The sequence below is a fragment of the Thalassospira sp. NFXS8 genome, from assembly GCF_040148805.1.
GTDB lineage: Bacteria > Pseudomonadota > Alphaproteobacteria > Rhodospirillales > Thalassospiraceae > Thalassospira.
This window is the reverse complement of sequence record NZ_JAGEMF010000002.1, coordinates 980,418-1,095,760: the sequence shown is the minus strand read 5'-3', so window position 1 is coordinate 1,095,760 and position 115,343 is coordinate 980,418. Positions and strand designations below refer to the sequence as shown.

The following is a 115,343-nucleotide window of genomic DNA, read 5'->3' as shown; positions in this document are numbered from 1 at the left end:
GCAAGGGCGATGGCCGGAACTATGTTGTCCGCCGCGTCGATGTCGGGGAATATTTGCAAAGCCTGCGCCTGCGTAAAATCATCGAACCCGAAGCCGCCGTTCTCGCCATGAGCGCCATCCCCCGCAAGCAATTAATGGCCGTGCGCCGCGAGATTGAAGACCTGATGGATGGTACGGCCTATCACACCGATGCCCACTGGTTTTCGGATGACAACCTGCACAATATGATCATTGATCATTGCGGCAACGAGGTCATGGCGCAAACCCTGCGTGATTTGCGGGCCACCACCAGACTGTTTGAAATTGCCCGCCTGAAAGAACGCCTGCAACCGGACTCCTCAGAACATCTTGCCATTATCGAGGCCCTGTCCGCCAATGATGAAGAAAAAGTCCGCGAAACTGTGGCAGTTCATATCCAAAGTCTGATCGCCTTCACCCGCCATCATCTCGGAATTTCCGTCGCCTGAAAACGAAAGCCAAAAACCATTTAAAACGCTATTTTCCCGGCGGACCAATACAGCCTGAACCTGAATTTTCTCGAATATACATTGTAAAATGTAGAATGGCGCATCGAAAACAAGATACGCCTTTAAGACCCAAATCAGCCTCGCACCCCTGCCGGGATAGCCTTGCCGGGCTTTGTTTTTTAGCGCATGATAAAATCCATAAATCAGTACGGAATAACCGATAAATCAGGAATACCATGCCGGTTCGCGATTTTAACGTCACCATCGACGGGGTTCGTTTGGCCTGCCAGTCTGTCACACCAGACACAATGGTCGACCACCGCCCCTTTCAAACCGCAGAACATATGCCCACCATTATCATGTTGCACGAAGCCCTTGGCACCATTCGCATGTGGCGCGATTTTCCGCAAAGGCTGGCAAATGAAACCGGGCTTACCTGCCTGGTTTATGAAAGGCGCGGTCATGGCGCATCGGACCCGCAAAATGTTGTCCCGCGCCCGGTCGATTTTCATAACGAGGAAACCGACCGCTTTTTACATGGTTTGATCGCACACCAGACCCTGAAAAAACCGATCCTGTTTGGTCATAGCGACGGTGCAACCATTGCCCTTAAATATGCCGCCCGCTTTCCCGCCGTGCCCCGCGCCGTCATCAGCCTGGCCGCCCATGTATTTGTGGAGGATGTAACGATTAACGGCATTGAAACGGCCGCACAAACCTATGCGAGTACCGACTGGAAGTCGCGCCTGGAACGCCACCATTTTGATCAGACCGACACCGTTTTCCGGGCCTGGGTCGATACATGGCGGCAACCGGATTTCAAAAACTGGCAAATGATTGATGAACTGCCTGCCATCACCTGCCCCGCCTTAATATTACAAGGCGATGAAGACCCGTTTGGCAGCGATCAACAGGTCACCACCATTCGCGACCATACAGGTGGCCCGGTAACAGCCCATATTATCAAGGGCTGCGGCCACATTCCCCACCTTGAAGCCCCAGATGATGTCCTCGAGTCGGTTCGTCACTTTCTGGACACTTTTTCAGGCAGGTATCAATGAGTTGGCATCGCACCAGTCACCCGATACCAAAGCCGTAAAAATACCTTCACGACAGACCAAACAAAATTTCCAACGCCCGCCAAGACGCCGGGCGAAATGCAAGAACAGCTCCGGAAACGCTTCTTTTCTAAGGTTTAGCGGATAAGAGTTCAGGAAAAAGTTTTCTCAAGATCTGCCTTGGTACATTTTTCGTTTTATCGTACAAACGGTCACTTTTTCCCACTCGACCAATACCGAACCCCTGCTTACGCCGATATAAAGCTGCATGAGGTATATAATCAGAGTAGGATTTTTTCAAAATACCCTTCAACTCTCCGTCACGATATCGAATTTCCTCTGGAATGGACCAGGCAACAGAGATCATCTTTTTACTGAGAAAAGGTACTCTGGTCTCCAGTGCAACAGCCATACTTGCTCTATCTACCTTCGTAAGCACAGAGTCATGCATGTATGTATGAAAATCGATATATTGTGCACGAGTTCTCGGAGTTAAATCGGGCCTGTCGTATTTACGATAATACCAGAAATCATCGTAATCTTTCGGTATCCCGTATTTCTTTGCCCAACGTCGCTTCATCGGATCTGAACGAATTAATCCTCCCTTTGCAGCAGTCCAACGCTCCATTGGGTCTGATAAAGTCTTCACTTCAAAACGCTTGGCTTTTTTAACGATTGACCGGTGTGGAGCATAATTTTTTAATTTGATGATCCATGGTCGCAACCATCTTTTCGAATTTAATTTAGAAGAAAATATTCTTTGTGCATCATCATAAGGAAGATAACCGCCAAATAATTCATCACCGCCATCGCCAGTGAGAACAACCGTAACATGTTCCCGTGCGAGCTGACATACTTCGCTCGTTGGCAATGCGGATACATCACCAAACGGCTCATCATATAACTGACGAAGTAACTCGAAAGTATCGTTGGCAATTTGTTGGCTGAAAACTTTTTCAAAATGTTTTGAAGAAATCGTTTCTGCCACCATTCTCGCAAATGGCCCTTCATCAGCATCTTTATCTACATGACCAATTGAGAAGGTCGACATGTTGTCAATCTGCTTTGATGCCTCAAAACAGACAACACTTGAATCCACGCCACCACTGAGAAAAAACCCGACAGGCACATCTGAAACAAGTTGCTCTCCAACCGATGTATGCAAGGCCTCGCGGATATGTTGTTCCCAATTGGTCACATCATAGCGATAAATGACTTCCAGTTCCCAATAACAACGTTTTGTAACTTCACCAGTGGCAATATTAAATTTTACGTAATGCCCTGGCTCTAACTTGAATACGTTATGATAAAGCGTTTTGGGGCATGGAATATAAAGATACGTCATGAAGTCGTAGACTGCAGTCGCATCCACTTTCAAGCGATCTTTACCAGTATAAGCTTCAATGGCCTTAAGCTCTGACGCCCACGCAAACTCACTATCTTGATGCCAATAATACAGCGGCTTAATGCCAACATGATCACGTGCCAAAATTATCGAATTTTTCGCCACATCATAAATTGCCAGGGCGAACATTCCGTCTACCAGTTCAAGTAACCGATCAATCCCCCAATGAATGTATCCATGAAGAAGAACCTCGCTATCACTTTCACTATTAAAGACGACTCCAAACTTATCAATCAGTTCGCGTCGCAATTCCCGATAGTTGTAAATTTCTCCGTTCACCGTCAAAAATACATTATTGGCAATCATGGGCTGACGCCCATGTTCGGTTAAATCAATGATGCTTAGGCGACGATGCCCGATATAGATGCCATTGCACATTTCGTATCCCCAACTATCGGGTCCACGATGAACCAAAGAGTGAAGAGCCGAATGAGAATTTTCGATATTGCTGATTTCTGCTTGATTATGACCGAAAATTCCACACATCTACTGAACGCCTACTTGTAAAAATTTTATAGTCTGAATTTAGATTTGGACGAGGCCAACCCTCATCAAAAAAGGTCTAAATGAATATTTCTTATGTGATTACAGTTTACAATAAAGCGCCATATATCGCTGACGTCATTCATTCCCTCGCCAGCGAATACCAGCAAACCCCGGAACATCTTGAATACATCTTCGTTGATGACGGATCATCAGACGACTCGGTGCATCAAATTCAAGCACTTCAGGAAGAATTGCCTGGCGAAGTTATTATCATAGAACAAGAAAATCAAGGAGCTGCTATCGCCACAAATGTTGGGGTGGCACACGCGAAATATGAATGGGTTCGTTTGCTTGACGGAGATGACATTCCCACAAAAAATTCTACCGAAGCGATGTATAATGCCGCAATCACAGAAAAAGTTGATTTTGTCATTGGCTCATCGGGATATTTCACACAATCGGATGATGTCGTATCCCAAATGACAAAAACCAATGCAAACGGCTATGTGGTAATGTCACAGGATGAAGCATTAGACCGCTTCATTAAGGGTTTCAGCCACAATTCCAGCTGTATGCTAGTGAATAAAAATTTCTTTGTACAATTCGGTGGGGCCGACATCCGGTTGAGATCACCAGATTACACGATGGCGCTACGTGCAACGGCGCATTCAGAAAAAATTGTTCGCATGACACAGAATGTCACTTTGACTATTGATGAAGCACCTGGTCGCCTGTCATCGCAGATTGCACGTAGCCGCTATGATTCAATCTGCGCTATTTATTATCTGGCTCATGAATTGTTGCCAGCGCGAACAGATGTGGCAAAAGCAGTCTATAAACGCGCCAGTTCTCGGTCATCTCGGTATGCCAGAGCGCTAAATAACCGGCCACTAAAGCATTTTTTCAGATACGTATGCTCAAAACTTTTCCTGCCCCGGAACTTGAAAGCGGCAACGTATCAATGCCTCTCGGCCTATACGCCTGATGGTCAACCAGAACGACCAAAAGAGTGGCAGCCAAAGGACAAGAAAAATCCCCCGATGCACAATGCTTAATCCGGCAAGAAACAGGATCAGGAGAGGAAACCGGTTCCGTTCCTCTCCTGATCCGACTTAACCTTCAAGCGCGTCTTCAGCATCGAGCACAGCGGCAACGGCATGGATAACCGACGCGATGCGCACAGCGTTCTGAACAACTTCCTTGTTCAGGCCAGCCTGTTTGAGAACCTTTTCGTGGCTATCAATGCACATGCCGCAGCCATTGATGGCCGATACGGCCAGCGAAAACAGCTCAAAATCGGCTTTGTCGATGCCCGGTTTACCAATGATGTTCATGCGCAGGCGGGCGGGCATGGTGGCATATTCTTTTTCCGACACCAGATGCGTGAACCGGTAATAGATATTGTTCATACCCATGATCGCAGCGGCACCCTTGGAGGCCTCCAGTGCTTCGGCAGACAATTTTCCTTCGGCTTCGGCGACCACAGCACGCAGCAATTTTGCATTGCGCGACGCATAGGCACACGCCAGTGCCGTTCCATAAACCTGCTGATCGGTCATGCCGGGGTTACTGAAAAGAGTACCGAGGTTCAGCTTCAAGTCCTTGGCATAGGCCGGTAAGCTATCTTTAATTTCAGCGATAGACATCGGAAACATCCTGAATTTTGTGAAAAAATTAACGCTAATTTCCGGCGCGCCTTTGGCGAACCGGCGCAACCCGATATCAGGCAGCGCAGGGACCCTGCCACAAATGCGGCTGGCACGTTAAATTCCGTGCGGGTCAGAGCGGACCGGGCAATTTGCCCGGTCCTGAATTCAAGCCAAGTCCAAGCCTGTGGCTTAGAGGGTGGCTTCACCCTTGTTCCAGTTGCACGGGCAAAGTTCGTCTGTCTGCAGTGCATCAAGAATACGCAGGGTTTCCTGCGGGTTACGACCAACAGAAAGATCGTTCACCTGAACGTGGCGAATGATGCCTTCCGGATCGACGATGAAAGTGGCGCGCAGGGCAACGCCTTCGCCTTTGGCAATAACGCCAAGTGCATTTGCCAGTTCTTTCTTTTCGTCAGCCAGCCACACGAACGGGCTATCGCCCAGATCTTCGTGGTGGGTGCGCCAGGCGGCGTGGACGAAATCGGTATCGGTCGAGCAGCCGAGCAGAACGGCATCACGGTCTTCAAAATCGCCGTTCAGTTCGCCATAACCCACGATTTCGGTCGGGCAGACAAAGGTGAAGTCTTTCGGCCAGAAGAACAGGATCTTCCACTTACCTTCGTGGGATTTATCGGTAACCGGCGCAAAGCTGGCATCGGTTTTGCCCGAAACACCGGTAAGATTGAATTCAGGAAGGGTATCACCAACTGTAAGCATGTCTGTACTCCTAACGCTTCTTTACTAAAATCCCTTAAGGCCCCCGATGGGCCCTCTTAAATTTAGTGTGCATGTGCAAAAAGCAACATCGCTGGTAGCGATTTGTAGATAATTGCATTACCTATGACCAATAAAATAAATCTGGTTTTTCGATAGGAAAAATTTATGGCCGCCCAACCCAGCATCAAACAGCTAAAATATCTGGTCGCGCTGGCGGAAACCGGCCATTTTGGCCGCGCAGCCGAAGCCTGCTTTATCACCCAGCCCAGCCTTTCCGCCGCCATTAGCGAGCTGGAAAACCTGTTGGGAGCGCAATTGGTGGAGCGAAACAAGCGCCAGGTACTGATTACGGCGCTGGGACAGGAAGTTGTTTCGCGGGCGCGGCATATTCTGCGCGAGGTCGATGAACTTGCCATTGTGGCCCATGCGGCCAACCAACCCCTGGTTGGGCCCATCAATATTGGTGTTATCCCGACCATCGGCCCCTATCTGCTGCCCGATGTCATGGCAAGGCTGCGTAGCGGCTTTCCTAAAATGCAGCCGTTTTTGCGCGAAGACCAAACAGCAAAGCTGGTTGACCTGCTATTGGCAGGCAAACTGGACCTGGCCCTGATCGCACTTCCGATCGAGGAAAACGGCCTGGAAGAAATGGACCTGTTTGAAGACCGGTTTGTTTTTGCCTGTAGCCCGGAAAACCCGCTAACGGCGAAAAAACACATCAATATCGACGATATCAAAGACGAAAAACTGTTGTTGCTGGAAGACGGACATTGCCTGCGCGATCAGGCGCTGGAAATCTGCCAGCGTGCCGGATGGAGCAAATCGGCCGATTTCCAAGCCAACAGCCTGTCCACCCTGGTGCAAATGGTCGCCGCCGGAATTGGTTCGACCTTGTTGCCGGAGATGGCGCTGGAAGTCGAAGCACGCCGCCGCGACTCGATTGCGATTTTGCCATTCGAAAACCCGGTACCGGTTCGGCGTATCGGGCTGGTCTGGCGGCGCAGTTCGGCACGCAAGGCCGAATATCGCAAACTGGGTGCCTATTTGCGCGGGGCATTAAACCCGTGCCGGGCCGCTGACGTGGCATGAAGTCGTTTGGCGCGATAACCCGCCATAACCGTGTTTAAAAGCGGTTTAAGCTGGTTGTACGTTCACACATCAGGTTGCTGTCATACGGGCTGCCATTCCGGTCATGTTTATGAACCGGCACACAAATCAGCTAACCTGCCGCGATAACAGGAACCATAACGGAAAAAACGCCGATGCTGCCGATCAAGGATAACAACCCCACCACCCTCACACCCTGGGTCACATGGGGATTGATTGCAGTGAATGTCGTGGTTTTTGTGATGACCTTGTCACTGGGCCATCGCGGCATTATTCGCGCCAATATCGAATTTGGTGCCATTCCCGCCGTGCTGTTTGGCAATATCGAATTGCCGCCCGAATTTTCGGTATTTCCACCCGGATTCGAATTTTTGACCATCTTTACCGCCATGTTCATGCATGGCGGCTGGATGCATATTGCCGGAAACATGCTGTATTTATGGGTATTTGGCAACAATGTCGAAGATGCGATGGGGCATTGGCGATTTCTAGCCTTTTACCTGCTGTGCGGGGTTGCAGCGGCCCTTGGCCATGCCGTGGCCGATACCACATCGCAAATCCCCATGATCGGGGCATCCGGCGCATTGGCTGGCGTTTTGGGGGCCTATTTCCTGCTGTTTCCCAAAGCGCGGGTATTGGTATGGTTTTTCTGGGTGCTGATTTTTTATGTCCCTGCCGTTGTCGTTTTAGGATTCTGGATTGGTATGCAGGTAATCAACCTGTCCACCGGGGTAAATGACGGCGTGGCATGGGCCGCCCATGTCGCGGGTTTTGCTGCCGGGTTACTGCTGATCCCGTTTTTCAAATACCGCCATGTCCCCTTGTGGCAGGGTGGCCCCAAACAACAGCCGGTTTTTGGTGTTTACCGGCCCGGCCGCCAGCGCCCGAATGCCGATGGATCGACACCGCAATTCAGTTTTAACGCTCCGCCCTGGGCTGCCGCCTATGAGCGTGAAAAAGCTGCAAAAAGAAATGCGCGACGCGGGTTTAATACCGGATCATCCAATAACAGCCAAAACACTCCCAAAAACGAACAGCCCGAAACCTGGACCTGGCAACCTGGAAGCACCATTTACGGCCATGACCTGAGCCAGACGGAAAACAAGAAATCGTCACGCCCGTCCCGTCCGTGGGGCGAACCGCCTGCCCAATCGCACGGACAATCGCCCGATAGCGGGCCTAAACGGCATGGTATTGGCGTTCCTGGCGTACCCCGTTCGCACCGCAATAACGACGAAAATGGCAACAACACCTAAATATCTGTAATCAGAACGGTGACCGAACAGCAATAGACGCGACAGACGCGCAGAAACTTTATGATCAATGTTTTGCCGATTGACCAAAGCGCATTACGATATTGAAATTACGTGACTTAACCGGAAACAGAATGTATCCGGTCGATGCCAGATTTTGTGGAGAAACCCGATGCTTGCTGCCTGTTTTGAAGAGTTCCAGGGCCCGATCGAGATTCAAAAACTGCAAGACCCTGAACCGGGCGATCATGGTGTTGTGATTGAGGTGGGTGCCACCGGCCTGTGTCGCAGTGACTGGCACGGCTGGATGGGCCACGATTCCGATGTTCATTTGCCCCACGTACCGGGCCATGAATTTGCCGGTAAAATCGTTGCAACGGGCAAACACATCCAGCGCTTTAAAATTGGTGACCGGGTAACAGTGCCATTTGTTTCAGGGTGCGGGCATTGTCCGCAATGCCATAGTGGCAACCAGCAAATTTGTGACCAGCAATTTCAGCCCGGTTTTACCGCCTGGGGCAGCTTTGCCCAATATGTTGCCATTGATTATGCCGACGGCAATCTGGTAACCCTGCCCGACAGCATGGATTACGTCACCGCTGCCAGCCTTGGCTGCCGGTTTGCCACCAGTTTTCGCGGGGTGATTGACCAGGGACAGGTTCGCGCCGGGCAATGGGTCGCGGTGCATGGCTGTGGCGGCGTCGGGCTTTCTGCCATCATGATTGCACAGGCGGCCGGGGCCAATGTTATTGCCATTGATATTGACGACGAAAAACTGGATTTTGCCAAAACCATTGGCGCCAATTACACACTTAATGCCAAAAGCATTGTCGATATCCCCGCTGCCATTCGTGATTTGTCACATGGCGGCGCACATGTTTCGGTCGACGGGCTGGGTAGTGCGGTTACGTGTTTTAATTCGGTTTCTTGCCTGCGCAAGCGTGGCAAACACATCCAGATCGGCCTTATGACCGGTGATCATGCCCATGCCAAAATACCAATGGACCGGGTTGTTGCCCATGAACTGGAAGTTTTAGGTAGCCACGGGATGCAGGCATTTCGCTATGATGCGATGCTCGATATGGTGGCAAGTGGCAAAATCGCACCGCAAAAGCTGATTGGTGATCGCGTTACATTGGCCGAAGGTGCAACTGCGCTTATGAATATGGACAGCTTTGTCGGTACGGGTGTTACCGTCATCGACCGGTTTTAAACAACACATTTCCCTGCCAAACACCACACATGCAAAATGCCGAATACCGCCAGATAACGGTATTCGGCATTCAACATTTACAATCGATATTTCCGATTAAAAAGTTCAGGTGGTGTCTAGCTTGGGCTGATTGAATTCAGCGCTGCGGTAAAGCCGGTCAGCGATGCCTTGATGACCTGGGTTTGCTCATTGCCCCAGGCACGGAAACCAACAAACAGAGTGGCCCCAGCCTTCATTGCCGCAACCAGGTCATCGGACATAACCAATGCCGCATCACAGCCCGCATTGGTGCATTTACCGTAAATAACCTTCATTTCGCTGCCATCATCCACCTTGATAACAATACCCGGGCGCAAATCAACGCCAAGTGGTAATTGCATGGTCAAAATCGAGACTTCGGCTTTGGTTTTTGGGTTAACCGCCTTTTGCACGGTTACGGCCAGAATACGGCCAACCGTTTCCTTTTTGCCCTCGACGTCCTTTTGCAGGAAAACCTGTTGGCCAATCTGGCAACGATCAGGGTTTTTGTCGTCGCATTCCTTTTTCCACAACGGGCCCTTGCTTGCCGCCGGGTCAGCATTTTGTGCCATTGCCGGGGCTGTACCCGCCGCAACCGCCATAAACGCGCCAACAGCCGCAAACACACAACGAACCATCGTCGCCTTGCCAAACAGCATTCCTAATTCTCCCGCTATCATGAAAATGGCGCATTCAGATGAGGGGTATAGATTGCCCACACCCTGCGCACTTGAGACTTATCCTATGGTCTATCCAACTAACGATCCTGTGTCGAGAGACTTGATATCCCGACACCAGGTGAAAGAACCTTACGCGCGAAACCAGCGAACCATTCGCCAAATGCAGCATCAAATGCCTGGCGCCCGGCACGTTGCAGGTCGGGGTTTTGCGCATTGGGGCGATTGGTTTTTTCTGCCGCACGTTCCAGCCAGCTTTCATGAATATCATCGTCAACTTCGGGGTGAAACTGAATCCCCCATATCCGGCGATCAACATGATAGGCCTGGTTGGGAAACACATCACCCGTCATTAACAATTCGCCCCCCGGGGGCACGTCAAATCCTTCACTGTGCCAGTGATAGACCATCATATTGGCAGGAAAAAGGTCACGTCCCGCATCGGTCGCATAAGCCGGATAATACCCGATTTCGGTTTTTTCCCCTTTATCGGGCTGAACAACCGCGCCCAGATTGCGCGCCATCATTTGCGCCCCCAGGCAGATCCCCAAATACCAGGCATCGGACTGCACCACATTTGGCAGCCATTCCATGATGCGCGCTACATTGGGTTCGTGGTCGTCATTGGCACTCATGGGGCCACCAAACACGATGATACCCTGCCACGGCGAAAGATCAGCGGGCAAAACATCACCTTCACCCGGACGACGAATATCAAACTCGTATCCAAGTTCTGTCAGAACCCGGCCAACCCGGCCAGGGCGACCATGGGCAGAATTAAAAACCAGAAGAACCTTTGCCAGCCCCGAAAAACAATTCACTGCGAAGTCCCTATCTTTATCCGTCCTGTCGGTTTCTGATGCAAACTGATCATCCCGCCCGGCGCACAAGGTTTAAACACCGGTACCGATCTGTTTGGTTGCCTACGCCATTGTCACCCATCGGGCAGTGTTAAGGCTTTGCATCATTCCAGATAAATCAGGGTGACGGGTGCGTTGCACAAACGCAAGTAGGGAATGGTAAAAAATGCCCCTTTCGGGCCATTTTGCGCCGTTTCTCGATCGCCAGATACAAAAAGGCCGCCACGCATAAACGTGACGGCCCCGAATTTTGATCACCCGAGAACGGGATCAGACATTGAATTTAAAGTGGAAAATATCGCCATCCTTAACGATATAGCCTTTGCCTTCCTGACGCAGCTTGCCCGCATCGCGCGCGCCCGATTCACCATTGCAGGCAATAAAATCGTCATAAGCCATGGTTTCGGCCTTAATGAACCCGCGTTCAAAATCGGTATGAATCACACCGGCCGCATTGGGTGCCGTTGCACCGTTAAACACGGTCCAGGCACGGGCTTCTTTCGGACCAACGGTAAAGAAGGTCAGAAGGTCGAGCAATTTATAACCTTCGCGAATAACGCGGGTCAGGCCGGTTTCCTCAAGACCAAGGCTTTCGAGGAATTCCTGCTTTTCTTCGGCACTTTCGAGCAAGGCAACCTCGGATTCAATCGCGGCTGACACCACAACCGAACGTGCGCCCTGTGAGGCGGCCATTTCGGCAACCTTGGCCGAAAATTCGTTGCCTTCGGCAGCACTGTCTTCATCAACATTGCAGGCGTAAAGCACAGGCTTGCTGGTCAGAAGCTGCAACATGCGAAATGCCTTGGCTTCATCGTCATTATTGATTTCAACAATACGGGCCGGTTTGCCTTCGCGCAAAACAGCAAGGGTACGCTCAACCATTTCAAGGGTCAGCTTGGCGTCCTTGTCATTGCCTTTGGCCCGCTTTTGCAAACCCGTAACGCGCTTTTCCAGGCTTTCCATATCAGCCAGCATCAGTTCGGTTTCGATGGTTTCCGCATCGCGAACCGGGTCAACCGAGCCTTCAACATGGGTGATGTCGCCATCTTCAAAGCAGCGCAAAACATGCACAATAGCGTCGGTTTCGCGAATATTGGCCAAAAACTGGTTCCCCAGCCCTTCACCCTTGGATGCACCACGCACCAGACCGGCAATATCAACAAATTCCAGCTGGGTTGGAATGATGGTTGCCGATTTGGAAATGGCAACGATTTTGTCAAGGCGATCATCCGGAACGCTGACACGGCCCGTATTGGGTTCAATCGTGCAGAACGGAAAATTGGCCGCTTCGGCGGCTGCCGTCTGTGTCAGGGCGTTAAACAGGGTCGATTTGCCAACATTGGGCAAACCAACGATACCACATTTGAATCCCATCTTTCCGGGCTCCGTCACATCTGAATTTTACATATCACCAAGGATGCCGCAGTGCGACCAACCCCTGGCACTTATAATCGTGTCGTCGAATTCTTATTTCTTCAGGCCAAAGGCCCTGGCAAGGGCCTGCGCCATTGTTGAGGGCGCACTATTTTGTTTGTCCCCCTGGGCGACCATTTCAGCACGGCGGACAGCCCCGTTACCAAGATCATCCATCGTCGGGCTGGCATCATCACCCGTCGCCCCGGGCTGAGCCGCATCGCCTTTATTTTTTCCGGCGCTGCCTGCTTTGCCTGCCTTAGGCTGTTTGGGGGCCTTTGGCTTGGTCGGGGTTACCAGATTGGCAACCTTGCTCATAAATGCGCTATCATCACCGGCAATAAGGCGCGGCAATTCCTGCGCGACCCCGTCGATCAAAGCTGATAACCAGCCGGTTTGTTCGGATTTCGAAAAATCCCCCAACACATGCCCATGCACACGCGCCTTGTCGCCCGGATGGCCAATGCCCAACCTTACCCGGCGATATTCCTTGCCACAATGGGCATCGATGGATCGCAGGCCATTGTGGCCGCCGTGCCCGCCTGCCCGTTTGACCCGCAATTTACCCGGTGGCAAATCAAGCTCGTCATGCAGGACAATCACGTCTTCAATCGGAATTTTGTAAAATCGCAGCACCTCACCGACCGATTGCCCGGACAGGTTCATAAAGGTTTCCGGCTTTAACACCAAAACTTTGGTGCCGCCAATGTCGCCTTCGGCCACTTGCCCCTGAAACTTGCGTCGCCAGGGGCCAAAAGAATGGCGGCGGACGATTTCGTCCGCCGCCATAAAGCCGATATTGTGACGATTGCCGGCATATCCCGAACCCGGGTTTCCCAGTCCAACCACCAAAAACATCGCAAGTCCCCGATTTTATTCTTCGGTTGCTTCTTCTTCATCGCCAGCGGCGTTATCTTCGGATTTCAAAGATGACGGTGCAGCAATGGTCGCAACAGTGAAGTCACGGTCGGTAATGGTCGGCTCAGAACCAGCCGGCAAGGTCGTTGCCGAAATGTGAACCGAGTCGCCAACTTCGAAACCGGTCAAATCGAAGACCAGCTCTTCCGGAATTGCCTTCGGATCGCAGTTGAGTTCAACATCGTGACGAACGATGTTCAGAACGCCACCGCGTTTCAGGCCCGGAGATTTTTCTTCGTTGATAAAGCGAACCGGAACTTCAACCGTCAGCTTGTGATCTTTTGCAAAACGCAGAAGGTCAACGTGCAACGGTTCGTCGGTCACTTTGTCAAACTGAACATCGCGCGGCAGAACGTCGTAAGACGTACCAGCAACATCAATGGTCAGAACGTGCGAGAAGAAACCCGGCTTGTGCAGCAGTTTCACGAGCGGACGCGGGTCAATCTGGAACATAACAGGATCCTGTTTTGCACCATAGATGACACCAGGGACCATACCGGCACGACGCACGGCACGGGCGGCCCCCTTTCCGGCCCGTTCACGGATTTCCGCAGTAAGAGTGGCATTTGCCATCGGAAAAGCTCCTTGAACTAAGACAGTATCGTTTCCGCAGGTCGGTGTGATTCACCGCTGAAAGCCCACGAAAACAAGCGCGCTGGCCTCCAGGGGTGCCAGCGCTGCGAGGGCGTTATACCCTCAATCGAAAAGAACGGAAACAGATTTTTCTTCAGAAATCCGCCGAATTGCTTCTGCCATCAGCGGAGCAACCGGTAACTGACGAATTTTGCTGCACCCACGCACCGCATCCGATGCCTTGATCGAGTCGGTTGTGACAACTTCGCTCATCGGGGAATTGGCAATACGTTCAACTGCCGGGCCAGACAAAACACCATGGCTGACATAGGCCGCAACCGATGACGCGCCACGTTCTTTTAAGGCCGTGGCAGCGTTGCACAGGGTACCTGCCGAATCAACAATATCGTCAACCAGAATGCAGGCCGCATCCTTGACATCGCCAATAACATGCATGACTTCGGAAATGCCTGCCTTGGGGCGACGTTTGTCGATAATCGCCAGTTCGGCATCCAGGCGTTTTGCCACCGAACGCGCACGGGCCACACCGCCCACATCGGGGCTGACGATAACCAGTTTCTGGCCATCAAACTTTGCACGAATGTCGCTGGTCAAAACGGGGGATGCAAACAGGTTATCAAGCGGAATATCGAAAAAACCCTGAATCTGACCGGCATGCAAATCCATGGTCAGAACACGGTCGGCACCGGCAACTGTAATCAGGTTGGCGACCAGCTTGGCCGAGATCGGCGTGCGGGGGCCAGATTTACGATCCTGACGGGCATATCCGAAATAGGGCATGACAGCCGTGATACGACGTGCCGAACCCCGGCGCAGCGCATCAAGCATCACCAACATTTCCATCAGGTTGTCGTTGGCGGGGAAAGATGTACTCTGAATCACAAAAACGTCCTCACCGCGGACGTTTTCCTGAATTTCACACCAGATTTCCTGATCGGAGAATCGTTTAACATCTGCACGGGTAAGCGGCAGATTCAAATGATCCGCAATCGATTCGGCAAGGGGAAGATTGCTGTTACAGGCGAGGATTTTCATTGTGGGGCCTCGGTTTATGGGTGCCGGGAAAGCGAAAAAATGCCTACGCAGCCCCCCATAGGGACCGCGGCGGCTTTATACCCAGACCTTAACAGTCTGTAAATGGTCGCTATGGCTAACAGCGCGGTCTTTTCACGCATGAAAGATATGCGTTGCAGCCCTTATCCATTGCCTGCACATCTTATGGGGGCCAGACAGGTCGCATACAACACCACAGGTGGTATTTCATATCTTTTAAAATACCACGAGATTTCAAACACCGATTACCCCGGCACAACGGCACGGCGGCACAGCAAGGCCCAAAGTATTAATGTCGATTGCGAAACCTGCGCGACAAAACGCCGCAATCATCAGCAGACACGACCACCAGGATGGCGTCTTATTTATCGGCCCGAAGCAAAAGCCCCCTGTCACGGGCGATTTGGCCCAGCGCCCCTTCAAGGGCATCAACCGCCGCCTGGGCGGCAAGAGATGCAATACTGCCCCAGCGATGGTCAAGTTTGCCATGTGGTACGGCATTATCCTGCGTCATCTGGCCCAGTTCATGGCCACTATCATCTAACAACACCCAGTCGATGGTCACGCGGTCCAGTTCGGGGGGGCTGTTTCCTTTTTTCACCGGCTGCACATTAATCGACGCCGACAGCACAATGCTTTCCGGGTCGATATCAGTGCTGATCGCAATTCCCTTGGCCTGCAAAAAGGCCCGGGCAGACCGTTGCAGGGCTTCATTGCCATCACCCGGCGCCCCGGCAAAATCAACAAGGGCCACCTTTAACGGCTTGGCCATCACCATCGATGTGCGGTCACCGCTGATTTTACCGACAACCCATTTGGCAGGGGCGGTTACCAGTTGGTCAAATTCCTGCTCCGCCGGGCTTTCCTTTATCCCTTCCGGTGTCAGGGCACTTAGTTTGCGGGCAATATCGGGCGGCACATTCATGGTACCGTCTTCGGGTGACTTTGGCGCATCGGCAAACCAGCTTTGCGCTGTGATCTGGCCGTTATTGGCGGTCGAATCAATTGCCAGCCCCTGATTGTTATACAAAACCCAGGTTACATCCACATGTGCAAACCGGGCATCATCAAGACGGGCAATAACATTGGGATGTAAAACATAAGTCCCTTCTGACGGGTCTTCCGAATAGGCGGCAATATCGCTGGCGCGCAAGGCACGAACCATTGCCCGGGCCAGATGCCGTGCCGCCCCGTCGGGCAAATCATTTGCAACATCAACCTTGATCGTTGCAGCATCGGGCACATCGATCAATTGCGGGTCGCCCTCGCGCCCGGCACCTTCAAACGGACGCGGTAATTTGCCACAGGCAGCAAGGGCAAAAACCAGCACCATCACAGTTACGAAACGCACGGTCATCAACTTACACATGGGTCACATTATCGCGACACAGCCAATCATCGAGGCAACGATGATAAAGGCAAACAACATGATCATATGGGGCACGCGCAGAAACCTCCTGCAATCGAGGGTGGGCAGTTCAGGATAAAGCCCGGGTTAACATGATCGCCGAAAGCTGGCGGCCGTAATCGGGCTCACCGCGCAATGTCGTGCGGCGGTAACTGTAAAACAGGTCTTCTTCGGCCAGTGTATCACGCGCCAGCAACTCAACCGTCGCAATCCCTGTATCCAGCGTTCGGCGATAAACATATTGCGGCAAATCGAACATATAGTGCCCGGCGCGAACAGATGGATCAAACAGATCGGCATCCCCGCGCGGCCCTGTTAGAATTTTATCGCGAAAGCCGCTATCGACCTCGTAGGAAGCGCGCCCGATACAGGGGCCAATGGCGGCGATAATATTGTCGCGTGTTGCCCCCAGTTTTTCCATTGCGCAAACGGTGCTTTCGGAAATACCGGCAAACGACCCACGCCAGCCCGAATGGGCAGCACCAATAACGCCTTTAACCGGGTCGCAAAACAAAACCGGCGTGCAATCGGCTGTCAAAATACCCAGCATCACATTTGCACGGTCTGTTACCATGGCATCGGCACGCGGGGTTTCCGCGCGCGACAGGGGCCGGTCAAGATGGGCCACATCAACACCATGCACCTGATAAACCGTTGTCAGCCTGTCCGCCGTGGTGCCAAATGCGGCCGCGGCACGGTTGCGGTTTTCAGCAACAATGTCATGGTCATCATCAGACCCGAAACCCACATTCAACCCGGCGTGAATACCATTGCTGGCACCGCCCTTACGGGTAAAGAAACCGTGCTTTAACCCGCTCACCGTCCCAAGGCTTTCAGTTTCCAGAAATGAAACACCGTTATCGGCCCCGGCACGTTTCGTATTCTCAGCCACCATCATCCTCCGCCCGGCTCTTTCCGGTTACAAACAGGCAATATCAACGATCAACCTTCAACACCACTCACACAAGGGGGTGGTGCCGTTTCCCGACCATAGGCGATCAACACTTTAAAAAGTGTTCCCATCTGGTCCGCATCAACCAGGCGCTTTAAGGCGGCATCAATGGCAATCGCCTGATCGGGTGTTGCAGACTGTTTTAAAAGTTCTGCCCGTGCGTCGATGCCCAGCATTTTTAAAAAGGTACCCTGCCCCAACACCGCCCCCGTGCGCGCATCAGCCTGCTCGAATGTGCGTGACAATGCACCAAAATCGACATGCGTGGTTAAATCAGCGTCGCCGGGATTGGACAGAACCGGGTGAAATTTGTGCTGGCGTAACGCCTGCAAGGTATCGCCAAAGCCGCTATGGGCGTGCCCGTAATCGATCATAAGGGCCGCCCCGCCATCGCGATTAATGCGCTTTGCAACCTGATCAGCAATCGAAATGGCCAGTGAGGATGTTTCAAAAACATCATTTATCTTGGCCGTGCCACGCAAGATAACCGGCACCAGCGCATCCGTCATCGGGGCCAGCCCGCCGCTAACAAAGCATAATTCATCGGTTTCGCTGGCAATGGCCACCAGCCGTTCACGCCAGCCATCCTTGCCAAACTGAAACTGACGCACCGGCAAGGCATCAAAAAATTCGTTGGCAATGACGATCATAGGGGCATTTTGCGTATCGGGAATATCGTCAAAATTATCGTGCCAGACAGCCGGAATACCATATTCCATAATCGCGGTTTGCTGACGGCTGCGCAAAACCGGGCTGGTTTCGACAAACCGCACAGTCACGGCATCGGCAAAGCCGGGCACATTGCGCACGGCACGCAAGGCATCCGCCATCAGGGTGCCGCGCCCCGGCCCCATTTCCACCAGATGCACCCGCGACGGACTGCCCATTTGTTGCCAGGTAACGGCGGCCCACAGGCCTATCAGTTCGCCAAACATCTGGCTAATCTCGGGGGCGGTCACGAAATCACCGGCCTGACCAAACGGGTCCTGCTTGCGATAATATCCCCATTGCGGATGGGCCAATGCCTCGGCCATGTAATCGGCCACGGTTATCGGCCCGGAAATGGCAATCCGGCGTTTCAAATGGTCCAGAAGCGGGCTGGAAGCTTTGTCTTTGTCGGTCATAATATCAGGATTTTGCCGTTTTGGTTTTGGTGTCGTCTTCGGGCTTTGTGCCAACCAGTGCCGGGCGGCTAAGGCCATAAATGGCAACCCCTGCCCCGACCAGAACCATCGGCACCGACAAAAGCTGCCCCATTGTCGCACCAAACATCAGATACCCAAGTTGCTGATCGGGCTGGCGGAAAAATTCGACGATGATGCGGCAAATGCCGTAACCAGCCAGGAACGTTCCCCCCACAACACCAGGGTGGGATCGCATTTTTTCGCTGCGGGCCAGGGCAAACAAAATACAAAAAAGCGCGATGCCTTCCAGCCCGGCTTCGTAAAGCTGGCTGGGATGGCGCGGTTCCGGCCCGCCCCGCGGAAACACCATGCCCCAGGGCACATCAGTGGTGCGACCGAACAGTTCACCATTAATGAAATTGGCGATACGACCAAAAAACAGGCCAATGGGTGCCGCGGCTGCCACGGCATCAACCACGCCCAAAAACGAAATGCCGCGCAATCTGGCAAAACAGAAAACTGCGATGATTACGCCCAGCATACCACCATGGAATGACATACCGCCTTCCCACACCTTAAGGATATGCGACGGATTGGCGAGATAAAAATCCAGGTTATAAAACAGGACATACCCTGTCCGCCCCCCCAGAATGACCCCCAGGGTTGCCCAGAACAACAGATCATCGACCTGGTTTCGCGTCATCACATAGGGCGGCTTGTTGATATAAGCCAGGGTATAACGCCAGCCGATAATCAGCCCGGCAATATAGGCCAGGGCATACCAGCGGATTGCCAGCGGGCCAATGGCAATGGCGATGGGATCGATTGCCGGAAAGGCAAGACTGAGCATCGAGGCGCACTCCGTTCGGATGGCAGGTTTGCGTTAACGCCCTGATCAATCAGCACAAGGCGGCAGGAACATGGCACTGTCACACCACCATGCCAGAAAATCCCCTGACCAGGCGTGACAGTATTTAAACTTATCGGGATTTAACGAAACGGGTCGTCCGTCGCAAGGAAGTCCTGCACATATTGACGCACCCCTTCTTCAAGCGGCGTCATCGGCGCATCATAACCACACGCCCGCAGCTTGGACATATCAGCCTGGGTAAAATACTGGTATTTATCGCGAATGGCTTCGGGGGTTGGCACAAATTTAATGTCGGGTTCCTTACCCATGGCAGCAAATACCGCCAGGGCCAAATCCTTGAAACTGCGTGCTTCACCCGTGCCAATGTTAAACAGATCGGAAACATCAGAATGGTCGTATAACCACATAATGATGTTCACCACATCCCCAACCCAGACAAAATCGCGCAGTTGCCCGCCATCTTCATAATCGGGATGATGCGATTGAAACAGGGTTGCCTGTTCACCGGCCGCCAGTTTGTCATGCATTTGCGACACAACAGATCGCATCCCGCCCTTGTGATATTCATTCGGGCCATAAACATTGAAAAACTTCAGCCCGGCCCATTGTTTGGGACGAAAGCCATTTTGATCGAGAATGCGACGAAACCGGCGGTCCGTTGCATGTTTGGACCAGCCATAGGCATTTAACGGCTGTAATTTTGCCAGTTCGCCCTGTTCAAACACATCGGCAAAGCCCTGTTTGCCATCGCCATAGGTGGCGGCAGAAGATGCATAAATCAAACGTGCGCTATGGCGCGAACACCATTCCCACAAAAACGTGGTCAGTTTAAAATTATTGGCAACGATCTTGTCGGCATCACGCTCTGTCGTGGCAGAAATAGCCCCCATATGAAATATCGTATCAATGTCATTGGGGTGCGCTTCGAGGAATGCAGGCAATTCATCGGGGTGGATAATATCGCGCAATTCGCGTTTGGCGATATTGCGCCATTTAATGCCGTCGCGCAGGCGATCGACCACCACAATATCGGTTTCACCGCGCTCTTGCAGGGCTGCAACAATATTGGACCCGATAAACCCGGCCCCGCCTGTAACGATAAGCATCGTGTTCTCCTGCTTTTGCTGCGCCCCGCTGGTGAACGCCTTGCGCATGCTATAAACTGTTTTTCCGGTTGCTTTTATAGGCATGCCCGCGCAACAGGGCAAGGTAACTGCACATCACAAAACAGCTATGTGATACAATATGTCTTCGTTGCTTGCCCCAACCGGGCATCGCACCATATTATGGTAAATCAGATTAAAACCGATTTACCAGCCGGAGCCCGAAATGCAGATCAACAATCGCCTTCTTGATGACCTTACCCGTGTAACCAACAGTGCCCTGGGCACCATGACCGGGGTTAAGGGCGAGGTTGATGCACTTGTGCGCCAGCAATTTGAAAAAATCCTGATCAATATGGACCTGGTCACGCGCGAGGAATTTGACGTGGTGCGCGATATTGCCACCAAAGCCACCCAGCGCGCCGACGCCCTTGAGGCACAGGTTACCACCCTTGAAGACCGGCTGGCCAAACTGGAAGCTGCCAGCAAACCGGCGGCAAAAACCACGACCAAGGCCGCAAGCAGCAAACCGGCAAGCAAATAAGATAAACCAAACGCGCAAACCTGCCCTACGCGCGGGGACGGGCCAGGAAAAGATACGCCACACACCCAAAAGACCCTGTCGCCTTGGGACGTTAACCGCACCGCCGGGCAATTCAACTAGCGGGTCTGTTCGTGCCGGGTGACAAATGCCGTTCAGCCCTGTATCCACAGTGGTTGCAAGCGAACGGCGAGCGCCCTATAGTGCGCGCCCTTTGGCGATACAAACTAGATTGAATTTATATGAACGACCTTATGCAGGATAACGGCGAAATCGACGACGACAACCCGCTGTTGCTTGTCGAGGATATTGCCCAGACCAACCAGTGGAACCTGGAACGGCGCAGCGCAGACGAAATCGTTGTCGAAATTCCCGGTCACTGGTGTACGTATCTTGTGTATTTCACGTGGCGCGACGATGCCGAAGCATTGCACATTGCCTGCTGTTTCGATCTGTTTGTGCCCGACCCGATTCGCCCGCGCATCTACGAGTTGCTGGCCAAATGTAATGAGCAATTGTGGATTGGTCATTTCGGATTATGGCTGGACGAAAACATGCCGCTGTTTCGCCACACCCTGTTATTTGGTGGCGATGTGCCCCCGGCAACCGAGCAGTTTGAAGAACTGATCGAAATCGCAATTTCCGAATGCGAACGCTTTTTTCCGGCCTTCAACTTTGTTCTTGGCGAAGGCAAAAGCCCCGATGAAGCCCTTGCCAGTTCAATGCTGGAACCTGTCGGCCAGGCATAAGGCTTTCTGTTTTCTTCAAAAAACGCCTTTTTAATCACCTCGCCCCCGGCGGGGTGTTTTGCTTTTGCTATATATTGGGGCCATGCCCTTTCATCCGCTTGTGGCAAAATCTTCATTTTTTCGAGATTAGACCCATCAGATAAAATGAACGCCAATCTCGATGCCTGCAGGATTTTCTCCATTGCCTCGCGCTAAATTCAACCAATTATCGCGCCAAATGTTTTTGGGCGACACCATGACGGGGCTTTGCATCATAACCTTGCAAACCCGGCGACTTGACCCACCTTCATAACAACGCTACGGCTTTTGGCTGGCCCGTTCACCGGGCATTCGTCCAATTTGCGCCAGACAGGCGACATCGTAACGGAGCAAGACAAGACATGAAAACACGGTTGTTGCTGGTAGGCTGCGGAAAAATGGGTGGCGCCATGCTCGAAGGCTGGCTGGCACGCGGCCTGAACGCCGACAATGTATATGTGATCGAACAGGCCGAGACCGCCGAAAACCTGGAAACCCGCCTGGGTGTTCACGGCATCACCGACCTTGCCGACATGCCCGACAGTTTTATCCCCCAGGTGGTTTTACTGGCCGTAAAGCCACAGGTCTTGCCCGACATTATTGACCTTTACAAACCACTGGTGCGCGCGGAAACGGTGTTTCTTTCGGTTGCAGCGGGCCGCACGACCGCGTTTTTCACCGAACACCTGGGCGAAACCGCCCGCATTGTGCGCGCCATGCCCAATACGCCCGCCTCTGTTTCACGCGGCATGACCGTGATGTTCCCCACCGACTACGTCAGTGCTGCCCAGCGCGACATGTGCGAAGTTTTATTGCAGGCTGTTGGTGAAGTATCCTGGATTAACGATGAAAACCTGATGGATGCGGTTACCGCCGTTTCCGGCAGCGGCCCGGCCTATGTTTTCCACATGGTTGAAGCCCTGGCACAGGCAGGCGTCACCGCCGGGCTTCCCGCTGAACAGGCCATGCTTCTGGCGCGGCAAACAGTTGTCGGCGCGGGATTTTTGCTTGATAGCAGCCCTGACACCGCCGAAACCCTGCGTAAAAACGTCACCAGCCCCGGTGGCACCACCGCAGCCGCCCTTGATGTATTGATGAACCCGGAAGACGGAATGCCCGCCCTGTTTGCCCGCGCCGTCGAGGCCGCCCGCAAACGGTCGGTCGAACTGGCGGGGTAACGCATTCATGTGCCGGGCACGCCGCATCACGCGACGGCCCGGCATATTTCAATGTATAAATTCGGGCTTGCAGCCCAACACGCCAGGGGCCCAACACACTGCCCCGAAGCTGCTTTCTTTTTCTGATACCGGTTTCCCTGCCCGGCCTATCGCAACAACAGGAGCCTTCGATGCCCGCAAAAAAAGATCCGAAAACGACCGTGATCACTGCAGCGCTTGCCCTTGCTGCCGAAAAAAGCTGGCATCAGGTAACTCTGATCGACATAGCCACCCGGGCGGACATGTCGTTGCATGACCTCTATCAGCATTTCAAAAATCGCAGCGATATCCTGCGCAGTTTTACCCGCCAGATTGATCAGCAGGTATTGGCCGACCTTGATACCGCCGATTTTGACCAACCCCGACACGACCGCCTGATAGACGTCATCATGGCCCGGTTTGATGCCCTGGCCCCGCACAAGCCGGCACTGAAATCCATTTTACGGTCCGGCGGTGATTTGGGCCCGGCCGATAGCGCACGTGCAGCAAAAAGCATTTTTTCCTCAATGCGCTGGATGCTGGACGCAGCCGGCTTTGAAACCGGGGGCGTGCATGGCAGCTTGCGCGTGGCGGGTATGACGGCAATCTACGCCCGCTGTTTTCGCCAGTGGCTAACCGACGATACCCCCGATTATGGGCCAACAATGGCAATTCTTGACCGTAGCCTTATTCAGGCAGGGGGGTGGGACCAGCACCTGGGCAAGGGGCTTAACCGCCTTGCACGACTGGGAAACCGGGCCTTTCAATGCTGCCCCAAAACGGCCACAGATAGTACCGATGATGAAACTGATGGTGGTTCTGCCACCGCCACCCCAACGTCCCGGCCCGTTTCTGGCACCGGGGCTTCATCATCACCGGCCTGAATTTAACCATCCTGGTATCTGCATACGCCTTCTTTGGCAAAATGCGTCTTGCATCCTGTGGTTACAGCCTGACATAAAAATATAACCCAAGATTTTTTGTGCAGTGCAAAATAACCCTTGACCCGGACGCAGCATTCAGGCACATTGCAGTTGAAATTGTGCGGCGCACAATAGCGCCTCATTAGATACCCGTCGCATTGAAAAATGGAGTGCCACTCAATGACCGCCGCAAAAAAAGCTACCAACCCGTTCTTCGACGTTGATTTCACCAAATTCGCCACCGACTTTAAAATGCCGGGCGTTGATATCAACGAAATGATGGCTTTTCAGCGCAAGAATATGGAAGCCCTGACCAAAGCAAACAAGATTGCTTTTGATGGCTTTCAGGCTGTTGCGCAGCGCCAGAGCGAAATCTTCAAGACCATGATGGAAAAAGCAACCACTCAGGGCAAAGATTTCTCGACCACTTCGGGCGAAACCCCGATGGCTGCTGCTGCCAAACAGACCGCTGCTGCGAAAACCGCTTATGAAGACGCGCTGGCAAATGCCAAGGAACTTTCAGGTATTGTAAGCAAATCCCAGGAAGAAGCTCTTGGTCTGCTGCAGACTCGCTTCACCGAGTCGCTTGACGAATTGAAAGTTGCGATCGAAAAAACCGAAACCGCAGCTAAATAAGTTTCTGATAACTTCCCGTTATCAAACTTCCGGCAGGGCCTTCTTGGCCCTGCCGTTTTTCTTTGCGCCCCCCTAAAAAACTGACCTTCACAAATTGCCGGGGCACGTCATTGCCTGCAGCATTCCTTGTGCATCAAACTTGCCGCACTTATCCGTTGTGCGGCCATCGTCAAAACCAGCCCCATTCCGGCGTACATTATTTTGCCCAAACTCCTGTTTTAAGCTCGGCAGCCGTCTCCGCTTTGCGCGGTGCTTGGGATCACGCTATTTTGCCAGCACAGTAAATGGAGGTCCGTATGAGCGAAATCAGTTTTGATGATTTTTTGAAAGTTGATATTCGGGTTGGTACTGTCATCGATGCCCAGCCTTTTCCCGAAGCCCGCCGCCCGGCCCTTAAATTGTGGGTCGATTTTGGCGACACAATCGGGATTAAGAAAACATCAGCCCAAATCACCAAATATTACACGCCGGAAAAACTGATCGGTATCCAGGTGGCCGGGGTCGTCAACTTCCCACCCCGTCAAATTGGTCCATTCATGTCGGAATTTTTATGCCTGGGTTTTGCCGATGGCACCGAAGATAACGGCATTGTTCTTATTCGTCCGGACCAGAACGTCCCCAATGGGGAACGTTTGCTATAAGGCAGGCCCGTTTTCTTCTGGCAAAAGAACCGAAAAACAAAACGGGCCGGTGACATTGCTGTCACCGGCCCGTTCTTTTTTTGTTGAAACCTAGCGCGCCAGAACCAGTGCGGCTTCCCGGGTGCGACCGACAGATCCGGAAACCAGGTTGGACCCGCCCTTGATCTGGTTGATGGTTGCGGCAAAGCTTTCAACCGATACCGCCATCGATTGCATATTGACGGAAACCTCGCCGGTCACGGCACTCTGTTCTTCCACCGCCGAGGAAATGCTGGTGACGTTGTTCACGACACCTTCCACTTCATTGCGGATCTCGCCCAGCACATTGGCAACTTCCTTGGCAATTTCCTGCACCCCGCCAATATCGGCCGAAATCTGCTCTGTCGCACGGGCGGCCTGTTTGGCAAGGTTTTTGACCTCGTTTGCCACCACCGCAAACCCTTTCCCAGCCTCACCGGCACGTGCCGATTCGATGGTTGCGTTCAGCGCCAGAAGGTTGATCTGGCTGGCAATATTCTGGATCACCTCGACGATATTGCCCATCGAGGAAACGACCTCATCCATGCGTTCGGTCGATGCACCTGCCCGGACCGTTTTATCAAACATCTGGTCGGTAGAGATGCGCGCCGACGACATGCTGCGCGAAATTTCGGTAATCGATGCCAGCAATTCTTCCGCACTGGCAGCAACCGCCTGCACATTGGCCGATGTTTCCTCGGATGTGCGATAAGCATGGTTTGCCTGATCATCGAGATCATGCAGATTGTGGTCAATCTCGGCAAAGTTGACATCAATCATCTCTTTGAGATCATCAAGCAACTCGAGTTGCTCGGTAATGTCGGTTGCGTATTTGACAACCTTGTAAGGATTGCCATCCGGATCAAAAATCGGATTGTACGATGCCTGGATCCAGACGACCCGCCCGCCTTTTGCGATACGCTTGAACTGTTGGGCAACAAAATTGCCCCGGCCCAGTTCACGCCAGAATTCCTGGTAATCAGCGGTTCGGGCATAATCGGCATCCACAAACATCCGGTGATTTTGCCCTTTGATTTCCGCAAGCGAATAGCCCATCACCGACAGGAAGTTTTCATTGGCATCAAGAATATTGCCCTTCAGGTCAAATTCGATCACGGCCTGGCTGCGCCAGATGGCGTTGACCCGACCATCCTGCTCGGCGGATCGTGCCCGACGCGCCGTAATGTCGCTGGCAAATTTGACGATTTTCACCACCTTGCCATTCCGGTCAAGAACCGGGTTATACGATGCCTCAATCCAAACACGACGCCCGTCTTTGGTCTGGCGGGGAAACGCCGCCTGCTGAAATTCACCGCGCGCCAGGTCAGCCCAGAATTTTTTGTAGTCCGGCGACTGGACAATTTTGTTTTCCACAAACATCGAATGATGTTTGCCGCGAATTTCTTCAAGGCGGTAGCCCATCAGGCTCAAAAAGTTATCATTCGCCCGAAGAACATGCCCTTCGGTGTCAAACTCGATCACCGCCAGCGATTTGTCCAGCGCCTGAAGTGTTGCCGCAGCCAGACCGTTGTTATCCGACGAGAAGAAATTAAAGTAAGACATGATGATCCAATCAATTATCTTGCCAGACTTTCGAACCTGTTTCGCATCTGGCGATTACGCCTGAAAACAGACTAATACGTTCGTATATTACACCATACCCCCATATAGGGATAAGAAATAAAAACAGGCATCAAAAATTGCGCGTGAAATAATATTTATATTTCAAATACTTATACAAAATCACTCATGTCCTGCTCGCCGAAACCCTTACAATAGAAAAAGGGCATCGCCCCAAAACGATGCCCTTTTATGCTTTTTCGACAGGAGTCAGATTTACTGCGTTATTTCTCGACAAAAGCCTTTTCAATAACAAAATGACCCGGCTCGTTCATATTGCCTTCCTTCCCGCCCCACTCAAGCAGCATCGCACGGGTATCGGCAATCATTTCGGGATTACCGCACAGCATGAAACGGTCATTTTCCAGGGTCGGTTTTTCCATCCCCAGGTCTTCATAAATCTTGCCCGATGCCATCAGTTCGGTAATCCGGCCCTGATGGGTAAATTCTTCGCGGGTTACCGTCGGGTAATACAACAGCTTTTGCTGCACTTCCTCGCCGAAAAACTCGTTATGGGGCAATTCATTATGAATGAATTCCTGATAGGCCAGTTCGCGCACTTCACGGCAGCCATGAACAAGAATAACTTTTTCATAACGTTCATAGGTTTCATAATCGCGAATGACGCTCATGAACGGGGCAAGTCCGGTCCCGGTTGAAAGCAGCCACAGGTTTTTGCCCGGCAACAAATTGTCATGGATCAGCGTCCCGGTTGGCTTGCGCCCGACCAGAATTTTGTCCCCAACCTTGATATGTTGCAAACGCGAGGTCAAAGGACCGTTCGGAACCTTGATCGAAAAGAATTCCAGCTCTTCATCATAATTGGCACTGACCATCGAATAGGCGCGCAACAGCGGCTTGCCTTCGACTTCGAGTCCAATCATGGCGAACTGACCATTCAGAAACCGGAAGCCCGGATCCCGCGTGGTTTTAAATGTGAACAGGGTGTCCGTCCAGTGATGGACGTAAGTGACGGTTTCTTCGTTAAAATTGCTAGCCATAGTGCTGGATCAATCCGTTTCGACAGAAGCTTTCAATCAGACCGTGGCGGGAAAGAAATTCACGGTTCCCGGCACAGTATGGATGCCAAGTTGCGGCGATTTAACATCAATCTGCCGTATATCGCAAGAAAACATTCAAGTTCTGTGTATTTTTATCAAATTCAACTTTGATCTATATCAAATTTGTGTAAAATATTGTCTGACAATATTGTTATCGATATTAACCAAAACTGCACTGCAATATGTAACCCACCCCGCCCAAAGGCAAGCCAAACACCGCTTTGGGGACCAGCAAAACCGGAAAAACACCCATGCCCGTGCAGAACAACGCCCCTGCGGTACAACAAGTATGCCATGCCATTACCCGGGCCGTTCGGGACGGGCGACTGGCCCCCGGACAACGCCTGACCGAGGCCGAATTTACCCAAAAGCTGTCTGTAAGTCGCCCCACCGTACGCGAGGCCTTTCGCCAGTTATGCAGTAACGGATTGCTTCTGTCCGAACCCCATCGTGGTGTGAGTGTACGGCAACTGACCCGGCGTGAACTTAATGATCTGTTCGTTATTCGCGCCACGCTGGAGGCACTAGCAGTGCGTCTGGCCGCCCCTGCCCTGCAATCGACCCCGGCAGAGCTGATCCGCATTCAGGACGCCCTGGACCAGGCACAGCGCAACGCCGACCTTACAGAGATGTCGCGTCATAATCTTGCATTCCACCAGCTATTTGCTGAAACCAGCGGCAACACCCTGTTGCAATCGCTGCTGCATCGTCTGACCAATTCCGTATACTGGTTGCAATTTCGGGTGCTGGTTGCCGATGACAAAGTATTGCACAGCAATAGCCAGCATCAGGAAATTACCGCCGCGATCCTTGCGGGGAACGCCAAAACAGCAGCGGACATCATGGCAGCCCATATCGACCAGACCCGCCTTTTGGTTCAATCGCTCGACGATTTCTATTTCGCCCCGCCGTTATAAGGCCCCAGCCCGACCAACACCTGCTGCCCCGATATTCACAGACGATAGCAGTTCCTGAAACAGCAGCAATTAGCAGAGGGAGCCAAAGCCTGTGCGCCAGCCCGGCAAACCCTTGCCGGACGCCAACAGTGTTATACCGGCCATAGTGCCATTTATGCGCCACCTGATGATTTCGCCATCGCGATAACAATTGCCAGAATAACCAGTTCAACAGAACTAATTGCATGTCGCAACAAACCCTGTAAAATTGTCTGACAAAATTAACTGACAATTTTACAGGGTTTGTTATGTCTGCGTCCGCACCGATCACTGCCTATCGCCCCATTCCCCTACGCGATTATCAGGAAAAACCTTTGGATCAGATGCGGGCCGATGCGCACGCCTTTTACGACGACATCCGCACCCGCCACACCATTCGCGAATTTTCCGATCGGCCAGTACCGCGTGATATCATTGAAACCTGCCTGCGGGCAGCGGGTACGGCCCCCAGCGGGGCCAATCATCAGCCGTGGCATTTTTCGGTTATTGGCAATGCCGACATGAAACGTAAAATTCGCCACGCCGCCGAAGAAGAAGAACGGGCCTTTTATGCCGGGCGCGCCGGGGACGAATGGATACAGGCGCTGGCCCCCTTGGGCACGGATGACAGCAAACCGTTTCTGGAAGTTGCCCCGTGGCTGATTTGCATTTTTGGTGAACGCAAAAGCAAATCAGCCGATGGCGAAATACGTAAGAACTATTACGTTCCCGAATCCGTCTCCATCGCGACCGGCTTTCTGATCGCCGCCCTGCATCGCGCCGGTCTTGCCACCCTGACCCACACCCCGAACCCGATGAGCTTCCTAAGCGAGATTTGCGGTCGCCCGGCACATGATAAACCCTATATCCTGCTGGTCACCGGGTACCCGGCGGCGAATGCCACAATTCCCGAACATGCCACATTCAAACGGGATCTGGACGATATTGCGACATTCTTTTGATGCTGCAAAAACTCGTTTCAAACTGCACCGGCCAAAACCGGCCCGCAAAACACCGGATGGATGGGCGGACGGGCATTTTTAAAGCCCGTGATTTGCCCAATAAGCCGTTCGCATAGAACTGAAGATATCAAGCAGATTTCAATAAAAAGGCACGATCCGCTAACGGATCGTGCCTTCTATATTCTGCTTGATACCTATGGGGGATCAACAAAACCAACCCAAAAGCTGCAAGGCCCATTATCAATTACCGTAATTGATGGCCAATTGGCAGCACAAGGCGCACACGCAAACCCCCGCCCGGTGCATCTTCCAGCAAAACTTCGCCGCCATGCCCACGGGCAGAGTCGCGTGCAATGGTCATGCCCAGGCCAACACCGCCAGTCGCCTGATTACGCGATTCCTCAAGCCGGAAAAACGGTTTGAAAACGTCTTCCCGTTTATCGGCCGGAATACCGGGGCCATCATCGTCAAAGATAATTTCAAAGTCATTGCCACGCCGCCCCGCCCGGATCGACAGGTTGGCGGCATATCGCCCGGCATTGCCAATAATATTGGCAACACAGCGGCGAACAGACTGGCGGCGCAGTTCCATCATCTGGTTATCTTCGATATGCAAATCTATCTGCTGGCCATCCCGCAGGGCCTCGCCCACAAGGTCGGTCAGTAATTTGCCAATATCGGTTTCAACGGCCTGCTCACCTTCCTCGCCGCGGGCAAATGCCAGATAGGCATCGACCATGCGCTCCATATCGAGCACGTCCTGCTTAAGCGCATCTACCCCCGGCGACATGCCCTGCATCGCCAGTTCCAGCTTCATGCGCGTTAAGGGCGTGCGCAAATCGTGCGAGACCCCGGCCAACAGGGCCGTTCGTTGTGATAAATGACGATGGATACGATCGCGCATCGATATAAAGGATGCTGCGGCAAGCCGCACCTCAGACGCCCCTTCAGGTTTGAACTCGTCGACATTTACACCACGCCCGAACTGGTCGGCCGCCTTGGCAAGGCGGCGGATCGGGCGCACCTGATTGCGCATAAACAACACCGCCACCCCATATAAAATCAGGGCTGTGCCCGCGATCCACATAAAGAAAATATATGTGGTCGAGGTATAAAGGCGCTTGCGCGGGGCCACAATTGATAACACCCCGTCACGCAATTGCACCCGAATTTCAAGTAAACGGTCATCTATTTCCAGATCAAAATAGAAAGGCCGGTCAAGGCGTTCCTTAAGGGCGGTAAACAATTCTTCCGATACCAGGCCATAAGGCGGTTCGGTGATTTGTTTTTCCAAAATGGCGTCGGGTTCAAAAACCACATCAAGCTGCATGCGGCGGCGCACATTGTCGACCAATGCGTCAAAATGCGCCTGATCCGGATATTGGCCGATATAATCGACCACATAGGCAACATCCCCCGCCAAACCCCGGCTAAGCTGACGTGCAATAGTATCCCAGTGCCGTTCAAAGAAAATCAGCACCGTAACGATCTGCAACAAAAGCATTGGCGTCATCAGGATCAGCAAGGACCGGCCCAGCAAGCCTGTCGGCAGCAAAGATTTGATCCATCCGGAATAAGCGTTGCCCAAAACCGTCACCCTTTATCGATTTGATCGGTCATTAATCGCGTTCACTGCAATGCAGCAGTTCAATCTGTATAAAGGACATATCCCCGACCGCGTACTGTCTGCAAGTATCTTGGCTGTTTTGGGTCATCTTCAAGTTTGCGGCGCAACCGGGTTACCTGCACATCAATGCTGCGTGACGCCGCAGGATCGCCGCTGCCGTTGCCTCCGATCAAATCAAAAAGCTGTTCGCGGGTTGTGGTTTGCCCGGTGCGTCGCGCCAGTGCCATTAACAAATCCTGTTCAGCTGTCGTCAGATAAACATGTTCGTCATCGCGTTGCAAAACCATACGATCCATATCAAAACGGAAGTCGCCAAATGCCACCACCGATATTTCCTGTGCGGGCGATATATCGGTTTCAGGCTGCACACTATAGCGGCGCAAAATCGCCTCTATGCGCAAAACAAGCTCGCGCGGTTCAAACGGCTTTGCCAGATAATCATCGGCCCCGGCTTCCAGCCCTGCAATCCGGTCTTCGGTTTCGGACAGTGCGGTTAACATCATGATCGGCACTGTCATGCCCCGGTCACGCAACGATCTTGCCAGGTCAACACCGCGTTCGCCGGGCATCAAAACATCGATCACCAGCAAATCAAATTCCAGCCCCTCAAGCCGGGCCCGGGCTTCTTGCGCGTCCCGGGCAACGGTTACCATGAAACCGTTTTCACCCAGATAGCGCTTTAGCAAATCGCGCAACCTGTCATCGTCATCCACCACCAGAATATGCGGCGACCCGATTTCGTCCATTCACTTCACCTTGTCGTATCTGCCATATCAACAGTGCCATATCGATAGGTATGAACCAATGCCACCCCATGCCCGATACGCAACAATATACCCTTGAAACCGGCACCGGCAAAACATCCGGCACAGCGGGCCAAACCCGCCGCTGGCAAAAAAGAAAGCCTAACCCTGACGCCGTCGCAACCCGTTTGGCAAAAATTCATCGTCAAAGCGCGCGCGGTCACTGGCACCGAGCATTCCCAGCATCACCTTGCGGAACCCTTCGACTGCTTCTGCCCCGGCTTCGCGATAGGCATTGGCAATCAGGGTGCGCTGATTTTCCGATAGCTTGCGTTCAAGTTCCTCGCCTTTTTCCGTCACGGTCAAAAGGCGCTGGCGACGATCCTGCACACCGGTTTTCTGCTCGATAAAACCTTCGCGTACCAATTGGCTTAGCACGCGTGACAGCGATTGTTTGGTGATTTGCAAAATCGCCAGAAGATCGCTGACATTGATGCCGGGATTGCGGCTGACGAAATGAATAACCCGATGATGGGCGCGCCCGAAATTATATTGCTCCAATAGCAAATCGGCTTCGGCCGTGAAATCACGATAGGCATAAAACAACAGTTCCATGCCCTGACGAAGCTCTTCCTCGCGGAGGAAAAGCGGATTGACCTTGCGTGTCGAGATATCTGCCATGCTGTTCCGTTATGTCAGTTATATTGACATATTAATCTATGAATGTTACTTCGGCTACATGTTTAGGGACATAAAGTTACGTTCAAGCGACCCTTTTAAATGGAATTTGGCAAATGACGACTCCCACCTTTGATAACCGCGACGGTTTTATCTGGTTTAACGGCGAACTCAAACCCTGGCGTGACAGCACCCTGCACGTCCTGAGCCATGCGCTGCATTATGCCAGTGCTGTGTTTGAAGGGGAACGTGCTTATAACGGTAAAGTTTTCAAACTGGCCGAGCATGGCGAACGCCTGATCAAATCGGGCAAAATCCTTGATATGACCATTCCCTACAGTTCAACCGAACTTGACGCAGCCGTGATGGAAACGCTCAAAGCCAACAACATTGTTGATGGTTATGTGCGCCGCATTGCATGGCGCGGTAGCGAAATGATGGGTGTTGCTGCCCAAACCACCAAAATCAATGTTGCCATCGCCACCTGGCAGTGGCCCAGCTATTTCAAACCCGAAGAACGCCTGAAAGGCATTCGTCTGGACCTGTCAAAATGGGCACGCCCGGCACCGAACACCGCGCCGATCAATGCCAAGGCCGCCGGCCTTTACATGATTTGCACCCTGTCCAAACATGAAGCCGAGCGCAAGGGCTATGCCGATGCCATGCTGCTTGATTATCGCGGTCATGTTGCCGAAGCCACCGGTGCCAATGTGTTTTTTGTCAAAGAAGGCAAACTCCACACCCCCACCCCGGATTGCTTCCTGAACGGTATTACCCGCCGTACCGTGATCGATCTGGCCAAGGCCCATGGCATCGACGTCATTGAACGTACCATTCTGCCAGAAGAAATGGCGGAATTTGAAGAATGCTTTTTGACCGGCACCGCCGCCGAAGTCACCCCGGTTTCCGAAATCGGCCAGTATAAGTTCACACCTGGCCAGATTTCCAAAACCCTGATGGAAGACTATATGGCGCTGGTGACCGGGCAAAAAGAAGCCGTCGCCGCCGAATAATTCTGCCAAATTCCATTCGGCCAAAGCCCGACGCTTACACCGTCGGGCTTTTTCCTTGTCTGCACGGGGTTATAAAACATGTCAGTGCCCTCAACTCGCCACGGGATCCGGGCCAACATACACCGCGCGCGGTCGGATCAATTGCCCCTGGCGTCGCTGTTCAAGTGCATGGGCAATCCAGCCAACCGACCGCCCCAGCGCGAAAACACAAAATGCCGCCCCTTCGGGTAAACCAAGATAACGCCGCATCGCCACGAGCGCGAAATCGATGGAGGGTGCCTTGCCGGTCAAGGTGCCCATGGTATCGACAATTTCATTTGCAAAATTAAATTGCGGCAGGATCGCAGTCAGCAGGGCGTTGGCCCGTACATCCCCTGCCGGATAAAGCGGATGACCAAAACCCGGAAATTCAACACCTGCTGCCAACTGACGCCGCATATGCAAGGTCATGTTGTGCGGATCAATCGCCAGCCAGGCGGTTTCGATCCGCTCGGTCATGCCACCATGTCGACCGCCACTTAACGCAGCCAGACCGCCAATAATCGCCATCCGCAAACTGGCCTCGGTCGAGGCGACACATCTTGCCGTGAAACTTGAGGCATTTAATTCATGATCAGCGCACAGCACAAGCGCCTGGCGCACCAAATCCGCCCCAACCGCATCCAGCCCCCACGCCGTCGCCAACTGAACATGCAAAGGTTGATGATCCGGACTGCGCCCGGTAACACAGGCAAACAAGGCGCCTAACAACGTTGCCGCACCCGTGGCAAGGCGTGTTTCATCACGCTGCCAAATGCCCGTTTCACCATCTTCCGATGCGATAGCAAACAACGGCAACAGCGCCTCAATCACCGGGATTTTTGCATAATGGGTTTTTAACTGGTGCCAGCCATCAGGCAAAACCAAAGGCTGAATTTCCGCCCCTGCGGATCGCGGCAGATCCCACAGCAAACTGGCAACATCTTCCAGAGTGGCCCGTTCTGACAAATCAATAGCGTTATTACTGCGATAATAAAGCTGCCCGTCCCGAATTAACGTGATCGCCGATTCGAGAACAGGCGTCCCCCAATCCAGTGTTGATTTGGCAATATCAACCGGTTTGCGCCCGCGCCGGCGTTTGCCCGCCAGTTCGGTAACATCATCACGCGCATAGCGGTTACGGCGGCTATCGCCATCGGTGGGATGCGCCCGCAAAAGCCCGCGGCTGACATAGGCATACAGCGTTGCACGCGACACACCTAACTGATCGGCGGCCTCTTCTGCGGTGATGAAATATGATGTTTCAGGGTGTTGGTTTTTCATCGTCAATATACATTGATTTATATAATCAATATTGACGATATATTTAAAATGGCCTGCTGTATAGCCCTGATTGACAGGCAAGGAGGCCGCAATGGCACACACATTTTCCTTCGACGGTTTTGTGGACGAAATCTGGCATGCTCTTGATGGTGATCCGGCATTTTCCCCGGCCATTAAACAGACAAGCCCCGGCGCGCTGCCCTCGGCCTTCGCCGTGACCGATCTGGCCACGGCATCCATTGCCACGGCGGGACTAGCCATCGCCGAATTGGCCAGCCTTCTGCAACACAAAGATACTCATCCGTCCCACACCGGCATGCCCACCAATATTCCGCAAGTCCGCGTTGACAGACGGCTTGCCTCGGCTTGGTTTTCATCGAGCTATCGTCCCGTCGGCTGGACGCCCGCACCGACCTGGAACGCCATTGCCGGGGATTATCAAGGCGAGGACGGCTGGATCCGTCTGCATACCAATGCCCCCCATCATCGCAAAGCCGCCCTTGCCGTGCTTGGCATCGCGCCGTGCGATGCAAACCGGGCAACCGTTGCTGCCACGGTTGCAAACTGGCCGATCAATGCCCTTGAAACCGCGATTGTCGAAAAAGAGGGCTGTGCTGCCGCGATGCGTTCCATTCGCGAATGGCAAACCCATCCTCAGGGACTGGCTGTCTCCAATGATCCGCTGATACATGTTACCAAAAAAACAAACTTGCCCGCGCCAAAAACACCTGGCACGTCACAATACGGTTTAAGCGGTTCTGTCGAACGTCCACTGGCCGGGGTCCGGGTTCTCGATCTGACGCGGGTTTTGGCCGGGCCTGTTGCCACCCGGTTTCTTGCCGGGTTTGGGGCCGACATTTTACGAATTGATCCCCCCGAATGGGACGAACCCTCAGCCCTCCCCGATGTGGCCCTGGGCAAACGGTGCGCACGACTTGATTTGCACGAAGATCATGATCGGGACCTGTTTCGCACGCTTTTGGCTAAGGCGGATATTCTGGTTCATGGCTATCGCGCAGACGCACTTGATCATCTGGGATTTGGAAGCGAGGCGCGACGCGCCGTTAATCCCGGCCTGATCGATGTTGCCCTGAACGCCTATGGCTGGCGCGGACCATGGCAATTTCGGCGCGGCTTTGACAGTCTGGTTCAAATGAGCAGCGGCATCGCCGACGCAGGTATGCAGACATATAAATCCGATCGCCCCCGCCCCCTTCCCGTACAAGCCCTTGATCATGCGACCGGTTACATTCTGGCCACCTGCGCGATACGCGGCCTGATCGAACGCCACCGTAATGGACACGTCCATCAATACCGCACCTCGCTTGCGCGCGTAGCCGCATTGCTGTGCCAGCACCGCGCAAAGGCCGACTTTAAGCCCCCCTCAAACAGCTCATTTTCTGAACTTGGGGATGCAGATTACAGGCAAGCTGTTGAACAAACAGGCTGGGGAAAAGTGCAAAGGCTGCTGCCGCCACTGGAAATCGACGGGGTCTCAATTGGCTGGACCATCCCGGCCAAACACCTCGGCTCCAGCCCGCCGCAATGGTAATCTGCAGCGATGCTTCACAAATATACAAGGCCTGCTTGAAACAGGCCTTGTATCGAATTTAACATTTATCGCCGCGTCCCCTAGGGCCAGTTCGCCATGGGCGGCAATGACATCAGGATCGCTTCGGTATTGCCACCGGTCATCAGGCCAAAACGTGTTCCCCGGTCATGCAGCAGGTTAAATTCAACATATCTGCCGCGTTTAACCAGTTGTGCCTCGCGCTGGTCCATCGACCAGTCATCGTTGTAATGACGTTCAACCAACCTGGGATAAACATCCAGAAATGCCTTTCCGACATCCCTGGTAAAGGCAAAATTGGCATCCCAGTCATCTTCCAGATAATCGTAAAAAATGCCGCCAACACCGCGGGCTTCGTTGCGATGCGGCAGCCAGAAATATTCGTCGCACCATTTTTTAAAGCGATCATAATAATCTTCGCCATGCACATCACAGGCAGCCTTAAAGGCACCGTGAAAATCGCCGGTATCAGCATCATCGGGGAAAACCGGGGTAAGATCGGCCCCACCGCCAAACCACGCCTTTGACGTCACAATATGGCGGGTATTCATATGCACGGCAGGGACCAGCGGCGAACAGGGATGTGCCACCAGTGAAATACCCGCCGCCCAAAAATTGGGATTTTCATCCGCACCGGGAATTTCCTTGCGGAATTTTTCAGAAAATTCACCATGCACCGTTGAAATATTAACGCCGACTTTTTCAAATACCCGGCCCCGCATGACCGACATTTCACCGCCCCCCTGGCCTTCTCCGCGTTCCCAGCGTGTCCGCTCGAAGCGTCCGGCAGGGCGATCGGCCAGCGGGCCAGCATAGCTGTCTTCAAGCTGTTCAAACCGGGCGCAGATTTGGTCGCGCAAGGATTTAAACCAGTCGGCGGCCTGTGATTTATGGCGTTCTGTTTGACGTGCGGTTTCGTCGGTCATTCAGGGGTTCCCGGAAAACTGTGGGTTTGACGCATGGCTTCGCCCAAGGTCATAGCTGCGGCCATGGCGACATTCAAGGACCGCATTCCCGGCTGCAACGGAATAACAACACGGGCATCGGCACTTTCATGCACCTGGTCTGGCACGCCGCGGCTTTCGGCACCCAGCATCAAAATATCGTCGGGGCGAAATTCAAAATCACAATAGGGCACAGCCCCCTTCGTCGTCATCAACACCAGACGACCGGGCAAGGCCCCCGTCTGGCGGGCTTCTTCAAAGGCCTGCCAATCGGCATGGCGGTGATATTGGGCGGCATCAAGATAATCCATCCCGGCCCGTTTCAGACTGGCAGATGTCAGCAGGAAACCACATGGTTCGATAATATCGACACCAACACCCAGGCAGGCCGCCATACGTAAAATGGTGCCGGTATTTTGGGGAATATCAGGTTCGAACAGGCAAATTCTCATGATTGATCAACAGACTCGCGCAATTTTGTGTAAATCCGTCCGAAAAAATGTTACCAAAAGTTTCATAGCGTTACAGGAGTTTCCCGCTTCTGGAACCGGACTTTAACTTAAGCTGCTTGTTATAGCGGGTATCTGAAACCGGTACCAGCGCTAGGAAAAGCCTTGTTTGCCGTAGGGTTTTTATAATGCTTCCAAAACCACAGCGTTTATTAATACGCACCTTTCCCGCCAACTTCTCCTTAACAAAGACCATTATTGTTAGTATACGAAATTCGATTCAGGCCTGAAGGCCACGGGGACAGATAACTTTTTTCAATTTGAAATAAGTCAATGATCCCTGCGGTAAATTCAGGCATTCCGCATGCCTGTTTTGGGGGCAGAAAGAGGAATACATCATGTCGCAAACGGTGCAATCATCCGGGGATAAGCCGGACGAGAACCGCAGGGATTTCCTGACCCTTGCGACCACAGCTGTCGGTGTCGTTGGCACCGGTATGGCACTGTGGCCGTTCGTGGACAGCATGAACCCGTCCAAGGACGTTCTGGCGCTGGCCTCGGTCGAAGTTAACCTGTCCAATATAGCCGTCGGTCAGGCCATCAAGGTCATGTGGCGCGGTAAACCCGTATTTATCCGCCATCGTACCGAACGGGAAATCAAAGAAGCTGAAGACGTGGCATTGAACCAGCTGGTCGATCCCGAGACCGACGATGCCCGTGTGAAGAAAAAAGAATGGCTGATTGTCGTCGGCGTTTGCACCCACCTGGGCTGCATCCCGATGGGAACCGCAACCGGGGAACCACGCGGGGACTTCGACGGCTGGTATTGCCCGTGTCACGGGTCGCACTATGACAGTTCAGGTCGTATCCGCAAGGGTCCGGCACCGAAGAACCTGCATGTGCCGACCTATACCTTCCTCACCGACACGTCGGTCAAGATCGGCTAAGGGAGTGTAAGATGAGCGCGCCTGTATGGAATAACAAAGTGGTAAAGTGGGTCGATGATCGTCTTCCGATCATATCGATGGTGCATCATGCCGCTTATGAATATCCGACACCGAAAAACCTGTCCTATATGTGGAACTTTGGTTCCCTTGCCGGTTTTGTTCTGGTGACCATGATCCTTTCGGGGATCTTTCTGGTGATGAACTATACGCCGCATGCCGACATGGCATTTGATTCCGTTGAACGCATCATGCGTGACGTGAATTATGGCTGGCTGATCCGCTATTTGCACGTCAATGGCGCATCCATGTTCTTCATCTGCGTCTATATCCACATTTTCCGTGGTCTTTATTACGGGTCATACAAAGCCCCGCGTGAAGTTCTGTGGTGGATCGGCATCCTGATCCTGCTCGCCATGATGGCAACGGCATTCATGGGCTACGTTCTGCCCTGGGGCCAGATGTCTTTCTGGGGTGCAACGGTTATTACCAACCTGTTTTCTGCCTTCCCGGTTATTGGCGATCCGCTGGTGACCTGGCTTTGGGGCGGTTTCTCGGTTGGCAACCCGACGCTGAACCGCTTCTTCTCGCTGCATTACCTGCTGCCGTTTGTCATTCTGGGCCTTGTTGTCCTGCATGTCTGGGCGTTGCATGCGGTACGGTCAAACAACCCGACCGGCGTTGAAATCAAAACCCCGCAGGACAGCATTCCTTTCCATCCCTATTACACGATCAAGGATCTGTTCGGGATGGGCGTGTTTTTGATCATCTATCTGTATTTTGTGTTCTTCGCGCCAAACTTCTTTGGCGAGCCGGACAACTACATTATGGCGAACCCGTTATCGACCCCTGCACATATCGTGCCGGAATGGTACTTCCTGCCATTCTACGCGATCCTGCGTTCGATCGATTTCGAATTCCTTGGCATTCCGGCAAAACTGCTGGGCGTGCTGGCAATGTTTGCTGCGATCATTGTTCTGTTCGTTATTCCCTGGCTTGATACATCAAAGGTCCGCAGCTCGCGGTTCCGTCCGGTTTACAAATGGTTTTTTGTCATTCTGGTCATTGATTGCTTCATTCTGGGTTATTGCGGTGCGAAATCGCCAGCCGATCCGTTCATGGGCCTGCACGGGCTTCAGGTGATTACAGTGGGCCAGTTGGCGACATTGTATTACTTCCTGCATTTCCTGGTTGTGATGCCTGTGGTTGGCAAAATGGAACGCCCCAAACCGCTGCCGGCAAGTATCAGCGAATCTGTCCTCAAGGGAGGTGCAAATGCGTAAATTTGCTCTCACCGCAATTGCTGCTGCATTCGCGCTGACCGCTTTTGCCAACAATTCAAAGGCATCTGAAGGTGTGGTTCCGCCTGCAATGGACTGGAGCTGGCAGGGCCTGTTTGGCACCTATGACCGTGCGCAACTGCAACGCGGTTTCCAGGTGTTCAAAACGGTCTGTGCAAGCTGCCACAGCATGCGGTATCTCGCATTTCGCAATCTGGAAGGCATCGGTTTTAACGATGACCAGATCAAGGCGATTGCTGCGGAATATGAAGTCCAGGACGGCCCCAATGACGATGGTGAAATGTTCACCCGTACGGCAAAACCGTCTGACCACTTCCCGCACCCGTTCGCCAATGACAAGGCAGCTGCCGCTGCCAATGGCGGGGCAACACCGCCCGATCTGTCACTGATGGCAAAAGCCCGCCCGCATGGCCCGGATTACATCCATGCCCTGCTGACTGGCTATGAAGAAGAGGCACCGGCCGGTGTCGAAATGGCTGAGGGCAAGTATTACAACCATTACTTCGCCAGCCATCAGATTTCGATGCCACCGCCCCTTTACGGTGATGACGTTGAATATACCGATGGTACGGAAGCAACCATTGATCAGGAAGTCCAGGACGTTACCGCGTTCCTGAACTGGATTGCCGAACCGGAGCTTGAAGCCCGCAAGGCAATGGGCATGAAAGTGCTGTTGTTCCTGATCGTGCTAACCGCGATGCTATATGCTGTAAAACGTAAAATCTGGGCCAAAATCGAACATTAATCTGTTTGGTTCCAACCCGTTATCAAAGGCCGCCGAAACAATTCGGCGGCCTTTTTATTTGCTTTTAATTTTTGCACGTCGTGATAGAGAGAAAACATCATCGGGCTAACAATAATATCATCGTGCTTGCGAGCTGAAATATGATGGTTGCTCACCGTTCGCCACCGACATATCAGATGTCCGCCATCACATGCCACTGCCCCCACCACCTTGCTGCTGGATGCTGTTTATGCCGCTGGACCAATATGGCCTGTATCTGATTGCCGTTCTAATCGCTGTTCTTACGCCCGGCCCGGCTGTGATGCTGGGCATTACCAACAGCATCCGCCATAACCTGACCACATCGATGGTCGGGGCATTGGGTTGTGTGACGGCAACCGGGTTAATGGGGGCACTTTCGGCTATGGGGTTGGGAGCCATGATTATGACATCGGCGATCCTGTTTGATGTTATTCGCTTTGCCGGCGCCGCCTATCTGATCTGGCTGGGCATTAAAATGTGGAAAGCCAGCGGTAAGGTTGCAATGGATATTGCGCCAGATCACATCCCCGTTCATTCTGGCTACTTGCGCTGCTATATGCGCGGCTTTCTCATTTCGGCCAGCAACCCCAAGGCAATTGCCTTTTTTACCGCCCTGTTCCCCATGTTCCTGGACCCCAACGCCCCGCTGATGATGCAGTTTGCCGTCCTCGACACCACATTTATCATACTGTCGTTTTCATCGATCATGGGGTATTCAATGCTGGCCGCACGCAGCAAGGATTTCCTGCTTGGCTCCGCGCGCAAATGGTTTGACCGCGTTGCCGGCAGCATTTTTGTCAGCTTCGGCCTGGCGCTTGCCGCCAGCCACCGGTGATTTGCACGCGCCGGAATCCGGTATCAGTATATCCGGTAACTCTGCAATATCTGGTCGATAGCACCATCCTTGTGCATTTGCATCAGCACCACATCCAGTGCCCTGGCAAATTCATCGCGATAAGGCCATTTATCCGCGTCAGACGGCGCATAGGCAATGGCCCCCTGATGGGCCCCCAAAACAGCCGTTTCCACAATTTTCCCGGCAAGGTCGGCACGATCAAACCCAAGTTCCGCCAAAGCGGTTGCCGTTGCCTGCCGATCATTGACATAACAGTCAATCCGTCCAGCAAGCAGACGCTTTAAATTGATCCCGGTGCTATGGGCTTCTTCAAGGGTAACCTCGTGCAGGCGCGCCATCTCAAACAAATCTTCGCCCACCAGCTTATAGCCCGAGGTATTGCCAAACCGTGCGCCGATATAATCAAACGGATAATCGGTCAAAACCCGGTTACGAGCAAACTGGTCTGTGCATATCACCACAACAGATTCATCGAGAATTGGAACTGAATACCGGTCCACCCAGCTTCGCTTCGGGTCCAGATACGGCGGATAAAACGCCATAATCTCGCCCCGCTGCAACATCTCAATACCGCGTTTGAATGGTACCCCGGCAAATTCGATATCATATTGGGGCAACCGTGCCGCTGCGTGACGCAAAATATCGGTATAGGCCCCCGTCATGACCGCCCCGGTCAAATAGGCATAGGGTCGATCATTTTCCTCGCCATATAAAACGATATGCCGACGCATACCGCCAATGTCGTTCGCGGTCTGGCTTTGCAACAAGGGTTGAGACGGAGTACGGCGACCGGTCTGAGCCCACACCGGCCCGGATCGTATTAGAACAATTCCAGAAAATAAAATTGCGGCAAGCGCAAAGCGCATCGACATAACGATGTCCGAACCAATGATCAATGATGGGGAAAGCGGCGCCTGAAATAACAGCAAAGCCCGGTCATGACCACTGCGATAGACGAAACCGAGACATGCACAACCATAACGCTCTGTGCGGTGATATTTGCATAAACCGCATTATATTCAGGGCAAAACGGCCTTGAACCTTACCACCATAATCAAAATGGATGAAAGCTGACCAAAAGCCCCACTGGCAACAGGAAGGCATGAGCAATCCTGCTGCTTTAACGAAGCAAGGATGCCTCGCCATTTCTGATCCCGGCCCTTTTTAACCCTGTTATCACGCCCGGGTTAAAAGCCGTCGGTCCCTGCCAGGTTTATAATTGTGACTGATCCGTCACCGAGGCCGCATCATCTGCTGTGTTTTCAGGGTCAGTATGCCGGTCATTGTTATTGCCAACATGGTTGCCATCGACCGGGCGCATTGGTGGCACGGTAACCGGAATATGCACCAGCCGCCTTTTATGTTGCGGTGTCCCGGTGCTGGCATAAAGCTGCTTGCCTGCCTCGACAATACTGACACCGGCAAAGGCCTTGAACAGACGTGACCCGACATTTTCAATACCTTGCGACCAACGCAGCAAAAACCGGCTTCGCGTCGGGGGCAAAAACAGCGCCCGGCTATGTTGCACGGGCAAAAACATGTTTTCCCGCATCAGATTTTGAAGCTGGCTGACAGTATAAGGGTGCCCAAAACCAAACGGCGTATTTTCCGACCAGCTCCATAACGAGCTGCGGTTTGGTGTTAGCACCACAATACGGCCATTTGGCGTTAGCACACGCCAGCATTCACGCATCAGGCGGCGCTGCGAGTCGGAATGTTCCACCAGATGCACCAGCAAAATCCGGTCAACCGAACTATCGGGCAGCGGCAACATGGTTTCTTCGGTCAGGGCGACACGGTTGGCTTCGCCAGCCGGCCAATGCACACAGCCCTGCGGGGCGGGCATAAATGCCATCACCCGTTCGGCTTCGCCCAAAAACGGCCGTAAATACGGCGTGGCATAGCCAAACCCAAGCACACGCATGCCCCGCACATCCGACCACATCAGGCGCAACCGGCGGCGAATAAGCCGGCGGGCGGCCTGACCCAGGCTGGTAGCATAAAACCGGTGTAAATCGACAACATCCTGACGCATGGTCAAACCCTATCATTGTCCGGCGATTGCGCGAAACAAATTGCAGCGCAATTGTTTCCTTGCCACCACCCTGTTAGGCTTTGGCATATTTTCAAACAAATGAGGCCAAAAATGTCGGCAGGTGACATCATCCTGATCCCGAACCGGTCAGACAATTACATTTATCTGCTGCGCTGCGCCACAAGCGGCGTTACCGCCGTCATAGACCCCGGCGATGCCGCCCCGGTGATTGACGAACTGGCAAAGCACGGCTGGCAGCTTGATATCATATTAAACACCCATCATCATAATGACCATGTGGGTGGCAATGCCGAGCTTAAGGAAAAGTTCGGGGCAAAAATTATTGGCCCCGCCGCCGAAGCCGATAAAATTGGCGGACTGGATGAAACCGTTGCCGAAGGCGACACCGTTAAGGTCGGCGAGCTTGAAGCCGGCATATATGATGTACCGGGCCATACCGCCGGGCATATCGCCTTTTATTTCCCGGCCGTTTCGGCCCTGTTTTCCGGCGACAGCCTGTTTGCACTGGGCTGTGGTCGCCTGTTTGAAGGCACAGCCGAACAAATGTGGCATTCGCTGATCAAATTTCGCACCTTGCCGGTCGAAACCCGGCTTTATTGCGGTCACGAATACACCCTGACCAATGCCCGCTTTGCCCTGACGATTGAGCCGGAAAATGCCGCCCTTCAGGCACGCGTCAGCGCCGTTGAAACCCTGCGCAAGGCAAACCGCCCGACCATTCCCTCTACCCTTGGGGAAGAAATCGACACCAACCCGTTTTTACGGGCCGATGTCCCGCTGGTTGGTGAAGCCCTGGGGATGTCAGGCGCGCCCGCCGAAATTGTCTTTACCGAAATTCGCTATCGAAAAGATAATTTTTAGCAATTCTGTGCGGGCGTGTCGGGGGATCATCCCTCGACCTGCTTGAACAACACGTTCTGGTCCAGCAAATAACGTGAAAACAGCGGCAGGCTGGCAGCACCAATTGCACGCGCACCATTGCCAACCACCCCGGGTTCTACCCGGGGCATGGCGATGCCTTGCAAATCCAGCCCGGTAACGGCATCGCGAATCGCGGCGACCACACGGTCGCGCACATAGGGGGGAAAGCCGCCATCAACAATGACGGTTTCAAAATCGATCACGGAACAGACCGATGTTATCGCAACAGCCAGACTGCGGGCAGCCTGGGCAATCCATAGGTCAAGCTGCGGGCCAATATCGCCCCAGCTTTCCGGGTCGCGCCATAACTGGTCAGGGTTGATACCGTCTGCATTAAGCATTTCTTCCAAAACAAATAACGATGCCTGATCAATCAATTGCGACGGGTTACCGGCCCTGTCCCCCACCGGCATGGACCCGAAAGCCCCGGCATTTCCCGTGCGCCCGGCATAAACGGCCTGGTTTAAAACAACCCCGCCCCCGATAAATGACCCGATAAAAAAATAGGCAAAATCGGCGTAATTGGCACCTTGGCCAAACACCAGCTCAGCGCCGCAGGCGGCCGTGGCATCATTTTGTAAAAACACCGGAAACGAAACGATTTCGCCAATATCTTCAACCAGGTCAATATCACGCCAGGCATTCATGTCCTGTTCCGGGGCGCCCATTTCATCAACCCAGTTCCACAGTTCGAATGGCGCCGCAATACCCAGCCCGGCAATGCGGGCACGCTGAACCGGCGTCATTTTCGCAACAAGGCTGTCAATCGCGGTTCGCACAAACTGGCGAATGGTTTCCGGCGTTGGGTATTTATAGGTTTCAATACGCCGTTCTCGTACCGTACCGACAAAATCCATCCATACCAGATCAGCGCTGCGCCGCCCGATCTTAAGGCCAAATGAATAGGCCCCATCGGGATTAAGGGCCATGGGCACCGACGGTTTTCCGACCTTGCCACGCACGGGGTCACCACGCATCAAAAGCCCGTCCTGCTCTAGCGCGCGAATAATAACCGATGCGGTTTGCGCCGATAACCCGGATAAACGGGCGATATCGGCCTTGGACAAACCCGCAGTGCGCCGCACCAGCGATAGCAACAATCGTTCGTTATAAGCACGCACCCGTATCTGATTTGCACCACCGCCATGCGGTCCGGCATAAACCGGCACAGCACCGCTCGGATCAGCGCCGGGGCTCTGACTTTCAGGCATATTGTGTCCTCCCATGCGGCACTTTCGCCTTTTTCATTATGGGATACAAGATCGTCAATTCTAATTAATAAATCAAATGGATTTATTAATTGACAGCGATTTGATTTTGGTGTGGTGTAGAGCCAGACAGCCCCATTCAAGGTTGCAAAAAATAGCAGCCACGGGCGTCGTCGAGGTCAATAATTGGCGAAATGCCGCTTAAATCAGGGAAATCCCTGGGAGGAAACAGATGAAAAAAGCACTTCTTGGCGCAACCCTTGGTGCGCTTGCCCTTTCGATTGCCGCCCTGCCCGTTCATCAGGCCAAAGCCGACGAAATTGGTGCCTGCCTGGTCACCAAAACCGACATCAACCCGTTTTTCGTGAAAATGAAAGAAGGCGCGACAGCCAAGGCAAAGGAACTGGGCATCAATCTTTCGACCTATGCCGGCAAAATTGATGGCGACCATGAAACTCAGGTGCAGGCGATTGAATCGTGCATCGCATCGGGTGCCAAAGGCATCATGTTAACAGCATCGGACACCAAGGCGATTGTGCCAGTGGTTAAAAAAGCCCGCGATGCCGGTATTCTGGTTATCGCGCTTGATACCCCGCTAGAACCGATCGATGCTGCCGATGCCACCTTTGCCACCGACAATTTCAAGGCAGGCGAACTGATTGGCGAATGGGCCAAGGCCAAAATGGGCGACAAGGCCGACGAAGCCAAAATCGCCTTTCTTGACCTTTCGGCAAGCGCGCCATCGGTTGATGTGCTGCGCGACCAGGGCTTTATGAAGGGTTTTGGCATTGATATTAAAGACGAAAACAAAATTGGCGATGAAGACGATGACCGTATCGTTGGCCATGACGTAACCAGCGGCAACGAAGAAGGCGGCCGCAAGGCGCTTGAGAATTTGTTACAGCGCGATTCCGGTATCAATGTGGTTTACACCATTAACGAACCGGCCGCCGCTGGGGCATATGAAGCCCTTAAATCCTTTGGCATGCAGGATGGTGTTTTAATTGTTTCGGTTGATGGCGGTTGCCCCGGCGTCGAGAACGTAAAAGACGGCGTTATCGGTGCCACATCACAGCAATATCCGCTTTTGATGGCATCCAAAGGAATCGAAGCCATCAAGGCATGGGCGGATTCGGGTGAAAAACCGAAAAACAGTGACGGCCTGAATTTTGTGAATACCGGCGTTAATCTGGTCACAGACCAGCCGGTAGACGGCGTTGAATCGATCAGCGTTAAAGAAGGTCTGGATCGCTGCTGGGGTTAATCGCGAACTGGTAGCAAAATGCTTCGGGGCGGGCAGTGCCCGCCCCGAACCCGCACACCTAAATCCTTACCATGTCAAACGGCCCTGCCCCTGAAAACCGGGGGAACCAGCCAAAGCGCCCCGTGTCCCACACATCTGGCGCAGGCAAGATAACAGGGCCCCGGAGGAAGCGATGAGCGACGACACCCGTACGCCACGCAAGCAGCAGGAATTTGAAGACACATTGGGGCGCAGCGACAAAAATGTTGCAGCATTCACGCCACATAAACGCTCTTTTCTGCAATCAGCCCAGCATCTGTTGCATGGTCATCCCACAATGATCCCGGTCATTGTGCTGATTTTATCAATCATCATTTTTGGCGCACTGGCCGGACCCAAATTTTTCTCGCCGTTCAACCTGTCGCTGATTGTTCAGCAGGTATCAATTATTGGCATTCTGGCAGCCGCCCAAAGCCTTGTGATTTTAACCGCCGGGATTGATCTTTCGGTTGGTGCAATCATGGTTTTAATGTCGGTGGTGATGGGCCAGCTTGCCGTTTCAGCCGGCATCCCAACGCCGCTTGCCATCCTGATCGGTTTTGGCGGAGGTGCGCTGGCGGGCGGCATGAACGGCTTTCTCGTAACACGGATAAAGCTGCCCCCGTTTATTGTCACCCTGGGGTCATGGAACATTTTCTTTGCCCTTAACCTGTGGCTTTCAAATGCCCAATCCATTCGCAGCCAGACCCTTGATGAAATCGCCCCGCTGTTAAAACTGTTTGGTGAAACCATCGCCATTGGGGGCGCCCGGATTACCTATGGGTCCATCCTGATGCTGGCGATTTTTGCCGTTCTTTGGTTCATGTTGAACCATACCGCCTGGGGTCGGCATGTTTATGCCATTGGCGATGACAAGGAATCTGCCGAACTTTCCGGCATTCGCACCAACCGTACGCTGATATCGGTTTATATTCTGGCTGGTGTGGTATGTGCCATTGGTGGCTGGGCCTCAATCGGGCGTGTCGGGTCTGTTTCGCCACAAAGTTTTCAGGAAGCCAATTTGCAGTCCATTACCGCTGTGGTGATCGGGGGCATTTCGCTGTTTGGCGGACGTGGTTCCATTGCCGGGCCGTTGATTGGCGCGCTGATTGTGGGTGTGTTTAATTCCGGCCTGCGCATGGTTGGGGTCGATGTGCTGTGGCAGTTGTTTGCCATTGGCTGGCTCACCATCATTGCCGTTGCGATTGACCAGTGGATCAGAAAGGTATCGTCATGAACACGACATCTCCTTCCCCCCAGCCGGTTCTGTCCGGGCGTGGCCTGGTGAAACGTTATGGCCGCGTCACCGCCCTTGATAATGCTGATTTTGACCTTTATCCCGGCGAAATCCTAGCCGTGATTGGCGATAACGGTGCTGGCAAGTCATCCCTGATCAAGGCTTTGTCCGGTGCGATTTCGCTTGATGAAGGTGAAATTCGCCTGGAAGGCAAACCGGTTGATTTTTCATCACCAATGGATGCCCGTGAAGCGGGGATTGAAACGGTTTACCAGACATTGGCCCTGTCACCGGCCCTGTCGATTGCCGATAACATGTTTATGGGCCGTGAAATTCGCCGCCCTGGCTTTGCTGGCAAGTTCCTTAAAATGCTGGACCACCCGGCCATGCAACGCATCGCGCGAGAAAAACTTACCGAACTGGGTTTGATGACCATTCAAAACATCAATCAGGCGGTGGAAACCCTGTCGGGCGGGCAGCGCCAGGGGGTGGCAGTTGCCCGGGCCGCGGCCTTTGGTTCACGCGTGGTAATCATGGATGAACCCACCGCCGCCCTTGGCGTTAAGGAAAGCCGCCGGGTGCTGGAACTGATACAGGATGTGCGGTCGCGCGGGATGCCGATTGTGCTGATTTCGCACAATATGCCCCACGTGTTTGAAGTAGCTGATCGCATTCACATTCACAGGCTGGGCAAACGCCTTTGTACCATCAAACCCGATGATTACACCATGTCAGATGCGGTTGCCTTCATGACCGGCGCACTTGAGGCCCCGGAAACATCAGCGGTCGCAACAGCCTGAAATACAAACCCGGAATTTCGGAATTTCCCCAGAAAAATGCATCACGACCTTGATCATATTGCTTCCCTTATTGCTGCCCGCCAGACGGAAAACACCCGTCTGATGGTTGCAATCGCTGGCGCCCCTGCTTCGGGCAAATCAACCCTGTCCGAACGGCTTCATCACCATCTGGGGGGTGATGAAGCCGGGGTGGCCATCGTACCAATGGATGGTTTTCATTTTGATGATGCCATTTTACGCGCCCGTGGCGATCTGGCCCGCAAAGGTGCGCCGCACACATTTGATGTTGGCGGTTTTGCCCGCTGCCTTACCGCCCTGCGTGCCAATAACGATGATATTTATGTACCGGTTTTTGATCGCCAGCTGGAACTTTCACGCGGTTCCGCCCGGTGCATATCCCGTCATCACCGTACCGTCCTGATCGAAGGAAACTATCTGTTACTGGAACAACCACCCTGGAACAGACTTGCCCCGCTGTTTAATTTAACCCTGTTTCTTGATGTTCCTATTGCAACATTGGAACAGCGCCTGATCACCCGCTGGATCGATCATGGTTTTGAGCACGCCATAGCAACCCGCCGGGCGCTTGATAATGACATCCCCAATGCCCGCCTTGTCCAAAGCCAAAGCAAAACGGCCGACCATACCTTGCCATCCGCAACCTGACCCCCGCCATCAATAGCCAAACCCGGCAGGCTTCAGTGCCGCATCAACCCGATGATCCAGTTCATCACTGCCCGCACATGGGCAAGATGGGCCATGTCCTGATGCACCAGCAACCAAACCTCTCGGTACGCTGTTACCTGGTACGTGTTTAACCGATACAAACCGGAAACCTGGTCGCCGACACAGCCTGGTAACAAACAACAGCACTCTGCTTGCACGGCCATCTGCCCCATCATCGCCGACCGATTGGCCCGGCCAACAATGCGGCGACCTGCAAAATGCCGGTTTAACCATTGCTGTTCCGGTTTGTCGGCAAACCCGTCCATCAGGTCAATCCAGTTTGCCGTTACCGGGTTCATGTCGGCACGGGTGCCATAAATGCCAAATTTTAGTGTACCCACCCGACGCGCACGAAACGCGCCGCTTTCCGGCCTTGCCAGACGAAGTGCCAAATCCGTTTCGCGCCGGGCAACATTGAGGTTACGATTACCACCGCTAAGGTCAAGTTGCACACCGGGATGGCGATGGCAAAAATCGGCAAATGCCGGAACCAGCACCCCCTCAAGCAATGCATCCACCGACGTGACCCGCACTGTTCCGGCAAGTTCGGCAAGTGCTGGCTGTGTATCGGGTTCCATCCCCATGAACCCGGCAACATTTGCTTCCATTTCCTGCGCCATTGCCAATAGGGAAGCAGCCTTTTGCGTTGGGGCCATACTGCCATTTCCCCGCTGCAACACCGTGTAACCCAGCATATCTTCCAGCCGGGCAATACGGCGACTGACCGTTGTCTGGTTAATGCCCAGTTCGCGGGCAGCGGCACTCATGTTTCCAGCCCGACATAAAACCACAAATGTCTTAAGGCCTTCCCAGTCTGGCGTATGCATCCCTCAACCCCATACCTGCATTAACGCAGATCATAACCGAAAAAATGCATATTTTAATTGCAAATTCGCAGCCCCATAGTGGCATCACCCTACCGCACACCACACAGGAAAGCATTCATGTCTGCTCAAACATTATTGTCGTTATCGGGTGTTACACCGGCTATTGGAAATGCAAATAATGCTGCCCTTATCCTGATTGATGCCCAGGAGGAATACCGCAGGGGCGCACTTGAACTTGACGCATTAGACGCTGCCTTGACAAATGCAGTCCGACTGCTGGCACACTGGCGCAAAAGCGGTGGCACAGTTATTCATGTTGTTCATCACAGTGCGCCGGGTGCGGCTGTCTTTAACCCCGATAGCCGCCTTGTCGATATCATGGATGAAGTTGCCCCCGTGCCGGGTGAAACGATTATTACCAAGCATGTACCCAATTCATTTGGAAACACCAACCTGCACGAAACCCTGCAAAAAACGGCAACTAAAAATGTGGTTCTGGCCGGGTTCATGACCCATCTATGCGTTTCAACCACAGCCCGCATGGCCCATCAAGCCGGATATGGTGTTACCGTTGCCAGCGATGCCAGCGCCACCCGCGCCCTTCCAATACCTGCCAGCGTCGCAGCCCTTGCTCCGACAACCGCGCCAGATACCATGCCTGCCAGCACCCTGCATCAGGCGGAACTTGCAATGCTGGCCGACATTTTCGCCGCAATTGCCACCACGGCACAAATTATTGATGCCGGGTAACAAGCCCCAAGGTTATGCGATCGCTATCTTGTAAAGCCCTTACAGGATAGCGATCCTGCCTGACATCCCGTTTCAGACACGCCAAACCAACAGCGCGCAGATACCGAAAACACCCATGTTCAAACCGCCAACCCTGACTGTTATTACGGGAAAATCTAAATTTTAGGGAAGCGCAGCCCTGGCAGGAAATGCCGGATTTCAGGTGCGATACCTTAACTGGCGGCACCTTGTCAGGCAGGCAATTTTCAAGCCAAATCCAAAGATATGCGGGCGCCATGTAAAGACAACAGCGGCACCCTACATCACCCAGCAAAGATAGAATGATCGTACCGCAAGGGAAGCATCCGGTTCAGGATCAACCTGCGCAAACGCCAGTCATTTTATCCGCTGTCAAATGCTTACCCTTGGGACGCTGAAATTATGCCTGATTTTCGGCCAGCACCAGATCGTCGGAATGAATAATGGCATTACCGCGGCTATAGCCCAAAATAGGTTCGATGTCGTGGCTGTTATGTCCCAACAACTGGCGGGTTTCCTCGGCGGAATAAGCCGAAAGCCCACGCGCCACTTCGTGTCCGTCACAATCAAGTACACGCACAGCATCACCCTGCTTGAAACTGCCCTGCAAAGTGGTAATCCCCGGTGCCAGCAGGTTTTTTCCCGCCCGCAAGGCCTTAACCGCACCGGCATCGATCACAATGGCCCCACGCGCCGAAAGCGACGTTGCAATCCAGTGACGCCGTGCTGCAAGCGGTGTTTCCGATGGCGTGAACAAAGTGTGTAACCCGCCGTCAAGCTGGGCTTTTAGCGGATGATAAATCGTGCCCCGCGCGATCATCATCCGGCAGCCGGATTTCATGGCAATCTCGGCAGCCAGCAATTTGGTAACCATGCCGCCAGAGCTATACATTGTCGGTGCTGAACCGGCCATGCTCATAATTTCCGGGGTTAGCTCGCCCACCTCGGGGATCAATTTGGCATCGGGGTTTTTGCGCGGATCAGCGGTATAAAGCCCGTCAATGTCAGACAGCAACACCAGCATATCCGCCGAAATCATGTGCGCGACCTTCGCCGCCAGCCGATCATTATCGCCAAAACGGATTTCAGCCGTGGCAACAGTGTCGTTTTCATTGATCAGCGGGATGGCCCCGCGATCAAGCAACGCATTTAACGTGCCACGCGCATTCAGGTAACGCTGGCGCGATTCCATATCTTCCAGTGTTACCAAAACCTGCGCCATGATCAGGCCATTGCGATGCAGGGCTTCCTGCCATACTTGCGACAGCGAAATCTGCCCGGTGGCGGCGGCAGCCTGTTTATCAGCCAGGCTGATGGTGCGGTGATCCAGCCCCAACAGGCGACGCCCCATGGCAATGGCCCCGCTGGAAACAATGATAACTTCGGTGCCGCGCTCCCGCAGGGCGGCAATATCATCGGCCAGGGCTTCCAGCCAGGCGCGACGCAGCTTGCCGGTGGTTTCATCCACCAGCAAGGCCGAGCCAACTTTAACAATCAGTCGTTTTGCGTCGCCAAGGCTCAAGGCTGGAACCCTTTAAATTCGGCGTTTTCCATCGCCCGGTGTTCACGCTCTTCGACAATATGCTTGCGCAATTGGCGATGAACGTCTTTCACACCCTGCCCGGTGGCACCGGAAACGATATAAACCTTTTTACCGATCCCTTTTTCCAAAATCTCACGCTGTTCTTCCACCATTTCAGGCAACAGCGTGTCGGCCTTGGACAAGGCAATAACTTCGGGTTTATCAACCAGAATATCGGCGTAGTTATCAAGTTCCTCGCGCACAGTGCGATAGGTTGCAACCGGGTCTTCTTCCGCGCAATCAATCAGGTGCAACAGCACTTCGCAGCGTTCGATATGGCCCAAAAAGCGCGTGCCAATGCCCTTGCCTTCCGATGCCCCCTCGATCAGGCCGGGGATATCGGCCAGCACGAATTCATTGTCATCAACCTCGACCACACCTAACTGCGGATGCAGGGTGGTAAAGGGATAATCGGCAATTTTTGGCCGGGCAGCAGATGATGCCGCCAGGAAAGTTGATTTCCCGGCATTGGGAAGGCCGACAAGCCCGGCATCGGCAATCAGCTTAAGACGCAGCCAAACCGACATTTCCTCGTTCGGCCAGCCTTCTTCGGCGCGCCGCGGGGCCTGGTTGGTCGATGATTTGAAATGGGTATTGCCCCGGCCCCCATCACCGCCCCGGCACAAAACAATGCTTTGCCCGGCTTCAAGCATATCAAGGATAACGGTTTCGCGGTCATCCGCCAAAATCTGGGTGCCCACCGGCACCTTGATCGTCACTGATTTACCGGCCGGACCAGTGCGGTTACGGCCCATGCCATGCATACCAATCTGGGCTTTGAAATGCTGCTGATAACGAAAATCAATCAAGGTGTTCAGGTTATCAACGGCTTCAACAATAATGTCACCACCCCGACCGCCATCGCCGCCATCGGGACCGCCATATTCAATGAATTTTTCCCGCCGGAAGCTCACCGCTCCTGCGCCGCCGCGGCCGCTTTGCACATGAATTTTTGCTTCGTCGAGAAACTTCATAACCAGTCCTTTGGGATCAATTCGTCCGGGGGTATTTCCCCAATGCCGTGCGGCTATCCGCACCCGGCATTATTTTGCCTGAAACATATAAAACAGGGGAGGAATGATTGCTCATTCCTCCCCTGCAAATTCTTGACACATCGTGTCCGGAACGGGAGGCTTACGCCTCTGCCGGAATGATGTTCACATAGGTACGACCTTTGAAACCTGACTTGAACTGAACGCTACCGCCCGCAGTTGCAAACAAGGTATGGTCTTTGGCGAGGCCAACATTTTCGCCCGCATGGAATTTTGTGCCACGCTGACGTACGAGAATGTTACCTGCAACAACCGCTTGGCCGCCGAATTTCTTAACGCCGAGGCGCCGACCTTCGGAGTCGCGACCGTTACGGGAGCTACCACCAGCTTTTTTATGAGCCATGAAACCCTCCTAAAACCTGCATCCGTCTGAAAATCAGACGTTGATGCCCGTGATGCGCAGAACGGTCAGGTTCTGGCGATGACCATTTTTGCGACGGTAATTGTGCCGGCGCTTTTTCTTGAAAACGATCACTTTGTCGCCCTTGGCCTGTTCGAGAACTTCTGCAACAACAGAAGCACCAGAGACCAACGGAGCACCAACCTGCGGCGCACCGTCGCCAGCCACCATGAGAACCTGATCCAGGGTCACGGTTTCACCAGCTTGGGCAGCGATCTTTTCGACCTTGATAACGTCGTTGGCGGCAACCTTATATTGCTTGCCACCAGTTTTGATGATTGCATACATCGAATATAGTTCCTGAATAAAAGACTTCGGAAACGCAAACGCGCAGACCGGTGTCGCTGCAAACTGAGACCGGACCGCTGCGAGAGACGGGTGAATTACCGTCTCCACCCTCAAATGTCAACTCCAAAGCGGGCAATCCGCGCCATACGGCCCTGTTTGGCACGCATGGCAAGCCTGCATTGTTCAACATCAGCGCGATAAAACCTTAAAGCCTTCTCACAGTGTTTATCACTGTCGGCACTCCCCCTCCGACTCCTGTGTATCGACAAACAGGACCTCATCCCCAAGAAAAAGCCCCCGCCCACAGCCTGCATGGCGTCCGCCGATTTAAGACCGCAACCGTATCTGTCCCGTTATCTGCCCCATTGCCCTATATATTAAGTATGGAAATAATCCGGACGCCGCAGCACAGGCAAAACACAGCCACCGGCCCGGTACATTCTGGCGAGAAACCCGCCAGGACGACAAATTCCGCACACAAATAAAACGTTTTGCGTTTTCCCTCTTGCAATATGACGCACAGACCGTTAAACAGCGCCTCGAACGCCAGACCACACATGCGGAGAGGTGCCGGAGTGGTCGAACGGGGCGGTCTCGAAAACCGTTGTACTAGCAATAGTACCGTGGGTTCGAATCCCACCCTCTCCGCCATTTCATGATCGATATTTCTAATAATAGTACTCAGGCTTTAACACCCCAAGCCTGAAATGAAATAACAAGCGACAAGCTTAATTGTTAGTTGTAATTACGCTCAGACTATCGTCGGCTTCAGCTTTCTAATTGATCACAGCCTTTGTGCTAATTTCCGAAGACAACTCATTTCTCAAAAACCTTGGATAAATCAGGGTTAACAGCCAAGCAACCTTCGGAGAAAGTTTCAACTTTCGTCAACCCGGCACGCCCCAACACAAGAATCACTCTTTCAGCTCCGCAATAAAAAATTATTTCTAGAGCCCTAAAGCACACCAAACCGTTACACCGATGACAAGTGCACATAGAGCGATGTAAACGAACATAGAAGAGCAAAACAACCATATTCGATAGCCTTGATAACGAAAAAAAAATATTATATTTTCAATCGTGCTGCCAGTTCTTGCAACGCTGTATTGCCATCGCTTAAAGTCTTGCACTGTGTGATTAATTTGGGTTTCGAAGTTCAGCAGTTCGTAATCCGAAGCCAACTGCCTTAAAGACTCGAAATTCGGGTTCGCCGTTGCCAACTCCGTTTCCAATTTCCTCATAATAAGCGAAATCGATAGAGCATTCTGCTGGAGAATTTGGGCTTTGACTGACCTCCTAAATGCGAACTCCATTAGAGTTATTGCAAGGAGTGAAACTGATGAAATTATTGATATAACGTTAAGAACTTGCCCTCTTGTAGAGGTAAAAAACTCAGGAAACGCCAATGAAGCAACTGACCAGGAGATCATATATATTATCAAAAATGCAGAAGTACCTATGCCAAAACGATCTTTAAAAGAGAGCGAAGCTGATGCACCAAAACGTGCCTGCCGTGTTTTCCACATAGTAGTCGCAAGATTGCGATAATATTCCAACTCATCACTCATTCGTATCCATATCCCTCTCCAGTCGAGTCTACCCCCCCCAAGCCATGCTTTGCAAAGTTCTTTCTGGCAGCCCGCCAAGCGGTATAAAAGCTGGGAAGTGAAGTTTCCATTGGCACTTTGGAAAAATTGTACCAATTACCAGAGAGAAGCTCAGCGTCGCTTAACCCTTTCAACGCCCTTGTTGATTTATTCGTTTTGGATAAAAGAGTCACACGATACGTGTACATGGACCTAACCACGAACAGCAACCATCCGTCCAGCTTCCGAAATATCTCGCCTTCTTCAAGCAGGGCAAAATATCCAACTGCACCTGTCATCCGGCCCATTTTACCGCCGTTTTTTAGAAAATCATCAATAACGGACTGTCGCTTAGCTCCGTAGATATAACGGCGCAGCTCATTCAAGCAAGTAACAAGATCCCAATCCACAAATCCCTTCCCTCTGCGGCCTTTAGCAATTTTCCGCGTCTGGCGCAAATGCAGCAAAAGATTATTATATATTATCTTACTACATCTACGCTTAATGTTTTTCAAAATTCTGTCGCTTAAAAAAACACCATCCGGTGTAAACTTATAGCTAAGAAATGTAAAATCAGTAACATGAGCCATTTCACAGGGAACCGACGAAAAAATCCTAATGCCAGTCGATTTTTTACTATTAATCGCAACCCCACTTCGATCTGAGAATCGCGCGTAGGCTTGAGAAGTCTTTAATGCATCTTCGTAACTCAAATTTACAACAATACTATCGTCTGCGAAACGAACAAATGTTCCACTAATCTTTTCTAAATCTCGATCTAAGGAATGCGCAGCTACATTTGCAAGAAAAAGAGAAATACTATTACCCTGAGGAATACCCACTGTCCGAACACCGGTTTCACCATCAAGATTCCTCCAAGAATGTCTTATGACAGAAGACAACACCATTCTTTCCATATTGGTAGTTAGAAATCCGGTATCCTTTGCAAGGGAATCCCACAAGTAATTATGTTGAATACTGTCAAAAAATTTTGAAAAATCATACTGCGACACAAAGATTTTTTCACCTTCAATCATGCCCTTGATTCTTAATATAGCATCAAGGTTTGTTCTTCCTTCTTGGTAGGCATAACTTGCGTCAGAAAAAATCTTACTATTTCGCCGAATTAGATTTTTCGCAAAGATTGCGGCAACGACCGCATCTGGAACACTGAACGCATCGATAATTCGGTCTCCGCCAGAGGCCTTAGGAAAAGTTCGGCGCAAGGCCTCTACAGGCGTATAACATCCACTGTTAAGACTGTTCCAGAGACCTCGCGCAAGAAATTTAGCGTGGTTCAAGCAATATCGCGGATCAAAATGTTTATGAAAGCACCAAGCATTGGGAAGCTCATGAGGCTTCATTATTGCTTGAACACCCGTCCTTTTGGTGAACACACGGGCATACTTATGTTTATAATATTGTGATTGGGAGTATCGAGCGAGACGCTTCTTTGCCTCATCCTCAATAGCCTTCTCGATTACAAGGAGCATATTGTCTCCAATATCGCCAGCGAACAGCAGTAGTCAGTAGGTCGTTGCAAAGTTGAACAACGGTTGGCACCATTATCCCGCAAGGTGAAGCTGCTGTACGCTGGCTAGTGCTTCGCGCACATGCATCTAGTTTAAACACCCATCGAAAGCAAATCAACCCTCAGTCTAATAAATACCCCCAGATAAAACCAAAAAAAAAAAACAGGATATAAAAACCAAAACCTCTATCTGCGTACCTAGAAGATTTACGATGCCCCCTCAATAACTCATATCCAGCCCCAACCAGCGAACAAGGGCGAAGGTGACAATCGCCACGATAATCGCCGCCAAAATCAACAGCGCGGACATTTTGGCGATTGAGCGCAGGAGCGCTTTGCGGTCGCCCTTTTTGCCCTGATCGTAGTGCCATTTAATGGCAAAAAACATCGCGACACAAAGTGCCACGACCTTGAACGTACCAAAAGCGATTGGAACCCAATCCATTTTTTAAAGACTCTCATGTGCATCTGTTACAGGACTTATGGCCCTATCGTGTGCACCTGCCTACCCTTTATCGTGCAACGCTGATATGTAAGCATCCACAATAACTTAGCGCATATACTCCGGGTTGGAGAGAGCGCTTGCGGACACAATTATGGCTTCGCAGACACCGTCCATACAATCCTGTGCGGCTTGTAATTCACCCCGTCGAGTCCCGAAAATTCGCCGCCGGAATGGTCCCTATCCATATCCCCACTGGTCATCTGCAATTTCCGGATTAAGTTCGTCACAAGAACGATTTAAACGGGAAACACAAACAGGCAGGTGAGATGTCATGTCCAAGAAGCTGATCAATAATCCGAAGAATGTTGTTCGCGAGATGCTTGAAGGGGTGGTGGACAGCACCGAGGGGCTGGCATTGCTGGCGCATGCCAATGTGGTGTTGCAGGCAGACCTGCCGGAACCTGACAAGCGCCCGGTTGCGATTATTTCAGGCGGAGGCAGCGGGCATGAACCGGCCCATGCCGGATATGTCGGCAAGGGCATGTTGAGTGCGGCCGTGGCCGGTGATGTTTTTACGTCCCCCTCAACCGATGCGGTTTTGCACGCCATTCGCGCCTGTGCCGGGCCTGTCGGGGCGGTTTTGATTGTTAAAAACTATACCGGCGACCGGCTGAATTTCGGTTTGGCTGCCGAATTGGCGCAAACCGAAGGTATCCCGGTTGAAATCGTGGTCGTTGCCGATGATGTTTCCCTGCATCAAACCGTCAGCGAGGATCGCCGCCGCGGCATTGCTGGCACCGTGCTGATCCATAAAATTGCCGGGGCAGCGGCCGCTGCGGGCAAAACCCTTGGCGAAGTTGCCGATATTGCTCGCAAGGCCGCAAGCGAGCTTGGCTCCATGGGTGTCGCACTAGGTGCCTGCACCCTACCTGGCGCAAAAGAAGCCGGTTTCACCCTTGATAAAGACGAAATCGAGCTGGGCCTGGGCATTCACGGTGAAAAAGGCGTTGAGCGCCGCAAGATCGCAAGTGCCGATGAATTATGCGAAACCATCCTTAAAACCATTATCGAGGATCGCAAAATTACCAAGTCTGATCGCGTTGCCCTGCTGGTCAATGGGCTGGGGGCAACGTCGGCACTGGAACTTGCAATAATGGCACGTGGGGCCATCGCCTATTTGCGCGAAAATGGCATTGCAGTAGAGCGGGTCTGGAGCGGAACCTTACTAAGCGCACTTGATATGCCGGGCTGTTCGCTTTCGCTTTTAAAGCTGGATGATGAACGCACAAAGCTTCTTGATGCAACAACATCGGCCAGCGCCTGGCCAGGACAGGGCCGCGTCAGCCAAAAACGCCATGAAATCGCCGATCCCAAAGGCAGCAGCGATGAAATCGCCTATCCCGATGCCGGGCCGCAGGCAAAGCAGATTGAAAGCATTGCCCATGCCGTTGCCAAAAAACTGAAAGCCGAAGAACCCCACCTGACCGATCTCGACACCAAGGCCGGTGATGGAGATTTGGGTGCCAGCCTTGAACGCGGGGCAGATGCCATTTTGGCCCTGCCAAACAAGGCATGGGCCACCCCGGCCACCGCCCTGATTGCCACGGGCAATGCGCTGCGCAAAGCAATTGCCGGTAGTTCCGGCCCGTTTTATGCCAACGCCCTGATCCGCGCCGGGCGGCATTTACAGGATGAAGCCACACCAAACCCGGCCCAATGGGCCGAGGCCTTTGAAACCGGGGCCACAGCGATCGCCGAACTGGGCGGCGCAAAAGAAGGCGACCGCACGATGCTCGATGCCCTGCTGCCCGCCGCCAAAGCCTTTAACGACGCCACAAAGGCCGGAAAACCCGCCAAAGAAGCCTGGCAGGCCGCCTGTGATGCCGCCCGCAAGGGGGCAGACAGCACCGCCGATATGACGCCGGAACTGGGCCGGGCAAGTTATCTTGGCGATCGCGCCGTTGGCGTACCCGATGGCGGAGCGGTTGCCGTTGCCATCTGGATGCAGGAAATCGCCGATAATCTGTAACGGCGGATTTCACCAAACATCTGCAAACATTGTGCAACATCTGGCTGGCTTTGGCATTTTCACCGTGCCAAAGCCACCGGATGTTGGCACGGTGAAAATGCCCCGGCATCCCGCGCACCCCCTCACCAATTGATAATAGATTGCAAAAACACGTGACAAACGGGTGATTTCATCGGTTCATAAGGGCAGGAACGTCCAACACACTGGATCAGCCATGAAAATTGCCATTCTTGATGACTATCAGAACCTTGCCCTGCAGTCGGCCGATTGGTCAGAACTGCAAAAGCAGGCAGAAATTACCGTTTTTCACGACACGATCACCAACGAGGATGATCTGGTTGCCCGTCTGGCACCGTTTGATGTTTTGTGCATCATGCGCGAGCGCACCCCGCTGCCCGGTTCCCTTCTGGACCGGCTTTCAAACCTGAAGCTGATTGTGACCACCGGCAAGCGCAATGACGCGATTGATATGGAGGGCGCAACGCGTAACAGCATCACCGTATGCGGTACCGAAAGCCCGTCCACCGCCACGCCAGAGCTAACCTTTGCCCTAATATTAGGTTTGGCACGGGGCATTGTGCCAGAGAATGCATCGATGCAGCACGGCGGCTGGCAGATTGGCCTTGGGCAGGATTTGGCGGGGTCAACCCTTGGCATTATTGGTTTGGGCCGACTGGGCGGCAAGGTGGCACAAATTGCCAAGGCGTTTGACATGAACGTTATGGCGTGGTCGGAAAACCTGACAGCGGAGCGATGTACTGAACTGGGCGTACAAAAAGCCGGCAAGGATGAGCTGTTGGCACAAAGCGATTTCATCACCATCCATCAGCGCCTGTCAGATCGCACTGTAAACCTGATCAGCCAGGTCGATTTTGAAAAAATGAAACCGTCGGCCTTTTTGGTCAACACATCACGCGGGCCAATTATAAATGTTGACGACCTGCTCGACGCCACCAGCAAGGGCCTTATAGCTGGCGCCGGCATCGACGTTTACGACCAGGAACCCCTTCCCGCCGACCACCCGTTGCGAAAAAGCGACCGGTTGCTGTTAACCCCGCATCTGGGATATGTGACACGCGAAACCTGGAAAATCTTTTATGGTCAAACAGTTGATGCAATTTTAGCCTGGATGGACAAGGCACCAATTCGGGTTATCACCTGAAAAACCATACAAACAATTGTTTGATTTCAAAATGTTAAATCAGCGTTCTCCAATCAAGAATAGGGGGCGCGCCAAACGCGCATAGCCTGCTTTTTTACCGCTTGTTATGGTCCGCGTCGTCAAACAGCCACTGGAACGTCCCCGCCAGCGGTTTCGGTATTCTGTCTGTGCGAACTGCCTGACCTCCGCCCGGTCAGAAGTCGACGCCAGACATTGAAAACCGGCCCCGCTTGCCATGGCACCAGCCCCCGCTGAATGACAGCTTATATGCAGCCTTTACTGGCGCAAGCCTATGAACAGGCAGAAGGTCGATCCCACCCCGACCTTCTGCCTGTTCTTTTTTCAGATAAAATTCCACCAATATCAGATGCCTGAAAAACCGGTGTCTTCATAAAAAACAATCCGTGATGAAAAACATCGTCTGTTCTGCTTGCATCGCAAACCCGTTTAATTCTGCCATTTATCCCCTCTGCCAAAAGCACAGCCAACTCACAAAACGTAATACACTTAGAATTTTCTTATACCAATTATCATACATTCTATTAGCGATCCGTCGCCAAATCAGGCACACCAGAGACACAAACCAACGAAAAAATGGCGGCAAACAAGCTGCAATAACGGGAAGTCTTCTGTCGCGGAATTGACGGCACAATTTCATTCCCCACATTGCAATTAAAAATAGCTGCCATATGGAAACGAAAAACTTATGCCTGAAGCCCCTTAAGAGGCGCAGGTATCGGTTGCCAATCAGGAACAAGGTAATGACCGAATTCGCCGTTACAGGCATGATTTTTTCGGCGCCTGCGGTCGCGCCCCTATTTTTGCCCCATCCACAGGTTTTGTCTGCCCCCCTTGCCGCCCGCCGGGCCAACCTGCACCACCGGAGCCATTCATGAGCAGTATTATGGATGCGTTTGCCGTTATTTTCAGTTTTTCCGGCCTTGCGTGCCTTGTTATCGGCACAGCCGTTGGCGTCGTGGTGGGTGCGTTGCCGGGGCTGGGGCCGTCCATCGGCATTACCCTGCTGATCCCCTTTACCTATAACATGCCGCCCGAACTTAGCATGTTGTTGCTGGTTGCCCTTTATATGGCAGCAGAATATGGCGGATCGGTCAGTGCCATTTTGCTGTCCACGCCGGGCACGGCGGCCGCCGCAGCAACCGCAATAGACGGTTACGCCATGACCCGTCAGGGCCGCGCCAACGAGGCATTGGCCGTTTCCCTTAATGCATCTTGTGTTGGCGGCCTGATCGGGGCGTTTGCCTTGCTGGTACTGGCAAAGCCGCTGGCATCGGTCGCGCTTGAATTTGGCCCGGCGGCTTATTTTTCGGTCGGTCTGTTTGGTCTCACCTCGGTTGCGTCGCTTTCAAGCGGGTCGCTGGTCAAGGGGCTGCTGGCCGGGGCCTTTGGACTTGCCATTGCCACCATCGGCATTGACCCCATTTCGGGTGTGCCGCGCTTTACCTTTGGCGTGCCCGAACTGTTTGAAGGCATCCCGTTCCTGACCGCATTGATCGGCCTGTTTGCCGTATCCGAAGCCTTTAGTCTGGCCGAAGGCGGCAAGTCCGAAACCCATAGCATCACACCCCGGGTTCGTTTTGCCCTGCTGTCCCTGACACAGTGGCGCAAACTGGGCAGCACCATTGTTTCGGGCTCCGTGATCGGCACGCTTTTGGGTATTTTACCTGGCGTAGGCGGCAATATAGCCTGCTGGGTTTCCTACGATTTTTCCCGTCGCCGGTCAAAAAACCCCGACGGCTTTGGCAAGGGCGAACCTGCCGGTGTTGCCGCACCGGAATCAGCCAATAACGCCACAGTCGGCGGTGCAATGATCCCGCTTATGGCACTTGGCGTGCCCGGATCACCAACCACGGCGGTTCTCGTCGGCGCACTTATTTTGCACGGCTTGCGCCCCGGTCCTGAACTGTTTGCCAGCGAACCTGTCCTGGTCAACACGGTTTTGTGGGGGCTGGCAATGACATCAATCGCACTGTTTTTTGTTGGATCTTTGCTGTTGCCGGTATGGGGCTGGGTATTGCGTCTGTCCAATTCTGTCATTGCAGTGGGCATTGGTTGCATGGCGATGCTGGGTGCCTTTGCACTGCGCAACCTGATGTTCGATGTCTATATGACGCTGGCTTTTGGCGTTCTGGGTTACATCCTTAAAAAATTCAAAATCCCGATGGCGCCGATTATTCTGTCGATGGTGCTGGGATACCTGATCGAAACCAATTACCGCACCGCCCTTGTTACGTCGCACGGCGATTACGCCATCTTCGTGACATCCCCGCTTAGCCTGCTGTTCCTTGTGCTAAGCGTGCTGAGCTTGCTGCTGCCAATCTGGGGCAAGCTGAAATCGCGCCGCTCAAATGCGACCAACCAAACCACTTAAAACAAAAATCCCGGGAGGAAGAGACCATGTCTTCGAAATTGTCAAAAATCATCTCCACCGCTGTCTTTGGTGCATTGCTTGGCACGGCAGGCGTTTCCCATGCTGCCGATTTTCCCGAACACCGGGTAAACCTGGTGGTATGGGCCGGTGCAGGCGGCGCGCTTGATACCTATGGCCGCGAATTGTCCAAATTGCTGGACGAACAGGCGGGCTGGCAAACCAAGGTTGTCAACCGTCCGGGCGGTAGCGGATCTGTCGGCATGTCCTATGTGCTAAACCAGCCAGCCGATGGTTATAACATTCTGGTTCACACCAGCACCCTGACCTTTAGCATCGCCCGCAACCTGATGCCCTATAAACTCGACGATCTGCGTTTTGTGCGCGCCATGCAGGGCGAGCCCTCGGCACTGGCCGTGCGCAAGGATGCGAATTTGCAGTCGGCACAGGATTTTGTCGATGCTATGAAAAAAGACCCTGAAAGCCTGCGCGTGGGCGGGTATGGCACCGGCGGATTCCACCAGTATATGCTGTATCAGTTCATGACGGCCAAAGACTTCAAGGCGGGATGGATCCCCTATGACGCCTCGGGTAAAGTTGCCCTCGCCCTGATGGGGGATCATTTGGATGCCGCCATGATGACCCCGTCCAGTGGCCTGTCACAGGTTGAAAGTGGCGATATTCGCCTTCTGGGTATTTCCACCGAAGAACGCTCCAGCTATTTCCCCGATGTTCCGACCTTCAAGGAACAGGGCATTGACCTTGACGACATGGTCTGGCGCGGTGTTTCGGTCAAAGCTGGCACACCGGATGACGTTGTTGCCAGCATTCAGGCCGCACTGGACAAGGTTCAGGCCAGCGACGAATGGAAAACCTTCATGAAACAGCAAAAGCAGGAAAACCTGTCGATCAAGGATGGCGATTTCCGGTCGATGGCGGAAAAACAGCTTAAAACCCAGTCCGAATTTCTCAAGGACGCCGGTTTCCAGAAATAACTGTTATGTTCTGCGCTGCGGCCTTCGGGCCGCAGCCAACACTGGTACGAACCATGACCCGATTTTACGAACCCCTTCTTGCCATTGTTTTTTTAGCCTTTAACGCAATCTATCTTTATCTGGCACTGGCCCTGCCGCAAAGCCCCCTGCCCGATGATGTCGGACCGGCACAACTACCTGTCGCCATTGCCATTTTCGGGCTGGTGCTAGCCGTTCTGTATGTGCTGCAGTCGTGGCGCAAACAACCCGGCACCAAAGGACCAATCCCGATAAAGCTGGTCGCTTTCATTGCTTTGGTGGTGCTGGCTTCTATCGTATCGCCGCTAATCGGCATGGCCCTGACCCTGTCGTTGTTTGCGGCCATCGGTGTGGTTTTGCTTGATGGCATACCGGCATGGCGCACCGCAGTGGTCACCGGTGCCTGCATGTTTCTGATCGGTTTTGCCGGGTTCAGTTGGTTGCTGGACTTGCCCCTGCCCTAGACAGAAAACCGCCCCACACCTGATATTCCGGACCATAAAACAAATATCGCGAATGACCGGGGACCCTGTCGGCCTGGCGCCGTATCCCCTGCACGAAAAGGACACGCTACCATGACAATCGAACAACAGGCCGTTGCCTTTCTGGGGTTTGGCGAGGCTGCAATGGCCTTTGTCAAAGGCTGGGATACACATCGCCCGGCGACCATCAAGGCATTTGATATCAAAACAAACGACCCCGATGTTACCGTTCGTGATGCCAAAAATGCCGACTATCAGAAACTGAATGTTCTTGGTGCTGTAAGTGCCGCCGTCGCCATGACCGATACCAGTGCCGTATTTTCGCTGGTCACCGCCGATCAGGCAGCTTTGGTTGCCGAAAATGCTGCTGCGTCTTTCCCCAAGGGGGCATTTTTCTTTGATTGCAATTCCTGTGCGCCGGGCACCAAACGCCGCAATGCCGAAAAAATAGAAGCCGCAGGCGGGCGTTATGTCGACGTTGCCGTCATGGCACCGGTTTACCCGAAACTGCACAAGACACCGCTTTTGCTTTCCGGGCCCCATGCCGAAGCCGGCCTTGCCTATCTGGCCGACCTTGATATGGCCCCGGCCATTGTGCAGGGCGACATTGGCGCAGGATCGTCAATTAAAATGATCCGCTCTATCATGATGAAGGGGATGGAAGCCCTGTTTGCCGAGTGTGTTTTGGCCGGGCGCAAAGCCGGGGTCGAAGAAGCTGTTCTGGCATCGCTTGATAAAACCTATCCCGGTTTCGATTTCCCCGCCAAGGCCGGTTATATGCTGGAACGTTCGATGACCCACGGCATTCGCCGGGCCGCCGAAATGGAAGAAGTCGCCTTAACCGTACATGAACTGGGCCTTGCCAATGAAATGGCAAAAGCCACCGTTCAATGGCAACGCCGCATTGGTAACCTGAAACTTGACGCAGGCGAACTGGAATACCAGGACCGCGCCGACATGATTCTGAAGGCGCTGCAAGACTGATTTAACACCCGCCAACGCCAGGCAATCAAAGGGCAGCGGCCTTAGCGCTGCCCTTTTGGGCGTTATAACACCGGCATCCTGCTACCAGATATCATTCGCGCGGCGGCCAATGTCAGTCAAACGGGATAGAAAATCGCGCTGGATTGCTGTTGGTGACCATCCCTTGCGCATGGTAAGGCCAATCGGGCGTTCAGTGTCTGACAATGCCAGCGGCAAACGCCGCAACTCGCCATATTTTTCTTCCTGTGCAATTTGATGGCGCGAAATAATGGTTAACTGGTTGCTCGTCGACAATAACCGGCGAATCAAAACCAGCGACCCGGTCACAATCACACTTTGCGGGCGAAGTCCGCCTTCGGGAAACATGGTTTCAAAATATTCCCGGGTCGGTGCCCCGCGACGCGGCACAATCCATGCACAGGCGGCCAAATCGTCCAGAGTAATGTTGTCCTTGGTCATAAGCGGGTGATTAACCCGTGCTACAATCGCCAGCGGGTCATCAAACAACCGTTCCTGCATCACGTCATCAACAGGCACCGGGTCACGCAACGCCCCAATTAAAATATCAATATCGCCATGGCGCAGGGCAAACAGCAATTCACGATAGGGCCCGTCAATAATACTAATCCGGGTATCGGGGGCGTGGCTCAAAAGATCATTTACGGCAGCGGGCAAAATGGCACTGCGCGCCAGCGGCATACTGCCAATTGCGACACGCCCGCCGCGCCCCCCTTTCCATGCTTCAATTTCATCATAGGCCTGATCAAGCTCCATCAGGGCCAGTTTGGTGTTCATCACCAGAATTTCGGCCTGCTTGGTCAGCAAAATGCCGCTACTGGCTTTTTCAAATAGCGGCACCGCACATAAATGTTCCAGATCACGGGCGGCCCGATGCAAGGACGGCTGCGAAATACCAATCGAACGCGCGGCCAAACTGAAATTTCCCGCTTCGGCAATGGCAACCAGGGCGCGCAACTGCACGCTGGTTACCAAATGATGCAATTTTGCCGTTTGCCCATGCTGGCGGCGCGCGCTGCGCATGATTTCCGCCATCCCCGTTGCCAGGTAATGCTGCATCCGCCCCACCCGGTTAACAAACAAACGGCCAATGTCAGTGGGAAACACCCCTTCGGGACGGCGATCAAATAAAACGCTGCCTAAAACCATCTCCAGCTTTGCGACCGCCTGTGTCACCGCTGGTTGCGACATGAATACTTCATTGGCCGCCGCACTAAAACTTCCGGTTCGCAGAACGGCCTCACAGGCCCGCAAATGCTTAAGGTTCGGGATCGCCACGTCCATAAATTTTCTTTCACACTTATCGCATTTCAACCGGACTATAGAAAAAAATTATAGCGATTGTCACGGGTTCTATTTCCTCAAACCGGCAATCGCGCATAGGGTCTGTCCCACAAAATCAAAGATCCGAAAGGGAGTTCGAAACGTGAGCGACACCAAGCCAACCGCACTGGTTATCAGTGCCCATTCCGCCGACTTTGTCTGGCGCTGTGGGGGTGCCATCGCCCTGCATGCGGCCAAGGGATACAATGTCAGCGTGGTTTGCCTGTCCTATGGCGAACGCGGAGAATCGGCCAAGCTGTGGAAAAAAGACGGTTGCACGCTTGAACATGTCAAAACCGAACGCAAGCGCGAAGCCGAAAATGCCGCCAGGGCACTGGGCGTACACGATATTGAATTTATGGATCTGGGTGACTACCCACTGGAAGTGGGCCGCGATGCCAAATTCAAGCTGGTCGATATCATCCGCAAAGTTCAGCCCAAATTCATGCTGAGCCACAGCTTTGTCGATAATTACAATACCGATCATTCCCTTGCGACCCGGGTTGCCATTGAATGCCGCATGATCGCACAGGCCTGGGGCCATAACCCCGGCGAGAAAGTTTTGGGCGCACCACAGCTTTACCTGTTTGAACCCCACCAGACCGAACAGATGGAATGGAAACCCGACCTGTTTTTGGATATCACCGATGTTTGGGACAAAAAATGGGCGGCCATCCAGTGCATGGAAGGGCAGGAACACCTTTGGCATTATTATGAAAATGTTGCCGAAAACCGCGCCAATCATTTCCGGCGCAATTCTGGCGGACAGGCCGGGGGCCGGGCGGCAAAATATGCCGAAGGTTTCCAGTCGGTCTATCCGCGCACAGTGGATGAACTCTGATGGGGAAAGTTGTACAAAATATTGCGCGAACCGATCTGGGAATTGTCGACGGTTTGGGAAAATGCGGTGTTGCCACGGTTCACGAGGCACAGGGCCGCACCGGTCTTTTACAATCGCATATGCGCCCGATTTACCCCGGCGCACGCGTGGCTGGCAACGCCGTCACAGTTTCCATCGCCCCGGCCGATAACTGGATGCTGCATGTCGCGGTCGAACAATGCCAGGAAGGCGATATTCTGGTGGTTGCGCCGACATCACCCTGCGATACCGGCTATTTCGGCGAATTGCTGGCGCGATCCTTGATGTTTCGCAAGGTGCGCGGCCTGATTATCGAAGCGGGTGTACGCGACGTGCGCGATTTAACCGAAATTGACTTTCCGGTTTGGTCAAAGGCCGTTTCGGCACAAGGCACCGTCAAGGAAACCATTGGTTCGGTCAATGTGCCCATCAATATTGCCGGGGCCATCGTCAACCCGGGGGACGTGATTGTTGCCGATGATGACGGCGTCTGCGTTGTTCCCCATGAAAACACAGCCGAAACACTGGAAAAATCGCTGGCCCGCGAAGACAAGGAAGCCCGCACCCGCGCCCGCCTGATGAAGGGGGAACTTGGGCTTGATATTTACGACATGCGCGAAAAGCTGGCGGCCAAGGGGTTAAAATATGTCTAGGGCCATTCGCTGCATGTGGATGCGTGGCGGCACGTCAAAGGGCGGATACTTTTTGGCCGATGACCTGCCGACCGATACGGCCGCGCGGGACGACATTTTGCTGCGCGTTATGGGCTCGCCCGACCCACGACAGATCGACGGCATGGGCGGGGCCGACCCGCTGACATCCAAGGTTGCGATTGTCAAAAAATCCACCCGGCCCGGTGTCGATGTTGATTACCTGTTTTTGCAGGTATTTGTGGATCAGGCCATTGTCACGGACAAGCAAAATTGCGGCAACATGCTGGCCGCGGTTGGCCCCTTTGCCATCGAACGCGGCCTTGTTGCCGGGCAAAACGGCGAAACCGACGTCTCCATTTATATGGAAAATACTGGCCAAACCGCCATCGCCACCGTGCAAACGCCAAACGGCCAACCCGATTATAACGGCACCGCCCGGATCGACGGGGTGCCGGGCACAGCGGCAGGCATCCCCCTGCTGTTTACCGATACTGCCGGGTCAAGCTGTGGGGCATTGCTGCCCACGGGCAATTCTGTCGACATCATTGATGGCATTGCCGTCACCCTGATTGATAACGGTATGCCCTGTGTGGTTCTGGCAGCATCTGATCTGGGCATTACCGGCCAGGAAACCCGGGCAGAGCTTGAAGCCAACGAAGCCTTGCGCGCCCGACTGGAAAAAATCCGCCTGGCAGCCGGACCAATGATGAATTTGGGCGATGTTACCAGTGCGTCCGTTCCCAAAATGTCGATGGTTTCGCCTGCCACAAATGGTGGGACCATTTCCACCCGTACCTTTATTCCCCATCGCTGCCATGCCTCTATCGGGGTTTTGGGCGCGGTCAGTGTCGCCACGGCCTGCCTGTTGCCAAACAGCCCGGCCAGCATGGTGGCCTCTTTCGCCAAGGGACAACATCTGTCGCTTTCGGTCGAACATCCAACCGGACAAATGGGGGTTATCCTGAACCTTGATGATACCGGCGCAGTTACCCGGGCTGGCATTTTGCGAACGGCACGCAAGCTGTTTGACGGGGAAGCCTTTATCGATTAATCCACGGGGCCAACTAGAAATCCGGCGGTTAAGCCTTCATTGCCCGCCCGATAATCAACATTCACCAATCCCCTGTACATCGCACGCAGGGGATTGGTGTTGGGTTACGGTGTGGGCACGCATCATGTGTAGCACCAACCCCTAAAACGACATTTCCCGGATCACGGCTGCCGCGACCGCCTGATACATTTGCACGGCCAGGCTGCGGGCCGGGGCATCAATTTCCAGGGTTCCCCGTAAAATAGTTTCCAGCTTGCCGTCTTTGTTGCCTTGTACTTTGTTGTCACGTAACGGCACATCGGCGGACGTTGCAGTCTCTGACGCCGTTTCTGGCGGGGCCACCACATATCCCGATACCCGGTACACAGCATCAACCGGGACAAACCCGCCATTGTTATCAGGGCGTGCCGCCAATGGCCCGCCATTGGTTGAACTAAGGGCCGGCGCCTCCAGTGTCGGGGAATTAAACCGGTCTACCCGATCGATCTGTACGTCAAGAACAGGCCGGGTGATTTGATCGGGGTAAAAACGGGCACTGGCCGTAGGCGGCAGGCGCATGACATCGCCTTGCGATACATAACCGATCAAACGGTGTGTTCCGTTCTGGTCCACAATACGCATCAGGTTTTTTCGGCTACCGATCCAGCTTTGTCGATGCACGATATCGTTGATATCGCGTACCACCCCGTCAAACGGGGCGCGCACCACCAACTGTGCCTGACGGGCTTCCAATGCCGACAAACTGGCGCGAAACCGTAAAACTTCCTGCATTCGGCTTGCAACATCTTCCTGAAATTCATTGCTGCTACGCGCCTGCGCCAGTGTAATTTCGGCTTCACGCAATTGCAGGGCCATGCTGCGGCGTTTGCTGGTCAATTCCGGTGACTGCATCCGTAACAATACATCTCCGGCCTTAACCTCGTCACCTTCCCTAACCAGCACTTCTTCAATAACACCGCTGCCTGGGCTGATAATTTCGGCCTCTCCGGCGGCCTGTAACTGGGCACTGGCCGAAATGGTTGTCCGCCACGGCACCACCAAAATTGCAATTCCGGCAATCAGAAGGACCAGCAAGGTAATATTGGGAACAGTCCAGTGGGCGTGGTTCCGCATTTTCCACCACATCCTTATTTCATTGATGATCGGCAACAGGATGAACCACAAAATTTCCACCCCGAACAATACGATGCCCAACACCTTGAAAAACAGGTGATAAACAACCAGCGCAATGCCCAGAAACAGGAAAAAACGATAAATCCATACCGCCACCGAATAGGCAATCAAAACACGGCGGCGATGGGCACTGGCCGGTTCAGGCGGCGGCACATTCAGGGCAAATAAAAACTGCCGCAATGACCATTTGGTCATGGCAAAAGCCCGGTTTTGCAAATTGGGAATGCGTAAATAATCCGACAGCAAATAATACCCGTCAAACCGCATCAGCGGGCTTAGATTAATCAGAAGCGTGGTAATCCAGGTTGCCGACGCCATCAAAAAAACGGCACTGCGCGCAGGGCCGGATGGGACCACATGCCATAAAAACGTAGCCACCAGTGCCAGCATCAGTTCCACACGAATGCCCGCCGCCGCCACACGCAGCTTTTCACTGCGTTTGGTTAACCGCCAGGCATCGGATGTATCGGTATAAAGAACAGGGTACATGACCAGAAACGCCACCCCCATGGTCGGCACCCGACAGCCATATCGTCGTGCAGTATAGGCATGGCCCATTTCATGCAAAATTTTAACCGCCGTCAGGGTTACCGCCATCCAGACGACACCCTGGAAATTGGCAAAGCCCATAAAGGTTGCCAAAAAGGCATCCCATTGGCGAATGGTCATGACAATGCCAATCACGCCAATCGCCAGCACCAGCCATTTAACAAAGTTTGATGCAAAAAAATCGGCCAGCCACTGGGTTTGCGCCAAAAAACGGTCCGGTCGAAATAACGGTACGCGCACAAACAGGTAATTATGGATCAGCCATTTCCAGAACGGGGGCTTCCCGGCATTGGCAATACGCGAAAATTCTGCCACAACCTCGGCTCCAACCCGCATCAACAGGCCACTACCGTGCAAAAACGTTATCAGGCTGCGAATATCCGCCTGATCCGGGGTTAACACTGTCTCCTGCCGGATACGATCAAGCAGCAACGATGCTTTCCCCAGCGACCAGCGCCGCAGCATTTCAAACGCGGCATAGCCAATGCGGAAATAACGGTTTCTCACCGGGTCATGAATAATCCAGCAGGGCGCGCCATATTCATCATTTTCGGCTGGCAAAAGGCGTAAATCCTGGCGCAGCGGCGGCAAGGGAATATCCTCTTGCTGGCCCATCATTTCTGCCACCGTTGCCATGCCCGTCACATCCCGATTTTCTGGCGCAGCGCCACAAGCGGCCGACGCAACAAAAACAGCACCAGTGGCACTTCATCCCCCAGCAACTTGGCCGATCCTTTAAGGCCAATGCGTGGTGGCGGGTTATCCTCCCCAAAGCTGGCAACGGCTCGATAAGCCAGCACCCCGTCAGGTGTTTTCACCGGCTGGTAGGATGAAAGTTCCAGTGTTGCCGGAATGGAATGTAATGGATCCACATCCAGAAAAAGGCGCACATCCGCACCGGGTTCCAGATTGATCGCGTCGGAAACCGGAATGTAAATTGCCAGGTCAGCTTCATCGGGCCGGGCCAGCGACATTACCTGTTCACCCGTTGCAACCGGGCGCCCCCGCCAGCGATTTGGGTCGCCAAACACGGCGATGCCGTCTACCGGAGCCTTCACATCAACCTGCGATAACTGATACCCGGCATATTGGGCCTGTTCCTGACGCAAGGCCAGTCGCGCCTTGCGCAGGGCAACCTCCGCCCGTCCCTTGGCATCGCCAAATGCCTGCTGGGCGGCACGGCGCAATTCGGCATCGGCTTCGTCTACCGATCGCAACGCAACTTCGTAATTGGCGCGAAGTTCGGCATCTTCAAACGAAAACAAAATATCGCCGGCCTTTACCTCGGCGTTCGGGCGCACATTAATATCGCGAATAACGCCGTTAATTGGTGCCGCAACTGGCACCGGGTCATGGGCAATCACATCGGCCGGGGCGATCACACTTTGATGTACGGGCAAGGCCAGCACCGCCAACAGGGCAATCCCGACACCAATACCGGCAAATTTCCTTAAACCCGGCCGCGATTTGCGCAACCGCGCCGACGGCTTCAACAGCGAGCTCCAGGCGTGCCCGATTGAATCTGCCAATTGATCAAGCAACACCAGTTCCGCTTCCTGCCAGGGTGCCGTGCGCGTTAAAATCAGCCCGCCAATTTCGGTACCATCCGGAGCTCTTAATGGCTGCCAGAACACACAGGATGGCAAAAATTCCTGCCATTCACTCTGCAATTTTTCCGGTAATGTGCCAGGTTCCAATGTTGCCGGTTTGCTTAATTCGCCATTGCTGCCAAAAGTTTTTAACAGCCGTTCTAAAAACCGGATGTAAGGCGCATTACGATCCAGCGTTGGCACATTCGATACGGAAAGGGCGCGATATTTGCTGGCCCCGGTTTTTGAAACCAGTATCGCCTGCTGATACGAGATCAGCCGTCGCGGCTCGCTGACAACGGCAAAACGAAAGGCCGTCAAATCGGCGGCATGACGGATTGATCGTTCGATCCCCATCAACAATGCCCACGGGGTCTCACGTATCAGGTTTTCTTGCGCCATAAAGGGTTGTCGCCTGTATTGATGGATAAAAACAGTTCCGGGCCAAATATCGCCGAAAATGCAAAGTCAGAAACTCACGAACACGCAAAATCCGGGTCCGCCAGAACTATGGCAGGGCAGCCTATTGCGACACATGCCCGTCTACAACAGCCCGTCCGCTCATCCCGGGCGAAAGTGTTTTGGCATCGTCACCCAAGGATGCATATATTTTTACGGTTTGGCTAACAGGGTCAATTCTTGCGCCAATTCGTGCCACCTTGGCACGAATGTCGCTGTCGGTTTCTTCGATATGCGCCGAAATCCCCTGACCAACCTTTAACCAGCCCAGCCATTGTGACGGGACAATCAATTCCAGTTCCAAATCGCCAGACCCGACAATCTCGATCAGTTGATCGCCCGGATTGGCTGTTTGATACGGCTGACTATGCCAATCCACAACCGCACCGGCATAAGGGGCGGTAATTTTGCAGCGATTTAAATAAACATCCTGCAACTGCAATTGCGCCTTGGCACGCTCAACCGCGGCCTGGGCCATAACAACATCCAATTCGCCAACTGTGCGTAATTCCGCCAGCCGTTGCTGCGCCTTGTATTGTGCATTGGCCTGGCGCAAATCTGCTGCCACAGCAGCACGCTGCGCCCGATAGGCCGAACAATCAAACACCACCAACACATCGCCCTTGGCAAACCGCGTGCCGGGCCGCTTGGGCATATCGGCAATGCGCGCCGCAATTTCGGCCGACAACAATGCGCGGCTGCGCGTTGCCACCAGGGCCCGGGCCTCGGTTACCGTTGCATCCGTGCCATTATTCCCGTTCGCCCTGTTATAAAACCCGGCATCATTTCCCGATATTTCGGCATCCGAACCCGACATGTTAATGTCCGGCGTCAGGTAAGGATCAACAGGCCGGTCGGTGCCGGTTGCGGTTGCATCACGGGCCGATTGCGCAAATGCAGTGATGGGCAGCATAAAGCCACCCATCATTGTTAGTGCCAGGAAAAAGGCTGCCCGGGCTGGCAAGCGATACCCGACCCGCGCATTTTTTGGCCTGCCTGCCATCATTGTGTGGCCTGCGCGTGGTTTTCTGCCATCGCGGTATCGTGACCTTCCGGCACTTTGACGGCTTCGGCCTCGGCCACAACGCCGCGGGCGTCAAACTGGCCATGTTGCCACTGGTTCATAACGGTGTGGATCCCCTCGGCAACGCTATCAAGCGAGTCATCGGCAACATCACCGGGCAACGGATCAACCCCGATAGAGGCAAAAACCTGCCCATAGGCGGCCTGCAAATCAGCATAGGCCATGTCACGTTGCAATCCTGAAAGCAATGAACGCACCTGGGCACGAATTTCATCACTTTCACCAACAGTATTGGCCGAACGCTGCGCCTGCATGCTGCTCACAATACGGCCCTGCACGTTTGAAATCCGGTCTGCCAGTTTAAAATCGTCCAGCGCATGATTAAACCGAAGCTGCGCAATATTAACCTGGCTGATCACGGCCATGCTAAGCGCAAGGCTACGCACCTTTGAAAGTTCAATTTGCGTATCGGCCAGCTTCATGTTTGCCGGTGCCTTGAACACCTGCATCAGGTTCCACGACAGGTTTAGTGCCCCGTCATACCAGCGCGAATTCACCTTATAGCTATCGGTCGTATGATTAATCCCGGCTGAAAAGTTAAGCCCCGGCACCATCTGGATCAGGGCGATTTTTGAATCGCGCTGGTTGATCCGCAACTGATACGCTTCAGATCGCAATTCCGAACGGTTATGCAGCGCTTCCAGCTCAAGCTGGTCGGAATCCATCGCGATGGATGGCAACGGATGATTTTCGGTGCTGCTGTCGACCAGGGTAAATTCGCTGTCAGGATGAATATTCATCAACACCGCAAGTTCGGTGCGGGCCTCAATCAGTTGACGGCGACGGGTTTCAAGTTCGCGCAGGGTAACCAGCAGGTCTTCCTGATAGCTAAGCGCATCAAGCTGGCCCCCAATCCCTTCATCAACCTGCTTTTGCGACCGGCCAAGGGCCCCCCGAACCCGGTCCAGCACCTGATCAAAATCCTTCAGGGCACGATCGGCCGCAACGGCGCGCCAATACGCCCCCCGGGTTTCATTCACCACACTATGGATCACCTGACGACGACGTTCGGACACAATCAGGGCCATATCGGCCTGTTGATGGGCACGCATATAGCCGATGGCAAAATCCAGGACATTCCAGCTTACCGAAAGGTCAGATTTGCGAATGGTACGGTCCGAACTGACCGACGTGGATGTCTTTTGTTCGTTATAGGTGCTGTCGCGGTTATTGCGGGTGGTCCAGCCGGTTTTGGCGACCACATCAGGCAGTAAATTGACATTGGCAACGTCAAGCTGCCCCATCGAAACCGCCTCTTCCATCAGCTTCAAACGATGGTCGAGGTTGTATTTCAACGCCCGTGCAATCGCATCATCAAGCGTTAACGGACCATCTATTTTTTCCTGGTTGGCAAACAGCCGGTTTAAATCCGACTGGACCCGGCTATCATTTTCCGCCTGGGTTAGCGGCTCTGGCGTTACCGCACAACCGGCCAACAGTAACGTCCCCAACACGGCAACAGGCACAATGCCCTTACGCAACCGCGCGCTGTTCAATCGCACAGAACTGCTAAACAATCCCGATCTCCCTACTTTCTGCCGGTTCATCCTGAACCGGCAGCCCCAAAACAAATCGTAAAATGCAGTTAGCACATCAGCCCTTAAGCAGCTGACGCGTCATAATGTGACAAAGCCTTCGACAACAGGCTGGCATGACGATCAAATGCATTGCCAGCGCCGGCCAACTGGTCGGTAAAATCCATATTTGCAGCGGTATCGAACGGCGACATGCCAGGTACCATCAGGCTTCCCTGAACATTGCCGGCATCCGAAGGCGGAACGTCGCCATTTTCATTCCCCGACGAATTATCAGGGGCACCATCCGGCGACGCTGCAGAAGGTGAATTATCGGAAGATGGTTCCGCGCTACCGTCCTGCTCACCTTGCTCCGGTGCCTGTTCGGGGGCCTGTTCTGCGGGCACGTTCCCTGCCGGTGCAGCATTTGGACCACCACCGCCATTTATATCTTCATTCCCCGAAGGCAGATCATTCCCCCCGCTCCCATCTGGTCCATTGCCAGTTGCCCCATTCACAGGCCCCTGTCCGCCAACACCAGACCCTTGCGATGTAATCAACTGGCTCCGCGCGGCAAGAATACCCGTTCCGCCACCTACATCGCCGCCAAAAATGGTTTGCCCGCCACTGTTCCCGAAAATCGAGGGCGGTGTTGCACTTTCGAACCCGGCCATAACAGGCGTCGGACTGGTATCAATCGGGCTTAAACTACCCAGTTGCCCCGTCACCGGCTGCGCAATATCGCCATTGTTCCGACCGCCAAAATCAATCGCAGAACTCACCGGCGTCCCTGCGTCACCAAGGCTTCCATTACCCGGTGGCGCCATAACCGGTGGCACGGGTGCCGGATCTGGCGCGGATGGCGGTGCAGGCGGCACAACAGTCGGCCGCGGCTGAACATTGATGGTCAAATCGCTGGTCGCGGTTAAATGTGCGGATGCATCTTCGGTCGCGGTAATCCGAAGCGCGATATTTCCGATAAAGTCACCCGGCACGGTGCCGCTAAAGGTAACATTGGTGCCATTCACGCTATAGTTCAGCCATTGCGGCAGGGCAGATCCATCTGCCAGCGTTGCCGTAAAGGTCAAATTATCGCCATCAACATCGGCAAACCCTGCCACTGATAACGAATAATTTAACGGCCCGCCATTTTCGACCGTTACACCCGGCAAGCCACCTGGCCCCGTTGGCGCATCATTAACGTCGCTGACAACAATGCTGGCTGATGCAACTTCGTTTGAAAAGGCAGCAGTCCCGCCAGATGTTGTGGTATCGGCCGTGTTTCGAATTCCCGATGTCGACGCCACCCCGGTGGTCTGGTCCCATGCTTTAAATGAAAGCGACGCCGTTTCACCATTTTTGCCATCGGGCACAAACCGCACCTGGCTGGAAGAATTAAGCAACAAGGCAGAAGTGGTCGATGCCGGGCCAATGGTTACCCAGGTTGTACCATCCGTAGAATATTGCCATGTGCCATTGCCGGTCAGGCCGGTAATCGCAATCCCGGAATTTGCACCAGCATCGGCGTCAGCATAACCGGCACTTGTCAGAATAGTCGAAACTGCCGTTCCCGAAGACGTGGTATCTTCGTTTGTTGTCGGCAGTGTAACAACGCCGCCATTTGTCAATGTCGGGGCATCATTTAAATCGGTAACCGTCAGGCTTGCCGATGCAGTGTTAGTGGAAAACGCCGAGGTCCCGCCCGATGTGGTTGTATCAGCAGTATTAACGCCCCCATTTGTCGATGCTGACCCCGAGCTCTGATCCCACGCCTTAAACGAAAGTGTTGCCGTTTCGCCGTTGTTACCATCAGGGATATACCGCACCTGACTGCTCGAGGTCAGCAATACAGCCGCGTTGCCGGCAGCAGAGGTAATATCCACCCAACTGGTGCCATCGGTTGAATATTGCCATGTGCCATTCCCGGTCATTCCGGTAATCGCAATCCCGGAAGTCGCCGATGTATCAACATCACTATACCCTGCACCCGCCAAAATGACAGAAACAGCCGTGCCCGATGAGGTGGTGGCTTCGCTTGTGCCCGTTAACTGTACCGTGGCCCCGTTTGTGAGATCAGGGGCATCATTAACATCGCTGACAACAATCTTAATCGACGCATCTTCACTGGAAAATGCCGAGGTCCCGGCCGATGTGGTGGTATCACCCGAATTAATAATTCCATTGGTCGACGCCGTACCACTGGTGGTGTCCCACGCCTTAAACGACAGCGTAGCCGTTTCACCGTTTTGGTCATTGGGAACAAAATGCACCTGTGTCGTCGATGACAAAAGAACAGCAGCAGCGGGGGATGCCGCACTGATTGTTGTCCAGTCGATGCCATTAAGGGAATATTGCCAGGTTCCGTTTCCGGTAAGGCCTGTAATTGCAATACCGGATGACGCCCCTGTATCGGCATCTGCATATCCTGCCGATGTCAGAATGTCGCTAATCGAAACGCCAGAAGACGTTGTGTCTTCATTTGTTCCCGTCAGCGTCACAACGGCGTTGTCGGTCACTGTCGGCGCGTCATTTACACCGGTCACAGTCACAGACATACTGCCAAGGTTAACATTCCCCGATCCGTCACTGTCATTGGCCTGAACACCAATGGTGGTCACCGCCGTTCCGGACGCATTCGCAGCAGAGGTGTATTTGACCGCACCTGAGGCATCAAGATAGGTATTGATTGCCGAAACCGTGCCCGTCAGGGTCAATGTTGCGGTACCTGTACCACCAACCGTCACACCGGTTCCATCCGATGCAGCAAGCGTTCCGGCCCCGGCACTAAAAGTCACGGTGATATCACCGCTGCTATCAACATCGGCAAACGTAATCGCCGAAAGATCAAGATTACTGGCTGTATCTTCGGTTACCGTTACCGTCGCAGGCACCCCCGTCACCGTCGGGGCATCATTAACATTGGTTACAACCACCTTGGCGCTTGCCGTATTAACCGAGAATGCCGAATTGCCACCGGTTGTCGAAACATCTGCGGTCTGAAGGCTCCCATTGGTCGAGGCTGTTCCGCTGGTCTGATCCCATGCCTTAAACGACAGGGTCGCAGTTTCGCCGTTGTTTCCATCAGGAACAAAGTGCAGTTGCGTGGTCGAGGTCAGCAACACAGCTTCAGTCGTCGATGCCGAACCAATCGTCGTCCAGGTCGTACCATCGGTTGAATACTGCCAGGTTCCGTTTCCGGTAAGGCCTGTAATTGCAATACCGGATGACGCACCGGTATCAACATCGCCATAGCCGGCTGACGTCAGAATGTCGCTAATGGAAACCGCAGACGTGGTCGTATCCTCATTGGCCCCGGTCAGCGTCACGACAGCATTATCGGTTACTGTTGGCGCGTCATTCACACCGGTAACAGTAACAGACATGCTGCCAAGGTTAACATCACCCGACCCGGCACCGTCATTGGCCTTTACACCAATGGTAGTCACCGCCGTTCCCTCTGCATTCGTAGCAGAGGTGTATTTGATGGCCCCAACCGTATCAAGATAGGTATTGATCGCCGAAACCGTGCCCGTCAGGGTCAATGTTGCGGTACCTGTACCACCAACCGTAACATCGGTTCCATCCGATGCAGCAAGCGTTCCGGCCCCGGCCGTGAACGTCACGGTAATATTACCGCTGCTATCAACATCGGCAAACGTAATCGCCGAAAGATCAAGATTACTGGCTGTATCTTCGGTTACCGTTACCGTCGCAGGCACCCCCGTCACCGTCGGGGCATCATTAACATTGGTAACATTGACTGACATATTGCCAAAATCAACATCACCCGATCCTGCACCGTCATTAGCCTTTACACCAATGGTGGTAACACCCGTTCCTGTCGCATCCGCAGCAGACGTGTATTTAATGGCACCGACCGTATCCAGATAAGTATTGATCGCCGAAACCGTGCCTGTCAAGGTCAGCGCCGTACTGGTCCCGCCAACCGTAACACCGGTTCCATCCGATGCAGCAAGCGTTCCGGCCCCGGCCGTGAACGTCACGGTGAGGGTCGCGCCACTATCCACGTCGGTAAAGGTAATCGCCGAAAGATCAAGATTGCTGGCACTATCTTCGGTTACTGTCACCGTCGCGGGCACACCCGAAGCCGTAGGAGCATCATTCACTCCGGTGACATTGACCGACATATTACCAAGATCAACATCACCCGACCCGGCACCGTCATTGGCCTTTACACCAATGGTAGTCACCGCCGTTCCCTCTGCATTCGTAGCAGAGGTGTATTTGATGGCCCCAACCGTATCAAGATAGGTATTGATCGCCGAAACCGTGCCCGTCAGGGTCAGCGCCGTACTGGTTCCGCCAACCGTAACACCGGTTCCATCCGATGCAGCAAGCGTTCCGGCCCCGGCCGTGAAGGTCACGGTGAGGGTCGCGCCATTATCCACGTCGCTAAAGGCAATCGCCGAAAGGTCAAGGTCGCTGGCGCTATCTTCGGTTACCGTTACCGTCGCAGGCACACCTGCAACCGTCGGCGCATCATTTACAGCAGTTACCGTGATAGACGCCGTATCCGTTGCTGTTGAAAAAGCAGTATCTGCACCCGTCGATGTCACAGAAACCTTGCTGCCAGCAGAACCGGAACCCGTCTGATCCCAGGCATGGTAGCTAATGGAGGCTGCGGTCGCATTTTCACCATTGGGCACAAACCGAACCAGATCGGTTGAACGCAACAAAAGCGCACCGGTTTCAGATACCGCACCAACATTCGTCCAGTTACTGCCCGCGTCAGTCGAATATTGCCAGCTTCCGTTACCACTGGTTAACCCTGAAATGGCAATCCCTGTCACGGCTCCCGTATCGGCGTCAGTGACACCGGTCAAAAAGCTGCCAACAGTCTGGCCGCTATTTGTTGTCGCATCTTCGTTGATGCCCGTCAGTATCGGCGATGCCGGTGTCAGCACAGGCGCATCATTTGGATCTTCTGCATCAATATTGATGGTCGCAACAGTCGCATCTGTTGTGCCATCATTGGCTTTCACCGTAATTGCCGCAACATTATCGCCCTGGGCACCACTTGCCGTGGTGTATTTGATGTTGCTGGACGTACCAAGATAAGCATTGATATCGGTAATACTGCCCGCAAGGGTGATCGTGGTCGCATTCACCAGAGCGGCCGTTACTCCGCTGCCAACACCGCTACCATCTGCCGGGCTGGAAAAAGTCCCGGCATTAAGCGTAAGCGTTACAGTCAAACTGGTGCTGTCAACATCGGCAAAATCAAGCGCCGACAGGTCAAGGTTGCTTAGGGTATCGGTAAACACCGTCACATCTGTTGGTGCGCTGGCCGTTGGCGCATCATCAACGGCGGTAATAGTCAGGTTAATATCCCCAAGCGTAACGGTACTACCGCCACCGGTGCCGGTATTGCCCCCATCGTTGAGCGTAACGGTAATCTTTTCACCGCTACCATTGATATTCTCGCCAGGCTTATAAGTAATATTGGTCGGCTGGTTGATATATGCCTCAAGATCGGACAGTGTTCCCTTCAGCGTAATTGTATTCGTGGTATGGCCAGAGAGCTCGAGAACGCCTGAAGCAGATAAGTAAAACACGCCAGAGCTTGCCGTTAAAACCAGGGTGAGATCACCCGACCCGCTGTCGACATCGACAAGATTGATAGAGGTCAGATCAAGTGACGCCTGTGTATCTTCGGTAAAGGTCAAGCCGAAGGGAAAACCCGTTTCATTTGAATCGGTGGAACTTTGCGATGTCGGATCGTCGTTGACCGCCGTTACCGAAACGGTCTTGGTTGCCGTGTTGCTATCGTCGGTTCCATCATTCACTGTAATGGAAATGGTGCGGGCAGCTTCACTAGGGGCATCCGAACTGTTGGCATAGGTGACCGAGCGAATTGCCGACTGCCATTCAGCCGCTGTCGCAGTACTTCCGCTTGAGGTTAATGTCAGCACACCGGTAGAACTATTGTAACTGCCGGTGATATTTCCCTGCGAACCGCTATTTGTGTATGCCAGAACATCCTGTCCACTGGAAAAATTCCCGGTTACAGAAATTGTCGCGCTAGCGAATGTTGCACTGTCAGAATCGGTAACCGTAAACCCGCTATCAATAACAGTGCCGGAGCCATTCTCGGTATAAGACGTCGTGCCACCCGATGTGGTTGCGACCGGCGCACTATTGGTTGGCGCGGCGGTAGCGACAAGGTTATCCATCTGGAAAGTGCCCGGCCCCGCCATGGCAATAGAAAAACTGGTAGCATTTGCATATCTGCCATCAAAACTAAAATTACCAGTACTGAAGTCGGAATCGGCATCTGTATTGGCAACATAACTTATTCCGTCACCCGAACTACTCGTCGCGAGCTTGAAAGAAAAAGTTCCCAGAGAGGTCGCGCCATTATAAACAGTAATTGTGGCTTCGCGGTCCGCATCTGTTGAATAGAATATGCCGAAATCGAAAGACGTTAGCGTAAAATGGCTCCCGTCCTTAGCCTGAACGGTAAGCGTAAGTGCATTGGTATTTTGCGAAGTATAGGGCCCGTTTATCTCAAGAACTTTATCGGTTCCAGGTCCATCCGTGTTAAGCGTACTTGGTGTTGTGTAAGAGCTTCCTTCACCAACAACAAAGTTGGTTGTGACAGAAGATGTGTATGTCCAATCGCCGATATCTACTGTCGTAATGCCAGGATCGATACCAAAACCTGCCGAGTCTATGCCGTCATATGTCTCACTTGATGCCAACAACGCATCGAAACCATTACGGGCTGTCTCGGAAAGTGAAACAGCCGTTTCAATACCACCACTTGATACTTCCAGATCCCAGTCCCCGCCCTGGTCCACGGCACCGGTCGCATCGTTCGACGCGGCCACATCCGCCCCGGTCAGGCTTGCCATAGCGTCAACAAATGCCATGCCCCGCTGATCACTGCCCACGTCACAGCCATAAAGCAGGATATCGCCGGTTTCGGTAAGATGAGTACCAATTTCGGCAAGTGCATCGGACTGTGCAGAGAGGTCGTTAACCCCGATAACCGTTCCGCCCAGATTAATGGCACCAATTGATCCATGCGACACCAAATGAACCGCATCAAGCTGGCTATAAGAAGACAACAAGTCAGCTATCTGTGACAAAGACCCGTCTGACTGGAAGGTAATAACCGTAACATCGCTGGAAAAGCCTGCTGCCAGTTTTTCGTAGCCTTCAATCGTCGTATCGATCAGGGCAACTTCATGTATTTGCTGGTCATTATTTGCCGGGATGGCGTCGGGCGTTACAGTCGCCGCATCACTTCCCCCGGTATCACCGGTGGATGAAGCTGCAGGACTGGCGTAGCTGCCGCCACCTCCAGATGACGCGTCAGATGTATTACCGTCGCCGGTACCATTATGGCCGGAAGGATCGGCAGCGGCAGCTTCAGCCTGCGCCTGTGCGTCCTGTGCGGCTTCGGCTCCGGTTGCTGCACCAGCAGCATCAAACATAAAGCGTGGCTCCAGACACATCGGCTGAATTCGCGAAAATCCACCATCAACCAGCGCGGTTGCGCCTTTTAAACGATCAAGATGTGTCATTTGTTTGCTCCCAGCAGGCTTTACCTGATCCCCTGATCTGAAACGCAACCAGGATTGCACTGATTTCAGACCGATTAAAATTACTATCCCAATGAATGTAAAGTTGCAACCACTGCGCGATAATCCATGCATTTCCCACTTAAAAAATTTGAACTTTTACGGGAAAACCTATTTGTTTGCATAGTTATCTAGCCAAAAGAGACACATCGTTGTTGCGAATCAAATTATTCAAATTTTGAAATAAAACACTCCAGCCAATGCAGCCAAAAAGGAATCCGCTCCACACCTAAAAACCTGAGATGATTACAAAAAATTAAACAACATCTTGCTATGAAACACTTTATCGAATCGCGCACAATTTCAGCCAGATTAAAGTATATCGGCTTTCCTATACGGCCAGACGATATACCTTTTTATATATCCTCAACATCACGTTGTGCATTTTTCCCCGATTCCAACAATCTTAAATTGACCAACTAAAATCAAAATGCTGATAATGCCATTGAAACCTGAGATAGAAAACAATCCAAAGCATAAGGGGACATCATGGAAGGTTACATTGGGGTTATCCAGGCGTTGGGGTTTGATTTTGCGCCGCGTAATTGGTCGCTATGCAGAGGTCAATTAATTGCCGTTTCACAAAACTCTGCACTTTTTAGCCTTATAAAAACAATATATGGCGGAGATGGACAAACGACCTTCGCCCTGCCCGACCTGAGAAGCCGGGTTCCATTGAGCTACGGACAGGGTCCTGGCCTGCCCCGTTATGAAATCGGCGAAAAAACAGGCTCGTCATCGCTCACATTAACGATCGCCAACATGCCGAGCCATAACCATGCACACGCATATAATGGCGGAAGCACTCCAGGTACCCTTCATGTTTCGAAAAAAGCGGGAACGGTCCAGGTGCCAGACGATGGAGACTTTATCGGCCTGCCTGCCAATAATGTAGGCCCGGCCGGATTTTTATATGTACCTGCGGCAGAAGGTGCAACTAACCCGACGGCAGCCATTGCAGGCGCAACGGGCGGCGGGTTTAACAACAACGACTTTGTCATTGCCAACACTGGCAGCAACATTCCCATTAATATTGTGCAGCCTATTCTGGCGATCAATTATTCAATTTGCCTGTTTGGTATCTTTCCGTCGCGAAACTAGACACGAAACCACAAACCTGTCCCCGCTGATGCCTGTCAAAGGGGGCAGACATCAATCCTGGCAAAACCTGCGTCACAGTTTCACGACAGTAACGTCAACTGCCTGAAACCAAAATGGTAACTACCGCAAACATCACCACGCGGTAACGCCACCACACTTACGGGAGGAATCAATGGACGAAACATATATGGGTGTCATATGGGCGCTTGGGTTTAAATTTGCACCGCGCAACTGGGCTTATTGCAGTGGTGCCCTTTTACCAATCAGCCAAAACCAGGCACTGTTTTCGCTGCTCGGTGACATGTATGGCGGAGACGCACGCGTTACCTATGGCTTACCAGATCTGAGAGGCAGAACGGCGATCGGGAGCCTTGACGGGCCCGGCCTCCCCACTATTAATCAAGGTGTAAAAGTAGGCAGCCCGTATCACACTCTTTCGGTAGCGGAGCTTCCGCCCCACTCCCATGTCCACACATATGGCGGCGGTGGCGGCGGCGCACCAGGTATTGACGTTACCTTTGAAGCGGCGGCACAAAAGGGGGAAGTAAAAATCCCTTCTGCCGGTGATTATCTTGGAGCGCCGGGGTCTGCATTAAGCACTACCGATAATCTGTATGTGCCCCCGGCACAGGTAACAGACACGGTTGAACTTGGCGGCGTCACAATCACGGGCAGTGCCAGCGGCTTTGACAACTCCCAGTTCAGCATTGGCGAAACGGGTGCAGGGCGTCAATTCGCGCTCTATCAGCCAAGTCAGGTGATCAATTATTGCATTTGTGTGCAAGGATTGTATCCAGCACGCAACTAAAAGCCAAAACTACCCCCTAAAACGGGCGGCATGGATGCGAGGGGTTAAGTTCCCCCTCGCGACACCGATAAAGAGATAGACCATATGACTGAAACAACAACGCCTGCGCCACTATCCCTGGCCGTTATCACAGCGGAAATATTTACCCCCTATATTGAAAGCACGTTCATCTTTTCGATACAGAACCATTCCTTGCCGGTGACGCTTGTCGAGTGCCGGGAAAACCCCGATGGTGCAGGCCCCGACAGCACCCGCACCCCCTTCACACTTGTTTTTCATGCTTCAAGCGAGCAGGAAAATCCAATCCTCGACGTCAAAGACCTGATCGCGAATGTACACGGACTGGAGCAGGGGACGATAGAAACGGTCTCCGTCCAGCGTATTTTGCGTCCACCGCGCTTGCCTGCAGGGGCATATTTCCAGATTGTCTTTGGTTAAAAACAACAAATTTCAAACGGCACCAACATAACAGCACAAAAGGGGGAAACAATGATTGCAGGTACAGTCGCCCTGCCACACGGCATATCGGCACGCCCGGCCCGGGCCAGCGACAAGGATTTCCTGGCCAAACTGTTTCGCGACAACCGAGATGACCTTAAGGCACTTGATGCCGGACAGGATTTCATCAATATGACCATTGACATGCAGCTTGACGCGCAGGTCAACGGATATGGCAACACGTTTCCCAATGCCATCTACCTGATTCTGGAAAAAAACGGTTCGCGTATTGGCCGGGTAACCCTGGATATCGGGCCGGTTGAACTGCGTCTGATTGACCTCAATTTCATTAAAAAAGCCCAAAACAAGGGCTATGGTTCGGGCGTCATTCAATGGATCATGAAGGCTGCAGCGCAAACGCAACGCCCGCTTGTGGTGCCAACACGACGCGATAATGTGGTTTTTCTCAGCTACCTGTTAAATTGCGGCTTTCAGGAAGATGCCTCCATATCCGATGAAGTTAATGCCCGGCTGGTATGGTTTCCAACCCGCTCGGAAATGGACGGTTCAGCAGAAATAAAGCCTCGCAAGGCCGCATCAGGAACAGTGTAATATGCCCGCATCCCGCCTTGCTGACGACCTTGAAAAAATAACCGGTTTTCTGCGTAAGATTGGCATTCCCGTGTCATACGGCACCTTGCCCGACCAAACTTTCTTACCTGGTATTCTTGTCAGCAAAGGCGGCCTTGTGATTGACCAAGACCAACTGCTTTACCCTGGCGATATCCTGCATGAAGCAGGCCACCTTGCCGTTATGTCACCAGACCGTCGGGCAACGGCAGAGGGCAATGTCGGCGATGATGGCGGCGAGGAAATGGCGGCCCTTGCCTGGTCCTATGCCGCAGCCTGTGCCAGCGGCTTGCCGATCGATACCGTTTTTCATGACAGCGGATACAAAGGCGATGGGGCGTGGCTGCGCGAACATTTCCAAACCGGCGGCACCATAGGGGTCCCGTTGCTGATGTATTTTGAAATGACGGCCCGGCAAGACGATACGGCTGCATTTCCCGAAATGACACAGTGGCTCCGCCAACGGCCCGACCCGCCAGCCCCGGACAATAACGTAACAACAGATCAAAACGGAACGTCACATGCGGCCGGTTCTGCCACCTCGAACAATCAGCAACACAATGACAACAGCCTTCACCATATCAGGTCCGCGATCACACCGCAGGACAGGGCACTGATAACAAATCGCCTGGACCTGTTATGTCAAAACCTGCTGAACCAGCACAGGCAAGGACACCAGCCTGCCAATTGCCTGATTGATACGGTTGATCGCGAAAACATGAAACCGATCAGCAAGGTTTTTCGCATTGAGCAGCTTTTACAGCAGGACCCGGCACTCGCACTCTTTTTTCTGGGGCATCCGGCGGTTGCCGGGCTTGGCAAACAATTATGCGGTCCCGATGCCGTTCCCGTTTATCTATCGGTGCAATTTCGCAATCGCGGCGAAACCCAGAAAATCATCTGGCACCAGGACATGATCCACGACCGGCAGGGGCCAATCTACACCGTCGGACTATATCTTGATGATGCATGGCACGATAACGGTGCCTTGCGGATTATCCCTGACAGTCATTATGAACGGGCAGACATCGCACAGCTGTCCCGCGTGGCTGAACTTCAAACACAGGACAATGCCGGCATTTCATCACGCAGCATCGCCGTTAACGCCGGTGACATTCTTGCGCACGATGTCATGCTGGTACATTGCTCCGATGCCATGACACATACAGACTGCCGCCGAACCTTGTATGTTGAATTTCGCCATCCGCAACAAGCCCACGCCAACCCCACCATGACAGCACACTGGATTGCGCAACAACAAGCCTTACTGGAAAATGCACAGGAATATTGTGCGATGACACGCAAAACCGGCACGTTTGGCGATGTGCCAATACAGGAAAAAACCCCTGAAAATCTATCTGCAGCTTACAATATCCGCCTGGAAAAAGCCCATTACGGCTAGGCACAAATCAGGTCAAACCCAACAGGCCATATAATTAAGCCGCCAGACAGTTGGGCCGGCAACAAGACACCAGATCAACTTTCGCCTTTACGCCCTTCCGTAAAGGCGCGGAAAACATCCAGCGTTTCGGCGCTCACATGGTGTTCAATCCCTTCGGCATCGAACTCTGCAATCTGCGCATCCAGACCAAGTGCTATCAGGAAATCATAGACAATTCTGTGCCGTTCCCGGCACTTGTCGGCCAGGGTTTGTCCTGCATCGGTCAGGAAAATGGAACGATAAGGCCGGCTCGATACAAAACCGTCGCGCTCCAGCCGTTTGATCGTATTGTTAACCGTTGCCGGTGTCACACCAAACCGCGCGGCCAATGAAACGGCGCGCGCCTCGCCTTCCTCGACAATCAGGTCGGCAATCATCTCTACGTAATCTTCCGTTACCTCACGCGCATGCGCATCGCGAAGCCGGGCAAAGGTTTCCGCATGATTTTCCTTGGGTGGAAGCGCCGCCCCGCCGGCCATTCCTGTCTCCTGCTTTTGAACAATTATTTGTCATACCAATTTCAAAAGCAAAAATCAATTTAGCATCGGCTAACTTTCGATCTCCAGTAAAAAACAGGGGGCCTTAATGCGCCTCGGCCCGCCAGAACGTCATAACAAGGCATTGCTCGCGGCCCAGTTTTACCGTCTTGCGAAAATGGGTATGCAAATGGCGATAAATCTTTTGTTCTGTCGCCGTCCAGCAAAAAACGTCATGCGTTTCATCGGGAACCTTGATGTCACAAATTGCGCGGGCAAACGGCGAAACTTCATCACCCGCATCTGCATCTGCATCTGCATCCGCATTGGTCCCCTGTGGAGCAAATGCCATTTCGGGGCAACTGCCGTCGCGAAAAATCCATGCCAGATCAAACCCAAGATGATGTGGCAAATTCTGTTTGGCGTCGGGGCCTGAAACCTCGAGAATGACATGTCCGGTTTTGTCGTCGGGCAAGTCTTCCAAATATCGGCAAATTGCCGGTATCCCCGTTTCATCAGCCGCAAACAAATACCAGTCCACCACTGGCAAATCACTGCCAATCGGCCCTGTTACCCCCACAAGCTGCCCGGGCACGGCATTATTGGCAAATCGCGACCCGGGGCCGTTATCGCCATGAACCACAAAATCAATATCCATCCAGCCTTCGTCGGCATTGATTTGGCGAATGGTGTAAACACGGGGTTCTACCTTGTCCTCGCCCTTGGGCCAAACCGGCAAACCGTTTTCCCCCATCGTTGGCCATTGCGGCGCGCTAACGCCATGGGGCGGAATAATCAGACGTACATGTATTGCCCCGCCCAAATAGGGGGTTAAATCATCGCCATATAATCGGAGCCGGCGCATGTCAGGCCCCAAATTGGTAACCTTGCCCACGCTTAGTTCGCGAAAATTGGGCAGTTTACCGCCTTTTTCCGAGGCCTGCCCTGCCCCGTGCCAACGACAGTCAAGATCAGCCCCGGGTACCAGTTGATCCACCATCGTGATCACACCGGTTTTAAGCTGGGTAATTGCCGTGTCATTTGCAGCGGTTATTTCGATGCCAATTGCTCTATCGCGCGGACCAACCCGAACCGTTCCAAGCGATATTGAAATCACGTGGTCATCGCCTTCGATCGAAACACTGCAATCATTGTCACGATAAAACGCCGACAAAACATCCAGCGCCCGCCGTGGATCCGGCACGGCAACCTGCGTGTGCGCCCGAACAATTTTAGAAGTCATCATGACAAAGCCCGTAATGCTTGCAAAACCAAAGACAATGACCAAAACCAATATTACAAATGAAAATCATTCGCAATTTTTTATTATAGATTCCGCCGATATTCTTTTTTCTGATCGGCAAAATGCGTTAAACCATAGGCTTACATACGATTTCCTACGGAAGAATAATGGCTCATCCTGAAAAAATCCGGCGCTTGCGCGAGAACGATCTGAAAACCATGCTGCAATGGGCATCTGATGAAGGATGGAACCCCGGCCAGGATGACCTGCAAGCATTCTGGCACACCGACCCGGAAGGGTACTGGGGGGCGTTCGACAAAAAAGGGTTGGCCGCCGTTATTTCCTGCGTCACATACAGTGCCGATTTTGCCTTTGTCGGGTTTTACATGTGCCGCGCGGACCGCCGGGGGCAAGGACTTGGCCTTCGGCTATGGGATAGCGTGCTTGGCGGGCCTGTTTCGCACACCATCGGACTCGACGGCGTGGTCGCCCAGCAGGACAATTATGCAAAATCCGGTTTTCAATTTGCTCATCGCAACATCCGCATGGCAGGCACCCTGCCGGCATCCGACGCGTTTACCGCCCCGTCGGACCTGTTTGAGCTGAAAATTGACGACATCGCGATTGCCGATGCTTTTGAACAAAGCCTGAAACTGTTTGCCGAATCGCGCCTGTCATTTCTCAGGGGCTGGATCGGCAGCGAAAAGCACACCGCTCTTGCCCTTTATGGACCAATGGGGGTGCGCGGTTATGGCGTAATTCGCCCCTGCCAGAACGGGTATAAGATCGGCCCGCTATTTGCCCAGAATGCCGATGATGCCGATTGCCTGTTTCAGGCATTGCTGGCACGACGCCAGAACAATCTGGACTGCCCGGTATTTCTGGATGTTCCGGAACCCAATCATGCCGCAGTTGCCCTTGCCCGAAAATATGCAATGAAACCTGTATTTGAAACCGCCCGTATGTATCGCGGTCCAATGCCTGAACTTGATCTGGCAAAAACCTTTGGCATTTCCAGCTTTGAATTAGGATAATTCGAAACTGGAGCAAGATGGCGAGCTTCCCGCCACCACCCGTTAAGGCACTTTATTTATGGCTCCTCATTTGGGGATGCAAAAACATCATGGCCGCAACCATAATACGCACACGGAATAAAAACCGTTTCACTATGGAAATCGGATAGTTAACCCCAATCTGTTCTATATTGGCACTTGTCCGTGCACATTATGGTCAATTAACGGGTCTGAACTCGACGCCGAACCGAAACCACAACAGGTAGCAGTCAAAGACAATGGATATCGCAACACTCGTTGGAATTATTGCCGGCACAGGCGTTATTGTTGGCGCCATTATGTTGGGCGGCAGCCTTGGGGCCTTTGTCGATGTGCCATCAATCATGGTTGTGTTTGGCGGAACAGCGGCAGCAACCCTGATCAAATTTCCCATGCGCGACGTGGTGAAATCGATGAAAACCGGCATCGGCATTGCGTTTAAAAACCCCAAGGAAGACCCGCAATCGATTTACGAAAAGGCAATGGAGCTTTCCGCGCTGGTGCGTAAAAACGGCCTTTTGGGGCTGGAAAGTGTTGAAATTGAAAACGAGGTCATGAAACGCGGCATCCGCATGTGCGTGGATGGACATAATGGCGACGTGATCCGCAGCTCGATTTCCAGCGAGGTCGCCAAATCCATCCAGCGTGACGAACTGGGTGAGTTAATGTTTCGCGGCATTGGCGATACCGCCCCCGCATTTGGCATGATCGGCACTTTGGTCGGGCTGGTGCAAATGCTGGCCAACCTGTCTGACCCTGATGCCATTGGCCCGGCCATGGCCATTGCCATGTTGACCACATTTTATGGCGCGGTTCTGGCTAACCTGATCGCCCTGCCCATTGCCGATAAACTGGCATTAAAAGTTGAACAACTGCGTAATACCAAGGAACTGATTGTGGAATCCGTTGTGCAAATTCAGGCCAGCCAAAGCCCGATGGTGATGAAAGAAATCCTCGGCCCTTACCTTCCCGGTGGTATTCCGGTAGATGATGGCGCCGGTGAAGGGGGCGACGCGTAATTCCGGTCTGCAACTTGACCCACACCGCCATTCGCCCCACACTTGACACTTCCTCATTCTGGATAATTTCACCCGATGGCTAAAAAACCTGCAGCAGGCGCACCCGCATGGATGGCAACATTTGCCGACTTGATGTCGCTGTTGCTGGTGCTGTTTGTGCTGTTGCTGACGTTTGCCGAAATGGACGTGGTGAAATACAAGGCGATTGCGGGGTCGGTTAAATCCGCCTTTGGTTTTGCCAAGGATGACAAACTTTCCGGCGTGATTGAAATGGACGGATCACTTCTGGGCAAGGCCATCAAAAACCCCTCCCCCGATACCCCGCGCGTTGTTACTGAACTGCCGCCTGTACAAACCCCGAACGTCGAAATCAACAAAACCGATACCGGACAGGAACGGGCCGAAAAACTTGAAAACACCATCGAAACGGTGTTGCAACGCATGGGGTTAACTGAACAGATCGGCATTGAACGCAAGGGCGACGAAGTTGTGGTTCGCTTCCCCGATGATATTGCCTTTCCATCCGGGTCTTCACAAATCAACGAGGATTTTGGCGCAATTCTTAACCGTGTCCTACCGGTGATCAAACAAACCGACGGCACCGTGATCGTCGCCGGTCATACCGATAATATTCCGCTTTCGCCGTCCTCGCGGTTTCAATCGAACTGGGATCTATCCGCCTCGCGCGCGACATCTGTGCTGCACTGGATGATCAATGAAAACGACATGAACCCTAACCGCATGATCCTGCAAGGATTTGGGGATAGCCGCCCGATTGCAAGCAACGACACACCCGAAGGCCGATCCAAAAACCGCCGGGTTGAGCTGACAATTATTATGGAAGACGCACAAGGCGGCGCAAAATCCGGCGACGGTGCCCCCGGAGGGGACAGTACCGGCCCGCAACAGGGAAATTCGGCAACACCAGCCGAACCCGAGCAAAATAGCGACCGCGTGGGCACCGGGTTCATCCGCCAGTCACGCCCATAATTGTTGGCGCATCGGGCGCAAGCAAGGACTGTTCGTAAACCAGATATTGTTATCCAGGGCCGCCCTTAATGCCCTGCATCACAGGAAGAACATTTCAAAAAACTTGCCAGTTGCCCTTCTGCCTGATCGCCCCGTCGTTACGAACTGTTCCGATGGTCATAAAGCACTAATCCTGTGTGGCGCGATAAATACGCTGCCCTTTCCACATCCAGCCCGCCGCAACAATCGCACCACCCGCCAACGCGCAAAGCACGACAAACCCCATTAGCCCGGCATTTGTCGCATTTGGCAAAGCGGCCTTGTTCACCACAATCGCAACTGCAATTGCGCCAAAAGCGCCGCCAACACGTTGAACAATGTTAATCAGGGTTGCGGCATCCGCAGTCTGGTTCTTTGTGACGGCAATATAAGCCGCTGTCATAGCAGGCATCTGGACCATTGCCACCGCCATTCCCCGCATAAATAACAACAGCAACATCCCCCAAAACGACAGCAAACCCGGCCATAAAAATGGTGCTGTCACCAACAGCAAACAAACCGCGCCCAGCATACAGGAAACAGCGGCCCCATAACGATCCGTCAGTTGGCCCGCAATGGGCAATGCAATGGCAGAACCAAGCCCCATTAACAGCAAACCGAAACCTGCCTGATCAATTGGTTGCCGCAAGGTATTTTGCAAAAACATAGCAAAAAACAGCAACCCGCCATAAAGGCTGGCCCCGGTTAAACCCGCCAGTATCACCGCAACCGTAAAACCGGGAATTTTAAGCAGGTCCATATCAATCAGGGGCTGGTTTGTTCGGGCTGCATGAACAAGAAACGCGGCAACAAACACCACGCCGCACACCGTAAAAACCACCGGCCCAAATGCCCCGCCCTGAACACCCAGCCGAAGCGCACCATACAGCAATAACGGCAAACCACACGCGATCAGCACAAAGCCGCGATAGTCAAAACGCAAGGTGGAACCGGTATTACTGGCAGGCAACACCGTTTTTGCCGCCCACAGGGCCATAAGCCCAAAAGGAAGGTTTATCCAGAACAGCCACCGCCAGGAAACAACTTCCAGAATAACACCACCCAGCCCTGGGCCAAGGGCTGGACCCAGGGCAACAGCAAAGCCGACCGTTCCCATCAGACGGCCAAGTTGCTGACGGCTGGCCTGCGCGGTTAAAATGGCCTGGCCGGTTGGCACCATCACGCCGGTTGCCGCCCCCTGCAAACACCGCGCGGCTATAAGAAAGCCGAAATTTGGCGCCAAAGCACAAAAAACCGATGCCATAACAAACAGCAGCACACTGCTAAACCAAACCCGATTATGCCCAAACCGTTGTCCCAGCCACGCCGTTAAAGGCAGTGAAACCGCCAACGCAATCAAATATCCCGTCACAATCCATTGAATATCGGAAAAGGATGCGGAAAAATCCCGGGCAATCGTTTTAACCGCAAGATTGGCAACCGTGGCATCAAGCATCGCCATAAACGCACCGGCACCGGTTACAAAGGCAACCAGCCATAAACGTACTGGAACAGGTGTGCTGACAGGCATGTACAACGTCCCGAAATCATAAACAGGCAAATATTCATTTTTATGGTACGCATGTATCATAAAAAGAACCCTTTTGCAAAGAAAGGCCCTGAAAATGCCCCGTCTGGTTGACCACGACCAACGCCGAGCAACCATCCTGAACGCATTTGTTGCTGTCGCAATTCGCGATGGTTTGCACACGGTTTCGTTGCGCCAGGTGGCGGCAGAAGCCGGTATTTCCCTGCGGCTGGTACAATATTATTTCAAAACCAAGGCAGGGCTGATGCAGGCGGGCCTTTCCCATCTTGAACAGCAAAGCAATGAACGCTGGAAAAAACGACTAAAGGTTGCAACACATCAGCCAACCATCCGCGCCACCCTTCAGGCACTATGTGCCGAGGCCCTGCCCAATGACCGGGCAAGCCGCGAATTTCACCTTTTGTGGATGTCTTATACGATCCTCGCCCTGACCACCGACGATTTCCCCGACCAGTCCTTTACCCGGGCCCCTAACCGGCTGCATCAAACCGTTACCGACCTGCTGCAATCCGGTATTAAAAACGGCGAGTTTGACCATACCCTTAACGCCAATGACGAAGCTGGCATTCTGTTGGGGTTAATTCATGGCTTAGGCACCGCAGTACTGATCGGCCAGCAAGAACCCGAAAATGCACTGGCACTGCTTAATCGCCATTTAAACAGACTGTAATCAGACGTCCGGGTTTCGCTATATCGATAACGCGCCTGGCCAGCAGCGGACAGCAAACAGATCAGGTGTTTAACCACCGGTCGTTTTGTCCGCATGACATAACATCATCAGTGCCAGTTATTCCGGCTGCCCTTGCTTTGGAAACCAACGCCAAACCGATGGCTTTTGCCAAAATCCTTTCGGTCACGCCGCCGCGCAACAAATTTTATTTTAAACAAAATTAGATTGCCCTTGCCTCTCCACAAAATCGACCTATACCCCATATGCAAAGGTATAGATTTTCACCCAGGATAAACTGTTCCGAAATGTCCCTTATGTCTGGCCTGTCCGTTTTATATGCCGATTACAGCCCCAAGGCCGCCAGCCTTGTGCGCGAAGCATTGCAGCCATATAACATTGGTGCCTTCTATGCCTGTGAAACCCAGGAAGAAACGCTGGCGCTGGCCCATCGTTACCGGCCACGTCTGGTGATGGTCAGCCACCAGCTTGAAGGGTATCAAGGCATAAAAACAATCGGTTATCTGCGCGCCATGTCCGGGCAGGACGACCCGTATTTTACCCAGGTTCCTGTTTTGCTGGGGGCCAAATCGCTTAACCGCGATGCCATGCGCAGTGCAGTTGTCGCTGGTATCGAAGGGGTGTTTCGCCAACCCGTCAACCCCGACCGCCTGCACCGTATTATCAATACGGTCATCAAATCCCCGCGCCGGTTCGTGCTGGAAGGTGATTATTTTGGGCCGTCACGCAAAAAGAACGCCCCCGCCGAAACGGTGCCGGCCGATACCCCGACGCCCTCCGCAACGCCCGATATAACAGCTTTGCAAGCAGCCCCTGCCGAGGAAGAAACCCGGCAGTCCGCGTCAGATTTACCAACCCACAAACCACGGCAATCCAATGCCGGGGTGGTTTTACGCCCAACCCGTAAATCCGCCAGCGTTGATCGTGTGCCCGCCGGTCGGCAACGTGGTGCTGCATCGGGTACCACCCTGCCAGGTACTGTTTTAAAAGGCCGTAAAACAACCCTGACAGCCCTTTCGGAAGAAGACCTGATAACACCGGCGAATGCCCGGGCAAAGGCCACACTGCTTGATGTGGCTGACCTTCAGCAAAATAATCGTGATGCAACCAAATCCGTTGCAAACCTGATATCCACACCCGACAAAGATAGCAAAGCACCATCCCCCAAACCCGATCAAGCTGCTGTGCCCGGTGACGAAGCCGACAGCGACAATGATGACAATAGTGATGACAGCGCCGACGACGACCTTGTCGAAATCGACATTCGCACGGCATTGCTAACCCATAAAATGTGGGTCGATACCGGGGGCAAGGAAGGGAAAATGATATCCTTTGCCCATGCCGATTTACGTAATGAAGACCTTGAAGGTATTGATCTGACCCGGTGTGTGTTGCCCCAGGCCTCCCTGCATAATGCCAATTGCGAGGGCGCGGTTTTACGCCGTTGCGATCTTACGCAGGCTAATTTCAGCGGCGCCAACCTGAAAAATGCCGTGCTGGCGGCCAGCCGCCTTAACGGGGCTAATTTCAAGGATGCCCGTTTGACCGGAACCGTCTTTTTGGGGGCAGATCTCGGCAATGCCAATTTACGCGGGGCAAAACTGCCTCATTGCGACCTTAGCGGCTGTAATCTTGCCAAAACCGATTTGCGCGATGCCGACCTGTCATCGGCCAAGGGTCTGTTCTCCGAACAAATCCAGCGGGCCCGTATAAATGCCAGCACCCGGCTTCCCCGGGACATGAAGTTAAAAACGATTTAGGGATATACGCGGGAAATAATCGAGAAACCGGCACAGGGCTCGATCTCAGCATCAGCGGTCCATTTTAGCCCCGGCACCTGCAACATCCTTTAGCGTCGGCCAAACATCTTTTCGATGTCATGCAATTTTAGTTCAACATAGGTCGGGCGACCATGGTTGCACTGGCCGGAATGGGGCGTTGCCTCCATTTGCCGCAAAAGGGCATTCATTTCATCGGCATTCAGCTTCCGCCCGGAACGAACGGAGCCATGGCACGCCATAGTGGCGCACACATACATTAGCCGGTCTTTAAGTGCCATACCTTGCCCCAGTTCGGCCAGCTCGTCGGCCAAATCACGGACAAGGGCGCTCACATCAACCTTGCCCAGCATGGCGGGCACTTCACGCACCACAATCGCACCGGGGCCAAACGGTTCAATCACCAGCCCCAGTTCGGCAAATTCATCCGCCCGTTCGGCCACGCGGTCCGCCCCGGATTCATCAAGCTCCACCACTTCGGGCAATAACAGCCCCTGGCGCTTCACCCCGGTTTCCGCCAAATCGGCTTTCATGCGTTCATAAACAATGCGTTCATGGGCCGCATGCTGGTCTACAATCACCAGCCCGTCACGGGTTTGGGCGATAATATAATTGGCATGAACCTGCCCGCGCGCCGCCCCCAGGGGGTGATCGACAAAGCGGGTATCATCGGTGGCATCAATCCGGGCCGAGGGCGATGCACTGGCATAGCCCCCCGCAAGGGCCGCTGCGGCGGCCCCGGCAAAACCACCATCCTGCCCATCTCCCTGCCCGGCTGAGGGATGGCCACCAAAATCGCGGGGCCGGTCAAACAACCCGCCAATGGCAGGACCACCGGAGCCGCCATTATCAAACGGGGCCTGAGCGGCATAATTGCGCTCAATCGCCTGGTGACCAGGATAGGCATTGGGGTTGCGATTATAGCCACCAAAACCGGCCATCCGCCCCGAAGCACTGCCCAACGCGCCATAGGGCACACCGTCGCCATCTTCGCCTTCGCGGCGCACCGCGCCCATCGCCATATTGGCAACTGTGGTCGATGCCCGGTGCCCGGCCCCGGCCAGCGCATGTTTCAACGCCCCGACAATCAACCCGCGCACCAGCCCCGGGTCGCGAAAACGCACCTCGGTTTTGCCGGGATGCACGTTGACATCCACGTCACGCGGTTCCAGTTCCAAAAACAGGGCCAGCAACGGGTGACGATCACGGGCAAGAAAATCCTGATAAGCTCCGCGCACAGCCCCCTGCAATAACCGGTCCTTCACCGGGCGGCCATTAACAAACAAAAACTGCATCTGGGCATTGCCCCGGTTCAATGTCGGCACACCGGCATAGCCCGTCAGGCGAATGCCCTCGCGTTCCGCCTCAATCTGCAGAGCGTTATCCTGAAATTCGCGGCCCATCACTGCGCCCAGCCGTTTCAGGCGGGCATCGAACAAATCGCCACTACATGCCGGGTAATTCAGGATCGATTTATTGTTATCCCCGCTTAGGGTAAAACCCACATCGGGCCGCGCCATTGCCAGACGTTCCATAATCTCGCGGGCATACATCTGTTCGGTACGCGCGGTTTTTAAAAATTTCAACCGCGCCGGGGTGGCGTAAAACAAATCACGCACCTCAACCCGGGTGCCAAACGGGTGGGCGGCGGGTTCGGGTTCGCCTTTCATGCCGCCTTCAACGCTCAGGCTCCAGGCGTTATCGGCCCCTTTGGTGCGGCTGGTCAGGCGCATTCGCGAAACCGACCCGATGGACGGCAATGCTTCGCCGCGAAACCCCATAAAAGCAATATTGAATAAATCATCATCAGGTAATTTCGATGTCGCATGACGCTCGACCGCCAGGGCCAGTTCCTCGGGGCTCATCCCTCGCCCGTCATCGGTAACAGATAACAATGTGCGTCCGCCTTCGCGCAGGGCAACATCCACCTTTTGCGCCCCGGCATCCAGCGCGTTTTCCACCAGTTCCTTTAACGCCGCGGCCGGGCGTTCCACCACCTCACCGGCGGCAATCTGGTTGATCAGGTTCTGGGGCAGGATGCGCAGCGACATAAACAAAAGCCTGTGTTGTTCGATACCCTATATAGAAGGGCACAGCCCCCAAAAGCAACAGGGGCAGCGAAATCCCTTTCGCCGCCCCTGCCTTGCGTTGGTGTCAAACCGGAAAGGTTAAACAAACCCGATTTAAAATCAGTGCGGCGTTACATCAAAGCCAAACCATTTGTCCGACAGCTTCTTGATCGTGCCATCGGCCTTGGCTTGCGCAATGGCCTTGTTAAACATGTCGCGCAGATCGGTATCTTCCTTGCGCAAACCAACCGAGCTACCCCGGCCCAGAATGCCCCGCTGGAAACGCGGACCGGCTACGACCATGTCGCTATTGCCTTCTTTGGCAGCGGCGGTTGAAAGGTAGCCCATCGATGCCATGATCACGTCAACACGGCCTGCCAGCAAATCAAGGTCATGCTGTTCGGTGGATTTGTATTCGCGGATTTCGGCGGTGTCCTTAAGGTATTTATCAAGGAATACCGACGCGATAGAGGCCGTCTGAACACCAATGATTTTGCCCTTGAGGAACGGCTTGATGTCTTCAACAGCTTTTTCAGCCTGTGGCAGTTCGGATTCCAGCGAGAACACTTCGCCAAAATGCGGCATTTTTTCAAGGTCACTGCCGCGTGCTACAGCAAAGGTCTGGCCAGTGGTGCCATAGGATTCCGAAAAGCTGATGATTTTTTCGCGTTTTGCCGTTGCCGACATGCCCGCCATAATCGCATCAAACTTGCCTGCCGTCAGGGCCGGAATAATACCATCCCATGCCTGCGTTACCATGGTGCATTCCACATTCATCCGTTTGCACAAATCCTTGTACAAATCGATTTCATACCCTTCAAGCGACCCGTCGGGTTTGGTCGAATTCCACGGGGGAAATGCCCCTTCGGTCGCAATCGTGATATGCTTCCATTCCTTGGCCTCTGCCTGGCCCAGCATTGCCAGCCCCATACAAACGGCCAGAACCATTTTACCAAATTTCATTTAGACCTCCGTGATGATTGTTTTGGCGTTATATCGCCGGTTTTATTAATGCGGCTGGGCCGCGATGAATTGCCGGAACCGGGCCGAACGGCTGGCCCCAAACACCGTTTGGGGGGCGCCGTCTTCCTCGATCCACCCCTGTTCGAGAAAGATCACCCGGTTGGAAACCTCGCGGGCAAACCCCATTTCGTGTGTCACCACCATCATGGTCCGCCCTTCGTCGGCCAGTGCGCGCATCACGCGCAACACTTCGCCTACCAGTTCGGGGTCCAGTGCTGATGTCGGTTCGTCAAACAGCATAACCTTGGGGTGCATCGCCAATGACCGGGCAATGGCAGCACGCTGCTGCTGCCCGCCTGACAGATGGGCAGGATAGGAAAAACGCTTTTCGTAAATGCCAACCTTTTCCAGATAGGCGCAGGCTTCATCATGGCATTCGGCAACCGGGCGTTTTTGCACAAACACCGGCGCTTCCATTACGTTTTCCAGAACGGTTTTGTGCGACCACAAATTAAAACCTTGAAACACCATGCCCACATTGGTGCGCAGCCGGTTAAGCTGGCCCATATCAGCCGCTTCAAGGTCGCCATTCCTGCCCGGACGCGTGCGTATGGTTTCCCCGGCAATGGTAATTTCGCCCATGGTGGGGGATTCCAGGAAATTCACACAGCGCAGCAAGGTTGATTTACCCGAGCCGGAAGACCCCAAAATTGACACCACCTGCCCTTCGGCCACATCAATATCAATGCCCTTAAGCACTTCGACATCGCCGAAATTTTTATGCAGGTTGCGAATGCTGATCGCGGTCTTTTGATCCGACATCTGCGCATCGGCAAATGGCCCAGCCAACGCCATGTCCTGATCTGATACCACCAGCTGTATCATGGAAGATGATGCCATGTTATGCAGCCCCCCGTGCAGCAATCCGCGAGGATGGACGTTCCGCCGCAGTATGGCGCATCAGCCGTTTTTCCAGCACAGCCACCCCGCGCGATAAAATGAAATTGATCAGCAAATACAGGCTGCCGGCGACCAGAAACACCTCGACCACGCGGTATGTTTCCGAAATCATCTTGGCTGCCAACCCGGTGATTTCCATCAGGGTAATGATCGATGCCAGCGAGGTTGCCTTCAAAAGCAGGATCACTTCGTTGCCATAGGCCGGTAAGGCCTGACGAATGGCGAGCGGCAAAATAATGCGGCGATAAATCAAAACCTGCGACATGCCACAACTGCGCGCCGCTTCTACCTGCCCGCGCGGCACCGATAACAACCCGCCCCGCACAATCTGGCTGCCATAGGCACCGGTATTAAACATCAGGGCGAAAATTGCGCACCAGTAAGGTTCGCGCAGAATGGGCCACATAAAGCTGTGACGGATAAAATCAAACTGCCCCATGCCGTAATAGATCAGAAATATCTGGATCAAAAGCGGCGTACCGCGAATGCAAAACACATAAAAATCGGCGACAGACCGCAAAACCACATTACCGGAAAGCTGCATTAATGCGGCAGCAAGGGCAAAAAACACCCCAAAGGCCGAGGCAATGAAGGCCAGTTGCAAGGTCATGGGAATGCCGGGCAAAAGACGCATCAGCGCTTCGTACATAAATGGAAAATCGATCATCTTGCCCCCCGAACCCCGCGTGAAAAATGCGCCTCGGAAAACCGGAACACCCGGTTAGAGACAAAGGTGATTGCTAAAAACAGGATGGCGGCAGCGATAAAGAAATAGAACGGCTGGCGGGTTGACCCCGCCCCGATTTGCGCCTGACGCGCCAGTTCGATCATGCCGGTAACCGATACCAAAGCTGATTCTTTCAGCACCACCTGCCAGATATTGCCCAAACCCGGCAAGGCATGGCGCAGCAATAACGGCATTATGATCCGGCGAAGCATCATCATCCGCGTCATCCCTGCGGCCCTGGCGGCTTCAATTTCGCCATCATGAATGGCGTAATACGCCCCCCGGAACACTTCGGTATGCTGCGCCCCCGATGTCAGGCCGATTGCCATCGCCCCGGCGGCAAAGCCGGGGAAATCGACAAATCCTTCACCGCCAAACGCGCGGTAAACCGCCGACAACGCCAGACTACCGCCAAAATAAAACAGAAAAATCACCAGAAGGTCGGGAATGCCGCGTAAAATGGTGGTGTAGGCATCGGCGGCAATGCGCACCGGGCGATTGCCGGCAATTTTGGCCCATGCGCCAAATGTGCCAATAAAACCGCCCAGTATAAACCCGGCCAGGGCAACCATCACGGTCATGCCCGCTGCGCGCAACATCGACCAGCCCCAGCCATCGGGGCCAAAATTCATCAATTCCCAGAAACTGGCATGCGACATCAGCGCATCCTTTCACGGTGTTGGGCGGGCAGACCCGGCCCGTATAAGCAGGTTAAACGGGCGGGCCGGGCCATTATTCTGTGGCCTCGCCATAACCGGGGATCGGCGGGTTTACATCATCGGGGATCGGGTTGATAAACGGCCGCCCTTCGCGGCGTTCGGCAAAATCGGCCTTGGCGGCGGCGACCAGTGACGGGTCGGCAAACAGTTCCGATGCCGTTGCCGCCATCACCTTGGCGGCATGAACCATGCCTTTATGTGCCGCAGGCATTTTGCCCTGTGCCACCAGTTGCCAGCTGTGGCCCGGCGTGCCAATGGCATAGGTTGCACCGCGCATTTGCACGGTGGGCACCACCCAGCTAACCGTACCAACATCGGTGGAACCGACATGGCGGCCATCGCCACTTTCAGGCGGAAAAATTGTGTCGCACAATGGCACGTCAAGGCGCGGCTTCAACCCGAACCGGGCATAGGCCGCACGGATGTCCTTTTCGCTAAGCGTTGCCTGAATTTTACGGGCAAAGTCGCGGTCGGCCTCGTCAAATTCGGGCGGGCCAAGGGCTTCAAGCTTGCGATACATCAGTTGCTCAAGCGGTGTATTGCCGATCAGGTTGGCATCCCCGCTGACCACCACATGCTCTACACTGGTTTCGGTCATCAATGCCGCACCCTGCGCAATTTTCTTAACCCGCTCAACCAGTTCGATCAGTTCGTCAAGCTCACGCGCACGGATCAGGTATCGCACCGTGGCATTGGCCTGCACCACATTTGGCGCAACACCACCGGCATTGATCACGGCATAATGCATGCGTGCGGTGCTGGGCATATGTTCGCGCATGTAATTGGCACCGACATTCATCAGCTCAACCGCATCAAGGGCACTGCGCCCCAGTTCCGGCGAGGATGACGCATGCGCCGCCCGGCCCTTGAAATGAAACTCCAATTCGTTACATGCCAGTGAAATCGGGTTATTAACCCCGGCAAAAGGTGCGGGATGCCACGAAATGGCAACGTCAACATCATCAAACGCGCCCGCGCGCACCATAAAGCCCTTGGCCGATCCGCCTTCTTCAGCCGGGCAACCATAATAACGCACCCGGCCAGGCAAATTATTACTTTGCAAAAAATCACGCACGGCAATGGCCGCCAGCATCGCACCGGACCCCAGCAGGTTATGACCACAACCATGCCCGTTGCCACTGTCATTACGCGGTTTTTGTTCGGCAATACCGGCTTCCTGGCTTAAGCCCGGCAGCGCGTCATATTCCCCCAGAATCGCAATTACCGGGCCGCCGTCACCGGCCTCGCCCATCACAGCGGTGGGAATGCCGCCAATATTTTCGGAAACGCGAAAGCCCTTCTGCGCCAACATGTCCTTGTGACGGGCAACACTTTTGGTTTCCTGATAATTCAGCTCAGGGGTTTCCCATATCTCGTCACTCATGGCGCACAAATCGGGGCCATGCCCCTCTACCATTGTCCAGATCGCGTCGGCATTCGGCGTGGCAGCCATGTGATTTTCCTTGTATCCGTATTCATCATCTATAAATTGGTGCCAATTTTGGCGCATATTTTTCCAATGTAAAGAACAAACCGGATTTTTGAGTTAAAAATATGCACTACGCGAAATTGCGTACTATTTATACAACAGGTTGTTGCTGGCATGTTTTCGCCAGTCCGATATAAATAAAAGCGCACCTTTGGCGCGCCCGATGCACAAAAAAGAGCAACCCGTGGAAACGTTGAAACCCGCCCATAACGACGCAGAAACCGACCTTTTGAACCAGATTGCCACCGACATTCAGGCCGGGGCTTATGCGCCTGGCTCGTGGTTAAAACAGATCGAATTACAGCACCGCTACAAAACATCGCGGCCCATGATCCGGGTGGCGCTGGACCGATTGGCGCAAAAACAGCTGATCCGCCATGAACCCAATCGCGGCTATTATGTTTACGAAGCTGATGATGACGAAGTGCGCGACCTGCTGGATTTGCGCGCCATGATCGAATGCGCCGCGGCACCGCGTATTGTTCGCCACGGTACCGGCCCCGAATGCGAGATTTTGGCGCAACTGGCACAAAATTTTGAAGACCAGATTGACACCGGCAGCATCATTGAACAACACGAAGCCAATCAGGCATTCCATCGCCAGCTTCTAAGCATGACAGGCAACCCGCAAATCGCGGCTACCATCGCCGAGTTGCGCCATCGCATTCCGTCTGCTCCGGCCGGGCAATGGAAAACCCGCCAGCGCATCAAACAATCCAGCATCGAACATTTCGAAATGGTCACCGCCGTTCGCAACCGCGATGCCGATGCCCTTGAAGATGCCATTCGCCGCCATATCATGCAGGCGGCATAAAAAAAACACGGCAAGGATGCCCCTGCCGTGTTTTGTAAATTCAAATCCGGTCTATCAGACCATCAGAAACTCAGCTTGCCTTCCGGCTTGCCCACCACAATCGCGGTAACGTGGTCAGGGTCCAGCAATTTTCCGGCTACGCGGTTCACGTCATCAAGGGTAATGGCATTGACGTAATCATTGCGCTTATCGAGAAAATCAATCCCCAGATCCTCGCTTTGCATTCCCACCAGCATGCCCGACAAATTGCCAAGGCTGGTAAAGCGCAACGGAAACGCGCCGGTCAAATAGGATTTGGCGTTGTCCAGCTCGGTCTGGGTAATGCCCTGTTGCTGCATTTTTTGCCATTCATCGCGAATAACCGACAGGCTTTTGCCAATCGCATCGTTGCGCGTGGCAACACCGCCCATCATGATGTTGGCTTGGTCCAGATTGGCAAGATAACTATAAACACCATAAGCCAGCCCGCGCTTTTCACGGACTTCCTCGGTCAGGCGCGATGAAAAACCACCCCCGCCCAGAATATAATTCATCACATAGGCAGCGTAAAAATCCTTGTCCTTACGCGCAATGCCCTTTTGCCCCCACATTGCCTGGCTTTGCGGGTTGTCTTGCGAAATCACCTTCACATCACCGCCAAATTTCGGCGTCGCAGCCGGAATTTTGGGCACTTTGCTATGTTCAGGCAAACCGCCAAACGCTTCATCCAGTAACGGGCCAAGTTCCTTGGCGGTAATGTCACCCGCCACACCGATAATCAGGTTATCGCGTGCCAGCGACTGTTTCACAAAGTCACGCAGATCCGCAACTTTCAGGCCGTTCACGGTTTCAAAGGTGCCTTCAACCGGCCGGGCATAAGGGTGATCGCCAAAAACGCTTTTGAAAAAGGCGCGCTGCGCCATTGAACCGGGGTCGGTTTCCTGCTGCTTTAACCCGGCCACAATTTGCGACCGAATGCGTTCAACCGCTTCATCATCAAAGCGCGGCTTGGTCAGCGATAAGTTAAGCAGGTTCACCGCTGTTTTGCGTTCGCGCGTCAATGTCACCAGCGAACCGGTAAAATCGTCACGTCCGGCATCATAGGACAGGCTGATCGATTTGTTTTCCATCAACCCGCGAAAGGTCTGGCTATCCATATCGCCAGCGCCTTCGTCAATCAGGCCCGATACCATATTGGCCCGGCCCAGTTTGCCATCGGGGTCGGTTGCGGCACCGGCCCCCTTAAAGGAAAAATCAACGGTCAGAAGCGGGTTTAAATGATCCTCGATCAGCCAGGCCTTAATCCCGCCCTTGCTGATCACTTCCTGTACTTCTACCGCCTGGGCACTGCCAATACCAAACCCGGCAACACCCACCAGTGCAATCAGACCGGCGGCAAACTGGCGCGATTTTGTTTTCAATGAAAATGCCATGATCAATGCGTCTCCATTTCACCGGTTACGGGGGCTGTCGGCATACCCGGCCCCTTGGCCCCTTTGGGCCGCAACAACCAGCCGGTCACGGAACGTTTATCGTCCAGCACCGCGCGGGCAGCATCATTAACCTGTTCGACGGTCACCGCATTAATCCGGTCAGGCCAGCTTTCAACCTGATCAACGGTCAGGCCAACGGCCAATGCCTCGCCCAATGTCCGGGCTGCACCCGAAAGCGAATCACGGGCAAAAACCGCACTGTCAAGCAAGCGCTGACGCGCTTCATCAAGTTCCTTTTGCGTAATCCCGTCTTTCAGGGTTTTGGCAAGTTCATCATCAAGGGCGGCTTCAAGATCGGCCATTTCAACGCCATCGCGCGGCACGGCATAAAAGCCGAAGGTCGATAAATCCATTGCCACCGGGTCGTAAAAGCTGCCTGCCGACGTTGCCAGTTTCTGGTCAATCACCAGCGATTTATAAAGACGACTGGTTGTACCCGACCCCAAAATTTCACTAAAAACTTCCAGCGGAGCTGCTTGGTCAGCATGTTCGGTATTATAGGACGGAGCCAGATAATAACGCGACATGGATGGCTGACCGACACGCGCATCGGTTAACGTTACCTTGCGCGGCGCATGCTGGGTTGGCTCCTTTACCCGTACACGTTTGGGTACGTCATGGCCCTTGATGCTACCGTAATATTTTTCGGCCATCGGTTTAAGTTCGTCCATGGTGATATCACCGGCAACCACCAGAATGGCATTATTGGGCGTGTACCATTTTTTGTACCAGTCCATCGCATCCTTGGTGGTCAGTTGCTGCATTTCATGCAACCAGCCAATAATGGGTCGCCCATAGGGATGCTGCATGAACAGGGCATTGCGCATCTGCTCGCCCAATAACGCACTGGGATTATTATCAATCCGCATCCGGCGTTCTTCGATAATCACGTCGCGTTCGGGCAAAACCACCTTGTCGGTCAGTTGCAGGTTTTGCATCCGGTCGGCTTCCATTTCCATCACCATGCCCAAACGGTCACGGGCAATGTTCTGGAAATAGGCGGTGTAATCCCATGTGGTAAAGGCATTGTCCTGCCCGCCATTGCGCGCCACAATTTTGGAAAATTCGCCCGGGGCAATGGTTTTGGTGCCCTTGAACATCAAATGTTCCAGAAAATGGGCAATGCCGGATGTACCGGGCACCTCATCGGCGGCACCGACCTTGTACCACACCATATGGGTCACGACGGGCGCCCGGTGGTTTTCCACCAGCACCACCTGCATCCCGTTCGACAGGGTTGTTGTTTTGGGGTTAAACACACTTGCCTGCGCCATCGGGGCAAGCAAAACCAGCACCATCATCAAAACCGGAAACACGACCGGGACGTGGTGCCAAAAACGTTGGGACAAAAATTTCATGCTGTCTTCCTTGGGAGTCTGTCCGGGAATTTAGCGACTTGTTTTTATGACCCGCCCATTTTTTGTAAATGGTGCGGGGTGTTCTGATTAAGAACCGATTATGACAGAACAAGGGCGCGGAAGATCCGCGCCCTTGCAAATGTGATCACAATTTGGCGATCCGGCTTTTTTGCCGCCGCCCGATTGGAAAATCCTAGAAAATATCTTCGAGAATGCCTTTTTTACGGCGTTCAATCGTTGGCGTATCGCCATCGGTTACAGAATTGCCAAGCGCCTGCTGGTCACGAATGCGCTTTGCTTCCTTTTCCGCGTCAACCTGGCTGCCAAAATCGGGCTTTTGCTGCCAAAACACCAGCTTGTCGATAACGCTGTCATTTTCCTTAATCAGGATCGAGGTTTCACGGTCCACCTCGGTTCGGATATCGGGGTCAGCATATTGTGCCCCACCCTTTTCCAGCAACACAACTTCGCCGCTGCTACGATCGGCGGTGTTAAGGTCACGCGCAACCGGGTTTGGCGTTTCGCCCGTCAGAATACGGCGGGCCTGTTCTGTCGTTGTACCAGTTTGCGGCCGCGCAATACCAGGTTCCGGTGCACGCAGATTATATTCCGGCGGCAGGCTAAGCGGCGCCCGCGAAACCACCTGAAATTCGTCAGGGGACTGTTTATTCAGACCAAAGGTTTCTTTCGTCGATTCACAACCGGTAACGGCAAGCGCCAACCCGGTTAGCGCCACAATCCTGATCAGATGAGATTTCCGGGTCATTCACGCCTCTTGCAAGTCTGTCATCAGGCCACCTGCGGCCCGACCAAAATTATCGCGAAGTTTTTTTACCGCCAAACAGGGAATCGATCAACAGCAACGCGGCCCCAATCGTGATTCCGGTATCTGCAATATTAAATACCGGCCAATGATAGCCTGCAACATGCAAATCAATAAAGTCCGTAACCGCCCCGTGACGTAACCGGTCTACCAGATTACCGAGCGCACCGCCAACAACCATTGCAAGGGCAATGCCCAAAACCCGGTCCCGCGTACGCCACATCCAGATCAGAAACCCGATGGTGATTGCCGCAGTGCCCGCGATCATCACCCAGGGTGCCTGGCCCTGAAACAGCCCAAACGACACACCGGGGTTCCATGCCAGAACAAAGTTCATGAACGGCGTCACTTCAACATACCGTGCCGGATGGGCCAATGCGTCAATCGCAATCTGCTTGGTCCACTGGTCAAGGATAAAGACAATCGCCAGCACCGGCAGGCCAAAGGCAAAGGCGCGATGTTTCATCAATTTTCTTTCCGTCTGCCCAAACAATATCAAACCGCGTTAATCCAAAGCCCTTGCCGTCATGGCAGAAGCATCCCGGGCCGTCGCACCTGACCGGATCGCCATAAATCAACATCATAACGATCTGGTATAACAAGGCCGGGCATTCCGCCCGGCCCTGTGTCTTTTTAAAACGGTTTATTCGGCTGCAATGCCCATTTCATCAACGGCATCGGCACAGCGCCCACAGATTGTTTTATGTTTCGGATGCGCCCCGACATCAGGCAAAATCTGCCAGCAACGCTCGCATTTTTCACCCTCGGCCAGGGCCGGAACAACACCGACCCCCGCGACATCATCCAGACGATAGGCCCCTTCCGGCGCCTCGCCCTCAATCAGTTCAATGTCCGATGTAATGGCAATTTCTGCCAGATTAAGGCCGTTCAAAGCCTCGACATAATCCGCACTGACATAAACCTTGGGGGCAGCATCCAGGCTGCCACCAATGCGTTTTTCGGCACGCTCAACTTCCAGCGCCCCGGTTACAACCCGGCGCAGCTTGCGGATTTTTTCCCATTTCGCGGCCAGTGCGTCATTTTTCCAGCCATCGGAAACGGTATTGAAGGTCTGGGCATGGACCGAGCTATCCGCACCATAACGCTCGCGCCAGGCTTCATCGGCGGTAAAGCACAGAACCGGTGCCAGCCAGCGCACCAGGCAATCAAACACACGATCCATCACCGTGCGGGCCGCGCGACGGCGCAGGCTTGAAGGCGCATCGCAATACAACGCATCCTTGCGGATATCGAGGAAATAGGCCGACAGATCCTGAGCGCAGAAATTGTGCAGCTCGATGAACATTTCGTGGAAATCGAACGCCGCCGTGGTTTCACGGACCAGATCGTCAAGTTTGCTTAACCGGTGCAAAACCCAACGTTCAAGTTCCGGCAATTCGCTATCAGCAACCTTTTCGGCCTCATCAAAGCCCGAAAGATTACCCAGCAGGAACCGCAATGTGTTGCGCAAACGACGATAAATGTCGGAATGACGCTGGATGATTTCGTCGGAAATGCGCAAATCATCGTGGTAATCGGAGCTGACAACCCACAAACGCAGGATGTCGGCACCGAATTTTTTGATCATGTCTTGCGGGGCAACCACATTGTTCAGCGACTTGGACATTTTATAGCCCTTGCCATCCAGAACAAAGCCGTGCGTCAAAACGGCATCATAGGGTGCCCGCCCCCGCGTGCCGCAGGATTCAAGCAGCGAGGAATGGAACCAGCCACGATGCTGATCCGACCCTTCCAGATACAGGTCGGCTGGCCATTTCAGGTCCGGGCGTTCTTCCAGAACAAAGCTGTGCGTGGAACCGGAATCGAACCACACATCGAGAACATCCATGACCTGTTCGTAATCATCGACATTGTAATCATTGCCAAGGAAACGCTGCGCATCCCAGGTAAACCAGGCATCAGCCCCTTCTTCACAGAAAGCGGCATAAACACGGTCCAGCACAGCCTGGTCGCGCAGGGGTTCACGGGTTTTCCTGTTCACAAATACCGTAATCGGCACGCCCCAGGCACGCTGGCGCGATACGCACCAGTCCGGGCGGTTCGCAATCATGGAATGCAGGCGGTTACGGCCAGCTTCCGGTACGAAACGGGTATCATCAATCGCCTTAAGCGCGGTTTCACGCAGGCCATTTTCCGACATGGAGATGAACCATTGCGGCGTGGTGCGATAAATAATCGGTGCTTTGGACCGCCAGGAATGCGGATAGCTGTGCTTCATCCGCCCACGCGACAGAAGCGCACCATCCTCGATCAGCTTGGCGATCACGGTTTCGTTGGCATCGCCTTCCTTGCCGTTGGCATCATATACAAACCGGCCGGCAAAAAGCGGCACATGGTCGTAATATTTGCCTTCGGCATCGATCATTTCGGGCACTTCCAGCCCAAATTTCAGGCCGGTCACATAGTCGTCCGGGCCGTGCGTCGGGGCGGTATGGACAAAACCGGTACCGGTATCGGTCGTGACATAATCAGCGGCAAGCAACGGCACATCAAAATCATAGCCCTGCCCGCGGAACGGATGGGCAGCAATACCACCGTCAAGATCCCGACCCTTGAAGGTGCCGACAATTTTATGGCCCAGGATACGGCCATTTTTGCACATGTCCTCAACCAGATCGGCACAAACCGCCAGCTTCTCGCCGACCTTGGCCCAGCATTCCTCGGCGGTTTCGGTGACTTCAATGACGACATAATCAATGTCTTCGCCATACGAGATCGCGCGGTTACCCGGAATGGTCCAGGGGGTGGTGGTCCAGATCACGATGCTGGCATCATTCAGGGCTTCGACCGATGATTTCACCACCGGGAAGCGCACATGAATGGTCTTGCTGGTATGATCGTGATATTCGATCTCGGCTTCGGCCAGGGCGGTTTTTTCGACAACCGACCACATCACCGGCTTTGACCCGCGATACAGCGACCCGTTCATCAGGAACTTGCCCAATTCGCGGGCAATGGCGGCCTCGGCCCGGTAATCCATGGTGATATAGGGATTATCCCAATCGCCCATCACGCCCAGGCGCTTGAATTCCTCGCGCTGGATATCCAGCCATTTCTGGGCAAATTCACGGCATTCCTTGCGGAATTCGGCAACCGGAACCTCGTCCTTGTTTTTGCCTTTGGCGCGATACTGTTCCTCGATCTTCCATTCAATCGGCAGGCCGTGGCAGTCCCATCCCGGAACATAAACCGCATCCTTGCCCATCATCTGCTGGGACCGGGTGATCACGTCTTTCAAAATTTTGTTCAGGGCATGGCCAATATGCAAATGACCATTGGCATAGGGCGGGCCATCATGGAGCACAAACTTTTCCCGGCCTTTGGAAATGCCGCGAATGGTGCCGTAAAGATCGTCTTTCTGCCATTGCTCCAGCAATGTCGGTTCCATTTTCGGCAGCCCCGCCCGCATCGGAAAATCGGTCTTGGGCAGGATAACGGTCTTTTTATATTCGACGCTCATCGTGACAGTCCTGTCGTCTTGCACTTTATTTCACAGGCAAACCCAAATCCGGGCTGCACCCTTTTGGGGCGCGCGGATCATAGCGGGTTCGCAACCAATTTCAAATCCCGGGATTGACCGGCGGGTTTGCCGCCAGAATTTCACGGGCCGTATTTACATCACGGCCAATCTGGGCCTTCAGGGCATCAAGCCCGTCGAACTTCTGTTCGCCACGAATAAAGCCGATCAGGCGGACCCGAACGGCGCGATCATATATGTCTCGGTCAAAGTCAAACAGGTGGGCTTCCAGCCCGGCTTCTTCATCGCCGCCAAAGCTGGGCCGAACGCCAATATTGGCGACTCCGTCGATCCAGCGTTCCACACCATGCGAGCCATCTTGCGCCACCAGCCCCAAACGAACGGCATACACGCCGAATTTGGGCCGTAAATGCAGCCCCAACGCCACATTGGCCGTGGGAAAACCAATGGTCCGCCCGCGGGCATCCCCGTGAATGACAATGCCGCCAATTTCCCAGGGGCGCCCCAGCAATACCCGCGCATCTTCGGGGCGGCCTTCGCGCAACGCCTGGCGAATGGCCGTTGATGAATAAACAATCCCGTTATCGTGGGTTACGGCGTCAACCGCACTCACCCCGAAACCGTTTTTCCCGCCCATCGCACGCAGGGTGTCCACATTGCCGGCCCGCCCCTTGCCAAAGCAAAAATCCCAGCCAACAACCACATGGCGCGCGCCCAGCCCGTCGACCAGCACCCTGGTAATAAATTCCTCGGCCGTGAGGGCCGAAAAGGCACGGTCAAATTCAACTTCATAAAACAGATCAATATCAAGCTCGGCGGCGGCAGCCACCCGGTCCTGTGCCGATGTCAAACGAAACGGCGGTTCGCCCGCGCGAAAAATCATCCGCGGATGGGGTTCGAACGTCAGGATCGCAAGGGGAACATTCAGTTCGGCAGCCATTTTGCGGGCATGGCCCAAAATGGTTTGATGGCCCAGGTGCAAACCATCAAAATTGCCAATTGCAACAACGGCGCCACGCGCATCGATGGGCAAATTTTCAAACGATCGAAAAACGCGCATCAATGCCGGTCTCTCTGTGTTGCTCGCCAAATGAAATACCATTACGGGCTGCTGTGTGCAAAACCCGGCAGGCAGCTATAAATCGCCCAAGGCCAAAGCGTAAAGCCTTTTCCTGATTATAATGGTGCAAAACAGCCATGCTGTTGCATTATTTTCGCAGCACAGACATCCCAGATCCGCCAGAAAACCGTAATATGTGCGCAGGTATCATCCCTGCGCACATTGGTAACGGCCCCAAAACCGGCCAGGCGGTTTATCCGCGCACTGGCACCATCACGGTTGCCTCGCCCGAAATAACCACCCGGTCACCCACGGTACAGGTAGTTTCAAGGACAATACGTTTTTTCGCAGCGATAATTTCACGCACTTTAACCGTGGCGGTTACGGTATCGCCAATACGAACCGGGGCACGAAATTGCAGGTTTTGCGATAAATAAATGGTGCCCGGCCCCGGCAAACGCGTGCCCAGCACAGTTGAAATAAACCCGGCCGACAACATGCCATGGGCAATACGCCCTTCAAACATGGTGGTTTTGGCAAACTCGTCGTTCAAATGCACCGGGTTGCTATCGCCCGATACGCCTGCATACAAAATAATGTCGGTTTCGGTCACGGTTTTGGCATAGCTGCCTTCCATGCCAACTTCCAGATCTTCGAGATAATATCCTTCAAGACCATCACGTTTTGTCATCTTGTCGATCCCCTGCCTGTTTTGTTTGTGCGTTGCAATATAAGTAAAGTATCATCGCCAAACTGTGGTTTCGCAATGGCAATTTAAAAATTTCGGCGAACTGTCACAGGAAACTTCGCGCTATCTGGTTGCTTTGCACAATTATTTGCCCCCCTGCATGTGACGTCGCCTGCCCCACGCAACACCGTCCCTATCGGCAAATGTCCATTGCTTTGGCTGACCGCGCAATCAATATTAACAATTGAAACAACACCGAAATACCGGTCTTTGTCACAAGGCATCCTATGCAGCAGGCCTTGCTGACATAGCCCCTGTCAATTGCGGAACATAACCATGACTTCATCCGTCGCCGACATCTATGAAATCGCCATGGGCAGATGGAGCCGCCGCCTCGCGCGCGCTTTTCTTGCCTTTGTCGATGCCCCTGCCTGCGGCACATTGCTGGATGTCGGTTGCGGTACCGGCAGCCTGACACTGGCAGCTGCCACCCGCTATCCCTCGGCCACGATTACCGGCATCGACCTTATGCCCGATTATCTGGGCGAGGCCCTGTTACATGCGGCCCCCAATGTCAAATTTGAAACCGGCGATGCCAGTGCCCTGCCTTACGAAAATGTCAGCTTTGACACCGCATTTTCGCAACTGGTGCTAAATGATCTGGCTGAACCGGAAAAAGCCCTGAGCGAAATGTTGCGCGTCACCCGCCCCGGCGGGGTTATTGCCGCAACGGTTTGGGACCGGTCCGGTGGTTTGGCCTTTTTGCGCCTGTTTCTTGATGCTGCCGCCATTTTGTTTGACGGCGAAGGCGAAGCCCTGCGCGCCCGTATTTTTAACGTCCCCTACGAAAATGAAGACGCCCTGCTGGATTTATGGGCCGATGCCGGGTTAACCGAAATAGGCACCGCCACCTTATCAATCCGCATGGATTTTCTTGATTTCAACGATTACTGGCAATCGCTTCTGGGCAGCCACAGCCTGATCC

At 53.4% G+C, this 115,343-nt stretch carries 102 protein-coding genes and 1 tRNA gene (2 of these 103 cut by a window edge); 48 read left to right on the top strand and 55 right to left on the bottom strand.

Going from position 1 to position 115,343, the window contains the following annotated elements; all coding sequences use genetic code 11:
* Positions 1-467, top strand: partial view of a GntR family transcriptional regulator gene (locus J4E05_RS14145; protein ID WP_349596659.1) — the 3' portion only. It extends 202 nt beyond the left edge of the window; 467 of the gene's 669 nt are visible here — the last part of the coding sequence; its start codon lies off the left edge, out of view; the stop codon is at positions 465-467.
* Positions 468-703: 236 nt separating this feature from the next.
* Complete coding sequence (locus J4E05_RS14140; RefSeq protein ID WP_349596656.1) at positions 704-1,528, top strand: alpha/beta fold hydrolase; 825 nt, start codon at positions 704-706, stop codon at positions 1,526-1,528.
* A 127-nt stretch (positions 1,529-1,655) separates the two neighbouring features.
* Here the strand turns inward: J4E05_RS14140 and asnB are convergent, their stop codons facing one another.
* A complete protein-coding gene (asnB, locus tag J4E05_RS14135; RefSeq protein WP_349596653.1) occupies positions 1,656-3,416 on the bottom strand; it encodes an asparagine synthase (glutamine-hydrolyzing) in 1,761 nt (586 codons plus the stop codon).
* Between the two features lie 80 nt (positions 3,417-3,496).
* On the opposite strand from asnB, the gene J4E05_RS14130 reads away from it, so the two are divergent.
* Positions 3,497-4,471 carry a glycosyltransferase family 2 protein gene (locus J4E05_RS14130; protein WP_349596650.1) on the top strand — a complete coding sequence of 325 codons (975 nt, stop codon included), beginning with the start codon at positions 3,497-3,499 and terminating at the stop codon, positions 4,469-4,471.
* Between the two features lie 57 nt (positions 4,472-4,528).
* On the opposite strand, the gene ahpD is transcribed toward J4E05_RS14130, so the two are convergent.
* Complete coding sequence (gene ahpD / locus J4E05_RS14125) at positions 4,529-5,062, bottom strand: alkylhydroperoxidase, AhpD family (protein WP_085588048.1); 534 nt, start codon at positions 5,060-5,062, stop codon at positions 4,529-4,531.
* 192 nt (positions 5,063-5,254) lie between these two features.
* Positions 5,255-5,782 carry a peroxiredoxin gene (locus J4E05_RS14120; RefSeq protein WP_349596647.1) on the bottom strand — a complete coding sequence of 176 codons (528 nt, stop codon included), beginning with the start codon at positions 5,780-5,782 and terminating at the stop codon, positions 5,255-5,257.
* Between the two features lie 165 nt (positions 5,783-5,947).
* On the opposite strand from J4E05_RS14120, the gene J4E05_RS14115 reads away from it, so the two are divergent.
* From J4E05_RS14115 to J4E05_RS14105, 3 genes are all read left to right on the top strand, one after another.
* Positions 5,948-6,871 carry a LysR substrate-binding domain-containing protein gene (locus J4E05_RS14115; RefSeq protein ID WP_085588051.1) on the top strand — a complete coding sequence of 308 codons (924 nt, stop codon included), beginning with the start codon at positions 5,948-5,950 and terminating at the stop codon, positions 6,869-6,871.
* A gap of 173 nt (positions 6,872-7,044) precedes the next feature.
* Complete coding sequence (locus J4E05_RS14110) at positions 7,045-8,145, top strand: rhomboid family intramembrane serine protease (RefSeq protein WP_349596644.1); 1,101 nt, start codon at positions 7,045-7,047, stop codon at positions 8,143-8,145.
* 169 nt (positions 8,146-8,314) lie between these two features.
* Positions 8,315-9,355 (top strand): zinc-dependent alcohol dehydrogenase family protein, encoded by a 1,041-nt coding sequence (locus J4E05_RS14105; protein ID WP_085588055.1) that lies wholly within the window; start codon positions 8,315-8,317, stop codon positions 9,353-9,355.
* Positions 9,356-9,471: 116 nt separating this feature from the next.
* Here the strand turns inward: J4E05_RS14105 and J4E05_RS14100 are convergent, their stop codons facing one another.
* The 11 genes from J4E05_RS14100 to rfaD all read right to left on the bottom strand — a co-directional run bounded on the left by J4E05_RS14100 (position 9,472) and on the right by rfaD (position 20,349).
* Entirely contained in the window at positions 9,472-10,032 is a 561-nt protein-coding gene (locus J4E05_RS14100) for an invasion associated locus B family protein (RefSeq protein ID WP_168184818.1), read from the bottom strand.
* A 98-nt stretch (positions 10,033-10,130) separates the two neighbouring features.
* Positions 10,131-10,871: a glutamine amidotransferase-related protein gene (locus J4E05_RS14095; protein ID WP_349596641.1), complete on the bottom strand. Its 741-nt coding sequence runs from the start codon at positions 10,869-10,871 to the stop codon at positions 10,131-10,133.
* A 309-nt stretch (positions 10,872-11,180) separates the two neighbouring features.
* Positions 11,181-12,284, bottom strand: coding sequence for a redox-regulated ATPase YchF (ychF, locus tag J4E05_RS14090; protein WP_085588061.1), 1,104 nt, complete (start codon positions 12,282-12,284; stop codon positions 11,181-11,183).
* 93 nt (positions 12,285-12,377) lie between these two features.
* Positions 12,378-13,181 carry an aminoacyl-tRNA hydrolase gene (gene pth / locus J4E05_RS14085; RefSeq protein ID WP_349596638.1) on the bottom strand — a complete coding sequence of 268 codons (804 nt, stop codon included), beginning with the start codon at positions 13,179-13,181 and terminating at the stop codon, positions 12,378-12,380.
* A gap of 15 nt (positions 13,182-13,196) precedes the next feature.
* Positions 13,197-13,814 carry a 50S ribosomal protein L25/general stress protein Ctc gene (locus tag J4E05_RS14080; protein WP_349596635.1) on the bottom strand — a complete coding sequence of 206 codons (618 nt, stop codon included), beginning with the start codon at positions 13,812-13,814 and terminating at the stop codon, positions 13,197-13,199.
* 123 nt (positions 13,815-13,937) lie between these two features.
* Positions 13,938-14,870, bottom strand: coding sequence for a ribose-phosphate pyrophosphokinase (locus J4E05_RS14075; RefSeq protein ID WP_085588066.1), 933 nt, complete (start codon positions 14,868-14,870; stop codon positions 13,938-13,940).
* Between the two features lie 379 nt (positions 14,871-15,249).
* Complete coding sequence (locus J4E05_RS14070) at positions 15,250-16,245, bottom strand: hypothetical protein (RefSeq protein WP_349596632.1); 996 nt, start codon at positions 16,243-16,245, stop codon at positions 15,250-15,252.
* Between the two features lie 121 nt (positions 16,246-16,366).
* The gene (gene pgeF / locus J4E05_RS14065; RefSeq protein ID WP_349596629.1) at positions 16,367-17,188 is read right to left on the bottom strand and encodes a peptidoglycan editing factor PgeF; all 822 of its coding nucleotides are present in this window, start codon (positions 17,186-17,188) and stop codon (positions 16,367-16,369) included.
* Positions 17,189-17,238: 50 nt separating this feature from the next.
* The gene (locus J4E05_RS14060) at positions 17,239-18,372 is read right to left on the bottom strand and encodes a class I SAM-dependent methyltransferase (protein ID WP_349596626.1); all 1,134 of its coding nucleotides are present in this window, start codon (positions 18,370-18,372) and stop codon (positions 17,239-17,241) included.
* A gap of 4 nt (positions 18,373-18,376) precedes the next feature.
* Complete coding sequence (lgt, locus tag J4E05_RS14055) at positions 18,377-19,222, bottom strand: prolipoprotein diacylglyceryl transferase (RefSeq protein ID WP_085588074.1); 846 nt, start codon at positions 19,220-19,222, stop codon at positions 18,377-18,379.
* Between the two features lie 140 nt (positions 19,223-19,362).
* Positions 19,363-20,349: an ADP-glyceromanno-heptose 6-epimerase gene (gene rfaD / locus J4E05_RS14050; RefSeq protein WP_349596623.1), complete on the bottom strand. Its 987-nt coding sequence runs from the start codon at positions 20,347-20,349 to the stop codon at positions 19,363-19,365.
* Positions 20,350-20,572: 223 nt separating this feature from the next.
* Here rfaD and J4E05_RS14045 point away from each other — a divergent pair, with 223 nt between their 5' ends.
* From J4E05_RS14045 to J4E05_RS14020, 6 genes are all read left to right on the top strand, one after another.
* Complete coding sequence (locus J4E05_RS14045) at positions 20,573-20,890, top strand: accessory factor UbiK family protein (protein WP_085588076.1); 318 nt, start codon at positions 20,573-20,575, stop codon at positions 20,888-20,890.
* A gap of 239 nt (positions 20,891-21,129) precedes the next feature.
* Positions 21,130-21,636 carry a type III secretion system chaperone family protein gene (locus J4E05_RS14040; protein ID WP_246832830.1) on the top strand — a complete coding sequence of 169 codons (507 nt, stop codon included), beginning with the start codon at positions 21,130-21,132 and terminating at the stop codon, positions 21,634-21,636.
* A 380-nt stretch (positions 21,637-22,016) separates the two neighbouring features.
* The gene (proC, locus tag J4E05_RS14035; protein ID WP_349596619.1) at positions 22,017-22,832 is read left to right on the top strand and encodes a pyrroline-5-carboxylate reductase; all 816 of its coding nucleotides are present in this window, start codon (positions 22,017-22,019) and stop codon (positions 22,830-22,832) included.
* A gap of 170 nt (positions 22,833-23,002) precedes the next feature.
* Positions 23,003-23,734: a TetR family transcriptional regulator gene (locus J4E05_RS14030; protein WP_349596616.1), complete on the top strand. Its 732-nt coding sequence runs from the start codon at positions 23,003-23,005 to the stop codon at positions 23,732-23,734.
* A gap of 219 nt (positions 23,735-23,953) precedes the next feature.
* A complete protein-coding gene (locus J4E05_RS14025) occupies positions 23,954-24,409 on the top strand; it encodes a phasin family protein (protein ID WP_085588082.1) in 456 nt (151 codons plus the stop codon).
* 296 nt (positions 24,410-24,705) lie between these two features.
* Positions 24,706-25,050 carry a tRNA-binding protein gene (locus tag J4E05_RS14020; RefSeq protein WP_349596614.1) on the top strand — a complete coding sequence of 115 codons (345 nt, stop codon included), beginning with the start codon at positions 24,706-24,708 and terminating at the stop codon, positions 25,048-25,050.
* 90 nt (positions 25,051-25,140) lie between these two features.
* Here the strand turns inward: J4E05_RS14020 and J4E05_RS14015 are convergent, their stop codons facing one another.
* Complete coding sequence (locus J4E05_RS14015) at positions 25,141-26,631, bottom strand: methyl-accepting chemotaxis protein (RefSeq protein ID WP_349596612.1); 1,491 nt, start codon at positions 26,629-26,631, stop codon at positions 25,141-25,143.
* A 281-nt stretch (positions 26,632-26,912) separates the two neighbouring features.
* Positions 26,913-27,689: a ferredoxin--NADP reductase gene (locus tag J4E05_RS14010; RefSeq protein WP_085588087.1), complete on the bottom strand. Its 777-nt coding sequence runs from the start codon at positions 27,687-27,689 to the stop codon at positions 26,913-26,915.
* 311 nt (positions 27,690-28,000) lie between these two features.
* Here J4E05_RS14010 and J4E05_RS14005 point away from each other — a divergent pair, with 311 nt between their 5' ends.
* Together J4E05_RS14005 and J4E05_RS14000 are read left to right on the top strand one after the other, a co-directional pair.
* Positions 28,001-28,666 (top strand): GntR family transcriptional regulator, encoded by a 666-nt coding sequence (locus J4E05_RS14005; RefSeq protein ID WP_349596608.1) that lies wholly within the window; start codon positions 28,001-28,003, stop codon positions 28,664-28,666.
* Positions 28,667-28,953: 287 nt separating this feature from the next.
* Positions 28,954-29,646 carry a nitroreductase family protein gene (locus J4E05_RS14000; protein ID WP_349596606.1) on the top strand — a complete coding sequence of 231 codons (693 nt, stop codon included), beginning with the start codon at positions 28,954-28,956 and terminating at the stop codon, positions 29,644-29,646.
* A gap of 244 nt (positions 29,647-29,890) precedes the next feature.
* Here the strand turns inward: J4E05_RS14000 and J4E05_RS13995 are convergent, their stop codons facing one another.
* From J4E05_RS13995 to J4E05_RS13985, 3 genes are all read right to left on the bottom strand, one after another.
* Positions 29,891-31,201, bottom strand: coding sequence for an ATP-binding protein (locus J4E05_RS13995; protein WP_349596604.1), 1,311 nt, complete (start codon positions 31,199-31,201; stop codon positions 29,891-29,893).
* A gap of 92 nt (positions 31,202-31,293) precedes the next feature.
* A complete protein-coding gene (locus J4E05_RS13990; protein WP_349596602.1) occupies positions 31,294-32,019 on the bottom strand; it encodes a response regulator in 726 nt (241 codons plus the stop codon).
* A 159-nt stretch (positions 32,020-32,178) separates the two neighbouring features.
* Positions 32,179-32,697: a MarR family winged helix-turn-helix transcriptional regulator gene (locus J4E05_RS13985; RefSeq protein WP_085588096.1), complete on the bottom strand. Its 519-nt coding sequence runs from the start codon at positions 32,695-32,697 to the stop codon at positions 32,179-32,181.
* A 113-nt stretch (positions 32,698-32,810) separates the two neighbouring features.
* Between J4E05_RS13985 and J4E05_RS13980 the strand changes: the two genes are divergently transcribed.
* A complete protein-coding gene (locus J4E05_RS13980; RefSeq protein ID WP_349596598.1) occupies positions 32,811-33,707 on the top strand; it encodes a branched-chain amino acid aminotransferase in 897 nt (298 codons plus the stop codon).
* Positions 33,708-33,797: 90 nt separating this feature from the next.
* Here J4E05_RS13980 and J4E05_RS13975 read toward each other — a convergent pair whose 3' ends face one another.
* A complete protein-coding gene (locus tag J4E05_RS13975; protein WP_349596595.1) occupies positions 33,798-35,009 on the bottom strand; it encodes a citrate synthase family protein in 1,212 nt (403 codons plus the stop codon).
* A 91-nt stretch (positions 35,010-35,100) separates the two neighbouring features.
* Here J4E05_RS13975 and J4E05_RS13970 point away from each other — a divergent pair, with 91 nt between their 5' ends.
* On the top strand, positions 35,101-36,561 hold the full coding sequence (locus J4E05_RS13970; RefSeq protein WP_349596592.1) for a CoA transferase: 1,461 nt from the start codon (positions 35,101-35,103) through the stop codon (positions 36,559-36,561).
* Positions 36,562-36,641: 80 nt separating this feature from the next.
* Here the strand turns inward: J4E05_RS13970 and hemF are convergent, their stop codons facing one another.
* Both hemF and J4E05_RS13960 read right to left on the bottom strand, forming a co-directional pair.
* Positions 36,642-37,505 (bottom strand): oxygen-dependent coproporphyrinogen oxidase, encoded by an 864-nt coding sequence (gene hemF / locus J4E05_RS13965; RefSeq protein WP_349596589.1) that lies wholly within the window; start codon positions 37,503-37,505, stop codon positions 36,642-36,644.
* Entirely contained in the window at positions 37,502-37,975 is a 474-nt protein-coding gene (locus J4E05_RS13960) for a tRNA (cytidine(34)-2'-O)-methyltransferase (RefSeq protein ID WP_139835463.1), read from the bottom strand. The genes hemF and J4E05_RS13960 overlap by 4 nt, the downstream gene beginning before the upstream one ends.
* Positions 37,976-38,370: 395 nt before the next feature.
* Between J4E05_RS13960 and petA the strand changes: the two genes are divergently transcribed.
* The 4 genes from petA to J4E05_RS13940 all read left to right on the top strand — a co-directional run bounded on the left by petA (position 38,371) and on the right by J4E05_RS13940 (position 41,818).
* Entirely contained in the window at positions 38,371-38,919 is a 549-nt protein-coding gene (gene petA, locus J4E05_RS13955; protein ID WP_085588105.1) for a ubiquinol-cytochrome c reductase iron-sulfur subunit, read from the top strand.
* An 11-nt stretch (positions 38,920-38,930) separates the two neighbouring features.
* Positions 38,931-40,199: a cytochrome b gene (locus J4E05_RS13950; RefSeq protein WP_085588107.1), complete on the top strand. Its 1,269-nt coding sequence runs from the start codon at positions 38,931-38,933 to the stop codon at positions 40,197-40,199.
* Positions 40,192-40,962, top strand: coding sequence for a cytochrome c1 (locus tag J4E05_RS13945; RefSeq protein WP_085588109.1), 771 nt, complete (start codon positions 40,192-40,194; stop codon positions 40,960-40,962). Before J4E05_RS13950 ends, J4E05_RS13945 begins: the two co-directional genes overlap by 8 nt.
* 229 nt (positions 40,963-41,191) lie before the next feature.
* A complete protein-coding gene (locus tag J4E05_RS13940) occupies positions 41,192-41,818 on the top strand; it encodes a LysE family translocator (RefSeq protein ID WP_349596585.1) in 627 nt (208 codons plus the stop codon).
* A 23-nt stretch (positions 41,819-41,841) separates the two neighbouring features.
* Here J4E05_RS13940 and J4E05_RS13935 read toward each other — a convergent pair whose 3' ends face one another.
* Together J4E05_RS13935 and J4E05_RS13930 are read right to left on the bottom strand one after the other, a co-directional pair.
* Positions 41,842-42,711 (bottom strand): substrate-binding periplasmic protein, encoded by an 870-nt coding sequence (locus J4E05_RS13935; protein ID WP_349596582.1) that lies wholly within the window; start codon positions 42,709-42,711, stop codon positions 41,842-41,844.
* 341 nt (positions 42,712-43,052) lie between these two features.
* Positions 43,053-43,874: a class I SAM-dependent methyltransferase gene (locus J4E05_RS13930; RefSeq protein ID WP_349596579.1), complete on the bottom strand. Its 822-nt coding sequence runs from the start codon at positions 43,872-43,874 to the stop codon at positions 43,053-43,055.
* A gap of 111 nt (positions 43,875-43,985) precedes the next feature.
* Between J4E05_RS13930 and gloB the strand changes: the two genes are divergently transcribed.
* Complete coding sequence (gloB, locus tag J4E05_RS13925) at positions 43,986-44,756, top strand: hydroxyacylglutathione hydrolase (protein WP_349596576.1); 771 nt, start codon at positions 43,986-43,988, stop codon at positions 44,754-44,756.
* A gap of 26 nt (positions 44,757-44,782) precedes the next feature.
* On the opposite strand, the gene J4E05_RS13920 is transcribed toward gloB, so the two are convergent.
* Complete coding sequence (locus J4E05_RS13920; RefSeq protein WP_085588118.1) at positions 44,783-46,027, bottom strand: ROK family transcriptional regulator; 1,245 nt, start codon at positions 46,025-46,027, stop codon at positions 44,783-44,785.
* A 229-nt stretch (positions 46,028-46,256) separates the two neighbouring features.
* Between J4E05_RS13920 and J4E05_RS13915 the strand changes: the two genes are divergently transcribed.
* The 4 genes from J4E05_RS13915 (at position 46,257) to J4E05_RS13900 (ending at position 50,009) form a co-directional block, all read left to right on the top strand.
* Positions 46,257-47,288, top strand: a complete 1,032-nt coding sequence (locus J4E05_RS13915) for a sugar ABC transporter substrate-binding protein (protein ID WP_085588120.1) — start codon at positions 46,257-46,259, stop codon at positions 47,286-47,288.
* Positions 47,289-47,460: 172 nt separating this feature from the next.
* Positions 47,461-48,543, top strand: a complete 1,083-nt coding sequence (locus tag J4E05_RS13910) for an ABC transporter permease (RefSeq protein WP_085588122.1) — start codon at positions 47,461-47,463, stop codon at positions 48,541-48,543.
* A complete protein-coding gene (locus J4E05_RS13905) occupies positions 48,540-49,343 on the top strand; it encodes an ATP-binding cassette domain-containing protein (RefSeq protein WP_085588124.1) in 804 nt (267 codons plus the stop codon). Before J4E05_RS13910 ends, J4E05_RS13905 begins: the two co-directional genes overlap by 4 nt.
* A 36-nt stretch (positions 49,344-49,379) precedes the next feature.
* On the top strand, positions 49,380-50,009 hold the full coding sequence (locus J4E05_RS13900) for a nucleoside triphosphate hydrolase (protein WP_349596570.1): 630 nt from the start codon (positions 49,380-49,382) through the stop codon (positions 50,007-50,009).
* A gap of 32 nt (positions 50,010-50,041) precedes the next feature.
* Here J4E05_RS13900 and J4E05_RS13895 read toward each other — a convergent pair whose 3' ends face one another.
* Positions 50,042-50,896 carry a LysR family transcriptional regulator gene (locus tag J4E05_RS13895; RefSeq protein ID WP_349596567.1) on the bottom strand — a complete coding sequence of 285 codons (855 nt, stop codon included), beginning with the start codon at positions 50,894-50,896 and terminating at the stop codon, positions 50,042-50,044.
* Positions 50,897-51,013: 117 nt separating this feature from the next.
* Between J4E05_RS13895 and J4E05_RS13890 the strand changes: the two genes are divergently transcribed.
* On the top strand, positions 51,014-51,646 hold the full coding sequence (locus J4E05_RS13890) for a cysteine hydrolase family protein (protein ID WP_349596564.1): 633 nt from the start codon (positions 51,014-51,016) through the stop codon (positions 51,644-51,646).
* Between the two features lie 418 nt (positions 51,647-52,064).
* On the opposite strand, the gene proB is transcribed toward J4E05_RS13890, so the two are convergent.
* The 4 genes from proB to rplU form a co-directional block, all read right to left on the bottom strand.
* On the bottom strand, positions 52,065-53,186 hold the full coding sequence (gene proB / locus J4E05_RS13885) for a glutamate 5-kinase (RefSeq protein ID WP_085588132.1): 1,122 nt from the start codon (positions 53,184-53,186) through the stop codon (positions 52,065-52,067).
* Positions 53,183-54,220, bottom strand: coding sequence for a GTPase ObgE (obgE, locus tag J4E05_RS13880; RefSeq protein ID WP_349596561.1), 1,038 nt, complete (start codon positions 54,218-54,220; stop codon positions 53,183-53,185). Before obgE ends, proB begins: the two co-directional genes overlap by 4 nt.
* 160 nt (positions 54,221-54,380) lie before the next feature.
* Positions 54,381-54,641: a 50S ribosomal protein L27 gene (rpmA, locus tag J4E05_RS13875; RefSeq protein ID WP_085588136.1), complete on the bottom strand. Its 261-nt coding sequence runs from the start codon at positions 54,639-54,641 to the stop codon at positions 54,381-54,383.
* Positions 54,642-54,674: 33 nt separating this feature from the next.
* Positions 54,675-54,986: a 50S ribosomal protein L21 gene (rplU, locus tag J4E05_RS13870; protein ID WP_085582812.1), complete on the bottom strand. Its 312-nt coding sequence runs from the start codon at positions 54,984-54,986 to the stop codon at positions 54,675-54,677.
* A gap of 561 nt (positions 54,987-55,547) precedes the next feature.
* Between rplU and J4E05_RS13865 the strand changes: the two genes are divergently transcribed.
* Positions 55,548-55,637, top strand: a tRNA-Ser gene (locus tag J4E05_RS13865).
* Positions 55,638-55,933: 296 nt separating this feature from the next.
* Here the strand turns inward: J4E05_RS13865 and J4E05_RS13860 are convergent.
* From J4E05_RS13860 to J4E05_RS13850, 3 genes are all read right to left on the bottom strand, one after another.
* Entirely contained in the window at positions 55,934-56,554 is a 621-nt protein-coding gene (locus J4E05_RS13860) for an SLATT domain-containing protein (RefSeq protein ID WP_349596557.1), read from the bottom strand.
* Complete coding sequence (locus J4E05_RS13855; RefSeq protein ID WP_349596555.1) at positions 56,551-58,065, bottom strand: reverse transcriptase domain-containing protein; 1,515 nt, start codon at positions 58,063-58,065, stop codon at positions 56,551-56,553. The genes J4E05_RS13860 and J4E05_RS13855 overlap by 4 nt, the downstream gene beginning before the upstream one ends.
* A gap of 258 nt (positions 58,066-58,323) precedes the next feature.
* Positions 58,324-58,548, bottom strand: coding sequence for a hypothetical protein (locus tag J4E05_RS13850; protein WP_349596552.1), 225 nt, complete (start codon positions 58,546-58,548; stop codon positions 58,324-58,326).
* Positions 58,549-58,879: 331 nt separating this feature from the next.
* On the opposite strand from J4E05_RS13850, the gene J4E05_RS13845 reads away from it, so the two are divergent.
* The 6 genes from J4E05_RS13845 (at position 58,880) to J4E05_RS13820 (ending at position 66,607) form a co-directional block, all read left to right on the top strand.
* The gene (locus J4E05_RS13845; RefSeq protein ID WP_349596550.1) at positions 58,880-60,577 is read left to right on the top strand and encodes a dihydroxyacetone kinase family protein; all 1,698 of its coding nucleotides are present in this window, start codon (positions 58,880-58,882) and stop codon (positions 60,575-60,577) included.
* Positions 60,578-60,791: 214 nt separating this feature from the next.
* Entirely contained in the window at positions 60,792-61,739 is a 948-nt protein-coding gene (locus J4E05_RS13840; protein WP_349596548.1) for a D-2-hydroxyacid dehydrogenase family protein, read from the top strand.
* A gap of 892 nt (positions 61,740-62,631) precedes the next feature.
* A complete protein-coding gene (locus J4E05_RS13835) occupies positions 62,632-64,131 on the top strand; it encodes a tripartite tricarboxylate transporter permease (RefSeq protein WP_349596546.1) in 1,500 nt (499 codons plus the stop codon).
* Between the two features lie 26 nt (positions 64,132-64,157).
* The gene (locus J4E05_RS13830) at positions 64,158-65,123 is read left to right on the top strand and encodes a Bug family tripartite tricarboxylate transporter substrate binding protein (RefSeq protein WP_085595031.1); all 966 of its coding nucleotides are present in this window, start codon (positions 64,158-64,160) and stop codon (positions 65,121-65,123) included.
* A 53-nt stretch (positions 65,124-65,176) separates the two neighbouring features.
* A complete protein-coding gene (locus J4E05_RS13825) occupies positions 65,177-65,605 on the top strand; it encodes a tripartite tricarboxylate transporter TctB family protein (RefSeq protein ID WP_349596543.1) in 429 nt (142 codons plus the stop codon).
* 111 nt (positions 65,606-65,716) lie between these two features.
* On the top strand, positions 65,717-66,607 hold the full coding sequence (locus J4E05_RS13820) for an NAD(P)-dependent oxidoreductase (protein ID WP_349596540.1): 891 nt from the start codon (positions 65,717-65,719) through the stop codon (positions 66,605-66,607).
* An 81-nt stretch (positions 66,608-66,688) separates the two neighbouring features.
* On the opposite strand, the gene J4E05_RS13815 is transcribed toward J4E05_RS13820, so the two are convergent.
* The gene (locus J4E05_RS13815) at positions 66,689-67,909 is read right to left on the bottom strand and encodes a LysR family transcriptional regulator (RefSeq protein ID WP_085595025.1); all 1,221 of its coding nucleotides are present in this window, start codon (positions 67,907-67,909) and stop codon (positions 66,689-66,691) included.
* 142 nt (positions 67,910-68,051) lie between these two features.
* Here J4E05_RS13815 and J4E05_RS13810 point away from each other — a divergent pair, with 142 nt between their 5' ends.
* From J4E05_RS13810 to J4E05_RS13800, 3 genes are read left to right on the top strand one after another with little or no spacing between them, the layout of a single operon-like run.
* On the top strand, positions 68,052-68,789 hold the full coding sequence (locus tag J4E05_RS13810) for a PIG-L deacetylase family protein (protein ID WP_349596537.1): 738 nt from the start codon (positions 68,052-68,054) through the stop codon (positions 68,787-68,789).
* Positions 68,789-69,460 carry a 4-carboxy-4-hydroxy-2-oxoadipate aldolase/oxaloacetate decarboxylase gene (locus J4E05_RS13805; protein ID WP_349596534.1) on the top strand — a complete coding sequence of 224 codons (672 nt, stop codon included), beginning with the start codon at positions 68,789-68,791 and terminating at the stop codon, positions 69,458-69,460. Before J4E05_RS13810 ends, J4E05_RS13805 begins: the two co-directional genes overlap by 1 nt.
* Positions 69,453-70,511, top strand: coding sequence for a 4-oxalomesaconate tautomerase (locus tag J4E05_RS13800; protein WP_349596532.1), 1,059 nt, complete (start codon positions 69,453-69,455; stop codon positions 70,509-70,511). The genes J4E05_RS13805 and J4E05_RS13800 overlap by 8 nt, the downstream gene beginning before the upstream one ends.
* Positions 70,512-70,652: 141 nt before the next feature.
* Here the strand turns inward: J4E05_RS13800 and J4E05_RS13795 are convergent, their stop codons facing one another.
* The 5 genes from J4E05_RS13795 to J4E05_RS13775 all read right to left on the bottom strand — a co-directional run bounded on the left by J4E05_RS13795 (position 70,653) and on the right by J4E05_RS13775 (position 84,429).
* The gene (locus tag J4E05_RS13795; RefSeq protein WP_349596529.1) at positions 70,653-72,869 is read right to left on the bottom strand and encodes a site-2 protease family protein; all 2,217 of its coding nucleotides are present in this window, start codon (positions 72,867-72,869) and stop codon (positions 70,653-70,655) included.
* 5 nt (positions 72,870-72,874) lie between these two features.
* On the bottom strand, positions 72,875-74,224 hold the full coding sequence (locus J4E05_RS13790; protein WP_349596526.1) for an efflux RND transporter periplasmic adaptor subunit: 1,350 nt from the start codon (positions 74,222-74,224) through the stop codon (positions 72,875-72,877).
* Positions 74,225-74,345: 121 nt separating this feature from the next.
* A complete protein-coding gene (locus J4E05_RS13785; protein ID WP_349596523.1) occupies positions 74,346-75,194 on the bottom strand; it encodes an efflux RND transporter periplasmic adaptor subunit in 849 nt (282 codons plus the stop codon).
* Between the two features lie 89 nt (positions 75,195-75,283).
* Positions 75,284-76,882: a TolC family protein gene (locus J4E05_RS13780; protein WP_168184986.1), complete on the bottom strand. Its 1,599-nt coding sequence runs from the start codon at positions 76,880-76,882 to the stop codon at positions 75,284-75,286.
* Between the two features lie 83 nt (positions 76,883-76,965).
* Positions 76,966-84,429: a DUF4347 domain-containing protein gene (locus J4E05_RS13775; protein WP_349596519.1), complete on the bottom strand. Its 7,464-nt coding sequence runs from the start codon at positions 84,427-84,429 to the stop codon at positions 76,966-76,968.
* A 546-nt stretch (positions 84,430-84,975) separates the two neighbouring features.
* On the opposite strand from J4E05_RS13775, the gene J4E05_RS13770 reads away from it, so the two are divergent.
* The 5 genes from J4E05_RS13770 to J4E05_RS13750 all read left to right on the top strand — a co-directional run bounded on the left by J4E05_RS13770 (position 84,976) and on the right by J4E05_RS13750 (position 88,865).
* Positions 84,976-85,587 (top strand): phage tail protein, encoded by a 612-nt coding sequence (locus J4E05_RS13770; protein WP_349596517.1) that lies wholly within the window; start codon positions 84,976-84,978, stop codon positions 85,585-85,587.
* Between the two features lie 172 nt (positions 85,588-85,759).
* The gene (locus tag J4E05_RS13765) at positions 85,760-86,395 is read left to right on the top strand and encodes a phage tail protein (protein ID WP_349596514.1); all 636 of its coding nucleotides are present in this window, start codon (positions 85,760-85,762) and stop codon (positions 86,393-86,395) included.
* 84 nt (positions 86,396-86,479) lie between these two features.
* On the top strand, positions 86,480-86,833 hold the full coding sequence (locus tag J4E05_RS13760) for a DUF6916 family protein (protein ID WP_349596511.1): 354 nt from the start codon (positions 86,480-86,482) through the stop codon (positions 86,831-86,833).
* Positions 86,834-86,884: 51 nt separating this feature from the next.
* Entirely contained in the window at positions 86,885-87,445 is a 561-nt protein-coding gene (locus J4E05_RS13755; RefSeq protein ID WP_349596509.1) for a GNAT family N-acetyltransferase, read from the top strand.
* 1 nt (position 87,446) lies between these two features.
* Positions 87,447-88,865, top strand: a complete 1,419-nt coding sequence (locus J4E05_RS13750) for a phytanoyl-CoA dioxygenase family protein (RefSeq protein ID WP_349596506.1) — start codon at positions 87,447-87,449, stop codon at positions 88,863-88,865.
* Positions 88,866-88,939: 74 nt separating this feature from the next.
* Here J4E05_RS13750 and mntR read toward each other — a convergent pair whose 3' ends face one another.
* Both mntR and J4E05_RS13740 read right to left on the bottom strand, forming a co-directional pair.
* A complete protein-coding gene (gene mntR / locus J4E05_RS13745) occupies positions 88,940-89,383 on the bottom strand; it encodes a manganese-binding transcriptional regulator MntR (RefSeq protein ID WP_349596503.1) in 444 nt (147 codons plus the stop codon).
* Between the two features lie 103 nt (positions 89,384-89,486).
* Positions 89,487-90,626, bottom strand: coding sequence for a siderophore-interacting protein (locus J4E05_RS13740; RefSeq protein WP_349596500.1), 1,140 nt, complete (start codon positions 90,624-90,626; stop codon positions 89,487-89,489).
* Between the two features lie 164 nt (positions 90,627-90,790).
* Between J4E05_RS13740 and J4E05_RS13735 the strand changes: the two genes are divergently transcribed.
* From J4E05_RS13735 to J4E05_RS13725, 3 genes are all read left to right on the top strand, one after another.
* Positions 90,791-91,657 carry a GNAT family N-acetyltransferase gene (locus J4E05_RS13735; protein WP_349596497.1) on the top strand — a complete coding sequence of 289 codons (867 nt, stop codon included), beginning with the start codon at positions 90,791-90,793 and terminating at the stop codon, positions 91,655-91,657.
* 257 nt (positions 91,658-91,914) lie between these two features.
* Entirely contained in the window at positions 91,915-92,694 is a 780-nt protein-coding gene (locus J4E05_RS13730) for a motility protein A (protein WP_085587229.1), read from the top strand.
* 75 nt (positions 92,695-92,769) lie between these two features.
* Positions 92,770-93,684 carry an OmpA family protein gene (locus tag J4E05_RS13725; RefSeq protein ID WP_349596494.1) on the top strand — a complete coding sequence of 305 codons (915 nt, stop codon included), beginning with the start codon at positions 92,770-92,772 and terminating at the stop codon, positions 93,682-93,684.
* Positions 93,685-93,850: 166 nt separating this feature from the next.
* On the opposite strand, the gene J4E05_RS13720 is transcribed toward J4E05_RS13725, so the two are convergent.
* Positions 93,851-95,233, bottom strand: coding sequence for a DHA2 family efflux MFS transporter permease subunit (locus J4E05_RS13720; RefSeq protein WP_349596492.1), 1,383 nt, complete (start codon positions 95,231-95,233; stop codon positions 93,851-93,853).
* Positions 95,234-95,327: 94 nt separating this feature from the next.
* On the opposite strand from J4E05_RS13720, the gene J4E05_RS13715 reads away from it, so the two are divergent.
* Positions 95,328-95,921, top strand: coding sequence for a TetR/AcrR family transcriptional regulator (locus tag J4E05_RS13715; RefSeq protein WP_349596489.1), 594 nt, complete (start codon positions 95,328-95,330; stop codon positions 95,919-95,921).
* Positions 95,922-96,226: 305 nt separating this feature from the next.
* Positions 96,227-97,699, top strand: a complete 1,473-nt coding sequence (locus tag J4E05_RS13710) for a pentapeptide repeat-containing protein (RefSeq protein ID WP_349596486.1) — start codon at positions 96,227-96,229, stop codon at positions 97,697-97,699.
* An 89-nt stretch (positions 97,700-97,788) separates the two neighbouring features.
* Here J4E05_RS13710 and mutL read toward each other — a convergent pair whose 3' ends face one another.
* The 6 genes from mutL to J4E05_RS13680 all read right to left on the bottom strand — a co-directional run bounded on the left by mutL (position 97,789) and on the right by J4E05_RS13680 (position 104,608).
* Positions 97,789-99,768 (bottom strand): DNA mismatch repair endonuclease MutL, encoded by a 1,980-nt coding sequence (gene mutL, locus J4E05_RS13705; protein WP_349596483.1) that lies wholly within the window; start codon positions 99,766-99,768, stop codon positions 97,789-97,791.
* A gap of 138 nt (positions 99,769-99,906) precedes the next feature.
* Positions 99,907-100,749 (bottom strand): transporter substrate-binding domain-containing protein, encoded by an 843-nt coding sequence (locus tag J4E05_RS13700; RefSeq protein ID WP_085587224.1) that lies wholly within the window; start codon positions 100,747-100,749, stop codon positions 99,907-99,909.
* Positions 100,750-100,794: 45 nt separating this feature from the next.
* The gene (locus J4E05_RS13695; protein ID WP_349597583.1) at positions 100,795-101,571 is read right to left on the bottom strand and encodes an ABC transporter ATP-binding protein; all 777 of its coding nucleotides are present in this window, start codon (positions 101,569-101,571) and stop codon (positions 100,795-100,797) included.
* A gap of 79 nt (positions 101,572-101,650) precedes the next feature.
* Positions 101,651-102,376, bottom strand: a complete 726-nt coding sequence (locus J4E05_RS13690) for an ABC transporter permease (RefSeq protein ID WP_349596480.1) — start codon at positions 102,374-102,376, stop codon at positions 101,651-101,653.
* Positions 102,373-103,095 (bottom strand): ABC transporter permease, encoded by a 723-nt coding sequence (locus J4E05_RS13685; RefSeq protein ID WP_085587223.1) that lies wholly within the window; start codon positions 103,093-103,095, stop codon positions 102,373-102,375. The genes J4E05_RS13690 and J4E05_RS13685 overlap by 4 nt, the downstream gene beginning before the upstream one ends.
* Before the next feature lie 73 nt (positions 103,096-103,168).
* Positions 103,169-104,608 (bottom strand): M20 family metallopeptidase, encoded by a 1,440-nt coding sequence (locus J4E05_RS13680; protein ID WP_503012338.1) that lies wholly within the window; start codon positions 104,606-104,608, stop codon positions 103,169-103,171.
* Between the two features lie 220 nt (positions 104,609-104,828).
* Here J4E05_RS13680 and J4E05_RS13675 point away from each other — a divergent pair, with 220 nt between their 5' ends.
* The gene (locus tag J4E05_RS13675; protein ID WP_349596477.1) at positions 104,829-105,458 is read left to right on the top strand and encodes a GntR family transcriptional regulator; all 630 of its coding nucleotides are present in this window, start codon (positions 104,829-104,831) and stop codon (positions 105,456-105,458) included.
* 62 nt (positions 105,459-105,520) lie between these two features.
* Here the strand turns inward: J4E05_RS13675 and J4E05_RS13670 are convergent, their stop codons facing one another.
* From J4E05_RS13670 to J4E05_RS13640, 7 genes are all read right to left on the bottom strand, one after another.
* Complete coding sequence (locus J4E05_RS13670; RefSeq protein ID WP_349596474.1) at positions 105,521-106,870, bottom strand: M16 family metallopeptidase; 1,350 nt, start codon at positions 106,868-106,870, stop codon at positions 105,521-105,523.
* A 2-nt stretch (positions 106,871-106,872) separates the two neighbouring features.
* Positions 106,873-108,288: a M16 family metallopeptidase gene (locus tag J4E05_RS13665; RefSeq protein WP_349596472.1), complete on the bottom strand. Its 1,416-nt coding sequence runs from the start codon at positions 108,286-108,288 to the stop codon at positions 106,873-106,875.
* Between the two features lie 193 nt (positions 108,289-108,481).
* Positions 108,482-109,054, bottom strand: coding sequence for a DUF3035 domain-containing protein (locus J4E05_RS13660; RefSeq protein WP_085587219.1), 573 nt, complete (start codon positions 109,052-109,054; stop codon positions 108,482-108,484).
* 49 nt (positions 109,055-109,103) lie between these two features.
* Positions 109,104-109,577 (bottom strand): signal peptidase II, encoded by a 474-nt coding sequence (gene lspA / locus J4E05_RS13655; protein ID WP_085587218.1) that lies wholly within the window; start codon positions 109,575-109,577, stop codon positions 109,104-109,106.
* Between the two features lie 177 nt (positions 109,578-109,754).
* A complete protein-coding gene (ileS, locus tag J4E05_RS13650; RefSeq protein ID WP_349596470.1) occupies positions 109,755-112,592 on the bottom strand; it encodes an isoleucine--tRNA ligase in 2,838 nt (945 codons plus the stop codon).
* Between the two features lie 100 nt (positions 112,593-112,692).
* A complete protein-coding gene (locus tag J4E05_RS13645) occupies positions 112,693-113,670 on the bottom strand; it encodes a bifunctional riboflavin kinase/FAD synthetase (protein WP_349596466.1) in 978 nt (325 codons plus the stop codon).
* Between the two features lie 253 nt (positions 113,671-113,923).
* Positions 113,924-114,361 carry a MaoC family dehydratase gene (locus J4E05_RS13640; protein WP_349596463.1) on the bottom strand — a complete coding sequence of 146 codons (438 nt, stop codon included), beginning with the start codon at positions 114,359-114,361 and terminating at the stop codon, positions 113,924-113,926.
* 333 nt (positions 114,362-114,694) lie between these two features.
* On the opposite strand from J4E05_RS13640, the gene J4E05_RS13635 reads away from it, so the two are divergent.
* Positions 114,695-115,343, top strand: the 5' portion of a protein-coding gene (locus tag J4E05_RS13635) for a class I SAM-dependent methyltransferase (RefSeq protein ID WP_085587214.1). 146 nt of this gene lie beyond the right edge of the window; the window shows 649 of its 795 coding nt (coding positions 1-649); it begins with the start codon at positions 114,695-114,697; the stop codon falls past the right edge of the window.

What these genes read in the sequence shown, in the direction of transcription:
- J4E05_RS14140 (WP_349596656.1), top strand. Translation starts at nt 704, where the DNA reads ATGCCGGTTCGCGATTTTAACGTCACCATCGACGGGGTTCGTTTGGCC.
- asnB (WP_349596653.1), bottom strand. Translation starts at nt 3,416, where the DNA reads ATGTGTGGAATTTTCGGTCATAATCAAGCAGAAATCAGCAATATCGAA.
- J4E05_RS14130 (WP_349596650.1), top strand. Translation starts at nt 3,497, where the DNA reads ATGAATATTTCTTATGTGATTACAGTTTACAATAAAGCGCCATATATC.
- ahpD (WP_085588048.1), bottom strand. Translation starts at nt 5,062, where the DNA reads ATGTCTATCGCTGAAATTAAAGATAGCTTACCGGCCTATGCCAAGGAC.
- J4E05_RS14120 (WP_349596647.1), bottom strand. Translation starts at nt 5,782, where the DNA reads ATGCTTACAGTTGGTGATACCCTTCCTGAATTCAATCTTACCGGTGTT.
- J4E05_RS14115 (WP_085588051.1), top strand. Translation starts at nt 5,948, where the DNA reads ATGGCCGCCCAACCCAGCATCAAACAGCTAAAATATCTGGTCGCGCTG.
- J4E05_RS14110 (WP_349596644.1), top strand. Translation starts at nt 7,045, where the DNA reads ATGCTGCCGATCAAGGATAACAACCCCACCACCCTCACACCCTGGGTC.
- J4E05_RS14105 (WP_085588055.1), top strand. Translation starts at nt 8,315, where the DNA reads ATGCTTGCTGCCTGTTTTGAAGAGTTCCAGGGCCCGATCGAGATTCAA.
- J4E05_RS14100 (WP_168184818.1), bottom strand. Translation starts at nt 10,032, where the DNA reads ATGCTGTTTGGCAAGGCGACGATGGTTCGTTGTGTGTTTGCGGCTGTT.
- ychF (WP_085588061.1), bottom strand. Translation starts at nt 12,284, where the DNA reads ATGGGATTCAAATGTGGTATCGTTGGTTTGCCCAATGTTGGCAAATCG.
- pth (WP_349596638.1), bottom strand. Translation starts at nt 13,181, where the DNA reads ATGTTTTTGGTGGTTGGACTGGGAAACCCGGGTTCGGGATATGCCGGC.
- J4E05_RS14080 (WP_349596635.1), bottom strand. Translation starts at nt 13,814, where the DNA reads ATGGCAAATGCCACTCTTACTGCGGAAATCCGTGAACGGGCCGGAAAG.
- J4E05_RS14075 (WP_085588066.1), bottom strand. Translation starts at nt 14,870, where the DNA reads ATGAAAATCCTCGCCTGTAACAGCAATCTTCCCCTTGCCGAATCGATT.
- J4E05_RS14070 (WP_349596632.1), bottom strand. Translation starts at nt 16,245, where the DNA reads ATGACCGTGCGTTTCGTAACTGTGATGGTGCTGGTTTTTGCCCTTGCT.
- J4E05_RS14060 (WP_349596626.1), bottom strand. Translation starts at nt 18,372, where the DNA reads ATGACCGACAAAGACAAAGCTTCCAGCCCGCTTCTGGACCATTTGAAA.
- lgt (WP_085588074.1), bottom strand. Translation starts at nt 19,222, where the DNA reads ATGCTCAGTCTTGCCTTTCCGGCAATCGATCCCATCGCCATTGCCATT.
- rfaD (WP_349596623.1), bottom strand. Translation starts at nt 20,349, where the DNA reads ATGCTTATCGTTACAGGCGGGGCCGGGTTTATCGGGTCCAATATTGTT.
- J4E05_RS14045 (WP_085588076.1), top strand. Translation starts at nt 20,573, where the DNA reads ATGCAGATCAACAATCGCCTTCTTGATGACCTTACCCGTGTAACCAAC.
- J4E05_RS14040 (WP_246832830.1), top strand. Translation starts at nt 21,130, where the DNA reads ATGAACGACCTTATGCAGGATAACGGCGAAATCGACGACGACAACCCG.
- proC (WP_349596619.1), top strand. Translation starts at nt 22,017, where the DNA reads ATGAAAACACGGTTGTTGCTGGTAGGCTGCGGAAAAATGGGTGGCGCC.
- J4E05_RS14030 (WP_349596616.1), top strand. Translation starts at nt 23,003, where the DNA reads ATGCCCGCAAAAAAAGATCCGAAAACGACCGTGATCACTGCAGCGCTT.
- J4E05_RS14025 (WP_085588082.1), top strand. Translation starts at nt 23,954, where the DNA reads ATGACCGCCGCAAAAAAAGCTACCAACCCGTTCTTCGACGTTGATTTC.
- J4E05_RS14020 (WP_349596614.1), top strand. Translation starts at nt 24,706, where the DNA reads ATGAGCGAAATCAGTTTTGATGATTTTTTGAAAGTTGATATTCGGGTT.
- J4E05_RS14015 (WP_349596612.1), bottom strand. Translation starts at nt 26,631, where the DNA reads ATGTCTTACTTTAATTTCTTCTCGTCGGATAACAACGGTCTGGCTGCG.
- J4E05_RS14010 (WP_085588087.1), bottom strand. Translation starts at nt 27,689, where the DNA reads ATGGCTAGCAATTTTAACGAAGAAACCGTCACTTACGTCCATCACTGG.
- J4E05_RS14005 (WP_349596608.1), top strand. Translation starts at nt 28,001, where the DNA reads ATGCCCGTGCAGAACAACGCCCCTGCGGTACAACAAGTATGCCATGCC.
- J4E05_RS14000 (WP_349596606.1), top strand. Translation starts at nt 28,954, where the DNA reads ATGTCTGCGTCCGCACCGATCACTGCCTATCGCCCCATTCCCCTACGC.
- J4E05_RS13990 (WP_349596602.1), bottom strand. Translation starts at nt 32,019, where the DNA reads ATGGACGAAATCGGGTCGCCGCATATTCTGGTGGTGGATGACGATGAC.
- J4E05_RS13985 (WP_085588096.1), bottom strand. Translation starts at nt 32,697, where the DNA reads ATGGCAGATATCTCGACACGCAAGGTCAATCCGCTTTTCCTCCGCGAG.
- J4E05_RS13980 (WP_349596598.1), top strand. Translation starts at nt 32,811, where the DNA reads ATGACGACTCCCACCTTTGATAACCGCGACGGTTTTATCTGGTTTAAC.
- J4E05_RS13975 (WP_349596595.1), bottom strand. Translation starts at nt 35,009, where the DNA reads ATGAAAAACCAACACCCTGAAACATCATATTTCATCACCGCAGAAGAG.
- J4E05_RS13970 (WP_349596592.1), top strand. Translation starts at nt 35,101, where the DNA reads ATGGCACACACATTTTCCTTCGACGGTTTTGTGGACGAAATCTGGCAT.
- hemF (WP_349596589.1), bottom strand. Translation starts at nt 37,505, where the DNA reads ATGACCGACGAAACCGCACGTCAAACAGAACGCCATAAATCACAGGCC.
- J4E05_RS13960 (WP_139835463.1), bottom strand. Translation starts at nt 37,975, where the DNA reads ATGAGAATTTGCCTGTTCGAACCTGATATTCCCCAAAATACCGGCACC.
- petA (WP_085588105.1), top strand. Translation starts at nt 38,371, where the DNA reads ATGTCGCAAACGGTGCAATCATCCGGGGATAAGCCGGACGAGAACCGC.
- J4E05_RS13950 (WP_085588107.1), top strand. Translation starts at nt 38,931, where the DNA reads ATGAGCGCGCCTGTATGGAATAACAAAGTGGTAAAGTGGGTCGATGAT.
- J4E05_RS13945 (WP_085588109.1), top strand. Translation starts at nt 40,192, where the DNA reads ATGCGTAAATTTGCTCTCACCGCAATTGCTGCTGCATTCGCGCTGACC.
- J4E05_RS13940 (WP_349596585.1), top strand. Translation starts at nt 41,192, where the DNA reads ATGCCGCTGGACCAATATGGCCTGTATCTGATTGCCGTTCTAATCGCT.
- J4E05_RS13935 (WP_349596582.1), bottom strand. Translation starts at nt 42,711, where the DNA reads ATGTCGATGCGCTTTGCGCTTGCCGCAATTTTATTTTCTGGAATTGTT.
- J4E05_RS13930 (WP_349596579.1), bottom strand. Translation starts at nt 43,874, where the DNA reads ATGCGTCAGGATGTTGTCGATTTACACCGGTTTTATGCTACCAGCCTG.
- gloB (WP_349596576.1), top strand. Translation starts at nt 43,986, where the DNA reads ATGTCGGCAGGTGACATCATCCTGATCCCGAACCGGTCAGACAATTAC.
- J4E05_RS13920 (WP_085588118.1), bottom strand. Translation starts at nt 46,027, where the DNA reads ATGCCTGAAAGTCAGAGCCCCGGCGCTGATCCGAGCGGTGCTGTGCCG.
- J4E05_RS13915 (WP_085588120.1), top strand. Translation starts at nt 46,257, where the DNA reads ATGAAAAAAGCACTTCTTGGCGCAACCCTTGGTGCGCTTGCCCTTTCG.
- J4E05_RS13910 (WP_085588122.1), top strand. Translation starts at nt 47,461, where the DNA reads ATGAGCGACGACACCCGTACGCCACGCAAGCAGCAGGAATTTGAAGAC.
- J4E05_RS13905 (WP_085588124.1), top strand. Translation starts at nt 48,540, where the DNA reads ATGAACACGACATCTCCTTCCCCCCAGCCGGTTCTGTCCGGGCGTGGC.
- J4E05_RS13900 (WP_349596570.1), top strand. Translation starts at nt 49,380, where the DNA reads ATGCATCACGACCTTGATCATATTGCTTCCCTTATTGCTGCCCGCCAG.
- J4E05_RS13895 (WP_349596567.1), bottom strand. Translation starts at nt 50,896, where the DNA reads ATGCATACGCCAGACTGGGAAGGCCTTAAGACATTTGTGGTTTTATGT.
- J4E05_RS13890 (WP_349596564.1), top strand. Translation starts at nt 51,014, where the DNA reads ATGTCTGCTCAAACATTATTGTCGTTATCGGGTGTTACACCGGCTATT.
- obgE (WP_349596561.1), bottom strand. Translation starts at nt 54,220, where the DNA reads ATGAAGTTTCTCGACGAAGCAAAAATTCATGTGCAAAGCGGCCGCGGC.
- rpmA (WP_085588136.1), bottom strand. Translation starts at nt 54,641, where the DNA reads ATGGCTCATAAAAAAGCTGGTGGTAGCTCCCGTAACGGTCGCGACTCC.
- rplU (WP_085582812.1), bottom strand. Translation starts at nt 54,986, where the DNA reads ATGTATGCAATCATCAAAACTGGTGGCAAGCAATATAAGGTTGCCGCC.
- J4E05_RS13860 (WP_349596557.1), bottom strand. Translation starts at nt 56,554, where the DNA reads ATGAGTGATGAGTTGGAATATTATCGCAATCTTGCGACTACTATGTGG.
- J4E05_RS13855 (WP_349596555.1), bottom strand. Translation starts at nt 58,065, where the DNA reads ATGCTCCTTGTAATCGAGAAGGCTATTGAGGATGAGGCAAAGAAGCGT.
- J4E05_RS13850 (WP_349596552.1), bottom strand. Translation starts at nt 58,548, where the DNA reads ATGGATTGGGTTCCAATCGCTTTTGGTACGTTCAAGGTCGTGGCACTT.
- J4E05_RS13845 (WP_349596550.1), top strand. Translation starts at nt 58,880, where the DNA reads ATGTCCAAGAAGCTGATCAATAATCCGAAGAATGTTGTTCGCGAGATG.
- J4E05_RS13840 (WP_349596548.1), top strand. Translation starts at nt 60,792, where the DNA reads ATGAAAATTGCCATTCTTGATGACTATCAGAACCTTGCCCTGCAGTCG.
- J4E05_RS13835 (WP_349596546.1), top strand. Translation starts at nt 62,632, where the DNA reads ATGAGCAGTATTATGGATGCGTTTGCCGTTATTTTCAGTTTTTCCGGC.
- J4E05_RS13830 (WP_085595031.1), top strand. Translation starts at nt 64,158, where the DNA reads ATGTCTTCGAAATTGTCAAAAATCATCTCCACCGCTGTCTTTGGTGCA.
- J4E05_RS13825 (WP_349596543.1), top strand. Translation starts at nt 65,177, where the DNA reads ATGACCCGATTTTACGAACCCCTTCTTGCCATTGTTTTTTTAGCCTTT.
- J4E05_RS13820 (WP_349596540.1), top strand. Translation starts at nt 65,717, where the DNA reads ATGACAATCGAACAACAGGCCGTTGCCTTTCTGGGGTTTGGCGAGGCT.
- J4E05_RS13815 (WP_085595025.1), bottom strand. Translation starts at nt 67,909, where the DNA reads ATGGACGTGGCGATCCCGAACCTTAAGCATTTGCGGGCCTGTGAGGCC.
- J4E05_RS13805 (WP_349596534.1), top strand. Translation starts at nt 68,789, where the DNA reads ATGGGGAAAGTTGTACAAAATATTGCGCGAACCGATCTGGGAATTGTC.
- J4E05_RS13800 (WP_349596532.1), top strand. Translation starts at nt 69,453, where the DNA reads ATGTCTAGGGCCATTCGCTGCATGTGGATGCGTGGCGGCACGTCAAAG.
- J4E05_RS13795 (WP_349596529.1), bottom strand. Translation starts at nt 72,869, where the DNA reads ATGGCAACGGTGGCAGAAATGATGGGCCAGCAAGAGGATATTCCCTTG.
- J4E05_RS13790 (WP_349596526.1), bottom strand. Translation starts at nt 74,224, where the DNA reads ATGGCGCAAGAAAACCTGATACGTGAGACCCCGTGGGCATTGTTGATG.
- J4E05_RS13785 (WP_349596523.1), bottom strand. Translation starts at nt 75,194, where the DNA reads ATGCTGCCCATCACTGCATTTGCGCAATCGGCCCGTGATGCAACCGCA.
- J4E05_RS13775 (WP_349596519.1), bottom strand. Translation starts at nt 84,429, where the DNA reads ATGACACATCTTGATCGTTTAAAAGGCGCAACCGCGCTGGTTGATGGT.
- J4E05_RS13770 (WP_349596517.1), top strand. Translation starts at nt 84,976, where the DNA reads ATGGAAGGTTACATTGGGGTTATCCAGGCGTTGGGGTTTGATTTTGCG.
- J4E05_RS13765 (WP_349596514.1), top strand. Translation starts at nt 85,760, where the DNA reads ATGGACGAAACATATATGGGTGTCATATGGGCGCTTGGGTTTAAATTT.
- J4E05_RS13760 (WP_349596511.1), top strand. Translation starts at nt 86,480, where the DNA reads ATGACTGAAACAACAACGCCTGCGCCACTATCCCTGGCCGTTATCACA.
- J4E05_RS13755 (WP_349596509.1), top strand. Translation starts at nt 86,885, where the DNA reads ATGATTGCAGGTACAGTCGCCCTGCCACACGGCATATCGGCACGCCCG.
- J4E05_RS13750 (WP_349596506.1), top strand. Translation starts at nt 87,447, where the DNA reads ATGCCCGCATCCCGCCTTGCTGACGACCTTGAAAAAATAACCGGTTTT.
- mntR (WP_349596503.1), bottom strand. Translation starts at nt 89,383, where the DNA reads ATGGCCGGCGGGGCGGCGCTTCCACCCAAGGAAAATCATGCGGAAACC.
- J4E05_RS13740 (WP_349596500.1), bottom strand. Translation starts at nt 90,626, where the DNA reads ATGATGACTTCTAAAATTGTTCGGGCGCACACGCAGGTTGCCGTGCCG.
- J4E05_RS13735 (WP_349596497.1), top strand. Translation starts at nt 90,791, where the DNA reads ATGGCTCATCCTGAAAAAATCCGGCGCTTGCGCGAGAACGATCTGAAA.
- J4E05_RS13730 (WP_085587229.1), top strand. Translation starts at nt 91,915, where the DNA reads ATGGATATCGCAACACTCGTTGGAATTATTGCCGGCACAGGCGTTATT.
- J4E05_RS13725 (WP_349596494.1), top strand. Translation starts at nt 92,770, where the DNA reads ATGGCTAAAAAACCTGCAGCAGGCGCACCCGCATGGATGGCAACATTT.
- J4E05_RS13720 (WP_349596492.1), bottom strand. Translation starts at nt 95,233, where the DNA reads ATGCCTGTCAGCACACCTGTTCCAGTACGTTTATGGCTGGTTGCCTTT.
- J4E05_RS13715 (WP_349596489.1), top strand. Translation starts at nt 95,328, where the DNA reads ATGCCCCGTCTGGTTGACCACGACCAACGCCGAGCAACCATCCTGAAC.
- J4E05_RS13710 (WP_349596486.1), top strand. Translation starts at nt 96,227, where the DNA reads ATGTCCCTTATGTCTGGCCTGTCCGTTTTATATGCCGATTACAGCCCC.
- mutL (WP_349596483.1), bottom strand. Translation starts at nt 99,768, where the DNA reads ATGTCGCTGCGCATCCTGCCCCAGAACCTGATCAACCAGATTGCCGCC.
- J4E05_RS13700 (WP_085587224.1), bottom strand. Translation starts at nt 100,749, where the DNA reads ATGAAATTTGGTAAAATGGTTCTGGCCGTTTGTATGGGGCTGGCAATG.
- J4E05_RS13695 (WP_349597583.1), bottom strand. Translation starts at nt 101,571, where the DNA reads ATGTCGGATCAAAAGACCGCGATCAGCATTCGCAACCTGCATAAAAAT.
- J4E05_RS13690 (WP_349596480.1), bottom strand. Translation starts at nt 102,376, where the DNA reads ATGATCGATTTTCCATTTATGTACGAAGCGCTGATGCGTCTTTTGCCC.
- J4E05_RS13685 (WP_085587223.1), bottom strand. Translation starts at nt 103,095, where the DNA reads ATGTCGCATGCCAGTTTCTGGGAATTGATGAATTTTGGCCCCGATGGC.
- J4E05_RS13680 (WP_503012338.1), bottom strand. Translation starts at nt 104,608, where the DNA reads ATGGCTGCCACGCCGAATGCCGACGCGATCTGGACAATGGTAGAGGGG.
- J4E05_RS13670 (WP_349596474.1), bottom strand. Translation starts at nt 106,870, where the DNA reads ATGGCATTTTCATTGAAAACAAAATCGCGCCAGTTTGCCGCCGGTCTG.
- J4E05_RS13665 (WP_349596472.1), bottom strand. Translation starts at nt 108,288, where the DNA reads ATGAAATTTTTGTCCCAACGTTTTTGGCACCACGTCCCGGTCGTGTTT.
- J4E05_RS13660 (WP_085587219.1), bottom strand. Translation starts at nt 109,054, where the DNA reads ATGACCCGGAAATCTCATCTGATCAGGATTGTGGCGCTAACCGGGTTG.
- lspA (WP_085587218.1), bottom strand. Translation starts at nt 109,577, where the DNA reads ATGAAACATCGCGCCTTTGCCTTTGGCCTGCCGGTGCTGGCGATTGTC.
- ileS (WP_349596470.1), bottom strand. Translation starts at nt 112,592, where the DNA reads ATGAGCGTCGAATATAAAAAGACCGTTATCCTGCCCAAGACCGATTTT.
- J4E05_RS13645 (WP_349596466.1), bottom strand. Translation starts at nt 113,670, where the DNA reads ATGCGCGTTTTTCGATCGTTTGAAAATTTGCCCATCGATGCGCGTGGC.
- J4E05_RS13640 (WP_349596463.1), bottom strand. Translation starts at nt 114,361, where the DNA reads ATGACAAAACGTGATGGTCTTGAAGGATATTATCTCGAAGATCTGGAA.